The sequence below is a fragment of the Streptomyces sp. NPDC034099 genome (assembly GCF_055575415.1).
This window is the reverse complement of the sequence record NZ_JBVISR010000004.1, coordinates 1-112269: the sequence shown is the minus strand read 5'-3', so window position 1 is coordinate 112269 and position 112269 is coordinate 1. Positions and strand designations below refer to the sequence as shown.

The 112269-nt window shown below is 72.4% G+C and carries 108 protein-coding genes (1 of these 108 only partly in view); 65 read left to right on the top strand and 43 right to left on the bottom strand.

Annotated elements, in window-relative coordinates; translation table 11 throughout:
• Together ACZ56V_RS12855 and ACZ56V_RS12850 are read left to right on the top strand one after the other, a co-directional pair.
• Positions 1-1442: the 3' portion of a sensor histidine kinase gene (locus tag ACZ56V_RS12855; protein WP_467379019.1), read on the top strand. Its footprint begins 49 nt before the window's first position; the window shows 1442 of its 1491 coding nt (coding positions 50-1491); its start codon lies off the left edge, out of view; its stop codon occupies positions 1440-1442.
• A gap of 30 nt (positions 1443-1472) precedes the next feature.
• Positions 1473-2126: a response regulator gene (locus ACZ56V_RS12850; RefSeq protein WP_468941806.1), complete on the top strand. Its 654-nt coding sequence runs from the start codon at positions 1473-1475 to the stop codon at positions 2124-2126.
• 77 nt (positions 2127-2203) lie between these two features.
• On the opposite strand, the gene ACZ56V_RS12845 is transcribed toward ACZ56V_RS12850, so the two are convergent.
• The 3 genes from ACZ56V_RS12845 to ACZ56V_RS12835 form a co-directional block, all read right to left on the bottom strand.
• Positions 2204-3922, bottom strand: coding sequence for a bifunctional 3'-5' exonuclease/DNA polymerase (locus tag ACZ56V_RS12845; RefSeq protein ID WP_398911732.1), 1719 nt, complete (start codon positions 3920-3922; stop codon positions 2204-2206).
• 63 nt (positions 3923-3985) lie between these two features.
• Complete coding sequence (locus ACZ56V_RS12840; protein ID WP_398911733.1) at positions 3986-4759, bottom strand: Clp protease N-terminal domain-containing protein; 774 nt, start codon at positions 4757-4759, stop codon at positions 3986-3988.
• A 68-nt stretch (positions 4760-4827) separates the two neighbouring features.
• Positions 4828-5460 (bottom strand): LysE family translocator, encoded by a 633-nt coding sequence (locus tag ACZ56V_RS12835; protein WP_467379020.1) that lies wholly within the window; start codon positions 5458-5460, stop codon positions 4828-4830.
• Positions 5461-5545: 85 nt separating this feature from the next.
• Between ACZ56V_RS12835 and ACZ56V_RS12830 the strand changes: the two genes are divergently transcribed.
• A complete protein-coding gene (locus ACZ56V_RS12830; protein WP_468941801.1) occupies positions 5546-6700 on the top strand; it encodes a DUF2786 domain-containing protein in 1155 nt (384 codons plus the stop codon).
• A gap of 52 nt (positions 6701-6752) precedes the next feature.
• On the opposite strand, the gene ACZ56V_RS12825 is transcribed toward ACZ56V_RS12830, so the two are convergent.
• Genes ACZ56V_RS12825 through rpmB form a run of 4 tightly spaced genes read right to left on the bottom strand, consistent with a single transcriptional unit; the run spans position 6753 to position 8078 of the window.
• The gene (locus ACZ56V_RS12825; RefSeq protein WP_467379022.1) at positions 6753-7259 is read right to left on the bottom strand and encodes a hypothetical protein; all 507 of its coding nucleotides are present in this window, start codon (positions 7257-7259) and stop codon (positions 6753-6755) included.
• Positions 7260-7305: 46 nt separating this feature from the next.
• On the bottom strand, positions 7306-7479 hold the full coding sequence (locus ACZ56V_RS12820) for a hypothetical protein (protein WP_467379023.1): 174 nt from the start codon (positions 7477-7479) through the stop codon (positions 7306-7308).
• 57 nt (positions 7480-7536) lie between these two features.
• Entirely contained in the window at positions 7537-7842 is a 306-nt protein-coding gene (gene rpsN, locus ACZ56V_RS12815; protein WP_468941796.1) for a 30S ribosomal protein S14, read from the bottom strand.
• Complete coding sequence (gene rpmB, locus ACZ56V_RS12810; protein WP_398911740.1) at positions 7842-8078, bottom strand: 50S ribosomal protein L28; 237 nt, start codon at positions 8076-8078, stop codon at positions 7842-7844. Before rpmB ends, rpsN begins: the two co-directional genes overlap by 1 nt.
• 72 nt (positions 8079-8150) lie before the next feature.
• Here rpmB and rpmG point away from each other — a divergent pair, with 72 nt between their 5' ends.
• The 5 genes from rpmG to ACZ56V_RS12785 all read left to right on the top strand — a co-directional run bounded on the left by rpmG (position 8151) and on the right by ACZ56V_RS12785 (position 10568).
• Positions 8151-8315, top strand: coding sequence for a 50S ribosomal protein L33 (gene rpmG, locus ACZ56V_RS12805; RefSeq protein ID WP_059301677.1), 165 nt, complete (start codon positions 8151-8153; stop codon positions 8313-8315).
• A gap of 6 nt (positions 8316-8321) precedes the next feature.
• Complete coding sequence (locus tag ACZ56V_RS12800; protein ID WP_365611128.1) at positions 8322-8576, top strand: type B 50S ribosomal protein L31; 255 nt, start codon at positions 8322-8324, stop codon at positions 8574-8576.
• Positions 8573-9763 carry a CobW family GTP-binding protein gene (locus ACZ56V_RS12795; protein WP_468941791.1) on the top strand — a complete coding sequence of 397 codons (1191 nt, stop codon included), beginning with the start codon at positions 8573-8575 and terminating at the stop codon, positions 9761-9763. Before ACZ56V_RS12800 ends, ACZ56V_RS12795 begins: the two co-directional genes overlap by 4 nt.
• Positions 9764-9817: 54 nt before the next feature.
• Positions 9818-10003: a 30S ribosomal protein S18 gene (rpsR, locus tag ACZ56V_RS12790; RefSeq protein ID WP_468942658.1), complete on the top strand. Its 186-nt coding sequence runs from the start codon at positions 9818-9820 to the stop codon at positions 10001-10003.
• A 346-nt stretch (positions 10004-10349) separates the two neighbouring features.
• Positions 10350-10568 (top strand): DUF397 domain-containing protein, encoded by a 219-nt coding sequence (locus ACZ56V_RS12785; protein WP_174855328.1) that lies wholly within the window; start codon positions 10350-10352, stop codon positions 10566-10568.
• 30 nt (positions 10569-10598) lie between these two features.
• Here the strand turns inward: ACZ56V_RS12785 and ACZ56V_RS12780 are convergent, their stop codons facing one another.
• Positions 10599-11084, bottom strand: coding sequence for an ATP-binding protein (locus tag ACZ56V_RS12780; protein WP_468941788.1), 486 nt, complete (start codon positions 11082-11084; stop codon positions 10599-10601).
• 357 nt (positions 11085-11441) lie between these two features.
• Between ACZ56V_RS12780 and ACZ56V_RS12775 the strand changes: the two genes are divergently transcribed.
• The 5 genes from ACZ56V_RS12775 (at position 11442) to ACZ56V_RS12755 (ending at position 16310) form a co-directional block, all read left to right on the top strand.
• Positions 11442-12266: a helix-turn-helix domain-containing protein gene (locus ACZ56V_RS12775; protein WP_468942655.1), complete on the top strand. Its 825-nt coding sequence runs from the start codon at positions 11442-11444 to the stop codon at positions 12264-12266.
• Positions 12267-12341: 75 nt separating this feature from the next.
• A complete protein-coding gene (locus ACZ56V_RS12770) occupies positions 12342-13802 on the top strand; it encodes an aldehyde dehydrogenase family protein (protein ID WP_398911744.1) in 1461 nt (486 codons plus the stop codon).
• Positions 13803-13833: 31 nt separating this feature from the next.
• Positions 13834-14475: a PadR family transcriptional regulator gene (locus tag ACZ56V_RS12765; RefSeq protein ID WP_356363174.1), complete on the top strand. Its 642-nt coding sequence runs from the start codon at positions 13834-13836 to the stop codon at positions 14473-14475.
• Between the two features lie 93 nt (positions 14476-14568).
• A complete protein-coding gene (locus tag ACZ56V_RS12760; protein WP_398911765.1) occupies positions 14569-15510 on the top strand; it encodes an ATP-binding cassette domain-containing protein in 942 nt (313 codons plus the stop codon).
• A gap of 71 nt (positions 15511-15581) precedes the next feature.
• Entirely contained in the window at positions 15582-16310 is a 729-nt protein-coding gene (locus ACZ56V_RS12755) for an ABC transporter permease (protein ID WP_398911766.1), read from the top strand.
• A gap of 192 nt (positions 16311-16502) precedes the next feature.
• On the opposite strand, the gene ACZ56V_RS12750 is transcribed toward ACZ56V_RS12755, so the two are convergent.
• The gene (locus ACZ56V_RS12750) at positions 16503-17930 is read right to left on the bottom strand and encodes a glutamate decarboxylase (RefSeq protein WP_398918814.1); all 1428 of its coding nucleotides are present in this window, start codon (positions 17928-17930) and stop codon (positions 16503-16505) included.
• Between the two features lie 119 nt (positions 17931-18049).
• Here ACZ56V_RS12750 and ACZ56V_RS12745 point away from each other — a divergent pair, with 119 nt between their 5' ends.
• The 10 genes from ACZ56V_RS12745 (at position 18050) to ACZ56V_RS12700 (ending at position 27915) form a co-directional block, all read left to right on the top strand.
• Positions 18050-18811 carry a MerR family transcriptional regulator gene (locus ACZ56V_RS12745; RefSeq protein ID WP_468941783.1) on the top strand — a complete coding sequence of 254 codons (762 nt, stop codon included), beginning with the start codon at positions 18050-18052 and terminating at the stop codon, positions 18809-18811.
• A gap of 259 nt (positions 18812-19070) precedes the next feature.
• Positions 19071-20918: an ABC transporter ATP-binding protein gene (locus tag ACZ56V_RS12740; protein WP_467379028.1), complete on the top strand. Its 1848-nt coding sequence runs from the start codon at positions 19071-19073 to the stop codon at positions 20916-20918.
• On the top strand, positions 20915-22399 hold the full coding sequence (locus ACZ56V_RS12735) for a phytoene desaturase family protein (protein ID WP_468941780.1): 1485 nt from the start codon (positions 20915-20917) through the stop codon (positions 22397-22399). Before ACZ56V_RS12740 ends, ACZ56V_RS12735 begins: the two co-directional genes overlap by 4 nt.
• Positions 22400-22695: 296 nt before the next feature.
• Entirely contained in the window at positions 22696-23454 is a 759-nt protein-coding gene (locus ACZ56V_RS12730) for a class I SAM-dependent methyltransferase (protein WP_398918807.1), read from the top strand.
• An 87-nt stretch (positions 23455-23541) separates the two neighbouring features.
• Complete coding sequence (locus ACZ56V_RS12725) at positions 23542-23850, top strand: transposase (RefSeq protein WP_398918806.1); 309 nt, start codon at positions 23542-23544, stop codon at positions 23848-23850.
• A gap of 179 nt (positions 23851-24029) precedes the next feature.
• On the top strand, positions 24030-24941 hold the full coding sequence (locus tag ACZ56V_RS12720; protein ID WP_468941775.1) for an alpha/beta fold hydrolase: 912 nt from the start codon (positions 24030-24032) through the stop codon (positions 24939-24941).
• Positions 24938-25519: a hypothetical protein gene (locus ACZ56V_RS12715; RefSeq protein WP_398918802.1), complete on the top strand. Its 582-nt coding sequence runs from the start codon at positions 24938-24940 to the stop codon at positions 25517-25519. The genes ACZ56V_RS12720 and ACZ56V_RS12715 overlap by 4 nt, the downstream gene beginning before the upstream one ends.
• A 128-nt stretch (positions 25520-25647) precedes the next feature.
• Positions 25648-25830 (top strand): linaridin family RiPP, encoded by a 183-nt coding sequence (locus tag ACZ56V_RS12710; RefSeq protein ID WP_104632050.1) that lies wholly within the window; start codon positions 25648-25650, stop codon positions 25828-25830.
• A gap of 144 nt (positions 25831-25974) precedes the next feature.
• Complete coding sequence (locus ACZ56V_RS12705; protein ID WP_398918801.1) at positions 25975-26820, top strand: hypothetical protein; 846 nt, start codon at positions 25975-25977, stop codon at positions 26818-26820.
• A 183-nt stretch (positions 26821-27003) separates the two neighbouring features.
• Positions 27004-27915 carry a DedA family protein gene (locus ACZ56V_RS12700; protein WP_398918799.1) on the top strand — a complete coding sequence of 304 codons (912 nt, stop codon included), beginning with the start codon at positions 27004-27006 and terminating at the stop codon, positions 27913-27915.
• A gap of 94 nt (positions 27916-28009) precedes the next feature.
• On the opposite strand, the gene ACZ56V_RS12695 is transcribed toward ACZ56V_RS12700, so the two are convergent.
• Both ACZ56V_RS12695 and ACZ56V_RS12690 read right to left on the bottom strand, forming a co-directional pair.
• Complete coding sequence (locus ACZ56V_RS12695) at positions 28010-29716, bottom strand: threonine/serine exporter ThrE family protein (protein ID WP_398918797.1); 1707 nt, start codon at positions 29714-29716, stop codon at positions 28010-28012.
• A gap of 113 nt (positions 29717-29829) precedes the next feature.
• Positions 29830-30321 carry an inorganic diphosphatase gene (locus ACZ56V_RS12690; protein ID WP_007452023.1) on the bottom strand — a complete coding sequence of 164 codons (492 nt, stop codon included), beginning with the start codon at positions 30319-30321 and terminating at the stop codon, positions 29830-29832.
• 124 nt (positions 30322-30445) lie between these two features.
• Here ACZ56V_RS12690 and dacB point away from each other — a divergent pair, with 124 nt between their 5' ends.
• The 6 genes from dacB (at position 30446) to folE (ending at position 38124) form a co-directional block, all read left to right on the top strand.
• On the top strand, positions 30446-32005 hold the full coding sequence (gene dacB / locus ACZ56V_RS12685) for a D-alanyl-D-alanine carboxypeptidase/D-alanyl-D-alanine endopeptidase (RefSeq protein WP_468942651.1): 1560 nt from the start codon (positions 30446-30448) through the stop codon (positions 32003-32005).
• Between the two features lie 128 nt (positions 32006-32133).
• Positions 32134-33261, top strand: a complete 1128-nt coding sequence (locus ACZ56V_RS12680; protein WP_468941769.1) for a zinc-dependent metalloprotease — start codon at positions 32134-32136, stop codon at positions 33259-33261.
• A 191-nt stretch (positions 33262-33452) separates the two neighbouring features.
• The gene (gene tilS / locus ACZ56V_RS12675) at positions 33453-34511 is read left to right on the top strand and encodes a tRNA lysidine(34) synthetase TilS (protein ID WP_356363147.1); all 1059 of its coding nucleotides are present in this window, start codon (positions 33453-33455) and stop codon (positions 34509-34511) included.
• A gap of 74 nt (positions 34512-34585) precedes the next feature.
• Positions 34586-35146, top strand: a complete 561-nt coding sequence (hpt, locus tag ACZ56V_RS12670) for a hypoxanthine phosphoribosyltransferase (protein ID WP_007452004.1) — start codon at positions 34586-34588, stop codon at positions 35144-35146.
• 195 nt (positions 35147-35341) lie between these two features.
• Positions 35342-37381, top strand: coding sequence for an ATP-dependent zinc metalloprotease FtsH (gene ftsH / locus ACZ56V_RS12665; protein ID WP_356363509.1), 2040 nt, complete (start codon positions 35342-35344; stop codon positions 37379-37381).
• 137 nt (positions 37382-37518) lie between these two features.
• On the top strand, positions 37519-38124 hold the full coding sequence (gene folE / locus ACZ56V_RS12660; protein WP_076974934.1) for a GTP cyclohydrolase I FolE: 606 nt from the start codon (positions 37519-37521) through the stop codon (positions 38122-38124).
• A gap of 64 nt (positions 38125-38188) precedes the next feature.
• On the opposite strand, the gene ACZ56V_RS12655 is transcribed toward folE, so the two are convergent.
• From ACZ56V_RS12655 to ACZ56V_RS12630, 6 genes are all read right to left on the bottom strand, one after another.
• The gene (locus tag ACZ56V_RS12655; protein ID WP_356363145.1) at positions 38189-38671 is read right to left on the bottom strand and encodes a DUF3180 domain-containing protein; all 483 of its coding nucleotides are present in this window, start codon (positions 38669-38671) and stop codon (positions 38189-38191) included.
• Positions 38672-38741: 70 nt separating this feature from the next.
• The gene (gene folK / locus ACZ56V_RS12650) at positions 38742-39353 is read right to left on the bottom strand and encodes a 2-amino-4-hydroxy-6-hydroxymethyldihydropteridine diphosphokinase (protein ID WP_398918793.1); all 612 of its coding nucleotides are present in this window, start codon (positions 39351-39353) and stop codon (positions 38742-38744) included.
• Positions 39350-39709: a dihydroneopterin aldolase gene (folB, locus tag ACZ56V_RS12645; RefSeq protein ID WP_052836365.1), complete on the bottom strand. Its 360-nt coding sequence runs from the start codon at positions 39707-39709 to the stop codon at positions 39350-39352. Before folB ends, folK begins: the two co-directional genes overlap by 4 nt.
• A 219-nt stretch (positions 39710-39928) precedes the next feature.
• Positions 39929-40432 carry a nuclear transport factor 2 family protein gene (locus tag ACZ56V_RS12640; protein WP_115742755.1) on the bottom strand — a complete coding sequence of 168 codons (504 nt, stop codon included), beginning with the start codon at positions 40430-40432 and terminating at the stop codon, positions 39929-39931.
• Entirely contained in the window at positions 40429-41292 is an 864-nt protein-coding gene (gene folP, locus ACZ56V_RS12635; protein WP_398918791.1) for a dihydropteroate synthase, read from the bottom strand. The genes ACZ56V_RS12640 and folP overlap by 4 nt, the downstream gene beginning before the upstream one ends.
• Before the next feature lie 404 nt (positions 41293-41696).
• The gene (locus ACZ56V_RS12630) at positions 41697-43493 is read right to left on the bottom strand and encodes a phosphatidylglycerol lysyltransferase domain-containing protein (RefSeq protein ID WP_398918265.1); all 1797 of its coding nucleotides are present in this window, start codon (positions 43491-43493) and stop codon (positions 41697-41699) included.
• 192 nt (positions 43494-43685) lie between these two features.
• Between ACZ56V_RS12630 and ACZ56V_RS12625 the strand changes: the two genes are divergently transcribed.
• Together ACZ56V_RS12625 and ACZ56V_RS12620 are read left to right on the top strand one after the other, a co-directional pair.
• Positions 43686-44819, top strand: a complete 1134-nt coding sequence (locus ACZ56V_RS12625) for an alpha/beta hydrolase (protein ID WP_468941760.1) — start codon at positions 43686-43688, stop codon at positions 44817-44819.
• Between the two features lie 136 nt (positions 44820-44955).
• Positions 44956-46206 (top strand): hypothetical protein, encoded by a 1251-nt coding sequence (locus tag ACZ56V_RS12620; RefSeq protein ID WP_468941757.1) that lies wholly within the window; start codon positions 44956-44958, stop codon positions 46204-46206.
• A gap of 30 nt (positions 46207-46236) precedes the next feature.
• On the opposite strand, the gene ACZ56V_RS12615 is transcribed toward ACZ56V_RS12620, so the two are convergent.
• Together ACZ56V_RS12615 and ACZ56V_RS12610 are read right to left on the bottom strand one after the other, a co-directional pair.
• Positions 46237-47571 carry a PH domain-containing protein gene (locus ACZ56V_RS12615; protein WP_468942647.1) on the bottom strand — a complete coding sequence of 445 codons (1335 nt, stop codon included), beginning with the start codon at positions 47569-47571 and terminating at the stop codon, positions 46237-46239.
• A gap of 350 nt (positions 47572-47921) precedes the next feature.
• Positions 47922-48500, bottom strand: coding sequence for a PH domain-containing protein (locus tag ACZ56V_RS12610; RefSeq protein ID WP_398918269.1), 579 nt, complete (start codon positions 48498-48500; stop codon positions 47922-47924).
• A gap of 31 nt (positions 48501-48531) precedes the next feature.
• Here ACZ56V_RS12610 and ACZ56V_RS12605 point away from each other — a divergent pair, with 31 nt between their 5' ends.
• Complete coding sequence (locus ACZ56V_RS12605; protein ID WP_398918271.1) at positions 48532-49683, top strand: NADH-quinone oxidoreductase subunit D; 1152 nt, start codon at positions 48532-48534, stop codon at positions 49681-49683.
• Here the strand turns inward: ACZ56V_RS12605 and ACZ56V_RS12600 are convergent.
• Positions 49648-50736 (bottom strand): SAM-dependent methyltransferase, encoded by a 1089-nt coding sequence (locus ACZ56V_RS12600; protein ID WP_468941753.1) that lies wholly within the window; start codon positions 50734-50736, stop codon positions 49648-49650. The genes ACZ56V_RS12605 and ACZ56V_RS12600 overlap by 36 nt on opposite strands.
• A 118-nt stretch (positions 50737-50854) precedes the next feature.
• Here ACZ56V_RS12600 and ACZ56V_RS12595 point away from each other — a divergent pair, with 118 nt between their 5' ends.
• The 3 genes from ACZ56V_RS12595 to ACZ56V_RS12585 are packed head-to-tail and all read left to right on the top strand — an operon-like array spanning position 50855 to position 53459.
• Positions 50855-52060, top strand: a complete 1206-nt coding sequence (locus ACZ56V_RS12595) for a sensor histidine kinase (RefSeq protein WP_398918274.1) — start codon at positions 50855-50857, stop codon at positions 52058-52060.
• A gap of 56 nt (positions 52061-52116) precedes the next feature.
• Positions 52117-52791 carry a response regulator gene (locus tag ACZ56V_RS12590; RefSeq protein WP_398918276.1) on the top strand — a complete coding sequence of 225 codons (675 nt, stop codon included), beginning with the start codon at positions 52117-52119 and terminating at the stop codon, positions 52789-52791.
• Positions 52792-52835: 44 nt separating this feature from the next.
• Positions 52836-53459 carry an AAA family ATPase gene (locus ACZ56V_RS12585; protein WP_468941749.1) on the top strand — a complete coding sequence of 208 codons (624 nt, stop codon included), beginning with the start codon at positions 52836-52838 and terminating at the stop codon, positions 53457-53459.
• A gap of 30 nt (positions 53460-53489) precedes the next feature.
• Here ACZ56V_RS12585 and ACZ56V_RS12580 read toward each other — a convergent pair whose 3' ends face one another.
• Positions 53490-54596 (bottom strand): DUF5937 family protein, encoded by a 1107-nt coding sequence (locus ACZ56V_RS12580; protein WP_468941745.1) that lies wholly within the window; start codon positions 54594-54596, stop codon positions 53490-53492.
• 172 nt (positions 54597-54768) lie between these two features.
• Here ACZ56V_RS12580 and ACZ56V_RS12575 point away from each other — a divergent pair, with 172 nt between their 5' ends.
• Positions 54769-54984, top strand: coding sequence for a hypothetical protein (locus ACZ56V_RS12575; RefSeq protein WP_398918282.1), 216 nt, complete (start codon positions 54769-54771; stop codon positions 54982-54984).
• 18 nt (positions 54985-55002) lie between these two features.
• Here ACZ56V_RS12575 and ACZ56V_RS12570 read toward each other — a convergent pair whose 3' ends face one another.
• A complete protein-coding gene (locus tag ACZ56V_RS12570; RefSeq protein ID WP_468941742.1) occupies positions 55003-56187 on the bottom strand; it encodes a threonine aldolase family protein in 1185 nt (394 codons plus the stop codon).
• Positions 56188-56388: 201 nt separating this feature from the next.
• Here ACZ56V_RS12570 and ACZ56V_RS12565 point away from each other — a divergent pair, with 201 nt between their 5' ends.
• The 10 genes from ACZ56V_RS12565 (at position 56389) to ACZ56V_RS12520 (ending at position 64717) form a co-directional block, all read left to right on the top strand.
• Entirely contained in the window at positions 56389-57444 is a 1056-nt protein-coding gene (locus ACZ56V_RS12565) for a Rossmann-like and DUF2520 domain-containing protein (RefSeq protein WP_468941739.1), read from the top strand.
• On the top strand, positions 57441-58451 hold the full coding sequence (gene panC / locus ACZ56V_RS12560; protein ID WP_467384688.1) for a pantoate--beta-alanine ligase: 1011 nt from the start codon (positions 57441-57443) through the stop codon (positions 58449-58451). The genes ACZ56V_RS12565 and panC overlap by 4 nt, the downstream gene beginning before the upstream one ends.
• On the top strand, positions 58448-60181 hold the full coding sequence (locus ACZ56V_RS12555; RefSeq protein WP_468941736.1) for an L-aspartate oxidase: 1734 nt from the start codon (positions 58448-58450) through the stop codon (positions 60179-60181). The genes panC and ACZ56V_RS12555 overlap by 4 nt, the downstream gene beginning before the upstream one ends.
• Before the next feature lie 4 nt (positions 60182-60185).
• Positions 60186-61175 (top strand): carboxylating nicotinate-nucleotide diphosphorylase, encoded by a 990-nt coding sequence (nadC, locus tag ACZ56V_RS12550; protein WP_468941733.1) that lies wholly within the window; start codon positions 60186-60188, stop codon positions 61173-61175.
• Between the two features lie 5 nt (positions 61176-61180).
• A complete protein-coding gene (locus ACZ56V_RS12545; RefSeq protein ID WP_003975453.1) occupies positions 61181-61978 on the top strand; it encodes a type III pantothenate kinase in 798 nt (265 codons plus the stop codon).
• Positions 61979-62222: 244 nt separating this feature from the next.
• Positions 62223-62861: a hypothetical protein gene (locus ACZ56V_RS12540; protein WP_398918291.1), complete on the top strand. Its 639-nt coding sequence runs from the start codon at positions 62223-62225 to the stop codon at positions 62859-62861.
• A 23-nt stretch (positions 62862-62884) separates the two neighbouring features.
• The gene (locus ACZ56V_RS12535; protein ID WP_104632024.1) at positions 62885-63064 is read left to right on the top strand and encodes a hypothetical protein; all 180 of its coding nucleotides are present in this window, start codon (positions 62885-62887) and stop codon (positions 63062-63064) included.
• A 145-nt stretch (positions 63065-63209) separates the two neighbouring features.
• Positions 63210-63608 (top strand): BlaI/MecI/CopY family transcriptional regulator, encoded by a 399-nt coding sequence (locus ACZ56V_RS12530; RefSeq protein WP_356370563.1) that lies wholly within the window; start codon positions 63210-63212, stop codon positions 63606-63608.
• A 9-nt stretch (positions 63609-63617) separates the two neighbouring features.
• Positions 63618-64127, top strand: coding sequence for an amino-acid N-acetyltransferase (locus tag ACZ56V_RS12525; RefSeq protein WP_030404798.1), 510 nt, complete (start codon positions 63618-63620; stop codon positions 64125-64127).
• A gap of 254 nt (positions 64128-64381) precedes the next feature.
• Complete coding sequence (locus ACZ56V_RS12520) at positions 64382-64717, top strand: histone-like nucleoid-structuring protein Lsr2 (RefSeq protein ID WP_003975458.1); 336 nt, start codon at positions 64382-64384, stop codon at positions 64715-64717.
• Here ACZ56V_RS12520 and ACZ56V_RS12515 read toward each other — a convergent pair whose 3' ends face one another.
• Positions 64718-65428: an SCO3374 family protein gene (locus ACZ56V_RS12515; protein WP_468941728.1), complete on the bottom strand. Its 711-nt coding sequence runs from the start codon at positions 65426-65428 to the stop codon at positions 64718-64720. It abuts the gene before it with no gap.
• 441 nt (positions 65429-65869) lie between these two features.
• Between ACZ56V_RS12515 and ACZ56V_RS12510 the strand changes: the two genes are divergently transcribed.
• A complete protein-coding gene (locus ACZ56V_RS12510) occupies positions 65870-68398 on the top strand; it encodes an ATP-dependent Clp protease ATP-binding subunit (RefSeq protein WP_052843546.1) in 2529 nt (842 codons plus the stop codon).
• 71 nt (positions 68399-68469) lie between these two features.
• On the opposite strand, the gene ACZ56V_RS12505 is transcribed toward ACZ56V_RS12510, so the two are convergent.
• The 4 genes from ACZ56V_RS12505 to ACZ56V_RS12490 all read right to left on the bottom strand — a co-directional run bounded on the left by ACZ56V_RS12505 (position 68470) and on the right by ACZ56V_RS12490 (position 77543).
• Entirely contained in the window at positions 68470-71511 is a 3042-nt protein-coding gene (locus ACZ56V_RS12505; RefSeq protein ID WP_468941725.1) for an NACHT domain-containing protein, read from the bottom strand.
• Between the two features lie 57 nt (positions 71512-71568).
• Positions 71569-72228: an HAD family acid phosphatase gene (locus ACZ56V_RS12500; protein ID WP_467384695.1), complete on the bottom strand. Its 660-nt coding sequence runs from the start codon at positions 72226-72228 to the stop codon at positions 71569-71571.
• Positions 72229-72359: 131 nt separating this feature from the next.
• Complete coding sequence (locus ACZ56V_RS12495; RefSeq protein WP_468941722.1) at positions 72360-74945, bottom strand: NACHT domain-containing protein; 2586 nt, start codon at positions 74943-74945, stop codon at positions 72360-72362.
• A gap of 9 nt (positions 74946-74954) precedes the next feature.
• On the bottom strand, positions 74955-77543 hold the full coding sequence (locus ACZ56V_RS12490) for an NACHT domain-containing protein (protein ID WP_468941719.1): 2589 nt from the start codon (positions 77541-77543) through the stop codon (positions 74955-74957).
• A 398-nt stretch (positions 77544-77941) separates the two neighbouring features.
• Between ACZ56V_RS12490 and ACZ56V_RS12485 the strand changes: the two genes are divergently transcribed.
• A complete protein-coding gene (locus ACZ56V_RS12485; protein ID WP_468941716.1) occupies positions 77942-78619 on the top strand; it encodes a M23 family metallopeptidase in 678 nt (225 codons plus the stop codon).
• A gap of 65 nt (positions 78620-78684) precedes the next feature.
• Here ACZ56V_RS12485 and ACZ56V_RS12480 read toward each other — a convergent pair whose 3' ends face one another.
• Positions 78685-79284 (bottom strand): TetR/AcrR family transcriptional regulator, encoded by a 600-nt coding sequence (locus tag ACZ56V_RS12480; protein ID WP_356370523.1) that lies wholly within the window; start codon positions 79282-79284, stop codon positions 78685-78687.
• A gap of 147 nt (positions 79285-79431) precedes the next feature.
• On the opposite strand from ACZ56V_RS12480, the gene ACZ56V_RS12475 reads away from it, so the two are divergent.
• Positions 79432-81036, top strand: a complete 1605-nt coding sequence (locus tag ACZ56V_RS12475; RefSeq protein ID WP_398918301.1) for an MDR family MFS transporter — start codon at positions 79432-79434, stop codon at positions 81034-81036.
• Between the two features lie 93 nt (positions 81037-81129).
• On the opposite strand, the gene ACZ56V_RS12470 is transcribed toward ACZ56V_RS12475, so the two are convergent.
• From ACZ56V_RS12470 to ACZ56V_RS12455, 4 genes are all read right to left on the bottom strand, one after another.
• Positions 81130-81930: an SAM-dependent methyltransferase gene (locus ACZ56V_RS12470; RefSeq protein WP_467384729.1), complete on the bottom strand. Its 801-nt coding sequence runs from the start codon at positions 81928-81930 to the stop codon at positions 81130-81132.
• A 94-nt stretch (positions 81931-82024) separates the two neighbouring features.
• Positions 82025-82393 carry a hypothetical protein gene (locus ACZ56V_RS12465; protein ID WP_398918302.1) on the bottom strand — a complete coding sequence of 123 codons (369 nt, stop codon included), beginning with the start codon at positions 82391-82393 and terminating at the stop codon, positions 82025-82027.
• A 6-nt stretch (positions 82394-82399) separates the two neighbouring features.
• Positions 82400-82843 (bottom strand): GNAT family N-acetyltransferase, encoded by a 444-nt coding sequence (locus tag ACZ56V_RS12460; protein WP_398918304.1) that lies wholly within the window; start codon positions 82841-82843, stop codon positions 82400-82402.
• A 19-nt stretch (positions 82844-82862) separates the two neighbouring features.
• Positions 82863-83489 (bottom strand): LysE family translocator, encoded by a 627-nt coding sequence (locus ACZ56V_RS12455; protein WP_398918350.1) that lies wholly within the window; start codon positions 83487-83489, stop codon positions 82863-82865.
• 116 nt (positions 83490-83605) lie between these two features.
• Between ACZ56V_RS12455 and ACZ56V_RS12450 the strand changes: the two genes are divergently transcribed.
• Positions 83606-84058 carry an Lrp/AsnC family transcriptional regulator gene (locus ACZ56V_RS12450; RefSeq protein WP_104632011.1) on the top strand — a complete coding sequence of 151 codons (453 nt, stop codon included), beginning with the start codon at positions 83606-83608 and terminating at the stop codon, positions 84056-84058.
• A 109-nt stretch (positions 84059-84167) separates the two neighbouring features.
• Positions 84168-85001, top strand: a complete 834-nt coding sequence (locus ACZ56V_RS12445; protein ID WP_468942642.1) for an aminoglycoside phosphotransferase family protein — start codon at positions 84168-84170, stop codon at positions 84999-85001.
• Between the two features lie 14 nt (positions 85002-85015).
• Here the strand turns inward: ACZ56V_RS12445 and cseC are convergent, their stop codons facing one another.
• The 5 genes from cseC to ACZ56V_RS12420 form a co-directional block, all read right to left on the bottom strand.
• Positions 85016-86518: a two-component system sensor histidine kinase CseC gene (gene cseC / locus ACZ56V_RS12440; RefSeq protein ID WP_468941709.1), complete on the bottom strand. Its 1503-nt coding sequence runs from the start codon at positions 86516-86518 to the stop codon at positions 85016-85018.
• 16 nt (positions 86519-86534) lie between these two features.
• Complete coding sequence (cseB, locus tag ACZ56V_RS12435) at positions 86535-87239, bottom strand: two-component system response regulator CseB (protein ID WP_398918308.1); 705 nt, start codon at positions 87237-87239, stop codon at positions 86535-86537.
• 129 nt (positions 87240-87368) lie between these two features.
• Positions 87369-88046: a hypothetical protein gene (locus tag ACZ56V_RS12430; RefSeq protein WP_398918310.1), complete on the bottom strand. Its 678-nt coding sequence runs from the start codon at positions 88044-88046 to the stop codon at positions 87369-87371.
• A complete protein-coding gene (locus ACZ56V_RS12425; RefSeq protein ID WP_030404782.1) occupies positions 88034-88567 on the bottom strand; it encodes a SigE family RNA polymerase sigma factor in 534 nt (177 codons plus the stop codon). Before ACZ56V_RS12425 ends, ACZ56V_RS12430 begins: the two co-directional genes overlap by 13 nt.
• Before the next feature lie 274 nt (positions 88568-88841).
• Entirely contained in the window at positions 88842-89768 is a 927-nt protein-coding gene (locus ACZ56V_RS12420) for an HhH-GPD family protein (protein WP_356370502.1), read from the bottom strand.
• Positions 89769-89920: 152 nt separating this feature from the next.
• Between ACZ56V_RS12420 and ACZ56V_RS12415 the strand changes: the two genes are divergently transcribed.
• Complete coding sequence (locus tag ACZ56V_RS12415) at positions 89921-90751, top strand: hypothetical protein (protein ID WP_468941704.1); 831 nt, start codon at positions 89921-89923, stop codon at positions 90749-90751.
• A gap of 73 nt (positions 90752-90824) precedes the next feature.
• On the opposite strand, the gene disA is transcribed toward ACZ56V_RS12415, so the two are convergent.
• A complete protein-coding gene (disA, locus tag ACZ56V_RS12410) occupies positions 90825-91949 on the bottom strand; it encodes a DNA integrity scanning diadenylate cyclase DisA (protein ID WP_030184212.1) in 1125 nt (374 codons plus the stop codon).
• A gap of 81 nt (positions 91950-92030) precedes the next feature.
• Entirely contained in the window at positions 92031-93440 is a 1410-nt protein-coding gene (gene radA, locus ACZ56V_RS12405; RefSeq protein WP_468941700.1) for a DNA repair protein RadA, read from the bottom strand.
• 512 nt (positions 93441-93952) lie between these two features.
• On the opposite strand from radA, the gene ACZ56V_RS12400 reads away from it, so the two are divergent.
• Positions 93953-95728, top strand: coding sequence for a BACON domain-containing protein (locus ACZ56V_RS12400; protein WP_468941697.1), 1776 nt, complete (start codon positions 93953-93955; stop codon positions 95726-95728).
• A gap of 22 nt (positions 95729-95750) precedes the next feature.
• On the opposite strand, the gene ACZ56V_RS12395 is transcribed toward ACZ56V_RS12400, so the two are convergent.
• A complete protein-coding gene (locus tag ACZ56V_RS12395; protein ID WP_398918318.1) occupies positions 95751-96575 on the bottom strand; it encodes a DUF3109 family protein in 825 nt (274 codons plus the stop codon).
• 71 nt (positions 96576-96646) lie between these two features.
• Here ACZ56V_RS12395 and ACZ56V_RS12390 point away from each other — a divergent pair, with 71 nt between their 5' ends.
• The 4 genes from ACZ56V_RS12390 (at position 96647) to ilvD (ending at position 101176) form a co-directional block, all read left to right on the top strand.
• Entirely contained in the window at positions 96647-97579 is a 933-nt protein-coding gene (locus ACZ56V_RS12390) for a Ppx/GppA family phosphatase (protein ID WP_468941693.1), read from the top strand.
• A 153-nt stretch (positions 97580-97732) separates the two neighbouring features.
• Positions 97733-98590 (top strand): sugar phosphate isomerase/epimerase family protein, encoded by an 858-nt coding sequence (locus tag ACZ56V_RS12385; RefSeq protein WP_398918321.1) that lies wholly within the window; start codon positions 97733-97735, stop codon positions 98588-98590.
• A complete protein-coding gene (locus ACZ56V_RS12380; protein ID WP_468941689.1) occupies positions 98587-99201 on the top strand; it encodes a TetR/AcrR family transcriptional regulator in 615 nt (204 codons plus the stop codon). The genes ACZ56V_RS12385 and ACZ56V_RS12380 overlap by 4 nt, the downstream gene beginning before the upstream one ends.
• 121 nt (positions 99202-99322) lie before the next feature.
• Positions 99323-101176, top strand: coding sequence for a dihydroxy-acid dehydratase (gene ilvD / locus ACZ56V_RS12375; protein ID WP_468941686.1), 1854 nt, complete (start codon positions 99323-99325; stop codon positions 101174-101176).
• A gap of 51 nt (positions 101177-101227) precedes the next feature.
• Here ilvD and ACZ56V_RS12370 read toward each other — a convergent pair whose 3' ends face one another.
• Entirely contained in the window at positions 101228-103357 is a 2130-nt protein-coding gene (locus ACZ56V_RS12370; RefSeq protein ID WP_468941683.1) for a protein kinase domain-containing protein, read from the bottom strand.
• Positions 103358-103540: 183 nt separating this feature from the next.
• Here ACZ56V_RS12370 and ACZ56V_RS12365 point away from each other — a divergent pair, with 183 nt between their 5' ends.
• The 7 genes from ACZ56V_RS12365 (at position 103541) to proC (ending at position 108844) form a co-directional block, all read left to right on the top strand.
• On the top strand, positions 103541-103867 hold the full coding sequence (locus ACZ56V_RS12365; RefSeq protein ID WP_467384715.1) for an SH3 domain-containing protein: 327 nt from the start codon (positions 103541-103543) through the stop codon (positions 103865-103867).
• 167 nt (positions 103868-104034) lie between these two features.
• Complete coding sequence (locus ACZ56V_RS12360; protein ID WP_468941679.1) at positions 104035-104718, top strand: DUF4232 domain-containing protein; 684 nt, start codon at positions 104035-104037, stop codon at positions 104716-104718.
• Positions 104719-104799: 81 nt separating this feature from the next.
• The gene (locus tag ACZ56V_RS12355; RefSeq protein ID WP_398918333.1) at positions 104800-105303 is read left to right on the top strand and encodes an EamA/RhaT family transporter; all 504 of its coding nucleotides are present in this window, start codon (positions 104800-104802) and stop codon (positions 105301-105303) included.
• A 78-nt stretch (positions 105304-105381) separates the two neighbouring features.
• A complete protein-coding gene (locus ACZ56V_RS12350) occupies positions 105382-106200 on the top strand; it encodes a class I SAM-dependent methyltransferase (RefSeq protein WP_468941676.1) in 819 nt (272 codons plus the stop codon).
• A 52-nt stretch (positions 106201-106252) separates the two neighbouring features.
• Positions 106253-107083 carry an ABC transporter ATP-binding protein gene (locus ACZ56V_RS12345; RefSeq protein ID WP_398918337.1) on the top strand — a complete coding sequence of 277 codons (831 nt, stop codon included), beginning with the start codon at positions 106253-106255 and terminating at the stop codon, positions 107081-107083.
• Positions 107080-107880: an ABC transporter permease gene (locus ACZ56V_RS12340; RefSeq protein WP_356370462.1), complete on the top strand. Its 801-nt coding sequence runs from the start codon at positions 107080-107082 to the stop codon at positions 107878-107880. The genes ACZ56V_RS12345 and ACZ56V_RS12340 overlap by 4 nt, the downstream gene beginning before the upstream one ends.
• A gap of 151 nt (positions 107881-108031) precedes the next feature.
• Positions 108032-108844, top strand: a complete 813-nt coding sequence (gene proC / locus ACZ56V_RS12335) for a pyrroline-5-carboxylate reductase (protein ID WP_356859502.1) — start codon at positions 108032-108034, stop codon at positions 108842-108844.
• Between the two features lie 66 nt (positions 108845-108910).
• Here the strand turns inward: proC and ACZ56V_RS12330 are convergent, their stop codons facing one another.
• Entirely contained in the window at positions 108911-109492 is a 582-nt protein-coding gene (locus ACZ56V_RS12330) for a cysteine hydrolase family protein (protein WP_398918340.1), read from the bottom strand.
• A 74-nt stretch (positions 109493-109566) separates the two neighbouring features.
• Between ACZ56V_RS12330 and ACZ56V_RS12325 the strand changes: the two genes are divergently transcribed.
• The gene (locus tag ACZ56V_RS12325) at positions 109567-110580 is read left to right on the top strand and encodes a GlxA family transcriptional regulator (protein ID WP_468941670.1); all 1014 of its coding nucleotides are present in this window, start codon (positions 109567-109569) and stop codon (positions 110578-110580) included.
• Here the strand turns inward: ACZ56V_RS12325 and trpS are convergent.
• Positions 110535-111545 carry a tryptophan--tRNA ligase gene (gene trpS / locus ACZ56V_RS12320; protein WP_468941667.1) on the bottom strand — a complete coding sequence of 337 codons (1011 nt, stop codon included), beginning with the start codon at positions 111543-111545 and terminating at the stop codon, positions 110535-110537. The genes ACZ56V_RS12325 and trpS overlap by 46 nt on opposite strands.
• Positions 111546-112269: the final 724 nt, after the last annotated feature.

The following is a 112269-nucleotide window of genomic DNA, read 5'->3' as shown; positions in this document are numbered from 1 at the left end:
GGCCGTCCGTACGGGTGCGGCGGGCGTTGGCCCGTGTGCCGCACCGGGTGCGGCGGGAGGCGGTCGCCGGATGGGCCGCGGCGCGTGGTGCCGAACGACGTACGGTCGTCGTCGAGGGGCTGCTCTGTCTCCTCACGGCCTCCTTCGGGCTGGTGCCGCTGTTGCTGGTGGTCCCCGCGCGGCCGGGGCTTGCCGTGCTGGAGGCCGTGTGGGCGGTGCTGCTCGTCGCGGTGCGCCGTGGCCGGCCGGTCGCCGCGGTGCTGGGCGCCTCCGTGCTGGTCGTGGGGGTCAACGTGTGGACGGTGGCGGTGGCGCCGCTCGTCGTGATGTCCGCGACCCGGCGCATCGCACCGACGCGACGGGCGTGGCAGGTCGTCGGGGCGGCCTCGGCCGTGGTCGGGGTGCTGACCGTCGTCACCGCCCCGTTCCGGACCGAGCGCCTCGCGTTCCAAGTGGTGGGCAACGCGGTCTCCTTGGTGCTGCTCCTGGTGCTTCCCGCCCTGGCCGGGACGCTGCTCGGGCAACGGCGGCCGCTGGTCAGCCTGTTGCGGGAACGCAACGCCTATCTGGAGCGGGCCCGCGCCCTGACCGCCGAGGCGGCGCGGACGGAGGAACGCAACCGGATCGCGGGCGAGATGCACGACCTCCTGGGGCACCGGCTGAGCCTCATCTCCGTGCACGCGGGGGCGCTCGAGCTGGCGGCCGCACGGCAGGCGCCGGCCCTCGCCGGGCAGACCGAGCTGCTGCGCACGACCGCCGGTACGGCGATGGAGGAACTGCGCGAGATCCTGGGCGTCCTGCGCCACGCCGAGCTGGCCGGTCCGGGGGACGACCGGTCCGGGGACGGGCGGGGGACTCGGGAGGACATCGCCGCGCTGGTGGACGAGTCCCGGCGGACCGGCAGCGCCGTCGAGCTGGACTGGTCCGTCCCCGAGGGGGAGGAGCTGGGGCCGCGGACGCGGCAGGCCATTCACCGGGTGGTCCGCGAGGGACTGACCAACGTGCTGAAGCACGCCTCCGGCGCGCCCACCCGGGTGCAGGTCAGGAGCGTCGGCGGCGGGATCGAGGTGTCCGTCACCAACGCCCCGCCGCCCGTGGCCGGACCCTCCCGCGGGGGCACGCACAGCGGACTGGCCGGCTGCGAGGAGCGGGTCGGGCTGCTCGGCGGCACGTTCGAGGCGGGCGCCCTGGTGAACGGCGGCTTCCGCGTCGTCGCCCGGCTGCCCGCCGCTGGGCGATCGGCCGCCGGTCCCTCGTCCCCCGGCCGGCCGACTGCCCCTCACCCGCTCGTCCGCCCCGGGCCGGGAGGGGCCCGCGCCCCGCTGCCGGACGAGATCCTGACCTGGCCGCGGGTCCTCGGTTCGGGCTGCGCCGCGCTGGTCGTGGTGCTGCCCACCGTGGGTTTCCTCGTCGTCCTGCTGGTGCTGGCGGTCCTGGGATGAGCTGAGGGCGGGCAGTCCTAGGATGAGCCGATGATCCGAGTCCTGGTCGCCGACGACGAGGCGCTGATGCGCGCCGGAATCCGGCTCATCCTGGAGAACGCCGACGACATCGAGGTGGTCGCCGAGGCGGGCGACGGCAGGGAAGCCGCCGCGGCCTGTCGCGACCAGGACGTCGACGTCGCCCTGGTCGACGTCCAGATGCCGGTGCGCGACGGTATCGCCGCGGCCGAGGACATCTCCCGTCTCTCGCCCCGCACCTGTGTCGTGATGCTGACCGCCTTCGGGCAGGACGCGCACGTGACGCGGGCCCTGCGGGCCGGGGCGAGCGGCTTCCTCCTCAAGGACACCGGCCCCGCCGACCTGATCCGCGCCGTCCAGCTCGCCGCCAGGGGCGAGCCGGTGCTGGCCCCCCGGATCACCCGGCAGCTGCTGGAGCGGCATGTGCGGTCCGGCCGGGACACCGAGGCCGCGCTGCGCCGGATCGACGGACTGGCCCCGGCCGAACGCGATGTGCTGCGGCTGCTCGGCACCGGTCTGTCCAACGGGGAGATCGCCGACCGGCTGTATCTGAGCGCCGGTACGGTCAAGGCGCACATCAGCCGCATCCTCACCCGCACCGGCTGCGCCAACCGCGTCCAGGCCGCCGTCCTCGCCCACGACGCCGGGCTGCTCGAAGAGCCGTAGGTCACCGCGCGTCCGCCTGACCCTCGCTCACCTCGACTCCGTCTGACCCCCCTCACCTCGACTCCGCCTGCCCCCGCTCACTTCGCGTCCGCGTAGCACTCCACCACCGCCGTCGTGAATGGGAACCGCACCGGCGTCGGCCCGAACGTCAGCCGTCCCGCCAGCTCCGCCGCGTCCCGGATCGCCGCGACGACGGTGTCGGCCTCCTCCTCGGGACAGTGCACGATCACCTCGTCGTGCTGGAAGAAGACCAGCTCGGCCGCCATGTCCGCGCAGGTCCGGCGCAGCGCGGCGAGCAGCAGCAGGGCCCAGTCGGCGGCGCTGCCCTGGACGACGAAGTTACGGGCGAAGCGCCCCCGCGCGCGGGCGTTGGAGGACGCGTACCCCGGCACCCACTCCTGCGGACGCTCCCCCGAGCCGGAGGCGTCGGAGGAATCGGAGGTGCCGGAGGGGTCGTCCTGCGGCAGGCCCGCCTCCTCCGTGCCGTCGGCCGCGCCGGCCGCGGGTGGGCAGGTGCGGCCCAGCCAGGTGCGCACGAGCCGCCCCTCCTCGCCCGCGCGAGCCGCGTCGTCGACGTACGCCACCGCGCGGGGGAAGCGGCGTCTGAGTGCCGCCAGGTTCTTCAGGCCGTCGCCGGAGGTCTGGCCGTAGACCGCGCCGAGCACGGCGAGCTTGGCCTGGGCGCGGTCGCCGGAGAAGGCGCGGTCGGAGACGGACTGGTAGAGGTCGGTCTCGCGCCCCGCCACCTCCATCAGACCGGGGTCGCGGGAGATCGCCGCCAGCACGCGCGGCTCCATCTGGTCGGCGTCGGCGACGACCAGCCGCCAGCCCGGGTCGGCGACGACGGCCCGCCGGATCACCTTGGGGATCTGCAGCCCGCCCCCGCCGTTGGTGACCCAGCGCCCGGTGACGGTGCCGCCGGCCAGGAACTCGGGGCGGAACCGCCCGTCGCGCACCCAGTCCTGGAGCCAGGACCAGCCGTGGGCGACCCAGACGCGGTACAGCTTCTTGTACTCGATCAGCGGCTTCACGGCCGGGTGGTCCAGCGACTCCAGCTCCCAGCGGCGGGTGGAGGCGACCTTCACGCCCGCCTGCCCGAACGCCTTGACCACGTCCGCGGGCAGATCGGGCCGCACCCGGCGGCCGAACGCCGCCGACACCTCCTCGGCCAGCTCGGCCAGGCGGCGCGGCTCGCCCCCGCCCGCATACCTCTCGCCCAGCAGATCGTGCAGGACCTGGCGGTGCACGTCGGCCCGCCAGGGCAGCCCCGCGCGGTTCATCTCGGCGGCCACCAGCATCCCCGCCGACTCGGCGGCCGTCAGCAGCCGCAGCCGGTCGGGGTGCGCCGAGCGGTCGTGGCGGCGCTGCTGCTCGGCGTAGACGGCGAGCAGGTCGGACAGGGGGAGGCGGACGGCCTGGGGCTCGAACAGCGGGGACTGCGCGCCCGGCTCGGCGGAGCGCTGCGGCGGGTCGGGCGGTACGGGGCCGCCGTGCAGCCGGGCCAGGGCGGCCGCGGCCGAGCGCGGCTCCCCGTACCGCCCCTCGTGGCCGAGCAGGAGGGTCTCGGCGGCCTCCACGTCGTAGCACCGCTCCACTCGCACCCCCGCGGCGAGCAGGCGCGGCGCGATCTCGGCGGTGGACCGCCACACCCAGCGCGTGACGTCCGGCCTGGCCCGTACGGCCTCGGCGAGGTCGGGCTCCCGCCGCACCGGTCCGGCGGGCAGCCCGTCGGGGCCGAGGGCGGCGACCTCCACGCCACCGTCCTCGGCCACCGCGAGCGCCCACCTCTCGGCCATGTCGCGAGTGTCGCAGGCGGGACTGACAACGCCCTCGTGACGGACGCCCTCGCGACGACGGCCTCAGCCCGCTTCGGACGTGGGTCCGGTCTCCCCGGCCGCGCCGGTCTCCTCCTCGGTGGCCTGCGTGAACTGCGCCAGCGCGGCGACGACGAAGCGCTCGGTGGCCTCCTTGCCGAGGCCGAGCCCGCTGAGCACGCCCTCGCCGTGCTCGTGCTCCAGCAGGGCGAGCAGGATGTGCTCCGTGCCGATGTAGTTGTGCCCCAGACGCAGGGCCTCGCGGAAGGTGAGTTCGAGGACCTTCTTGGCCGCGGGGCCGTAGGGCACCAGCTCCGGGACCTCCGCGGCGGCCGGCGGGAGTGCGGCGGTCGCCGCCTCGCGGATCGCGTCCAGGGTCACGCCCTGCGCGGCGATCGCCTTGGCGGAGAGGCTCTCGCGCTCGGTGATCAGGCCGAGGACGAGGTGTTCGGGCAGGCCCTCGGCGTTGCCGGCGTCCTTGGCCGCGTTGTGGGCGGCCATCACGGCGTTGCGCGCGCGGGTCGTGTAGCGGCTGAAACCCTGGCTCGCGTCCAGGTCGGCCGACTCCTTGGGCACGAAGCGCTTCTGCGCCGCCTGCCGGGTGACGCCCATGCTCTTGCCGATGTCCGTCCAGGACGCGCCCGAACGCCGGGCCTGGTCCACGAAGTGGCCGATGAGGTGGTCGGCCACCTCTCCGAGGTGCTCCCCGGCGATGACGGCGTCCTGGAGCTGCTCCAGGGGCTCCGGGTGCACCTTCTTGATCGCGGTGATGAGTTCGTCGAGGCGTACGGATGACGTGATGCTCGGGTTCGTCGTCATGCGTCAACCGTAGGTTGCACCTCCATGACTGTCAACTAATGGTTGACAGTCGGTCGGAGAGCTCCCGGTCACTTCGGTGACGCCACCACCAGACGCACCGCCAGCCCCGTGAACACCGTCCCGGAGACGATGTTGAGCCAGCGGTTCACCCGGGCGCTGCGCCTGAGGAGACTCGCCAGCCGCCCCGAGAGCAGCCCGACGAAGCCGTCCCACAGGAAGCCCATCACCACCAGTGTTCCGCCGAGCACCAGCAACTGGCCGGGGACGTGCCCGAGCGAGGGGTCGACGAACTGCGGCAGGAACGCCACGTTGAAGAGGATCACCTTGGGGTTGAGCAGGTTGGTGATCGCGCCCTGCCAGAAGGCCCGCCGCATCCCCGCGCCCCCCGGCGCCGCGTCGCCCTCGCCCGGTACCGACCGGTCCCGGAAGGCCTTCACCGCCAGGTACAGCAGATAGGCCGCGCCCGCCCAGCGCAGCACGTGGTACAGCGTGGGCAGCGTCGTGAAGAGGGCCGACAGCCCGAGGGCCGCGGCGACGGCGTGCACGAGCATCGCGCAGGCCACCCCGAACGCGGCCATCACACCGGCCGTGGGACCGCCCCGCCCGCCCATCGCCACGATGAACATCATGTCGGGGCCCGGCGTGACGCACAGGGCGAAGGCGGCGACCAGGAACGCAGTGTAGAGAGTTGTGTCCACCATCGGGTCATGGTCGGCCCCGGCGGGTGCGGACCCGGCCGGATTCCGCGGAGTGAGACGGGTCCGGCGGCCGTGGCACCATCGCCGGGTGAGTACGCCCCGCACCGTCGACCGTGCCTTCGAGACCGCCCTGTACGACACCGCCGACGCCGCCCTCGACAGCGCCGCCTCGCTGCTCGCGGCCGATCCGGCGGCGGACGCGGAACTGGCCCGGCGCGGCGAGGAGTTCGTGGCCGCGGCCTGGCGGCGCGGCTGGCAGCCCGCCGACCTCGTACGGATCGTGCGACGCGAACTGGACGACGCGCACGTACGGCTGGTGGCCGCGCTGATCCGCGCCCAGGCGCCGCACGACCGTCCGCGCGGTCACCGCTGGGCCGCGCAGCTCGACGACCTGCCGGACGCGGACGACACGGCGCCGCCCCGCACCGACCGCTTCTCGCACGCCACAGCCGTACTGGAGCTGTACCGCCTGCTGGTGCGGCTGCCCGGCCTGGAGCCCCTGGAGGCGGGGGAGGCGCCGCAGCGGGACCGGGAGCACCGGCCGGAGTCCCGTGCCCTCGCCCGCATCCGCGCGCTGCTCGCCAAGGCGGAGGCGACCGGGTATCCCGAGGAGGCGGAGGCGCTGAGCGCGAAGGCGCAGGAGCTGATGGCCCGGCACAGCGTCGACGAGGCGCTGCTGGCCGCGCACGCGCCCTCGCCCGACACTCCGGGCGCCTGCCGGATCGGGGTGGAGCCGCCCTACGAGCAGGCCAAGGCGGTGCTGCTGGACGCGGTGGCCGACGCCAACCACTGCGGGGCGGTGTGGAACGAGCCCTTCGGCTTCTCCACCGTCGTCGGTTTCGAGGCCGACCTGGAGGCGGTGGAACTCCTCTACACCTCCCTGCTGGTGCAGGCCGAGGCCGCGATGACGAAGGCGGAGGCCGGGCAGCGGGCCGGCGGGCGCAGGCGCACCAAGACCTTCCGGCAGTCGTTCCTCGCCGCCTACGCCCACCGCGCGGGCACCAGGCTGCGGGCCGCGGCGGAAGCGGCCACGGGGGCGGCCACGGACGCGGCGGCGGACGCGGACCTGCTGCCGGTGCTCGCCTCCCGCGAGGTCGCGGTCACCGACCGCATGGAGCGCATGTTCCCGGAGACGACCACGACCCGGCTGCGCGGCGCCGCGGACGCGGCCGGCTGGACGGAGGGCACCCGGGCGGCCGACGCGGCCCGGGTCGGCCGCCACCGGCCACTGAGACGGGGCTGAGGCGAGACCGGCGCCGACCGTCCGGCCCTGCTTCCCGCTCCCCGCTCCTCGCTCAGGAACCGATGCCGTTGGTCGGCAGGCCCGGCGGCAGGGAACCGCCCTCCGACTTGGTGTACGTCTCCTCGCCGAGGCCGCCCTCCCAGGCCACCGTGAGCGAAGTGGCGTCGACCGCAGCGACCTTGCCGGTCGACCGGTCGTCGCTGCCGCCGGTGCACTTGAGGCGGATCGTCCGGGTGCCGGAGGTCTCCTCGGTCGTACCGCTGCACACGGTCCCGCCGGTGGCGAACAGGGCCGCCTTGTCGCCGGTGACCATCAGGGCGACGGCCTGGCCGTCGGTGGTCGCCAGCCAGCTGCCCTCCAGCTCGCCCGCGGCACCGGAGGACGGCGATCCGCCCGCGGTGCCGCCCGGGTCCGTGCTCGCGGACGCGCCGGGCGCCGCCGAGGACGTGTCGCCGCCGCCCGAGCCGCTCGCCGAGCCGTCGCCGGAGCCCCCGTCGTCGGTGCACGCGGTCAACGCCAGCGCGCCCGCCAGCCCGAGACCCAGCGCCACGGCCCGCACGGACCGGCGCGCCCGACGGCCCGGGCCTCCGCCGCGCGGGACGCCCTTACGCGGCACGATCGCCGTAGCCGCCGTAGCCGCCGTAGCCGCCGTAGCCGCCGTAGCCGCCGTAACCGCCGTATGCGTCCCGCCCGCCGCGTTCGCCGTACCCGCGGCCCGCGCGGTGCGTGCCGCGGTCTCCGTGTCCTCCGTGCTCGCCGTGTTCCCCGCAGTCACCCACGTCACCGGAAGCTCCAAGCTGTAGCCGGACGGCCCTTCGGCCCCGAACAGCCGCAAGCTACCAGGAGGACTTGCGCACCCCGGGAAGATGCCCGGCATGCGCCTGCTCGCGCAGATTCACCCGGGAGAGCCCGAAGACCCGGAAGTATCCGCGCGGGCGCCCGTCCACCTGATCGCGGTTGCGCACCCGCGTGGGGCTCGCGTCGCGCGGCTGCCGGCGCAGTTCCCGCTGGGCGGCGAGCCGCTCGGCCTCCGTCGACGAGGGCCGGCGGACGATCTCCTTCAGCTCGGCCCGCCGCGCGGCGTGGCGGGCGACGACCGCCCGTCGCTGCTCGTTCTTCGCGATCTTGCTCTTCTTCGCCATCAGACCCTCACTCCCCGGGCACGGACGCGCGCCACGGCCGCCTCGACGCCGATCGAGTCGACCGTCCTGATCCCCTTCGTGCTCAGCCGCAGCCGCACGTGCCGGTTCTCGCTCGGCAGCCAGTAGCGCCTGGTCTGGATGTTGGGGTCGAAGCGGCGCGAGGTGCGCCGGTGGGAGTGGGAGACGCGGTTGCCGAAACCGGGCTCGGCCCCGGTCAGCATGCAGTGGGCGGACACGGTGACGTACCTCTCCTCCGGACCGGACGGGCCCTAGCTGTTAATGGAATTCATTTTCAGTAAGATAGCAGCATGGCACGCAACGAACTCCGTCCGGTCATCAAGCTCCGGTCCACCGCCGGGACCGGCTACACCTACGTGACCCGCAAGAACCGCCGCAACGACCCGGACCGGCTGGTCCTGCGCAAGTACGACCCGACGGCCGGCCGCCACGTCGACTTCCGAGAGGAGCGCTGAGACGCCGTGCGCAAGGGAATCCACCCCGAGTACCGCCCCGTCGTCTTCCGCGACCGGGCCGCGAACTACGCCTTCCTCACCCGCTCGACCATGACGAGCGAGCGCACCGTCGAGTGGGAGGACGGCCACACCTACCCCGTCGTCGACGTCGAGGTCTCGCACGTCAGCCACCCCTTCTACACCGGCACCGCCCGCGTTCTGGACACCGCCGGACGCGTGGAGCGCTTCGAGCGCCGGTACGGGAAGCAGGACGGGGCATGAGCGGGCCGGGCCGCTTCCCCGAACCGCCGGTGGTGATCGTCGGCGGGCTGCACGCCGACGCGCGCAGGGCGGCCGTGGCCCGGCTGCTCGCGGACGTGCCCGGCAGCGTCGTCCTCCACCACGACCTGGCGACAGCCACCGCGGGCACGGTCGTACGGACCGTGCGGGACGCCACCGGCCTGCGCTCCGCCGGTGAGGCGCCGCTGGTCAACGACTGCGCGTGCTGCGCCCTGCGCGAGGACCTCGTGCCCGAGCTGGTCCGGCTCGCCGAGGCCGGGGGCACCCCGCTGGCGGTCGTCGAGCTGTGGGACTCCGTCGAGCCCAAGGCGATGGCGGAGGTGGTGACGGCCGGCGGCTTCACCGTCACCGGCGTGATCACCGCGGTCGACCCCGCCCTGGTGCTGCCGTACCTCGGCAACGGCGACGACCTCGCCGAGGGCGGCCTCGCCGCGGCGGCCACCGACCGGCGCACCGTCGCCGACACCTTCGCGCGACAGCTGGAGTACGCCTCCGTCCTCGCCCTCGCCGAGTCCCTCCCCGGCTCGCCGGAGGCCGACGAGGAGGACCACGAGCTGCTGGCGCAGCTGCACCCGACGGCCCGCCGGGTCCCGATCGGCCACGGGAACCCGGCGGGCGCATCACCCACCGCCTCCGAGCTGGCGCGGGCCGCCCTCGCCGGGTTCGACGTGGAGGCCGCGGCCGCGGCCCAGCACCCGGCCTGTGCCCTGCTGCCCGCGGAGGCCGACGCGCACGGCGTCGCCACCCTGGTCTGGCACCGCCGCCGCCCCTTCCACCCGGAGCGGCTGTACGCGGCACTGGAGGACCTGACCTGCGCCGCGGCCCGCAGCCGGGGGCGCTTCTGGCTCGCCGGGAAGGGGGACACGCTGCTGCACTGGGACGCCGCGGGCGGTGCCCTGTGCGTGGAGAGCGCGGGACCCTGGCTCGCCTCGCTCCCCGACGCCGCCTGGGAACTGGTGCCGCCCGTGCGCCGCGCCGCCGCCGCGCTCGACTGGCACCCCGAGCACGGCGACCGCTGCCAGCACCTGGTCTTCACCTCCCCCGGCCTCGACCGCGACGGCCTGGAACGGCTCCTGGAGTCCTGCCTGCTGACCGACGCCGAGTACGCCGCTGGGCAGGCCGCCTGGGACCGGCTGCCACCCGCCTTCGACACCCTCCTGGAGGTCTGACCGCATGCCCCGACCCCGTAAGGACGCCCGCCCGCCCGGCAACGGCCCAACCCGCTGGACCGGGCGGGAGTGACGTACGTCGACTACAAGGACACCGCACTGCTGCGCACGTTCCTCTCCGACCGCGGCAAGATCCGCAGCCGCCGGGTCACCCGCGTGACGGCCCAGCAGCAGCGGCAGCTGGCCAGGGCGATCAAGAACGCACGCGAGATGGCGCTGCTGCCGTACGCCGCGCGCTGACCCGCCCGCCGTACCTCGCGCACCGATGACGACACCGGGGCCCACCCGTGACGAACGCGTCGAGTGGGCCCCGGTGTTGTCGCAAGTTGTTGCATATTCTTCGAATTCGGGGGCACATGCGGGAACGACTTCCCGGGTCCCGGCGTCGTAGAGGGCAGGGCTCGGTAAAGCGGTCGTCAAAGCTGTAACCGCGGGAACACCGCGCGTGCACGTGCATTTGCTCATGCATCTGCACGTGAACAGGGTTATGATCCGGATCAGTTGACCACTGCATCAATGGCCACATCAGCCAGTGCACACCGGGGAGCGACCTGTGAACCACGACGTGTACGACGTGTACAACGGCATGGCCGCCACGCAGTTGCACGACGCGGCCTGGCAGAAGAGCCGGCGCAGCAACTCGCAGGGATCGTGCGTGGAGTTCGCGCGCCTGCCCGACGGCGCGGTGGCGGTGCGCAACTCCCGCTTCCCCGACGGTCCCGCGCTCGTCTACACGCGTGCCGAGATCGAGGCCATGCTGCTCGGCATCAAGGACGGCGAGTTCGACCACCTGATCGCGAGCTGATCCCGGCCCGCCCGGCCGACCGGGCGGCGCCTAGACGCGGAACAGTGCCCAGACCACCTTGCCGTTGAGGGTTCCGGCGAGCGGGTGCCAGCCCCAGCTGTCGCTGAAGGAGTCGACGAGGAACAGGCCGCGGCCCGACTCCGCCGAGAAGTCATCCGTCTCACGGGCCACCGGGCTGTCGTGGCTGGGGTCGCGCACCGCGCACACCAGCCGCTCGGTCCAGCGCATCAGGTGCAGCCGTACCGGACCGTGCCGCTCGTCGTGGCGCGGGGTGTCCGCGGGCAGCGCGTGGCGCAGGGCGTTGGTGACGAGTTCCGAGACCACCAGGCAGACGTCGTCGAAGCGGTCGCCGGTGTCCCAGCCCTCGAGCGTTCTGCGGGTGAACCGCCGGGCCTCGCGCACCGCTTCGAAACGGGGTGGCAGGGCGCAGGAGGCGGCGTTGGACACGGTTGCGGGATCGAGTGGCGGAAGGCCCTGCCGTAACGGCTCGAGCATGGTCGATCCATTCGTCCCCATGCGAGGCACTCCCGGGAGTTCGCGGTCGTAGCGATGCGGCGCGGTGGTGCGGGGACCATGGTTTCGGATGCGTACCTCAGATGCAAGGGCAGATGCACGTGCACGTGACCGAAATGGACCTGCCCGTACCGCTTGTTGGTCAAATTTTCCGTCATCTTCGCCTCCCCTTCATCTCTTCCGACGGCCGGTTCCGGTCCGCCGCGTGCATGATCCTGCACGTTTCCTTTGGCTCGATTCCGTTTCCGTAACCGGACGAGTACTGCTCGGAGTGTTTTAGTGGCAGACTGCGGCCCCTGAAGACGGTTGGGGAGGCTGGCGAACGTGAGCGCGGGAGAGCCCGGATCGGTGGTGCGGCGCATGCTGCTCGGATCACAACTCAGGCGACTGCGTGAGACGCGGGGGATCACGCGAGAGGCGGCGGGCTACTCGATCCGCGCCTCCGAGTCGAAGATCAGCCGGATGGAGCTGGGCCGGGTGAGCTTCAAGACGAGGGACGTCGAGGACCTGCTGACGCTGTACGGCATCACGGACGAGCAGGAGCGCGCCTCCCTGCTCTCCCTGGCCAAGGAGGCCAACGTCGCGGGGTGGTGGCACAGTTACTCCGACGTGCTGCCCAGCTGGTTCCCCACCTACGTGGGTCTTGAGGGCGCCGCCTCGCTGATCCGGGCCTACGAGGTGCAGTTCGTGCACGGCCTGCTGCAGACCGAGGAGTACGCCCGCGCGGTCGTCCGGCGCGGCATGAAGGGCGCCGGCGTGGCGGACGTCGAGCGGCGGGTGGCGCTGCGCCTGGAGCGGCAGAAGCACCTGTTCGCGGAGAGCGCCCCCGAGTTCCACATCGTGCTCGACGAGGCCGCCCTGCGCCGCCCGTACGGCGACCGCGAGGTGATGCGCGGGCAGCTCCAGCACCTCATCGATGTGTCCGAACGCCCCAATGTGCGGCTCCAGATCATGCCGTTCGGCTTCGGCGGCCACTCCGGCGAGAGTGGCGCGTTCACGCTCCTCAGCTTCCCCGAGTCCGACCTCTCGGACGTCGTCTACCTGGAGCAGCTCACCAGCGCGCTGTACCTGGACAAGCAGGAGGACGTCACCCAGTACGAGACGGCGCTGAAGGAACTCCAGCAGGACAGCCCGGGGCCGGACGAGAGCCGGGACCTTCTGCGGGGACTCCTTCAACTCTCCTGAAACGTCAGTACGATGACGCCCAATCAGGCGGCTCGCTCGCGGCGGCTGCGGCAGCTAAGGGGATTGAGGGAACACATGTCGTCGTACTTCACCGACCTCGCGCAGCAGTACATCGACGGCGAGTGGCGTCCGGGCACCGGCTCCTGGGACATCATCGATTTCAACCCGTACGACAACGAGAAGCTGGCCTCGATCACGATAGCCACCGTCGACGAGGTCGACGCCGCCTACCGGGCCGCCGAGCGCGCGCAGAAGCAGTGGGCCGCGACGAACCCGTACGCGCGCCGCGCGGTGTTCGAGAAGGCGCTGCGTCTGGTGGAGGAGCGCGAGGCGGAGATCAGCGAGGCGATCATCGCCGAGCTGGGCGGCACCCGTCTGAAGGCCGCCTTCGAGCTGCACCTCGCCAAGGAGTTCCTGCGCGAGGCGGTCCACCTGGCGCTGCGCCCCGAGGGTCGGATCATCCCCTCGCCGGTCGACGGCAAGGAGAACCGCGTCTACCGGGTGCCGGTCGGCGTCGTGGGCGTCATCAGCCCCTTCAACTTCCCCTTCCTCCTCTCCCTGAAGTCGGTCGCCCCGGCCCTCGCCCTGGGCAACGGCGTCGTCCTCAAGCCGCACCAGAACACGCCGATCGTCGGCGGCACCCTGGTCGCGAAGATCCTTCAGGACGCGGGACTGCCGGGCGGCCTGCTCAACGTCGTGGTCACCGACATAGCGGAGATCGGCGACGCGTTCCTGGAGCACCCGGTCCCGAAGGTCATCTCCTTCACCGGCTCCGACAAGGTTGGCCGCCACGTGGCCACGGTCTGCGCCGGGAACTTCAAGCGCTCGGTCCTGGAACTGGGCGGCAACAGTGCGCTGGTGGTCCTCGACGACGCCGACGTCGACTACGCGGTCGACGCCGCCGTCTTCAGCCGCTACGTCCACCAGGGTCAGGTCTGCATGGCCGCCAACCGTGTGCTGGTCGACCGCGCGGTGGCCGACGAGTTCACCGAGAAGTTCGTCGCCAAGGTGAAGACCCTCAAGACCGGCGACCCGCGCGACCCGTCGACCGTCATCGGCCCGGTGATCAACTCCTCGCAGGCCGACGCGGTCTCCGGCGTCGTCGAGCAGGCCCTCGCCGAGGGCGCGACCGCCCTGGTGCGCGGCTCGGTCACCGACAACCTGGTCGAGCCGTCGGTCCTGACCGGCCTGCCCGCCGACTCGGCGCTGCTGCGGCAGGAGGTCTTCGGCCCGGTCGCCTTCCTCGTCACCTTCGACGGCGAGGAGGAGGCCGTACGCCTCGTCAACGACACGCCGTACGGGCTGAGCGGCGCCGTGCACACCGGGGACATCGAGCGCGGCGTCGACTTCGCCAAGCGGATCGACACCGGCATGTTCCACGTGAACGACGGCACCGTGCACGACGAGCCGATCGTGCCGTTCGGCGGCGAGAAGCACTCCGGCATCGGCCGTCTCAACGGCGACACCATGCTGGACGCCTTCACCACGCAGAAGTGGATCTCGGTGCAGCACGGGCGGAGCGGGTTCCCGTTCTGACCCCGCCTCGCACGGGCCCTAATCTGGACCCATGTCAGCGATCCGTCTCCTCGTGCTCGGCGCCGTCCGCCAGCACGGGCGGGCCCACGGCTACCAGGTGCGCAACGACCTGGAGTACTGGGGCGCGCACGAGTGGTCCAACGCCAAGCCCGGTTCGATCTACCACGCGCTGAAGCAGATGGCGAAACAGGGACTGCTCGTCGCGCACGAGATCGCGCCGTCCACGGCGGGCGGGCCGCCGCGGGTGGAGTACGAGATCACGGAGCAGGGCACCGAGGAGTACCTCACCCTGCTCCGCGACTACCTCACCGCCTACGACCAGCGGCCGGACGTGCTCACCGCGGCGCTCGGCTTCATGGTCGACCTCCCGCGCGAGGAGGCCCTCGCGCTGCTGGAGGAGCGGGTGCGGAAGATCGAGGAGTGGCGTGCCGCCGTCACCGAGTACTACCTGCCCGCGGAGGGGCCCGGCCAGTACGGGCACATCGGCGAGATCATGAACTACTGGGTCCACTCGGCCGACTCGGGCGCCGAGTGGACCCGCGGCCTCATCGAACGTGTCCGGGGCGGCGCGTACACCTTCGCCGGCGAGGGCGAGCCGTTCGTCGGGGTGCTGGCGGAGGGCGAGGAGAACCCCTTCGCGGCGGGGCGGCCGCACTACAGGGACGCTCGCTAATCAAGTTTGACCAATCGAGGGGCGGGCACTATCTTCTGGGTCAGTAGTCAAATTTGGCTAGCTTGGCCTCTCGATGGGGAATGGGGAGTGACAGTGGCCGACGCGGCGATCACCGTCGAAGGTGCGCGCAAGGAGTACGGCAGCAAGAACGCGTTGGACGGGCTCGACCTGACCGTCACGCGCGGCACGGTGCACGGCGTACTGGGCCCGAACGGAGCGGGCAAGACGACCCTGGTCCGGATCCTGTCCACCCTGCTGCGGCCCGACGCCGGCCGCGTCGAGGTGGCGGGACACGACGTCGTCGCCGAGGCGTACGCGGTACGGCTGCGCATCGGTCTGCTCGGCCAGCACGCGGCGCTCGACGAGGAGCTGGGCGGCCGGCAGAACCTGGAGATGTTCGGCCGCCTCCACCACCTGGGCGCCCGGCGGGCCCGCGCGCGTGCCGACGAACTGCTCGCGCGCTTCGACCTCGCCGACACCGGGCGCAAGCCGGTCGGCGCCTACAGCGGCGGCATGCGGCGCCGCCTGGACCTGGCCGCGTCCCTCATCACCGAACCGGAGGTGCTCTTCCTGGACGAGCCGACCACCGGCCTCGACCCGCGCGGCCGCGCCGAGGTGTGGGACTCGGTCCGCTCCCTGGCCGGCGCGGGTACGACGGTCCTGCTCACCACCCAGTACCTGGAGGAGGCCGACCAGCTCGCCGACCGCATCTCGGTCGTCGACGCGGGACGGGTCGTCGCCGACGGCACGGCGGACGAACTCAAGGCGGCCACCGGCGGCGACCGCGTCGACGTCGTCCTGCGCCACGCCGGCCAACTGGGCGCCGCGGTGGCCCTGCTGCCCCTCACCGGCGTCCGCGTCGACCCCGACCGGCGGCTGCTCAGCGCCCCGGTCACCGACCGGATGGCGGCGCTCTCCGGCGTCGTACGGGCGCTGGAGGAGGCCGGTGTCGAGGCCGAGGACGTGGCGCTGCGCCGGCCGACCCTGGACGAGGTGTTCCTGCACCTCACCGACGGCACGAAGGAGGCCGCGTGAGCGCGAGCGCCACCACCCCGGGCACCACTCCCACTTCCCCCCTGACCCATGCCCTGTCCGACTCCTGGACCATGACCCGCCGCGAGCTGGCCCGCTGGCAGCGTCAGCCGGTGACGGTCGTGGTCGGCCTGGTCTTCCCGGTCATGCTGCTGCTGATGTTCGGCTACCTGGTCGGCGGCGGCCGGGGCGTGAGCGGCGAGTACGTCGACTACCTGGTCCCCGGGATGCTCGCGCTCACCATGGCCTTCGGCCTGGAGGGCACCATGATCGCCGTCACCCAGGACCTCAACAAGGGCGTCGTCGACCGCTTCCGCTCCCTGCCGATGGCCAACGGCGCGGTCCTGGTGGGCCGTTCCGCCGCCGACATGCTCCAGTCGGCACTCGGCCTAGCCGTACTGACCGGCGTCGGGTACGCGCTGGGCTGGCGGGCCCACGGCGGCCCCGGCGCCTTCCTGGGCGCGGTCGGCCTGCTCCTGCTCTTCCGTTTCGCCATGCTGTGGATCGGCATCTTCCTGGCCCTGGTGGCCGGGAAGCCCGAGCTGGTGCAGGCGGTGCAGATCCTGGTCTGGCCGGTCGGCTTCCTGTCCAACGCCTTCGCCGCGCCCGGCTCCATGCCCGGCTGGCTGGGCACGGTCGTCCAGTGGAACCCGCTGTCCCAGACCGCCACGGCCGTCCGCGACCTCTTCGGCAGCCCCGGCGGCGAGTCCGGCCACGTCTGGGCGGCCGTCGCCTGGCCGCTGGCGCTGCTCGCGGTGTTCTTCCCGCTGGCGGTGGCGAGGTTCGCCCGGCTGAGCCGTTAGAGCCCCCTAGGGGGTGTCGTTTGGATCTTGCCGGGGTCGCGGGGTCTGGCACGCACATCTGCGGCGTTGTCGTCGGTTGCCAACGCTCCGCGTTGTCGCCCTCCTCCGCCTTGCAGCTGCACGCACCAGACCCCGCTCGGCTCGGCCACAAGGCACCGTCGCCCGGAGCCGGCCTGATCCAAACGACACCCCCTAGTGGTGGAAGCCGGTCGCCGCGCCCTTGTCCCGGGTCAGCGGGTGCTGCTGCCGGCGCAGCTCCGGCAGCAGCCGCTCCAGGTCGTCCAGGAGCAGGTCCGCCATGTCCGCCGAGAAGCCGTTGCGGCACACCACCCGCAGCACCGAGAGGTCCTCGCGGTGCGGCGGGAAGGTGTACGCCGGCACCAGCCAGCCGCCCTCGCGCAGCCGCCGGGACACGTCGAAGACGTCGTACGCCGTCACGTCGTCGGCCGTGGTGAAGGCGAACACGGGCAACTGGTCGCCGCGCGTCAGCAGCCGGAAGTCGCCCAGCGCCTCGACCCGCCCGGCGATCGAGCCCGCGATGTCCCGCGCGGCCTGCTGCACGGCCCGGTAGCCCTCGCGGCCCAGCCGCAGGAACGTGTAGTACTGCGCGACCACCTGCGCGCCCGGCCGGGAGAAGTTCAGCGCGAAGGTCGGCATGTCGCCGCCCAGGTAGTTGACCCGGAACACCAGCTCCTCCGGGAGCGCCTCCGAGTCCCGCCACAGCGCCCAGCCCACCCCGGGGTAGACCAGCCCGTACTTGTGCCCCGAGGTGTTGATCGAGGCGACCCGCGGCAGCCGGAAGTCCCACACCAGATCCTCGTCGAGGAAGGGCGCGACCATGCCGCCGGAGGCCCCGTCGACGTGCACCGGGACGTCGAGTCCGGTCCGCTCCTGGAGGGCGTCCAGGGCGGCGCACAGGTCGGCGATCGGCTCGTAGGAACCGTCGAAGGTGGAGCCGAGGATGCCGACGACCCCGATGGTGTTCTCGTCGCACAGCTCGGCGGCGGCCTGCGGGTCCAGGTGGAAGCGGTCGCCCTCCATCGGGACCTGCCGGGCCTCCACCTCCCAGAAGTTGCAGAACTTGTCCCAGCAGACCTGCACGTTCACGCCCATCACCAGATTGGGCCGCACGTCCTTCGCCGGATACCGGTCGGCGTTGCGCAGCGCCCAGCGCCGCTTCAGCGCCATCCCGGCCAGCATGCACGCCTCGCTCGACCCGGTCGTCGAGCAGCCCACGGCCGCCTCCGGGTCGGGCGCGTGCCACAGGTCGGCGAGCATCGCCACGCAGCGCCGCTCCAGCTCGGCGGTGCGCGGATACTCGTCCTTGTCGATCATGTTCTTGTCCCGGCACTCGCTCATCAGCACCCCGGCCTGCGGCTCCATCCAGGTGGTGACGAAGGTGGCCAGGTTCAGCCGGGCGTTGCCGTCCAGCATCAGCTCGTCGTGGACCAGCCGGTACGCGCTCTCCGGCGGCAGCGGGGAGTCCGGCAGCCGGTGGGAGGGCGGGGCCTCGGTCATGCCGCCGAGCGGGTTCGCCGCCGCGTGGAAGGGGTTCACGGCGAGCCGGCGCCGGTCGCGGTCGTCGTCGTGGGGCGGGCGGGGACCCTTGTGCAGTGACATGCAACCGACGGTAGGCCGGGGTCCCGCACCCCGCACCCGGGGCCGTACCGGCGTGCACGGGCTTGCACCTCACGTCACGTGAGGAGGCAGCGTGAAGGGCGTCAGAGAAAGGAGCGGAAGTGAGCTACTCCGTGGGACAGGTGGCCGGCTTCGCCGGAGTGACGGTGCGCACGCTGCACCACTACGACGACATCGGCCTGCTCGTACCCAGCGAGCGCAGCCACGCGGGCCACCGGCGCTACAGCGACGCCGACCTCGACCGGCTGCAGCAGATCCTGTTCTACCGGGAGCTGGGCTTCCCGCTCGACGAGGTCGCCGCCCTGCTCGACGACCCGGCCGCGGACCCGCGCGCGCACCTGCGCCGCCAGCACGACCTGCTGACCGCCCGGATCGAGAAGCTGCGGAAGATGGCGGCGGCCGTGGAGCAGGCCATGGAGGCACGCAGCATGGGAATCAACCTCACGCCGGAGGAGAAGTTCGAGGTCTTCGGCGACTTCGACCCCGACCAGTACGAGGAGGAGGTCCAGGAGCGCTGGGGGGACACCGACGCCTACCGCCAGTCCAAGGAGAAGACCGCCTCGTACACCAAGGAGGACTGGCAGCGCATCCAGGACGAGGCCGACGAACTCACCCGTCGCTTCGTCGCCCTGATGGACGCGGGTGAGCCCGCCGACTCCGAGGGGGCCATGGACGCCGCCGAGGACCACCGGCAGGGCATCGTCCGCAACCACTACGACTGCGGGTACGAGATGCACACCTGCCTGGGCGAGATGTACGTGTCGGACGAACGTTTCACGCGGAACATCGACGCCGCCAAGCCGGGCCTCGGCGCCTACATGCGCGACGCGATCCTCGCCAACGCCGCCCGGCACCGGAGGTGACGCCCACCGGGACGGCGGCCGAGGGGGTGGGCGGCCGTCCCGGTGATCCGTCGGCGGCGGGAGGGGCCGTTACTTTTCCTTGCGCGGCCCCACGGCTTTCGGCAGGCGCGCGATCGAGGCCGAGCGGTCAATTTACCCTTAACTTGAGCCCTGGCCTGCGTGTTACGTTCGGTCGCCTTGACGACGGGCTCGTGCGGCAGGGCTGTCCACCCGACCCGGCACGTTCACCGTGACCGTCGGCACCGCGGGGGGAGCGCTTGTGCTGGGCCACAGGGGAGAGGCGAGCCCGGGAGCCGGGGGCGCGAAGGGCGCGGGGTCGGTCGCGAGCGTCAGCAGACACCACTCCCGGCTGCTGCTCACCGGTGTGCTGCTCGGCCTGCTGGGCGTGGCCGCCTCGCTCGCTCAGCCCTGGGCCATCGGCGAGCTGATCGAGGCGGCGGGACGAGGCACCCCCCTGGCCTCTCCCGCCGCCACGCTCGTCGGTCTCTTCTGCGCCGGCGCGCTCTTCTCGGCGCTGCAGGCGTACACCATCGGGCGGGCCGGGGAGGACATCGTCCTCGATGTCCGCCGCCTCCTCGTAGGACGGCTGCTGCGGGCCGACCTCACCGCATTCGCACGGCAGCCCCAGGGAGACATCCTCACCCGCACGGTCACCGACACCTCCCTGGTGCGGATCGCCCTCTCGCAGAGCCTCGCCCAGCTGATCGTCAGCGGCGCCACGGTCGTCGGCGGTGTCGTGCTGATGTTCCTCATCGACTTCTGGCTGATGGTCATCACCCTCGGCTGCCTGGGGACCGCCAGCATCGTCTCCGTCGTGCTCGCCCGCAGGCTGCGCAGGGTCGCCCTGGAGAACCGCGACGACACCGGCGCCTTCGCCGCCGACGTGCAGCGGGTGCTCTCCGCGCTGCCCACGGTGAAGGCGTCCCGGGCCGAGTCCCGGGAGGCCGCCCGCATCGGGGAACTGGCCGAGCGGACGCGCCGTTCGGGTGTGCGCGTCAGCGCCTACAACGCCCTGTTGATGCCGTCGATGAACGTCGGCACGCAGGGCGCCCTGGCCGTGGTCGTGGGCGTGGGGATGTCGTGGGTGGCCCGGGGCGAGATGGACATGGCGAGCCTGACCACCTTCATCATGTACCTGTTCCAACTGGTGTCGCCGCTGGTGATGTTCTTCATGGGTGTGGGCCAGTTCGTGCAGGGAAGGGCCGCCGTCCAGCGGGTGGACGAGCTCGCCCGGCTGCCCCAGGAGGACCCCGGTCCACCCGGCACCGTGCCCTCCGCCCTGCCCGCACGGCTCCCCCCGGACGAACCGGCGGTCGAGTTCCGCGACGTCCGCTTCGGCTACCGCCGCGGACGGGAGGCGGAGCGCACGCAGGTGCTCGACGGGGTCTCGTTCAGGGTCCCGGCACGGGGGCTGACGGCGGTGGTCGGGCCGTCGGGGGCGGGCAAGACCACCATGTTCCAGCTCATCGAACGGTTCCACGCGGCGGACGGCGGCCAGGTCCGGCTCGGCGGACGGGACATCGGGGCGCTCCCCCTCGACACGGTCCGCACCCTGGTGGGCTACGTGCAGCAGGACAGCGCGGCCCTGCGCGGAACCATCAGGGAGAACCTGACCTACGCCAGCCCGGACGCCGACGACGCCGCCGTCCGGGAAGCGGTGGAGCTGGCCGGTCTCACATCGGTGATCGCCCGGCTCCCGCGCGGCCTCGACACCGAGCTGGGCGACCAGGGCAGCGGACTGTCCGGGGGCCAGCGCCAGCGCCTGTGCATAGCCCGCACGCTGCTCCAGCGGCCCGCGGTCATGCTGCTCGACGAAGCCACGTCCAACCTCGACTCCGACTCGGAACGGGACTTCCGTGCCGTGTTGCGCCAGGTCTCCCGGCGGTGCGCCGTGATCGCCATCGCCCACCGGATCTCCACGGTGATCGACGCCGACGGCATCGTGGTGCTGGAAGAGGGCCGGGTCCGGGCCGTCGGAGTGCACCACGAACTGATGGAGCACGACGAGCTCTACCGCCGCCTGGCCGGTTCCCAGCTGAACGCCGGGCCCCGGCCGGCCGCCCACACGCCGCGGCTTCGGCCCGTCACGAGTGAGGAGTACCGGTGACCGCAACGGACGTCGCCATCGTGGGTACCGGACCCAACGGCCTCGCGGCCGGCGTGGTCCTCGCCCGAGCCGGACTGCGGGTGCACCTCCACGAGGCGGCCGACACCATCGGGGGAGGGCTGCGCACCGCCCCCCTCTTCGACTCCGGTGTCGTGCACGACATCTGTTCCGCCGTCCATCCCATGGCCGCCGCGTCGCCGTTCTTCCGCGCGTTCGACCTGGCGGCCCGCGGGGTCGAGCTGATGCAGCCGGAGATCGCTTACGCCCATCCGCTGGACGGCGGACGCGCCGGCCTCGCCCTCCGCTCGCTCGCCGAGACCTGCGAGCGCCTGGGAGCCGACGGAGCCGCCTGGCACCGGTTGATGAGTCCGCTGCTCGAGCGCAGCGAAGCGGTCGTCGACCTCGTCCTCTCCGGGCAGCGCTCGGTGCCCCGGGACCCCGCCGCCGCCCTGTTGCTGGCCGGCCGGGTCGCGGCGCACGGCAGCGGTCTGGGCGTCCGGGCCTTCCAGGGGCAGGAGGCCCCGGCCCTGCTGGCGGGCGTCGCCGCCCACGCGGTCGGCAGGCTGCCGAGCCTGGCGTCGGCGGCGGTGGCCATGCTGCTGGGCCACCTCGCCCACGGCACGGGGTGGCCGGTGCCGCGCGGTGGCAGCGGGCGGATCGCCCAGGCACTGGCCGAGGACATCACGGCACACGGCGGGGTCTTCCACACCGGGCACCACGTCACGGACCTGGCGGAACTGGGCGGTGCCCGTGCCGTGCTGCTCGACACCAGTCCCAAGGGGCTGCTGGCCCTCGCGGGCGACCGGCTGCCCCGCGCCTACCGGCGCGCCCTGGAACGGTTCCGGTACGGCCCGGGTGCCGCCAAGGTCGACTTCCTGGTGTCGGAACCGGTCCCCTGGGCCGACCCCGAGGTGGGCCGTGCCGCAACGGTGCACCTGGGCGGCAGCTACGCCGAGTTGGTGCGGCAGGAGACGGCGAACGCCCGCGGGGTGCGGACCGGGAAGCCGTTCGTCCTGGTGGTGGACCCGGTGGTGGCCGACCCCGGCCGGGCCCTGCCCGGCAAGCGTCCGCTGTGGGCGTACGCGCACGTGCCGAACGGAGACCCCACCGACCCCTACGAGCTGGTCCGGGCCGCCATCGAGCGCTACGCCCCGGGGTTCGGGGACACGATCGTCACCCACCGGTCCGTACCCGCCGCCGCCTACGAGGCGTACAACCCCAACTACGTCGGCGGAGACATCGGTTCGGGCGCCATGACGCTCCGTCAGAGCCTCGCGCGGCCCGTACCGCGCTTCGACCCCTACCGCACTCCGCTGCCCGGCCTCTTCCTGTGCTCCTCGGCCACTCCGCCCGGGCCCAGTGTGCACGGAATGTCTGGTTATCTGGCGGCCCTTTCCGCACTCAGGCATCGTTTCGGGATATGTGACGCACCTGACTTGGCGCCCGGTCCGATGCCACTCGCATTCGCTCGTCCCATGTAATGACGGGGCTCGCGCCACCTGACGCCCGGACAACTCCCGGCAGTGGCCCGAGTGGTGGTGGAATCGGCGACCGATCTCCATAGAAGTGGCCACTCCGCATTTGGTACGGTGAGGCAACGAGGTCTCCCCACAGACTTCCGTTGGGGCGTTACCGTACGGCGTTCGACCAGTCGTACGGCTGGTTGTGCATTCTTTGCGTCCGACCCGTCGGCGCATCACGTCCTGGCCGGTTCCAGACCCCCGGCTTCATGACGCTCTCACCGGTTCGGCAGTGGGGACAGCATGAGGGGGAATAAATGGAAGACGGAGTTGACGATATAGGGTACGGCCGGCAGTTCGAGGGCTGGTACGACCGCTTGATCCCGGATGACAGAGTCACCCGCGAGGCCGTGAAAGGTCTGCGTGACCGCCATCCCGACCCCGAGTCCGGCACCCTGGAATTCGGTGTGGGGACCGGACGGATCGCGATCCCGCTCTCCCGCGAAGTCGGCCCGGTGACCGGTGTGGACAGCTCTCCGGAGATGCTCGACGCGCTGCGCGTCAAGCTGAAGGAGGGCGCGGACGTCACCCCGGTGCACGGGGACATACGCGCCTACACCTCGCCGGCCCGGTACGGGCTGGTGTACTGCGTGTGCGCGACCCTCTCGTGCCTGACGACCCCCGAGGACCAGCGGCGGGCCGTGCGGCGCGCGGCCGACCTGCTGGTCAGCGGCGGCCGGCTGGTGATCGAGACCCACAACAAGCCGGCGATTCTCCAGCTGCACGAAGGCCGGGCCCGCACCACCTACTTCGTCCCCTACCCCGAGCCGGGAACGGGCGTGCAGACGCACTCCGTCCTGCTCGACGGCGGCCTGTGGCAGTGCTCGCACATCCTGTACCAGAGCGACGGGACCACCCGGGTGGGCAGCGAGCTCACCCGCCTGACCACGCCGGACGACGTCGACGGCTACGCCCGCGCGGCCGGACTGGAACCGGAAGCCCGGATGTCGCGCTGGGACGGCACGCCCTACAGCGAGGCCGCACCGCTCTTCATGTGCAGCTACGTCAAGCCCTGAACGCTGTGCACAAGGCCCGGTCGGCTTAGGAGGGGTTTCAACTTGGGACGTCCGCCAGTACTTCCGACAGACAAGAAACTCGGCCTGATGGTCAGGGTGATCAGCGGCGAACTGACGGCGGCGGAAGCCGCGCGGGAAGCAGGAGTGTCCGAGCAATCGGTCTCCAATTGGCGCAGGCAGTTTATTGAGGGCGGCCGCAACGGGCTGGCCGGTGAAAGCGGAAGGGGCACCGAGGAAGCATCCCGTATGGCTGAGCTGGCCAAAGAAAATGCCATGTTGAAGGCGACGATAGGCGAGCTCTACATGGAGCTGCGGAAGTACGGCCGAGCCCCGGCGTTACGGCCGCCGCAGCCTCGTGGCAGAACGGCCCGGGTGCCTGGTCAACTAACGCGTTAATTGATTCCGGAATCGGCTGTTAGCCTTCCGGGCAGACAGTCACTTCACATCACGGGGGAGGGAATGTGGCGTCTTTGGAGCGCCAGTTTGCCGCCGGCATGATCGGACTGGTCGGCACAAGCCTTCTGACCGGTGCGGCAACTCGGTTCACGGGTACCCGCGAACGTGCGCGGCGTTGCATGCTGCACGAGCGGCCGGACGGAAGCCTCGTCGAGGTCGAGGTCCACCTTCCTCCGCAGGCGCGGCGGGCCGTTCTGCTCGACAACGGCATGGGCGCGCCCCACGAGTACTGGGACTGGGTGTGCGGCGCGCTTCCCGCGGACATGGGGTACGTGCGGTTCAACCGTCCCGGATACGGGCTGAGCACACCGGACACCCGGTACGGCCTGGAGTCGCGCTTCGAGCTGTTGCAGGAGCTGCGCGACACCTACCTGGCCGGCCTTCCCGTCGTCCTGGCGGGACACTCCCTGGGCGGGTACTTCGTCGGCGCCTACGCGTCGATGCACCCGGACGCGGCGCAGGGCGTGACCCACGTGGTCATGATCGACGCCACCGAGGTGGTCAGCCTGCGCCACGCCCGCCGGACCGACGTCGACCGCTGGTCCCACCAGCGAATGGTGATGGAGCAGGTCTTCGCCGCCACCGGCCTGTCGGTCTTCCGTCCCGCCATGAACGCCCATCAGCAGTACAGCCCGGAGGTCAACCGGTCCTACCGGGCGTTCCTGGCCACCCCCCGCACCTGGGCCACGGCCCACCGCGAGTACCGGGACGCCCAGACCTACCCGGAACTGACCGACCTGGACTGCCCGTTGACCGTGGTCACGGCGGAGAACAACATCGGCGACAACACCCTGCACGCCGGTGTCCAGGCCAGGCTGGCCGTCATCTCCCAGCAGGCCCGGCACCACTTCGTCCTCGGTTCGGACCACGAGTCGCTCCTCGCCGTGCCGAAGCACGCACGGGAGGTGGCGGACCTCATCGCCGGTGAACCGCCCGCGGGCCCGCTCGGACCGGCGTGGCAGCCGTCCACCACGAAGCACCGGGCCGGCGAGGACGCCGCCGAACGGAAGGAGGAGATGGCGCGGTCATGAAAGTGAACCTCGAACGCGTGAAGACGGCCGCCGTCACGACGTCGCTCGCCGCGTGGCTGGTCGCGACCGCGGTGGCGCAGATCCCCGAGCAGCGCTTCGACGGACTCCTGCGTCGCGGGAAGCTGCGCATCCCGACCCCGAACTGGCGCTTCTTCGGGCCCAATCCCGGCGTCAAGGACGCCCACCTGCTCTACCGGGACATCACGGACGGCAAGCCCGGGGAGTGGGCGGAGGTCCCGATCGTCCAGGACCGGACGTGGTACGCGCTGGCGTGGAACGCGCGCAACCGGAGCCCGAAGGCCCTGTTCGACGCCACTCAGCACACGCTCGCGCAGGCGGTCGCCTTCGGCTCGAAGGTGCTCCCCGTGACGACGGCGTCCGGCTACCGGCTGCTGGCCCGATACATCCAGCTCCACCTGCCGCACGCCCCTGGTGCCACGCGCAGCCAGTTCATGCTGCTGCACTCGTACCCCACCAGCCCCGAGGACCGGCACATCGAACCGGTCTTCGTGTCGCTCGAATTCCCGCTGGAGGGAGACGTCACGCCCGCCGAGGCGCCGTCCCTCGCCCTCGCATAGCGACCCGGACAGCCCTCTCGACTGGAAGCCGCGAGCTCACTCGGCACCTCGCGTGCCGCGTGAGTCCGCGCCCTCCCGCCGAACGGCTGGAGACTCGCTACGAGTTTTCTCAGAGAAAGAGGAACACCATGTCTGTCGTGGCTGACTTCGCCAACACCGAGCTGACCGACGTGACCCCGGGCCGCATGGGCAACGACGCGACGCCGACCATGCTGACCCCGCTGGCCACCCTCGCGACGCCCGAGGGCGTCGCCGTGACCTCCGCCACCGCCTACGCGCTGAACGAGATCACGAACGACCTCGCGGGCTGAACCACCGGCCCGCGGGCGGTGCTGACCGGCATCGCCGACCGGGTCGGATGAAAGACGCGGCGGCACGGTACGCCCGATACGCATACCGTGCCGCCGCTTTCGTTTCCACCGTACTCGCATCACATCACCCGGGAGCACCCATCCATGTTCCTCAGCGCTCCACCCGAGGTCACGGCACGCCGAGTGGCTTCGCTGGGCACGCTGGTCTCCGCACTGGAAATGCTGAGCCAGTCACGCAAGTTCGAAGACGGCGAAATGCTGAGCGGCCAGGTGGGCAACACGCGCCCCAGGTTCGCCAAGCGGTTTCCCCGGCTGACGCGGGCCCTCGAGTCGAAGAAGGCGGCGGTGGCCCTGTACGGGATACAGGCCGGTGCTTCCGCGGCCACCCTGGTCTGGGGCCACAAACGCGGGGTCCGTACGGTGGGCAGCGCCGTGCTCGCCGTGACGGGCGCGGCCGGCCGGCTGCGCTCCCCCTTCGGCGGGGACGGAGCCGACCAGCTCCAGCAGGTGATCAACGTCGTTCTCGCCTCGACCGGCACCTTCAAGGACGGTGAGAAGGCGCGCGACGTGGCCATGCGCGCGCTGGCCCTGGAGACGACCATCTCCTACGTCGCCTCCGGTGTGGTCAAGCTGGTCTCCCCGGTGTGGCTCAGCGGTGAGGCGTTCAACGGAGTCATCCGCACGCACAACTACGGCGACCCGCGCGTCTACCGGCTCATCCACCGGTACCCGGTGGTGGGGAAGCTGGTGACCTGGGGCACGATCGCCGCGGAGGTGTCCTTCCCGCTGGTCTTCGTGCTGCCCAAGCCCGTGGCCAAGGCGTTCCTCGGCTCGATGACGCTCTTCCACCTCGGCATCGGACAGTTCATGGGCCTCAACCGCTTCGTGCTGGCCTTCGGCGCCACCCACCCGGCGCTCCTCTACGTCTTCGCCCAGCAGGAGAAGCGCGGGGAGCTGACCGGACCGGCCCCCAAGGCCGTCGAGGGGTGACAGCGGGAGCAGCGGGAGGCGGCGAGCCGCCGTATTGTTCCAGGTCCACGGTTCCCGGGTTTCCGGGGCCGGGGCGGCGCAGGCGCCGGGGTGTCCGGTGGAACCCAGGGCACAGCGGCTGCGTTGATACGTTTGGGCAGCCAGTTCCAGCCCGCCTCCCCCAGCAGCAGGAGCCACAATCCCGTGACCACCCTTGCGCTCGGTCCCGAGTGGATCAGTCCGGACTACCTGATCGAGACGTTCAGTCTGCCCGGCATCCTGCTCATCGTCTTCGCCGAGTCGGGACTCTTCGCGTTCCTGCCCGGCGACTCGCTGCTCTTCACCGCGGGCCTGTTCGTCGCCCAGGGCGAGTTCATCAGCCAGCCGCTGTGGCTGGTGTGCGCCCTGATCGTGGCCGCCGCCGTCCTCGGCGACCAGGTCGGCTACATGATCGGCAAGTTCTTCGGCCCGAGGCTGTTCAGCCGTCCCAACTCCAAGCTCTTCAAACAGGAGAACCTGGAGAAGGCGCACGAGTTCATGGACAAGTACGGCCCCAAGGCGATCGTCCTGGCCCGCTTCGTGCCCATCGTGCGCACCTTCGCGCCCATCGTGGCGGGCGCCGGCCGCATGCAGTACCGCACCTTCCTCACGTACAACGTGATCGGCGGCGTGGCCTGGGGCACCGGCGTCACCCTCGCGGGCTACTGGCTGGGCCAGATCGAGCTCATCCGGACCAACGTCGAGGCCATCCTCGTCCTGATCGTCCTGGTCTCGGTCGTCCCGATCGCCATCGAGTACCTGCGCGAACGCAAGAAGAAGCAGCGCGCCGCCGCGGCCGGTCCGACCCCTCCGGCGGCCCAGCAGCACCAGCCCCAGGCCCCGTACCCGGTGATGGACGACGCCACGACCCAGCTCCGCAGGGTGGACCCGTACGACCAGCCGCAGCAGCCCCAGCAGTACCAGCAACCGCAGCAGTACCAGCAGCCCCCGCAGCAGCCGTACGCCCAGCAGTACCCGCAGGGCTACGGCCAGCAGCCCTACCGGGGCCAGCAGCCCTACGGCGGCCAGCAGGGCGGTCAGCAGGGCGGCCAGGACCCTTACAACCAGGGGTACTGAGACGCCCTGAGAGGCGCGGGGAACTGCGCGACAAGCCACGACGAGCCGGCCCCCGCCAACGACCTGCACACCCCCAGCTCGTAGGCGGCCGGCGCTAGAACCCCCGCGTCCGCTTGGCCGCCCGGCGTCCCGCCGCACTCGCGGCGCCGGGCACCCGCAGGAACAGCCGCGAGATCTCCCCGCCCAGGTTCACCCCGATCGCGATGGCCATCGCCAGCGCCACCGCCTTGGACAGCGACAGCAGCCCCGCGTCCACCTCGCTCTGCGCGATCGCCAGCAGACCGAAGTACGTCGCCGAACCGGGCAGCAGCGGCCCGATCGCCGCGGTCGTGTACGGCAGCGCCGACGCGAACCGGTACCGGGACATCAGCTGCCCGAACAGGCCCACGAGCCCCGCCGCGGCGGCCGTGGAGGCCACCGGTGAGATGTCGCCCGCGTAGTGCATGGCGCCGTACACGCACCAGGCCACGCCACCGTTCAGGGTGACCGCCAGCACGGTGGACCGTTCCTGCTGGAGCAGGATCGCGAAGGCCAGCGACAGCAGCATCGAGGCGAAGATCTGCACGAACGGGTCGTCACCCGTGCCCAGCGCCGCGTCCGGGTTGAGCTTGGCGCCCAGCTGGACGCCGAAGTACAGCACCACCAGCACCCCGGCGACGATGCTGACGAAGAAGTACATGACCTCCAGCAGGCGTGCCGCCGCGGTGATGTAGAAGCCGGTCAGACCGTCCTGCACGCCCGCGACCAGCGCCCGCCCCGGCAGCAGCGCGAACAGCCCACCGGTGATGACCGCGGAGGCCTTCACGTCGACGTGGGTCAGCGTCAGCGCGATGCCGATCGCGGCCGGCGGCATCGCGGCCACCGCGAACTGGTAGAACTCGGGCAGCCCGCGCCCCGCGCACAGCCACGCCAGGCGGTCGCCGAGCATCGCGCCGAACATCGCCGCGAAGAACACGATCACGTCACCGCCGACCAGCAGCGAGGCCCCGCCCGCGAGCGCACCGCTCGCCGTGGTCAGCACCCAGGTGGGGTACGGGTGCCGGTTGCGGCGGATCTCCGCGAGGCGCCGGTACGCCTCCTCCAGCGAGATGTGCGTCTCGGGGTCGCTGAGGTCGTCCACCAACTGGAAGACGGCCGCGAGCCGGGTGTAGTCGGTACCCCGGCGGCGTACCGTGCGCGACGCCGTCACCGGGTCCTCGACCAGGGACGGCTGGTGGGAGATCGACAGCAGGGTGAAGGTGACGTTCGGCTCGCAGCGGTCCAGGCCGTAGGACCGGCAGACGGCGAACATGGCCGCCTCCACGTCCTCGGCGCCCTCACCGCCCGCCAGCAGCAGCTCCCCGATACGCAGCGTCAGGTCCAGCACGCGCGGCACGGCGGGGCCGGACTCGTCGTCGTGCTTCTGCGAGGGCTCGGGCGCGGGCCGCTCGGCCACCGGCATCCGCAGCATGGCGCGCATCCGGTCCTGCCAGGGCACGTCCGTCAGGTTCACCGCCGGGAAGCCGCTCGCCGGGGTGAAGGCGGTCGGGGCGGACCACGCGCTGTGGGTGCTCGGCATGGTGAACGCCGAGCCCTCGGCGTCGGCGGGCGCGGCGGCGGGCGCCTCCAGGCCGTCGGGGAGCGAGAACTCCGAGGTCGTCTCGGACTCGGTGGCGGTGTTCCGGGGGACGGCGAGTCCCTGCGGGATCTCGAACTCGGACGTCGTCGACGACTCGCCGTCGATCGACGCCGCGACACCGCCCGGCTGCCGGAAGGCACTGCGGGCCTCGTCCGACTGCGGCTTGTGGTCCTCCTCCGTCACCTGCGCAACGCTCCCTGGTACGAACTCACCCTCCTCATGACCTCAGTATGGTCACTCAAACGCGAACAGGCCGCACGCGTGTGCGTGCGGCCCGTTGCGAGAAGGGCGCCTGGTCAGTGGCCGCCCTGGTCCTTGAAGCGCTTGTACGACCGCTCGATCTCGGCCTCGGCGTCGGTGCGGCCGACCCAGTCGGCGCCCTCGACGGACTTGCCGGGCTCCAGGTCCTTGTAGACCTCGAAGAAGTGCTGGATCTCCAGGCGGTCGAACTCCGAGACGTGGTGGATGTCACGCAGGTGCTCCACGCGCGGGTCGGTCGACGGCACGCACAGCAGCTTGTCGTCGCCGCCGGCCTCGTCCGTCATCCGGAACATGCCGATCGCGCGGCAGCGGATGAGGCAGCCCGGGAAGGTCGGCTCGTCCAGGATGACCAGCGCGTCCAGCGGGTCGCCGTCCTCGCCGAGAGTGTTCTCGACGAAGCCGTAGTCGGTCGGGTAGGCGGTCGAGGTGAACAGGCGGCGGTCCAGGCGGATACGACCGGTCTCGTGGTCCACCTCGTACTTGTTCCGCGAACCCTTCGGGATCTCGATCGTGACGTCGAACTCCACCGGACGCTCCTCCATGATCAGCACATAGTTCTGGTGGTTAAGTGTCCCTCACGCAGGTGTGTGATCGCGAAAGGGGCTGGTGACAGTGCCAGAGCTGAGGCCTTGGCGGACCGCGAGACCGCACGTGGTGCGGGCCGCGGATGCCGTACGTCCCCGTCTGGCCCGCTTCGTCCGGGCCGCCGAACCGCGGGTCGCACGGTTCGCACGGGCCACGGCGCCGCGGCTCGCCCGGATCACGAGGCCGAAGACCTGGCAGTACACCGCCGGTGCCGCCACCGCCGGGCTGGCACTGGCCGCCGGTGTGGTGACCGCCGCCGGCCCCTGGGACTCCACGGGTCAGCGTACGGCTGAGCGGGACCGGGCCGTCGCCCTGGGGCACACGGGTGGCACAGATCACGACCGCGGACCCGGCGCCTCCGGTACGGCGTCCGGTTCGCCCCGTCCCGCGCCCAGCGCCGGGGCCGTGCTGACCGGCCTCGGCGGCGCCGCCACCCCGGGCGGCGTCAAGGCGGCCCCCGGCGACCAGGCGGCCCTCGCGGACCTCCTCGACCCCCTGCTGAAGGACGACGCCACGCTCGGCGAGCACCGCGCGGCGGCCGTCGTCGACCTCACCACCGGCAAGCGCCTGTACGGCCACGGCGTCGACGTCCCCCTCACCCCCGCCTCCACCACCAAGATCGCCACCGCCGTCGCCGCCCTCACCGCCATGGGCCCCGACCACCGCCTCACCACCCGCACCGCACTGGAGGGCGACACCGGCGAACTCGTCCTGGTCGGCGGCGGCGACCCCACCCTCACCGCGCGCGAGGACTCCCGCGGCCTCGCCGACCTGCGCACTCTCGCCGAGAAGACCGCCGCCGCGCTGAAGAAGCGGGACCTGCGCAAGGTGACGCTGTCGTACGACACGACGCTCTACGCCGGTACGCAGACGCACCCGATCGGGGTCAACGAGAACCTCGCCCGCGTCACCGCCCTGATGACCGACGAGGGCCGCACCGACGACTCCACCAGTGGCCCCGCACCGCGCGTGCCCGACCCGGCCGCCGACGCCGCCCGCACCTTCTCCGGCCTCCTGAAGCACTACGGCGTCACCGCGTCGGTCCCCGGGCCCTCCAAGGCCACGGCCCGCGCCGACACCCTCGCCACCGTCTCCTCGCCCCCGCTGTCGGCCCTGGTCGAGCGGATGCTGACCAACAGCGACAACGACCTCGCCGAGGCACTGGCCCGCCACACCGCCGTGGCGACCGGCAAGCGCGCCGACTTCGACGGGGCGGGGGCCGCCGTCACCGCCCGCCTCGAGCAGCTCGGCCTGCCGGTGCGCGGCGCGCGGTTCCACGACGGAAGCGGCCTGGACCGCACCGACCTGGTCAGCGCCGACCTGCTCACCGCCCTGCTGGCCGAGGCGGCCGACCCGGCCCGCCCCCAGCTGCGCCCGGTCCTCACCGGCCTGCCCGTCGCGCACTTCACCGGCACACTGGCCGGCCGTTACACGGACGGAGCAGCGGGCCTCGTCCGCGCCAAGACCGGCACCCTCACGGGCGTGAACACCCTCGCCGGCACGGTGACCACCCCCGACGGCCGCGTCCTGGGCTTCGCCTTCCTGGCCAACGGCACGACGGACGCCTGGGCGGCCCAGTCGACCCTGGACCGAGCGGCGACGGCGTTGGCGTCCGAGACTTCGTAGCTGCGGGCAGTCGTGCCGCTCGGGTGGGCGCAGCGGCACCCCGCCAACGCCGGGCCGCGTGACCCGCCCCCCACCCGCCCCCGCCGCACGACTGCCCCGCAGCGGCAGCGCTCCCGTACCGTTGACGCATGACGAGCATCGGCGCAAATTCCGGCATGGTCGACTGGAACCTCGCGGTGGCGACCGCGACCCGGCTCGTACGGCCGGGCCCCGAGGTGAGCCGCGACGAGGCCAGGGCCGTCGTCGCCGAGCTCCGCCGCCATGCCAAGTCCTCGGAGGAGCACGTCCGCGGCTTCACCCGGATGGGCACCGAGGAGACCCACGACACCCCCGTCCTGGTGGTCGACCGGCCCGGCTGGGTCCGGGCCAACGTCGCCGGGTTCCGGGAAATTCTCAAACCCCTGCTGGAGAAGATGCAGGAGCGGCGCGGCGGCGGCGCGGGCAACGCGGTCCTCGGCGCCGTCGGCGGCAAGGTCACCGGCGTGGAGCTGGGCATGCTGCTGTCGTTCCTGTCCTCCCGCGTGCTCGGCCAGTACGAGACGTTCGCCCCCGCCACCCGCGAACTGCCGGCCGGCGCGAACGGCGGCGGGCGGCTGCTCCTGGTCGCGCCGAACATCGTGCACGTGGAGCGCGAACTCGACGTGGAGCCGCACGACTTCCGCCTGTGGGTGACCCTGCACGAGGAGACGCACCGCACCCAGTTCACCGCCGTGCCCTGGCTGCGCGACCACCTCGAGGGCGAAATCCAGTCGTTCCTGGCCGAGACCGACGTGGACCCCATGACCGTGCTCGAACGCGTCCGCGAGGCCGCCCAGTCCCTCGCCGGGGGCCGTCCCGACGCGGAGGAGGACGACGGCGGCCGGTCGCTCGTCGAACTGGTGCAGACCCCGGCCCAGCGGGAGGTCCTCGGCCGCCTCACCGCCGTGATGTCCCTCCTGGAGGGGCACGCCGACTTCGTGATGGACGGCGTCGGACCGGCGGTGGTGCCGAGCGTCGGCGAGATCCGGGAGAAGTTCCAGCAGCGTCGCGCCAAGGGCGCCTCCCGCCTCGACATGGCGCTGCGCAAGCTGCTCGGCCTGGACGCCAAGCTCCGCCAGTACCGGGACGGCGAACGGTTCGTACGGGCCGTCGTCGAGGAGTGCGGCATGGACGGCTTCAACCGGATCTGGACCTCGCCCAACACCCTCCCCACCAAGTCGGAGATCGCCAAACCGGCGGACTGGATCGCGCGGGTGCACCGCAAGCCGGAGGCGTGAGCCGCGCGGGCGGGGCGTGAAACGATTCCGGCCGCGGCAGGCGAACGACCCTTCAATCACCCGTCCGAGGGACCGTGAGCCTTCGACAGGCGTGCGATGCTCAGGGAACGGCCCGTTTCTGTCACCATCTACACACTCTGCGTGACCGAACCTCGGGCTCACCCCCGACAACTTCATGAAGGGCACCGGACATGGGTCCCCATCCTGCGGTCGCGGCGATACGCCTGGCGGTCCGCCGCGTCCTCCACGACATCCTCACCGAACTGAACACTCCGGCCGGCGTCCACGCCACGACGGCCGTCGAGCGTACGCCCGAGCGCCCGCCCGGACCTCCGGCGGCACCGCTCGTGCTCGTGGCCTGCTCCGGCGGCGCCGACTCCATGGCGCTCGCCTCCGCCCTCGCCTTCGAGGCCCCCCGGCTCGGCGTCCGCGCCGGCGGTGTCACCGTGGACCACGGACTGCAGAGCGGCTCCGACCTGCGCGCCGAAGAGGTCGTCCTGCGCCTGCGCGAACTGGGCCTCGACCCCGTGGAGGCCACCGCCGTGACCGTCGGCCGCGCGGGCGGCCCGGAAGCCGCCGCCCGCGACGCCCGCTACGCCGCGCTGGACGCCGCCGCCGCACGCCACGGCGCCGCCGCCGTCCTGCTCGGCCACACCCGCGACGACCAGGCCGAGACCGTCCTGCTGGGCCTCGCCCGCGGCTCCGGCATCCGCTCCCTGTCGGGCATGGCCGCGGTCTCGGGGGCCGACGGCCGTTACCGGCGCCCCTTCCTCCAGGTCGACCGCCAGACCGCCCGCAAGGCCTGCATGGTCCAGTCCCTCCCCGTCTGGGACGACCCCCACAACGCCGACCCCGCCTACACCCGCTCCCGGCTGCGCCACGAGGGCCTGCCCGCCCTGGAGAAGGCCCTCGGCAAAGGCGTCGTCGAGGCCCTCGCCCGTACGGCCCAGCTCTCCCGGGACGACGCCGACGCCCTCGACACCTGGGCCCGCCAGGCCGAGGCCGGTGTCCGCGACGCCACCGGCGGACTGGAATGCGCCAAGCTGTACGCCCTGCCGCCCGCCGTACGCCGCCGGATCCTGCGCCGCGCCGCCCTGGAGGCCGGTGCCCCCGGCGGTGCCCTGTTCGCCCGCCACATCGAGGAAGTCGACCGGCTGATCACCGGCTGGCGCGGTCAGGGGGCCATCAACCTCCCCGGCAAAGTCGTCGCCCGGCGGCAGGGTGGCAGACTGGTGATTCGGCAAGGCTGAATCCGGACCCTCCCACCGATCCGCGCACGGATCGCCGGGGTGCTCCGGAGTGGCCGGTGGGACGACCGAAAGTGATGCGGGTGGACGCGAACGACATGGGTGCCGACCTCGAGAAGGTACTCATCACCAAGGAAGAGATCGACGCGAAGCTGGCCGAGCTGGCCGCGAAGATCGACGCGGAGTACGCGGGCAAGGACCTGCTCATCGTCGGCGTCCTCAAGGGCGCCGTGATGGTCATGGCCGATCTGGCGCGCACGCTGTCCACCCCCGTCACGATGGACTGGATGGCGGTGTCCTCGTACGGCGCGGGCACCCAGTCCTCCGGCGTGGTGCGGATCCTCAAGGACCTCGACACCGACATCAAGGGCCGTCACGTCCTGATCGTCGAGGACATCATCGACTCCGGACTGACCCTGTCCTGGCTGATCTCCAACCTCGGCTCGCGCGAGCCCGCCTCCCTCAAGGTGTGCACGCTGCTGCGCAAGCCCGACGCCGCGAAGGTCGCCATCGACGTGGAGTGGGTCGGCTTCGACATCCCCAACGAGTTCGTCGTCGGCTACGGCCTCGACTACGCCGAGAAGTACCGCAACCTCCCGTTCGTCGGTACCCTCGCGCCCCACGTCTACGGCGGCTGACGCGGCCCTGTAACGGACTTCACGGCGTTTCGGCGGGCCACCGGGAACCCCTCGGGCCCTCGCGCCGTTGGAGCATGCAGACGGGACGTCGGCCCGCCCGTGCGGCTGAGGGCCGCCACGCTGGGGTACCGTCAGAAGAACTGTCTTATCAAACTCACTATGGCAGGAGGGACGGGGCGGCACCGCTCCGTGTGGATGGACGTGAAGCGATACTTCCGTGGGCCGGTCATGTGGATCGTGCTGGCCGTCCTTGCCGTGGTCGTGTTGATGCAGGTCGTCGGCTCGTCCGGCGGCTACAAGACGGTGGACACAGGCCAGGTCGTCCAGGCGATCAACGACAACAGGGTCGAGTCGGCCAAGCTGACCACCGGTGACGAGCAGACCATCAAGGTCCAGCTCAAGGACGGCCAGAAGGTCGAGGGCAGCTCGAAGATCCAGGCGAGCTACATCGGCGACCAGGGCGTGACCCTCGCCAACACACTTCAGAACAAGTACCAGGACAAGCAGATCACCGACGGCTACACCGTGTCGCCGTCGAAGCAGAACCCGTTCATCGGGCTGCTGATCACCCTGCTTCCCTTCGTCCTCATCATCGTCATCGCCCTGTTCCTGATGAATCAGATGCAGGGCGGCGGCTCCCGGGTCATGAACTTCGGCAAGTCCAAGGCCAAGCTCATCACCAAGGACACCCCCAAGACGACGTTCTCCGACGTCGCCGGGTCGGACGAGGCCGTCGAGGAACTCCACGAGATCAAGGAATTCCTCCAGGAGCCGGCGAAGTTCCAGGCCGTGGGTGCCAAGATCCCCAAGGGCGTGCTGCTGTACGGTCCGCCCGGCACCGGCAAGACCCTGCTCGCGCGCGCCGTCGCGGGCGAGGCGGGCGTGCCGTTCTACTCGATCTCCGGTTCCGACTTCGTCGAGATGTTCGTCGGTGTCGGTGCCTCCCGAGTGCGCGACCTGTTCGAGCAGGCCAAGGCGAACGCCCCGGCCATCGTCTTCGTCGACGAGATCGACGCGGTCGGCCGCCACCGCGGCGCCGGCCTCGGCGGCGGTCACGACGAGCGCGAGCAGACCCTGAACCAGCTGCTCGTCGAGATGGACGGCTTCGACGTCAAGGGCGGCGTGATCCTCATCGCCGCGACCAACCGGCCCGACATCCTCGACCCGGCGTTGCTGCGTCCCGGCCGCTTCGACCGGCAGATCGCCGTCGACCGCCCGGACATGCAGGGCCGTCTGGAGATCCTCAAGGTCCACCAGAAGGGCAAGCCGGTCGCCCCCGACGTCGACCTGTCGGCCGTCGCCCGCCGTACGCCCGGCATGACCGGTGCCGATCTGGCCAACGTGCTGAACGAGGCCGCCCTGCTGACGGCCCGCGGCGACCAGAAGCTGATCGACAACCACATGCTGGACGAGGCGATCGACCGCGTGGTCGCGGGCCCGCAGAAGCGGACCCGGATCATGTCGGACAAGGAGAAGAAGATCACCGCGTACCACGAGGGCGGTCACGCCCTGGTCGCGGCGGCCTCTCCGAACTCCGACCCGGTCCACAAGATCACGATCCTGTCCAGAGGCCGGGCCCTCGGCTACACGATGGTGCTCCCGGACGAGGACAAGTACTCGACCACGCGCAACGAGATGCTCGACCAGCTCGCCTACATGCTGGGCGGCCGCGCGGCCGAGGAGCTCGTCTTCCACGACCCGACGACCGGCGCGGCCAACGACATCGAGAAGGCCACCGGCCTGGCCCGCGCGATGGTCACGCAGTACGGAATGACCGATCGCCTCGGCGCGATCAAGTTCGGCAGTGACAACTCCGAGCCGTTCCTGGGGCGTGAGATGGGTCACCAGCGCGACTACTCGGAAGAGGTCGCCGCGCTGGTCGACGAAGAGGTCAAGAAGCTCATCGAGACGGCGCACAACGAGGCCTGGGAGATCCTGGTCGAGAACCGCGACGTCCTCGACAACCTCGTCCTCGCGCTGCTGGAGAAGGAGACGCTGGGCAAGGAGGAGATCGCCGAGGTCTTCTCCCAGATCGTCAAGCGTCCGGCCCGGCCCGCCTGGACCGGGTCCTCCCGCCGCACGCCCTCGACGCGCCCGCCGGTGCTCTCCCCGAAGGAGCTCGCACTGACGAACGGGGCGAACGGCGCGACGGCGGCGATCTCCACCGCCAAGAGCACCACGGCGGAGCCCGCCCCGGCACCGGAGCGAGCACCGGAGGACCGCCCGGAGAGCTGACCCCGGTCCGCCCCGGGGCGCCCGCCAGGGCGGCCCCACCAGGCCCGGAATGTATGCCGCACCCCCCAGGTTCTAGCCTTGGGGGGTGCGGCATCTTCGTATGCCGACCGCAGGACGGATCAGGAACGAGGCAGCAGATGACCGACCCCGTGACGTTGGACGGCGAGGGCGAGATCGGCGAGTTCGACGAGAAGCGGGCCGAGAACGCCGTACGCGAACTGCTGATCGCGGTCGGCGAGGACCCGGACCGCGAGGGACTGAAGGAGACTCCGGGGCGCGTGGCGCGGGCGTACAAGGAGATATTCGCCGGGCTGTGGCAGCAGCCGGAGGACGTGCTGACGACGACGTTCGACCTCGGGCACGACGAGATGGTCCTCGTGAAGGACATCGAGGTGTTCTCGACATGTGAGCATCATCTGGTGCCGTTCCGCGGTGTGGCGCACGTCGGCTACATCCCGTCCACCAGCGGGAAGATCACCGGCCTGTCCAAGCTGGCCCGTCTCGTGGACGTCTACGCGCGCCGCCCGCAGGTGCAGGAACGTCTCACCACGCAGATCGCGGACTCGCTGATGGAGATCCTCGAGCCGCGCGGGGTGATCGTCGTGGTCGAGTGCGAGCACATGTGCATGTCCATGCGGGGCATCCGCAAGCCCGGCGCGAAGACCCTCACCTCGGCCGTGCGGGGTCAGCTGCGGGATGTTGCCACGCGCAACGAGGCGATGAGCCTGATCATGGCTCGCTGAGTGCGCTGAGTGCGCTGAGTGCGCTGAGTGCGCTGTGGGGTGGCTGGGGTTGAGTGCGGTGTGTTCACACCGCTGATGTCGCGCCCGGGTGGTCGTCGTCCTCCGGGAGTCTGCAGACTCGTTCCATGAAGAGGGCGGCCGCTATCACGGCGATGCCTGCCACGACCGAGGCGCCCGCGTAGATGGCCTGGTCGCGGCGGGCGGGGATGTCGAGGTACGACAGCAGGAAGACGCCCGTGCCGCCGTAGATACCGGCGACGAGAGCGGCCACCAGGGCGCTGGCCTGGCCGAAGACCACGGCGCGGGCCGCCATCATCGGGTCGACGCCCTTGGCGCCGGGGACGCGCTCCCGCTGGGCCTTGAGGCGGGCCCGGATCGAGAGCGCCGCGGCCAGCAGGAACACCGCGATCAGGGCGAGGACGACGGGGGCGGCCAGGGGGACGCTCGGGAGGGTCCCCACCGAGTTCCACAGGCGGGCGCCGGCCCAGGACAGCACTCCGGCGGCGACGAACTCGCCGGCCAGCACCCTGATGCGCAACTCTTTCACGGTGTTCCGGTGTCCCTTCGGTTTCCCGGCGCGGTCGTCCTGACCTCGTCGTCCTCGTCGACCTTAACGACTACTCGGGCAGCCGGAGTTCCAGGTCGGCGCGGGGCGCGATGCCCTCGCGGGAGACGGCCGCCAGAAGGTCGGCGACCCTGCCCCGCCCGGGCAGGGCGGCCTCGGGGTCCACGTCGAGCCAGGGGGCCAGCACGAAGGCCCGTTCGTGCGCGCGCGGGTGGGGGAGGGTGAGCCGCGGGTCGTCGGAAACGACCTCGGCGTAGGCGACGATGTCGACGTCCAGGGTGCGCGGGCCCCAGCGTTCGTCGCGGACCCGGTGGAAGGCCTCCTCGACCGCGTGCGCCCGCTCCAGGAGCGAGGACGGGGGCAGCGTCGTCTTCACGACCACGACCGCGTTGAAGTACGAGGGCTGGCTGTCCGGGGCGACGCCCCACGGCTCCGTCTCGTAGACCGCGGAGACCCCTTTGACGCGCACGCCCGGGGTGTCCTCCAGCGCGTCGATGGCGCCCTGGAGGGTCTCCAGCCGGTTGCCGAGGTTGGCGCCGAGGGCGATCACCGCGCGCTTGGGGTTGGACAGGGTGGTGTCCGCGGCGTCGACCTGCTCGATGACGGAGGCGGGCACGGGCTGTACGGTCGGGTCGCTCGGACCCTTGGCGAAGGGGGCGCTCATACACGGCTCCGGATGATGGTGACGGTCACGTCGTCGAAGGGGACGGTGATCGGCGCGTCCGGCTTGTGGACGCAGACCTCGACCTCCTGGACCCCTTCGTGCTTCAGACAGACCTGGGCGATGCGTTCGGCGAGGGTCTCGACGAGGTTGACCGGCTCGCCCTCGACGACGGCCACGACCTCCTCGGCCACGATGCCGTAGTGCACGGTCTTCGCCAGGTCGTCGTCGGCCGCGGCCGGGCGGGTGTCCAGGCCAAGGACGATGTCCACGAGGAAGGTCTGGCCGTCCTCGCGTTCCTTGGGGAACACACCGTGGTGCCCACGGGCCTTCAGGCCGCGCAGCGCGACACGATCCACGCGAATCACTCCTGCAGTCGTCGGTTCGGCCGGTCGCACCACGTGCGGGTGGTACGGCGGCCCCAGTCGAATCTACCCGCGTGCACCGACAGCGCCGGGCCACGGGGTGTGGGGCGCCGGCTGGTTCTCGGCGGGCGTTCTCCCCGGCGGCCCCGGTGGATCACGGGTTGGTAGCCGCCCCTACCCTCCGGGCCGTGATTCCAACCACTTCTCGGTCGGTCACGGCGGTGTGTCCTCGCCGTCCTCGTCCTCGGTTTCCGCGAGTACGGGGGAGGCGTGGTGCGACCAGAGTTTCCAGCCGGCCGGAGTGCGCCGGAACGTGTTGGTGGCGACCACGAGCTGGCCGACGAGCGGGCCGAGCTCCTCGCCGCCGTCGGGGGCGGGGCCGCCGCTGAGGATGTTCTCGGTGCAGGTGACCAGGGCGGTGTCGCCGGTGACGGAGACGTGCACGTCGGTGAGGAAGAACTGGATGTAGTCCGTGTTCGCCATGATCAGGGCGTAGGAGCGCAGTACCTCGCCGCGGCCGGTGAGCACCGGCCAGCCCGGGTGCACGCACGAGACCACACCGGCGTCGGCGGGGTCGTGGTAGGACTCGTCGATGCCCAGGTCGGAGGGGGTGAGCCAGAATTCGGAGACCTTTTCGAAGTCACCCTCCTCGAGTGCCTCGTAGAAGGCGGTGTTGGCGGCCTCGACCTGCTCGACGTCGAGGTGCGGCGCGTTCACCGGGCGCCTTCGACGGCGCGGGCGACGCGGACGGCGTCGGCGGTGGCGCGGACCTCGTGGACGCGCACCGCCCACGCGCCGGCGTGCGCGGCGAGCGCGGAGACCGCGGCGGTGGCGGCGTCGCGCTCGCGCGCGGGGGGCGGGGCGGACTCCGGGCCGGCGAGGACCCGGCCGAGGAAGCGCTTGCGGGAGGCGGCGACGAGGAGGGGGTGGCCGAGGGCGAGGAGACGGTCCAGGTGGGCGAGGAGGACGAGGTCGTGCTCGGCGTCCTTGGAGAAGCCGAGACCGGGGTCGATGACGACGCGGTCGGGGGCGATGCCGCCGTCGAGGACGGCCTCCACGCGTGCGTGCAGCTCGTCGACGACCTCGGTGACGACGTCGGTGTAGGTGCCCCTGACGTTGCCGCCCTCCAGGAGGCCGCGCCAGTGCATGACGACGAAGGGGGCGTTCGCGTCGGCGACGACCGGGATCATGCGGGGGTCGGCGAGGCCGCCGCTGACGTCGTTGACCAGGGCGGCGCCGGCGGTGAGGGCCTGCTCGGCGACGGAGGCGCGCATGGTGTCGACGGAGACCGTGACACCCTCGGAGGCGAGGCCGCGCACGACCGGGACGACGCGCCTGAGCTCCTCGTCCTCGTCGACACGGGTCGCGCCGGGGCGGGTGGACTCGCCGCCGACGTCCACCAGGTCGGCGCCCTCGGCGACCAGGTCGAGGCCGTGTTTGATCGCGGCCGTGGTGTCGAAGAAGCGGCCGCCGTCGGAGAAGGAGTCGGGGGTCACGTTGACGACCCCCATGACCGCGCAGCGGTCCCATGCGGTCAGTCCCGCGAGGTGGCGTCGGCGGCCGGTCTGCTTGCTCATGTGTTCAGCGTAGGTGGTGGGCCGGGGCGGGGTGCCTGCGGCGCCTGTGCGGGATGGGTGGGGGTGCGCGTAGCGCCTTGGGTTCGGTGGGTGGGTCGGGGCCGCGCCGGGGGGTGTCCGTCCTCGGAACGGCGCGGAATCGGTCGGACACGGAAGTGAACTCCGTTGACGCGCCAACCGCTGCGGGCGGACACCCCCCGACACGGCCCCTTCGCGCCGTACGCGGCTGCGGCTCGCCATCCCTCCGGGGCCCCGCCCCGCCGTACGCGGCTCTCCCGCCGTAGCTGCGGGCAGTCTGCCTCCCCCAGTGCCTGAACGGCCTGGGAGGTACCCCCAGGCCGTTCAGGCACTGGGGGAGGCACCCTGCTACGCCGGGCCGCGTCCGACGCCCGCGCCCACGAACGTCACGCCGTCCGCGCCGGTGCCTGGTGGGCGCAGGGGCGGCGTGACGGGGTCCGGCGTCGCAGGAAACGCGGCAGCGACAGGGTGACGAAGCCCTCCGCCTGCATCGCGGCGAAGCCGATGCGGGGGAGGTCGGCGGAGCGGCGGTAGACGACGAAGCGCGGCTCCCACCGGGGCCGGAACTTCGCGTTGAACTTGTACAGGGACTCGATCTGGAACCAGCGGGAGAGGAAGACCAACAGGCCCCGCCATGCCCTGAGGACCGGGCCCGCGCCGATCTTCTCGCCCCGGGCGAGCGCCGCGCGGAACATGGCGAAGTTCAGCGACACCCGCGCGATGCCCAGCTTCGGGGCGGCCTGGAGCGCGGCCACGATCAGGAGTTCGTTCATGCCGGGGTCGGCCGCGCGGTCGCGGCGCATGAGGTCGAGGGACACTCCCTCCTTGCCCCACGGCACGAAGTGCAGGACCGCCTTGAGGTCGCCGTACTCGCCGGGTTCGGCGTCCTGCTTGTGGGCCGTCGCTATCAGGCAGTCCCCGTCGGAGGGGTCGCCGACGCGGCCCAGGGCCATGGAGAAGCCGCGCTCGGTGTCCGTGCCGCGCCATGCGTCGGCGGCGCGGCGTACGCGGTCCAGTTCGGCGTCGGACAGGTCAGCCACGCGCCGTACCCGGGTCTCGTAACCGGCGCGCTCGATGCGCTTGACCATCTGGCGCACGTTGCGCATCGCGCGGCCGGCGAGGGAGAAATCCGCTACGTCCACCACCGCCTCGTCGCCCAGTTCGAGGGCGTCCAGGCCCGTCTCGCGGGTCCAGACCTCGCCGCCGGTCTCGGAGCAGCCCATGACGGCCGGGGTCCAGGAGTGGGCGCGGGCCTCGTCCATGAAGCGTTCGATGGCGCCCGGCCAGGCCTCGACGTCGCCGATCGGGTCGCCGCTGGCCAGCATCACGCCGGAGACGACGCGGTAGGTGACGGCGGCCTTGCCGCTGGGGGAGAAGACGACGGCCTTGTCGCGGCGCAGCGCGAAGTGGCCGAGGGAGTCGCGGCCGCCGTGCCGGGCGAGCAGGGCGCGCAGCTGGGTCTCGTCGTCCTCGGTGAGGCGGGCCGCGGGGTGTTCGGGGCGGAAGGCCAGGTAGATGGTGGTGATGGCGGTCAGGAGGCCGAGGGCGCCGAGCGAGAAGGCGACCGTCCAGGAGGTGTTGCCCTGGTAGTCGACCGGGCCTTCGACGCCGAACAGGCCGTACAGGACGTGGGTGAGGCGGTCGGCCAGGCTCGGGTCGCCGATCATGCGGTGCGGGTGCGCGTTGACGACGAGCAGGCCGAGCAGGACGGAACCCGCGCTCATGAGGACGAAGTTGGCCAGGGCCCGCCAGCGGCTGCGTGGGTCGGGGAGGGCGGCGAACTCGTCGCGGTGACGCAGGAGGGGGGCCAGCAGGGCCAGGGAGATCAGTACCCCGAGGAGGGAGTGGCGGTACGTGAACTGCGCGACCGCGCCGATCGGCAGCAGGGCCACGGCCGCCCGCCAGGCCCGGCGCTTGCGGCGCTTGAGGCCGTGCGCGAGCAGGAGGAGCAGGACGCCGGCGCTGAGGGAGAGGGCCGCGGCGAAGGGGCCGAAGGAGCCGGGGAGGACTTCGGCGAGGGCGTGCATCCGGCTGTGCCGGAAGCGGGGGAAGGAGCCGGCCGCGATGTCCAGCAGGCCGACGAGCGCGCAGGCGCGGCCGACGAGGAGGGGGACGCGTTCCGGGCGGGGGCCGCGCAGTGCGCGGGGTACGCGGGTGGGCCTCGTCGGAACCCCGACCGACATTTCCTCATCTGTCCTGACAGACATCGCACCTGTTTGTTCTGCGAGAGAGCGTGGATCCGGGCCCGTTTCGGGCATCCGGCGACATTGCGCCCTCTAGGACGGTGTCTCGGAGGGAGAGGTTCACTCCCCTGATCACAAAGCCCGGACGAACGGACGAACGGGCGCACGGAAAGCGCGGGCAGGTAGCAAGGCATGGGTCTCACGAGCAACAAGGTGCTGGCGCTGGCGGTGGTGGCCGGCGTGCTGCTGTTCGCCGGGACGGTGTGGCTGTGGCCACGGCTGGCCCGGCGGAGCGTGCGGGCCGTTCTGGGGAGGGTCGGTCTGCTGTTCGCCACCCAGGTGGCGGTCTTCGGGGCGGTGGGGCTGGTCGCCAATCAGTCCTTCGGGTTCTACGGCAGCTGGGCCGACCTGTTCGGGCGGGAGGACGGGCAGGGCGTGGTCGTGGACCACTCCGCCGGTGCGGGTGACGGGCCGTTGCGGGTCGTCGGCGAGCGCCGGGTGACGCCCGCGGGCGGGGCGCGGCCGGAGGTCTCGGGACGAGTCGAGGAGATACGGGTCGTCGGGCGTACGTCGCGGATCGCGTCGCCCGCGTACGTCTATCTGCCGCCGGAGTACTTCCAGGCGCGGCACCGTGCCCGTACGTTTCCCGCGGCCGTCGTCCTGACCGGTTATCCGGGGACCGCCGAGGCGTTGGTGGACAAACTCCATTACCCGCGTACGGCGCTGGAACTGGCGGAGGCCGGCCGGATGCGGCCGATGATCCTGGTGATGCTGCGGCCCACGGTGGCGCCGCCGCGCGACACGGAGTGTGTGGACGTACCGGGCGGGCCGCAGACGGAGACGTTCTTCGCGAAGGACCTTCCCGAGGCGGTGAGCGCCCACTACCGGGTGACCAGGGGGCCGCGCGGCTGGGGCGTCGTCGGCAACTCGACCGGCGGCTACTGCGCCCTGAAACTCGCCGCGCACCATCCGGAGGTGTACGCCGCCGGGGCCGGGCTGTCCCCGTACTACGAAGCGCCGAGCGACCCCACCACGGGCGACCTCTTCCAGGGGGACGAGGAGCGCGAGAAGCGGGCCGACCTGTGGTGGTACCTCAAGAACGCCCCCTCTCCCGACACTTCACTGCTCGTCACCAGCAGCCGCACCGGCGAGACGAACTACAAGGACACGCTGAAGTTCATCGAACTGGTGAAGGGCAAGAGCCCGACGCGGATCTCGTCGATCATCCTGGAAAGCGGCGGGCACAACTTCAATACCTGGCGGCGGGAGATTCCCGCGACGCTGCGGTGGCTGGATGAGCGCCTGGGCGGCGGGCGGGAGTCATAAATGATCTTGGAATCCCGGAGTAATTCGCCCGTCGCCGGGGATGTGGATTCCCGGTTCCCTGTGAACACGTCGGAGACAGCCGTGTTTTTACGGGGCGGGGCGCCAAGATTCGCCTACGCGCGGTAAGTTTCTGGCCATGCCACGTGGACGTCACCGCCATTCCCCGCCTCTGCACAGGCTGCTTCCCCCGTCGGCGATCGCAGGCGTTTCGGTCGTCTGCGCCCTCGGCCCCTGGTTGTTCAGCGAGACCATGATCCTTCGCGTGCTGGCCGCGGCCGCCGCGGTGACGGCCGTGGTCGGCGCGGTCGTCATGCGGCACTGGGACGCGCAGGCGGGCCGGCAGGTCGCCGACCTCACCCGCGCGCGGGCGAGCGACGAGTGGCGCTTCGAGGAACGGGTCGCCGAACTGGAGTCTGACCTGGAGGAGTCGCGCGAGCTGCGGCAGAAGCTGGAGCACCGGCTGCGGGCCAAGCGCACCGAGCTGGCGGGGCTGCGCAACGAGCACGCCTCGCTGCTGCGGCGCTACGCCACGGCGGAGACCGAGCGCGCCAGTGCGCTGGAGGGCCGCCGCCTGCTGGAGATTGAGGCCGCTCCGCAGACCCCCGCGCTGCCGGCGGCCCGCCCCGCCCCGGCGCAGGAGACGCCGGTGCAGGAGACGCCGGAGAAGGTGGCGCCGGCGCAGGACGTGTCCGAGGTGGAGGTGCCGGACGAGGAGGGCGGCGGCGAAGACGTCTCCGCGCCCGCGGTCTTCTCGCCCGAGGGCTCCCGGCTGTTCCTGCGCGCGAACGCGGCACTGGCCCGCCTCGACGGTGACGCGCCCGACCCGGACGGTGGCGACCGGGCCGAAGCGTCCGACGACTCCGACGGAGACGGCGGCGGTGACGGCGGTGGCGAGGGCGCGGCGGCCGAGGCGGGGCAGGAGGACGAGGCACAGGGGCAGACCGGGGCGGCCGACGGCCACGAGCGCACCGGCGCCGACTCCCCGACGCCCGCCACCGACGAGGGGCCCGCGCAGCCCACCCAGTCCACGCAGGCCACCCGGCGGGCCGACGGGCACTTCACGGTGCCGACCGCGGTGGCCGTCGTACCGCCGGCTCCGGCGCGGCGTCCGGCGGTCGAGGGCGGTTTCGACTTCTTCGGCACCAAGCCTCCCGAGGGTGCGGTGGACGCGGCTGCCGCGTCCGACGCCGCTCTGGAGACCGTCCAGAACGAGGACCTCGCCGACGTGGTCGGCCAGGAGGCGCTCGCCCTGCACAAGGCCGAGGCCGAGGTCGCCTTCAAGCAGCCCGGTGAGGAGTCCCGGGGCGTGGGCCAGGTGATCGACCTGACGGCCCACGACGAGACCGAGCAGATCGACGTGCAGGGGCTGCGCAGAGCGGTCTCCTGACCGCCCCGGGCGGCCCGGGCCGGGCGGGTCTCAGGCCATCCAGCGGTCCGGCAGGGCGTCCCGGCGGCCGGTCCTGGACCGTTCCGCCTGGCTCCGCAGCAGTTCCGCGGCCTCGTCCGCGTCGCGCAGGCGGGCCGTCACGGTCTTGTTCGCCCCCGTGTCCACGTGGACGTCGGCCAGTCGCAGGGCGCGCCGCCACGGCCCCTGCGTCAGGCGGACGCTCTGCACCTTGGCGTGCGGCACCAGCGCCAGGCTGCGGCGCAGCAGGCCGTACCGGGCGGCGAAGACCGCGTCGGTGACGGCGAGCCCGTGGCCGCGCCACCACAGCGGTCTGCACCGCGCCGCCCGCCGCGGCGGGCGCGACAGCTCCGCTCCCGTCGGGACGACGACCCCGGGCAGCACGCGCGCGACGACCGACTCGGCGATCTCGCGCGGGGCGACCGGCAGCAGCACCGAGTTCGACGACCCGGCCACGTCCAGCTCCACCCGTACCCAGCGGCGGCGCCGCCACAGCAGCGGCTCCACGAGGCGCACGGTCTGCACCCGGCCCGGCGGCACCGTCTCGTGGGCGCGGTCCAGCAGCCCGTGGTCGATGCGGAGCCCGTCCGGGGACTCGGCCACCGTCCAGTCGTACTCCCCGACGAACCGGCCCGCGCTGCTCGCGCCCGCGGCGCCCACCAGGGGCAGGGCGGTCGCCAGCACCGTCCACAGGTTGTGGGTGGCCAGCCACAGCAGTGTCGGTACGACGACGGCGGCGAGCAGCGTGCCCCAGGTCGCGCCGGTCAGCAGGAGGGAGATGGCGAGGACGCCCGGCGGCACCCGGAGCAGCTGCCGCGCGGGGGCCTCGCCGACCTCGTGCGCGGTCTCGGGCGCGAAGCCCGCCGCGCGCGCGAGCAGCTCGGCCCGCAGCGCACGCGCGTCGTCGGCGCCCAGGAAGGCCAGTTCGTCTTTCTTGCCGGTGCCTATGACGTCGAGTTTGAGTTTGGCGACCCCCGCGACCCGGGCCAGCAGGGGCTGGGTGACGTCGATCGCCTGGATGCGTTCGAGGCGGATGTGCGCGGTGCGCCGGAACAGCAGTCCGGTGCGGATCCGCAGCTCGGTGTCGGTCACCGAGTAATGGGTGAACCACCAGGTGAGGAAGCCGTACAGGGCGGCGGCCGGGATCAGTACGGCGAGGCCGATCAGCAGGTGGGTCGTGGTCAGCCGGGTCAGCTGGCGCTGCGCCTGGTCGGGATCGTGCACGGCCCATCCGACGAGCACGGCGACCGGCGCCCACGCCCGCCGCAGGGGCGTGACGGGGTGCAGGCGCCGCTCGACGACCCCGTCGACGAGCGGGAGCGCGTCGCCGCCGGTGCCGGCTTCCACCGGGCCGGGTCCGGTGGCGGGGGCGCCGTCCTGGCGTCCGCCCGCGCCGTCTCCCCTGGCCGCCGTCCCGCCGGCGGTGTCGCCGTCGGAGCCCTTGGTGGGCTCGGGGGCGGGGTCTGTCGTACGGGCGGCCGGGCCCGGTGTGTGGTCCGGGGGCCGGGGCAGGTCGTGCCGGGGCCGGCTGGGCGTGCCGTCCTCGCTTCCGGCGGCGCCCGCCGGGTCCACGGGGCCCGCGGAGCCCGTCGGGCCGGGCTTCCTGGCGCCGTCCGCCGGCCCGCCCACGCCCTCCGCGCCGCTCGCGCGTTCCGTCGTGCCGTCCTCGGCCGTGTCCTCCCCGGCCCCGGGCCCGGTCACAGTCCCGCCGATCGGGCCTCGCCCAGCTCGGTGAGGCGGTCGCGGAGGCGTTCCGCCTCGGCCGGGTCGAGGCCGGGGATGGTCGCGTCGGTCGCGGCGGCGGCCGTGTGCAGCTGCACGCTGGCCAGGCCGAAGTGCCGCTCGACCGGCCCGGAGGTCACCTCGACCAGCTGCATGCGTCCGTACGGTACGACGGTCTCCTCCCGCCACAGCACGCCCCGGTCGATCAGCAGGTCGTCGGCGCGCTCGGCGTACCGCCACGAGCGCCAGTTGCGCCCCAGCATCACCCACCCCCAGGCCAGCAGGGCCAGCGGCAGCAGCGCCAGGGCGGCCCAGTAGGGGGCCAGGAACAGCGCGGGCAGCACACCCGCGGCAAGCGTCAGCAGGCCGAGCCACACCACCAGCAGCAGTCGCCGCATGTGCAGCAGCCCCGGCGGCAGGCCGGTCCACACCGGCTCCTCGCGCGCCGGAACCGCCGCCGTACCCGCCTGTTCCGCCGGACCCGCCTGCTCCGCCGCGCCCGCCGCCCGCGTCGCCCCCGCCGTGCCCGTGTCGTCCGGGCTCCCCGTCTCCATGGGGCCAGCGTACGTAGGGGAGACTGTGTTCATGACTCCTACGACGGAGACCACGGTCGGAATCGGCGGTGCCGCGGAGAGCACCGACATGGTGCTCAACATCGGGCCCCAGCACCCGTCCACCCACGGCGTGCTGCGGCTCAAGCTGGTTCTGGACGGCGAGCGCATCACGAGCGCGGAGCCGGTGATCGGCTACATGCACCGCGGCGCGGAGAAGCTGTTCGAGGCCCGTGACTACCGTCAGATCATCATGCTGGCCAACCGCCACGACTGGCTGTCGGCCTTCTCCAACGAGCTGGGCGTCGTCCTCGCCGTCGAGCGGATGCTCGGCATGGAGGTCCCCACGCGCGCGGTGTGGACGCGGACGCTGCTCGCCGAGCTGAACCGGGTGCTGAACCACCTGATGTTCCTCGGGTCGTACCCGCTGGAGCTGGGCGGCATCACCCCGGTCTTCTACGCCTTCCGGGAGCGGGAGGTCCTCCAGAACGTGATGGAGGAGGTCTCCGGCGGGCGCATGCACTACATGTTCAACCGCGTCGGCGGTCTCAAGGAGGACCTCCCGGCGGGCTGGACCACGCGCGCGCGTGCCGCCGTCGCCGCCGTGCGCTCGCGCATGGACGTCTTCGACGACCTGGTGCTCGGCAACGAGATCTTCCGGGGGCGTACGCGCGGAGTGGGCGTCCTGAGCGCCGGGGCCGTGCACGCCTACGGCGTCAGCGGGCCGATCGCGCGCGCCTCCGGCGTCGACTTCGACCTGCGCCGCGACGAGCCGTACCTGGCCTACGGCGAACTCCAGGACACCCTCAAGGTCGTCACCCGTACCGAGGGCGACTGCCTGGCCCGCTTCGAGTGCCTCCTGGAGCAGACGCACAACGCCCTCGACCTCGCCGACGTCTGCCTGGACCGCCTCGCCGGGCTGGCGCCGGGGCCGGTGAACCAGCGGCTCCCGAAGGTGCTGAAGGCGCCCGAGGGCCACACGTACGCCTGGACCGAGAACCCGCTCGGCATCAACGGCTACTACCTGGTCAGCAAGGGCGAGAAGACCCCGTACCGGCTGAAGCTGCGCTCGGCGTCGTACAACAACATCCAGGCGCTGGCGGACCTGCTGCCCGGGACGCTGGTCGCGGACATGGTGGCGATCCTGGGGTCACTGTTCTTCGTGGTCGGCGACATCGACAAGTAGCGCGGCGGCGTCGAGGGCGCCCACCGGCTGGAGCAGCCACCAGAAGTCGCCCAGGCCGCCCGCAGCGGTCAGCTCGGCGGCCTGGGAGGCGCTCGCGAGGGCGCGCACGTACGCCGCCGGGTCGGTGGAGGCCAGCGCGAGCGGGGGGCGTGCGCCGGTGACGCCGAGGGCGTGCAGGGCTTCGCGCTGGGGGCGCATGAGCGCATCCGGGGGCGCGTGCCCCGGAGTGCACCTCGCGGTGTGGGCGGCCGCGCACGCGTCCAGTGCCACGTGTGCGGTGATGTCGCACGACCCGTCGGGCACCGGCTCCGTCTCCCGCCCCTGCCGGAAGCCCGTGAGCGTCCCGAACGGGGGGCGGGCGGCCACGGTGTGCGCGTAGTCGGCGGCCACCGCGAGCCCGGCGTCCAGCGCCGCCACGGCCGACGCCCAGGCCGCGTCGCGGGGAAGCCCGATCTCCGCCCGCAGCCCCTCCTCGCCGGTCAGCGGCCACCACCGGGCCAGCCACTCTGCCTCCGCCCCGGCCACCGGCTCCCCGAGCCGCTGCGCCCCGTCGCCCCGTACGAGCACCCGGCGCGCCACGCCCGCGGCGTCCACCTCCGCCACCTCCACCGGCACGTTGTCCAGCCACTCGTTGGCGAACAGCAGCCCGGTGAGGCCGTGCGGCGGCTCGCGGAGCCAACGGATCCGCTGGTCGAGGCCCTCGGGGCGGGCGGCGACCTCGACGGCGTACGCGCGCGTGCGGGCGGCCACCTCGGCGGGCAGGGCCGCCAGCACCCCGGTGACCAGCTCGCCCCGTCCGGCCGCCAGGTCCACGAAGTCCAGCACCGCGGGCCGGCCCAGCGCCTCGTCGACCCGGCACAGCAGCCGCGCCACGGCCCCCGCGAACAGCGGCGACGCGTGCACGGACGTCCGGAAGTGCCCGGCCGGGCCCTCGGGCCCCGCACGGTAGAAGCCCTCCGGTCCGTAGAGGGCCTCGTGCGCGGCCTCCCGCCAGCCGCGCCATTCCTCATGCGTCCCTGGAGACCCGCTGAACCCTGCCGTCCCTGATGTCACAGACCCAGGCTAGGGGCACAGAAGAGCGGAGCCTCCACCTTGGGGAGTATGCGCGGACGATGCGGATCGGCCCTCCGGTTGACCCCTGCACCTATTCCACTTCCCTACGCTGGGTTACGTGCAGCGCCTCTACGACTTCCTCCGCAGACACCCGACCGGTGTCGACTCCTTCTGGGCCCTCGTCGTGCTCGGAATCTCCCTGGTGTCCTCGGCGACCCCGGGGACGCGGGCGGACGGGACGGACAACGTGGCGCTGATCGTCCCCTTCGTGGTGCTGCTCAGTCTCGTGATCGCGCTGCGCCAGCGGGCGCCGGAGAGGATGCTGCTGCTCGCCGTCGCACTCGGCGTGGGGCAGCTGGTCTTCGACGTCTCGACGATGCCCGCCGACTTCGCCTTCCTGGTGATCATCTACACCGTGGCCGCGACCGGCGCCCGCTGGGCCTCCCGGACCGCGCTGGCCACCGGCCTGTGCGCGGCGCCCCTGGCCCAGCTGCGCTGGTCCGACAGCGAGCTGGGCATGGGCACCACCATCGCCGTGACCGTCTTCCAGGCGGTCCCCTTCGCCCTCGCCTGGGTGCTCGGCGACTCCATCCGCACCCGGCGCGCGTACTTCGCGCAGCTGGAGGAGCGCGCGACCCGGCTGGAGAAGGAGCGCGAGGCACAGGCCAAGGTCGCGGTCGCCGCCGAGCGCGCCCGGATCGCACGCGAGCTGCACGACGTCGTCGCGCACAACGTCTCCGTCATGGTGGTGCAGGCCGACGGCGCCGCCTACGTCCTGGACGCGGCGCCCGACCAGGCGAAGAAGGCCCTGGAGACGATCTCCTCCACCGGCCGGCAGGCGCTCGCGGAGATGCGCCGCCTGCTCGGCGTGCTGCGCACCGGCGAGCACAAGGAGGCCGGGGAGTACGTTCCGCAGCCCGACGTCGAGCAGATCGAGGACCTCGTCGAGCAGTGCCGCACCTCGGGGCTGCCGGTCGACTTCAAGGTCGAGGGCACCCCCCGGCAGCTGCCCAGCGGAGTGGAGCTGACCGCATACCGCATCGTGCAGGAGGCGCTGACCAACACGCGCAAGCACGGCGGCGAGAACGCGGGCGCGAGCGTGCGCCTGGTCTACTTCGACGACGGGCTCGGACTGCTCGTCGAGGACGACGGCAAGGGCGCCCCGCACGAGTTGTACGAGGAGGGCGGCTTCGACGGCCAGGGCCACGGGCTGATCGGCATGCGGGAGCGGATCGGGATGGTCGGCGGAACCCTGGACGCGGGCCCGCGCCCGGGCGGAGGATTCCGCGTCAGTGCGTTGCTGCCGTTGAAACCCTCGCCCTGACCACCGCGCCCCCACGCACGTACGACGTTGACACCTGTAAGGAAGATGAGGCCCCGATGGCGATCCGCGTGATGCTCGTCGACGACCAGGTGCTGCTGCGCACCGGGTTCCGGATGGTGCTGGCGGCCCAGCCGGACATGGAGGTCGTCGCGGAGGCGGGCGACGGCGTCGAGGCGCTCCAGGTGCTGCGCTCGACCGCCGTGGACGTCGTCCTGATGGACGTCCGCATGCCCAAGCTCGACGGCGTGGAGACCACCAGCCGGATCTGCGTGGACCCGGACGCGCCGAAGGTGCTGATCCTGACCACCTTCGACCTCGACGAGTACGCGTTCTCGGCGCTGAAGGCGGGCGCTTCCGGCTTCATGCTCAAGGACGTGCCGCCCGGCGAGCTGCTCGCCGCGATCCGCTCCGTGCACAGCGGCGACGCGGTGGTCGCGCCCTCCACCACCCGGCGGCTCCTGGACCGGTTCGCGCCGATGCTGCCGGCCACCGGACAGGAGCCCCGGCAGAAGGAGCTCCAGCGGCTCACCGAGCGGGAGCGCGAGGTGATGGTGCTGGTGGCCCAGGGCATGTCCAACGGCGAGATCGCGGCGCGGCTCGTGCTGTCGGAGGCGACCGTCAAGACGCACGTGGGCCGCATCCTGACGAAGCTGGGCCTGCGCGACCGCGTGCAGGTGGTGGTCCTCGCCTACGAGACCGGGCTGGTGCGGGCCGGCGGCAGACAGGGCTGACGGGCCGGCCTGTGCGGAGGGCTGCGCGTCGGTAGGGTCTGCGCATGCTTCTGTGGATCAACGGCCCTTTCGGGGGCGGGAAAACGCAGACCGCGCACGAGATACGGCGCCGACTGCCCGGCAGCGTCGTCTGCGACCCCGAGCACGCCGGTTTCGGTCTGCGCCGCATGCTGCCGCCCGAACTGCGGCAGGACTTCCAGGACCTGGTCTCCTGGCGGCAGGGGGTCGTGGAGGTGCTGGACCTGGCCCTCACCGGACACGACGGCGTCGTCATCGTGCCCATGACGGTCACCGACTCCGGGTACTTCGCCGAGACCGTCGGCCGGCTGCGCGAACTGGGCCACGACGTCCACCACTTCACCCTCCTCGCCGAACGCGAGACCGTCCTGGGGCGGCTGCGTGAGCGCCGCCTCGGACAGTCCCTGCGGTACGTGACGGGGAGGCCGCGCCGGGAGAACTGGGCCGTGCGACAGCTCGACCACTGCCTGGAGCGGCTGGCCGAGCCGGAGTTCGCCGAGCACCTGTGGACGGACCACACGACCGTCCCGAAGACCGCCGACCGCATCGCCGTCCTCGCGGGCCTCACCCTGAAGCCCAACCACGAGGGCACGCTGCGCACCCGGATGCGGCAGGCGGGGGTCGGCATCCGGCACATCCGGCTCGACTGACGGCACCGTCCGGGTCGGCCGACGCACCCCCTAGCGCAAAATCCCCTCCAGGAAGTCGCTGCCCAGACGGGCCACCACCGTGACGTCCAGCTGGTGCAGGACGTACCGGCCGCGGCGCCGGGTGGTGATCAGTCCGGCCTTCTTCAGCACGCCCAGGTGCCGGGATATCTCCGGGGCCGTCATGCCGTGCGCCTGAGCCAGCTCGCTCGTGGTGTACGCGCTGCGGGCCAGGTGCCGGCAGATCCGCATCCGCACCGGGTGGGACAGCGCGGTCATCCGCAGGGTGAGCTGCTCGACCGAGGGCGGCGAGGCCAGCTCGGGGGAGCCCACCGGGTAGTGCAGCACCGGCTGCCAGTCGTGCCGGTGCAGGACCATCAGGTGCGGCCAGCCCAGGCTGGTCGGGACCAGCAGCAGGCCGCCGTCCGCCGTCGCCGAACGCCCGTCGCCCAGCTTGTCGACGATGATCCGCGCGGCGCCCTCGTCCAGCGTCACCGCCGGGGACACGGCGGCCAGCGCCTCGGCGAGGCCCTTGTGGCGCAGCAGATCCGTCTTGTGACGGGCGTCCGCCGCGAGCTGGTGGCGCAGCCGGGACCAGGCCTCCGCGAAGAACGCGTCGTCGCAGTCCCGCGCGAACTGCCGCAGCCAGTCCCGGATCCGCGGCGGATCGGCCAGCAGCCGCTCGCTGAAACGCAGCTGCTGCGGTCCCCGCGCGGCGGCCAGGTCCAGCGCGCGCCGGCGCACCTCCAGGTCGTCCAGCGCCGAGACCCCACCGGTGCTGTACGGCAGCGCGCAGGTGAACTCCAGGGCCGCGTCGACGAACTGCTCGTCGGACAGCTTGTCGAGCAGGTCCAGGTCCTCGGCGAGGGTGGCGCCGGGCAGGGTGCTGCGGCCCGGCACCCCGGCGAACGGCATGAACAGGTCCGAGAAGGTCGTCCGCCACAGGAAGTCGGCCTCGCACATCCGGTCGGCCAGATGCGAGTCGAGCCGGGCCGTCACACCGGTCGCCCAGCCCTGCAACCCGGGGTGGTGCCCCGGCTCGGACAGCGCGTGCAGCGCCATGCCCAGCTCGGCCAGCGGGGAGGGCACGACGGCGACCCTCTCCGGCCGCAGCCCCGTGATGTCGATGCGCACGCTCATGCCCCCATGGTGCACGCCGCCACCGACAACGCGGCCGCCGATTGACCGCCGCCGTCAATCGGCGCGACCGCGCGCGCGGACCGGAGCAGTCTGGGGTCATCGGGGCAGCCGCGGTGCCCCTCCCTCCCTCACGTTCCCGACGTTCGCGTCTCGACGCCGAAGGCGATCCGCCATGAGCATCACGCAGCAGTACCTGCTCGACACCTACCGTGCCCGGCAGCTCGGCGAGCCCGCGCCGCCCGCGCCCGGCACCCACGACCGGCGGGTCGTGCGCGAGTGGCGCGACCGCCGCCGGTTCCGGGCCGTGCTCGCCGGCCGCCCCGCGCGGGGCCGGGTACGGCGGGCCCTGCGCCGGTGGTGGTCCCTGTGGCCGCGCGCCCTGGGCTGACCGGCCGGGCGTCCCGCGTCAGGCCGTCAGCCGGGCGGCGAAGTCGTCGACGGCGGCCCGCACGTCGTCGGCCGTCCACTCCAGGCCCGACTCGCCCACCGAGACCTCGGTGAGGGCGATCCCGGGACCGGCCGCGTTCCAGGGCTGGGAGAACAGCATCGTCCCGGTCTCCTCGGCCTGCCGCAGCGCGGTCTCACCGGCCACCTCGGGGTCGCAGGGCAGCCAGACCTGGAACTCGTGCGTGTGCGGCACCTCCGGGTGCACCCGCGCCCACGGCAGCCCGGTCGCCGCCAGTGCCTCGCGCAGCGCGGCCGCCACCACGCGCGCGTGGGCCACGTACGCGGGCAGCCGGGGAAGCTCGCGCTCCAGGCCGGCCAGGGCGGACAGCACCGTGGGGAACTGCTGGAAGACCTGGCCGCCGTACCGGTGCCGCCAGGCCTTCGCCTCCTCGACCAGCGTCCGGGGACCGGCCAGGGCAGCGCCGCCGTAGCCCTTGAGGGACTTGTAGAACGAGACGTACACGCTGTCCGCCAGGCCCGCGATCTCGGTCAGGGGGCGGCCGAAGTGGACGGTGCACTCCCACAGGCGTGCCCCGTCGAAGTGCACCACCGCGTCGCGCTCCCGGGCGGCCTCGACGACCTCGGTGAGCTCCTCCCAGGTGGGCAGCAGATACCCGGCCTCCCTGAGCGGCAGTTCCAGCATCAGCGCCCCGAACGGCTCCTCGAAGTCGCGCACCTCGTCGGCGGTCGGCTGCCGCGGCGCGTCGGTCAGCCGTACCGGACGCAGGCCGCCGACCCGGCTGAAGGCGTCGCGCTCGTGCACCTCGGGATGGCCGAGCCCGTGCAGGGCGACGACCGGGTTGCCGGTGCGGCCCGCCCAGCAGCGCAGGGCCACCTGCTGGGCCATGGTCCCGGTCGGGAAGAAGGCGGCGGCCTCGGTGCCGAGCAGGGCGGCGGTCCTCTCCTCCAGGGCCGCCACGATGCCGTTGCCGTAGAGGTCGGACGGCTCGTCGAGGTCGTACAGCTCTTCCGCCCCGTCCAGCAGGGCGAGGCGCTCGCGCAGGGTCGTGATGAAGCCCGGGCGGGCGAGTACGCGCCGCGCACCGCGCAGGGCGGCCACGCGCCGCTCCCGGCCGCGCTCGTTCCGCCGTGCCTCCGGCTCCGCCGGTTCCGCCTGTTCGTCTTGCTCTGCCGTGTCGCTCATGCCGGGATCATGTCGCGCGGACCGCCCGCCGGACACCCCGGTTTCTCCACAGGTTCCGACACGCGGCCGCGATGTGCGCCCCGGCACCGCACGGAAACCCACAGCCTGTGGACAACCGGACGTCGCCCGGACCGATCGCGTTAACATGACGAGAAATCGTCCGGTACCCCGAGCGGACTGGAACGGGAAGGCCGCCGTCGCGTGAACACAACCCCACAGCCAGACCCCAAGGACCGCCCCGCGCGGCTCACCGTAGGCGTCGTCGGCGCCGGACGGGTGGGCCCGGCCCTGGCCGCGTCCCTCCAGCTCGCCGGGCACCGCCCGGTGGCCGTCTCCGGGGTCTCCGACGCCTCCAGGAGGCGTGCCGCCGCCCTCCTGCCCGACGTGCCGCTCACGACGCCCGCGGAGGTCCTCCAGCGCGCCGAACTGGTCCTGCTGACCGTCCCCGACGACGCCCTGCCCGGCCTGGTGACCGGGCTCGCCGAGACCGGGGCGGTCCGTCCGGGCCAGCTGCTGGTGCACACGTCCGGGCGGTACGGCGCGAGGGTCCTGGATCCCGCGCTGCGCGCCGGCGCCCTGCCGCTGGCCCTGCACCCGGCGATGACCTTCACCGGCACCCCGGTGGACGTCCAGCGCCTGGCCGGCTGCTCCTTCGGCGTCACCGCGCCCGAGGAGCTGCGGCTGGCCGCCGAGGCCCTGGTCATCGAGATGGGCGGCGAGCCGGAGTGGATCGCCGAGGACCGGCGCCCGCTCTACCACGCGGCGCTGGCCCTGGGCTCCAACCACCTGATCACCCTGGTCGCCCAGTCCATGGAGCTGCTGCGCACGGCCGGCGTGGCGGCCCCCGACCGGATGCTCGGCCCGCTGCTCGGCGCCTCCCTCGACAACGCCCTGCGCTCCGGCGACGCGGCCCTCACCGGCCCCGTCGCGCGCGGGGACGCGGGCACGGTCGCCGCGCACATCGTGGAGCTGCGCGCGCACGCCCCCCAGGCCGTCGCCGGCTACCTGGCGATGGCCCGCGCGACCGCCGACCGCGCCCTGGACCACGGGCTGCTGAAGGCCGAACTCGCCGAGGACCTGCTCGGGGTACTCGCCGACGGAGCCACGGGAGCCACCAGCGGCACCGGAGCCACCGGCGGGCATGCCCCGGACGGAAACCCCGGCACCGAAGGCCCCGACGGAAACCCCGGCACCGAAGGCCCCGACGGAACCCCCGGCCCCGAGGGCCCCGAAGGCACCGACGGAGGCGCCCGATGACCACCACCCCGCCCGACCTGCTCCGCACCGCCGACGAGCTGCACGCGCGCGTACGGCGCGGCCGCCGGGCCGTCGTGATGACCATGGGCGCCCTGCACGAGGGCCACGCCACCCTGATCCGCACGGCGCGCGACCTCGCGGGCCCCGACGGCGAGGTCGTCGTCACGGTCTTCGTGAACCCCCTCCAGTTCGGCGCCGGCGAGGACCTCGACCGCTACCCGCGCACCCTGGACGCGGACGTCGAGATCGCCGGGCGGGCGGGCGCCGACGCCGTCTTCGCCCCCGCGGTCGACGAGGTCTACCCGGGCGGCGAGCCCCAGGTGCGCATCACCGCGGGACCCATGGGAGAACGCCTGGAGGGCGCCTCCCGCCCCGGCCACTTCGACGGCATGCTCACCGTCGTCGCCAAGCTGCTCCACCTCACCCGCCCCGACCTCGCCCTCTACGGCCAGAAGGACGCCCAGCAGCTCGCGCTGATCCGCCGCATGGTCCGCGACCTGAACTTCGGCGTGGAGATCGTCGGCGTCCCCACCGTGCGCGAGGAGGACGGCCTGGCCCTGTCCAGCCGCAACCGCTACCTCTCGACGGCGGAACGCCGTACCGCCCTCGCCCTCTCGCAGGCGCTCTTCGCCGGCCAGGACCGGCACGCCGCCCAGGAGGCGCTCCGCGCGCGGGCCCGCGAAGTGCCCGCCACCCGGGCACGTGCAGAGGCGCTGGGCGCCCTGGGCGAGTCCCGCGCGGCGGCCGACGCGCACGCCGTCGCCACGTCCGCGCCCGGCAGCGCCACGGCCGTCCGGGACGCCGCCCGCCTGGTGCTGGACGACGCCGCCCGCGCCACCCCGCCCCTGGAGCTGGACTACCTCGCCCTGGTCGACCCCGCCGACTTCACCGAGATCGGCGACGACCACACCGGCGAGGCCGTTCTCGCCGTCGCCGCCCGGGTCGGCGCGACCCGCCTGATCGACAACGTCCACCTCACCTTCGGACCCCTCGGAGCCGCCTCGTGACCAGCACAGGCATACGACTGCACGCCCCCGCGCCCGGCTGGGCCATCGCCGCCGACGTGGTGGTCGTCGGCTCCGGCGTCGCGGGCCTCACCGCGGCCCTGCGCTGCGAGGCCGCCGGTCTGCGGACCGTGGTCGTCACCAAGGCCCGCCTGGACGACGGCTCCACCCGCTGGGCGCAGGGCGGCGTCGCCGCGGCCCTCGGCGAGGGTGACACCCCCGAGCAGCACCTGGACGACACCCTGGTCGCCGGCGCCGGTCTGTGCGACGCGGAAGCGGTCCGCATCCTGGTCACCGAGGGCCCCGACGCCGTACGCCGGCTCATCGAGACCGGCGCGCACTTCGACGAGTCCACCGAGGGCGGCCTGGCGCTCACCCGCGAGGGCGGCCACCACCGCCGCCGCATCGCCCACGCGGGAGGCGACGCCACCGGCGCCGAGATCTCCCGCGCCCTGGTGGAGGCGGTACGCGCGCGCGGGCTGCGCACGATCGAGAACGCCCTCGTCCTCGACCTCCTCATGGACGCCGACGGCCGCACCGCCGGCGTCACCCTGCACGTCATGGGCGAGGGTCAGCACGACGGCGTCGGGGCGGTCCACGCTCCCGCTGTCGTCCTCGCCACCGGCGGCATGGGCCAGGTCTTCTCGGCGACCACGAACCCCGCCGTCTCCACGGGCGACGGCGTGGCCCTCGCCCTCCGCGCGGGTGCCGAGGTCAGCGACCTCGAGTTCGTGCAGTTCCACCCCACGGTCCTCTTCCTGGGCCCGGACGCCGAGGGCCAGCAGCCCCTGGTCTCCGAGGCGGTGCGCGGCGAGGGCGCCCACCTGGTGGACGCGGACGGCGTGCGCTTCATGCTGGGACAGCACGAACTCGCCGAACTCGCCCCCCGCGACGTCGTCGCCAAGGGCATCACGCGCCGCATGCAGGAGCAGGGCACCGAGCACGTGTACCTGGACGCGCGCCACTTCGGCGCCGACATGTGGGAGCGCCGCTTCCCGACGATCCTCGCCGCCTGCCGCGCCCACGGCATCGACCCGGTCACGGAGCCGATCCCCGTCGCGCCGGCCGCCCACCACGCCTCGGGCGGCGTCCGCACCGACGACCACGGCCGTACGACGGTCCCCGGCCTGTACGCGTGCGGCGAGGCCGCCTGCACCGGGGTGCACGGCGCCAACCGCCTGGCCTCCAACTCCCTCCTGGAAGGCCTCGTCTACGCAGAACGCATCGCCGCCGACGTAGCGGCCGGCCACTCCGAGGGCACCCTCCACGCGCGCGTACCCGCCCCCCTCCCGCACCCGTACCACCCGGAACACCCCCTCCTCCCGCCCGAGGCCCGCCTCGCCATCCAGCGGATCATGACGGAGGGCGCCGGCATCCTGCGCTCGGACGACTCCCTCACGCGCGCGGCCGACCTGCTGCACGGCCTGCACACCGAGGCCCGCGAGGCCCTGCAGGAGAACGGCAAGACGTCCGAGCCGGGCGTCGACACCTGGGAGGCCACCAACCTCCTGTGCGTGGCCCGGGTCCTGGTGGCCGCGGCGGCACGGCGCGAGGAGACCCGCGGCTGCCACTGGCGCGAGGACCACGCGGACCGCGACGACACGACGTGGCGCCGCCACATCGTCGTACGGCTGAACCCGGACCGCACCCTCGCCGTGCACACCACGGACACGCCAGAATTCCCCCCGACCGTCCACGGCGCCCAGCCGACGCACCGTCCCCAGGAGCAGTGACCCAGTGAACCCCTCCGACCCCAACGAACTCCCCCTCGCCTCCACCGGGGGCTGCGGCGACGGCTGTGCCTGCGGCGCGGACACCGAAGAAGACACCTACATGGAGTGCGGGCTCGACCCGGCCCTCGCGGCGCTCCTGCTGGACTCCGGACTCGACCCGGTCGAGGTCGAGGACATCGCGAACGTCGCCATCCAGGAGGACCTGGCGGGCGGCGTGGACGTGACGACCGTCGCGACCATTCCCGAGGACGCCGTGGCGACCGCCGACTTCACCGCACGCGAGGCGGGCGTCGTGGCCGGTCTCCGGGTCGCCGAGGCGGTGCTGTCGATCGTCTGCACGGACGAGTTCGAGGTGGAGCGCCACGTCGAGGACGGCGACCGCGTGGAGGAGGGCCAGAAGCTCCTGTCCGTCACCACCCGCACCCGCGACATCCTGACCGCCGAACGCAGCGCGCTGAACCTCCTGTGCCGCATGTCGGGCATCGCGTCGGCCACGCGCGCGTGGGCGGACGCCCTGGACGGCACGAAGACCAGGGTCCGCGACACCCGCAAGACCACTCCCGGGCTGCGCGGCCTGGAGAAGTTCGCGGTCCGCTGCGGCGGCGGCGTCAACCACCGCATGTCCCTCTCGGACGCGGCCCTCGTCAAGGACAACCACGTGGTCGCCGCGGGCGGCGTCGCCGAGGCCTTCAACGCCGTGCGCGAGAGCTTCCCCGACGTGCCCATCGAGGTCGAGGTCGACACCCTGCACCAGCTCCGCGAGGTCCTGGACGCGGGCGCCAACCTGATCCTCCTGGACAACTTCACCCCGGACGAGTGCGAGGAGGCGGTCGCCCTGGTCGCCGGCCGCGCCGCGCTGGAGGCCTCGGGCCGCCTGACCCTCACCAACGCCAAGGCGTACGCGGCCACGGGCGTCGACTACCTGGCCGTGGGCGCCCTCACCCACAGCTCCCCGATCCTGGACATCGGCCTGGACCTGCGAGCGGCGGAGTAGACGCCATGCTGCTGACGATCGACGTAGGCAACACGCACACCGTCCTCGGCCTCTTCGACGGCGAGGACATCGTCGAGCACTGGCGCATCTCCACGGACTCGCGCCGCACGGCCGACGAGCTGGCGGTCCTCCTCCAGGGCCTGATGGGCATGCACCCGCTGCTCGGCGACGAACTGGGCGACGGCATCGACGGCATCGCCATCTGCGCGACGGTCCCCTCTGTCCTGCACGAACTGCGCGAGGTCACCCGCCGCTACTACGGCGACGTCCCCGCGGTCCTGGTCGAACCGGGCGTCAAGACCGGCGTCCCGATCCTCACCGACCACCCCAAGGAGGTCGGCGCCGACCGCATCATCAACGCGGTCGCCGCGGTCGAGCTGTACGGCGGCCCGGCGATCGTCGTGGACTTCGGCACGGCGACGACGTTCGACGCGGTCAGCGCGCGCGGAGAGTACATCGGCGGCGTCATCGCCCCCGGCATCGAGATCTCGGTCGAGGCGCTCGGCGTCAAGGGCGCCCAGCTCCGCAAGATCGAGGTGGCCCGGCCGCGGAGCGTGATCGGCAAGAACACGGTCGAGGCGATGCAGTCCGGCATCGTGTACGGCTTCGCCGGCCAGGTGGACGGCGTCGTCAACCGCATGGCCCGCGAGCTGGCCGACGACCCGGACGACGTGACGGTCATCGCGACGGGCGGACTGGCGCCGATGGTGCTGGGCGAGTCCTCGGTCATCGACGAGCACGAGCCGTGGCTGACGCTGATGGGGCTGCGGCTGGTGTACGAGCGGAACGTGTCCCGCATGTAGGCGCGCCCCGGCGTGGGTGTGGGCGCGCGGGGTGGTGACGCGGCCCGGCGCCGCCGGGGCACCTCCCAGGCCGTTCAGGCCCTGGGGGAGGCGCGACTGCCCGCAGCCACACCGAACCCGAGGCGCTGCGCGCACCCCCACCCGTCCCGCGCAGGCGCCGCAGGCACCCGCATCCGGGTGGGCGCGCACGCCACACCCACGCCCCCTATGCGGGGTTTGTCTGATTAGCGCGTATCGTCGCCGCATGCCCACGCCCTACGGACCCCGCGGCGGCATGGCGTTCGGTGCTCAGGAGCTGCGCGTGCTCCGGCGAGCCCTCGCCCTCGCCCTGAACCCCAGCCCGGTCTCGGCCCAGGAGGCCCAGGACTGCCTCCAACTCGCAGAGTCGCTCGACGAGGCGATGCGGGAGGGGGCCAGACTGCGCGCCTTCCTGGTGGCCGACCTGGCCCGGTACCGCGCCGCCCTCCCCGGCACCGCCACCGGCTACCTCGCGCTCCTGGACGAGGCGCTGGGCGCCGGTCACCGCCCCGGCGCGGACGATCTCGCCGCCCTGGGCGCGCTGCGCGGCAACCCGGCCGCGGCCGCCCTCCTGGCCCGCTGCCGCCCCGAGACGCCCACCGCGGCCACGACGACATCCACGACGTCCACGACGTCCACAGTCACGCTCCCCGCCGCGCGCACCCGCCTCCACGCCCTCCCCGGCGGCCGGCAGCCGGACAAGGACCCCGCGCAGAAGCCCGCCCCGAAGCCGGCCTCCCCCCAGCCCGCCCCGGCCACCCCCAAGCGCCCCGTCCCCACCCCCGGCGAGGTCTTCCCCCGCCGCAAGCCCGCCCCGCCGGCGCCCCCCGCCCCGGGCTCCCGGCACCACCTCGCGGCGGGCTGACGACGCCTGGCTACCCTGGTCCCATGGACTACGTCTCCGCGCTCCTGCCCCCGGCCGTGATGGCCGTCTTCTTCATCGGCGTGATCCGGGTGATCGTGAAGACCCAGGGCGGCGCCAACAAGGCCAAGGAGGACGCGGTCGTCGACGCCGCCCTCGCGCGGGCGGAGGGCACCCGGCAGGCGTCCCCGCAGCCCAAGGCCTGACCGGCCCACACCCCGACGGCCCGACCCCCGTACGGCTCCCACTCCAGGAGCCGTACGCCCCTTTCGTGCCCGTTTTCCGGCGGAAGCGCACGTCGGCACGCGATCGTCCCGATCTCCCACTATCGTTCGAAGCGTGCCTCGCCCATTGGGAGAACTCGAAGACGCGGTCATGACGAGGGTGTGGAAGTGGAACCGCCCCGTGACCGTTCGAGAAGTCCTGGAAGACCTCCAACAGGAACGGTCCATCGCCTACACCACCGTGATGACCGTTTTGGACAATCTCCATCAGAAGGGCTGGGTGCGCCGCGAGTCCGAAGGCCGGGCCTATCGATATGAGGCGGTCTCCACTCGCGCCGCCTACGCCGCCGCCCTCATGAACGACGCCTGGTCCCAGAGCGACAACCCGGCCGCGGCCCTCGTCGCCTTCTTCGGCATGATGAGCGAGGAACAGCGCCGGGCACTCGCAGACGCCATCCGCATCGTGCAGGGACCGGAAACCCCCGCGCCGGGACCCGGCGCGGTACCGGACGGCGGCGAGCGATAGCGTCGCCCCATGCCAAATGCCATCAGCGTCCGGCGGGCCCGCACCAGCGATGTCCCCGACGTACGCCGGCTCCTCGACGCGTACGTCCGTGACCGCATCCTGCTCGACAAAGCGATGGTGACGCTTTACGAGAGCATCCAGGAGTTCTGGGTCGCGGAACGGGACGACAACGCCGAGGTGGTCGGCTGCGGCGCGCTGCACGTGATGTGGGAAGACCTCGCGGAAGTGCGCACTCTCGCCGTGAAGCCCGGTCTGAAGGGCGCGGGCGTCGGCCACAAGCTGCTGGAGAAGTTGCTGGACACGGCGCGCTGGCTCGGTGTTCGCCGCGTTTTCTGTCTGACCTTCGAAGTGGACTTCTTCGGCAAGCACGGCTTCGTGGAGATCGGGGAGACACCGGTCGACACCGATGTGTACGCGGAGCTGCTGCGTTCCTATGACGAGGGTGTTGCGGAGTTCCTGGGGCTCGAACGAGTGAAACCGAACACCTTGGGCAACAGCCGGATGCTTCTGCATCTGTGATCGCCGGGCAGCGCCGGGCGTCCACGGTCCTTCGAGGTTTATTCCACCGACATGCCCTTCACGGGTTCCCTATGTCCGAAACGCGCATGTTTCCGGCCCTGAGTGGGGCTACCGGTCTCCGCCGGGGGTTTGTGTTTTTCCGGCAAAAGCGGTTTGCTTTCCGGCGTACTGCAGTACTGCATATAACAAGGGACGGCGATACGGCGGACGCCGGCGGACTCCCGGCCCTCAAGTTATCGATGAAAGGAAATCCGGTGGCACAGAAGGTTCAGGTCCTTCTTGTCGATGACCTCGACGGCGGCGAGGCAGACGAGACCGTGACGTTCGCACTGGACGGCAAGACCTACGAGATCGACCTCACCACCGCCAACGCGGACAAGCTCCGCGGTCTCCTCGACCCGTACCTGAAGGGTGGCCGCCGTACCGGTGGCCGTGCCTCGGGCGGTCGCGGCAAGGCGCGCGCCGCTTCCGGCGGCAGCCAGGACACCGCGGCGATCCGCGCCTGGGCGAAGGAGAACGGCTGGGACGTCAACGACCGCGGTCGTGTCCCCGCGAAGGTCCGCGAGGCGTACGAGCAGGCCAACGGCTGATCACCCGACCCGCGCCACGGGCCGCGTCCGCGGCGGGCCGCTCGCGGTGAGCCGGACGCGGTGGCACTGCGTGGCCAGCGTGTGGACCAGCCGGGCGAGATCGAGAACGGTCCCGGCACGTCCGGGGACCGACAGCGCCGGCAGCGAGGACTCCACCTCGCGTCCCGGCTCCGGGGGCCGCAGCCATACGGCGGCCCCGTGCAGGCCGTCGCGCTCCGGGGGACGCGGCGGCAGCCCGGCCGGGCCGGACTCCGGGACCGGGGGCGCGTCCATGACGCCGCCCGCCCCGACCGCCGTCAGGTCGAGCGCCAGCGAACCCCACTCCAGCCACTCCAGCAGCCCGGGCAGCTCCTCCGCGGCACCCGCCGCCACGAGCAGCAGCATCCGCCCGCCTTGGACGGCCACCGGGAAACCCGGCACCGGCGCACCCGCACCGGCCTGTCCGGACCGGTCGGCGCACGCCATCCGGTCCATCCGGTCCAGCCGCTCCAGCGTCGCGTACCCCGCGTCGGCCGGCACGTCGAGAACGTCGAAGCGGACGCCCGTGCGCAGCCGCACCGGCTCCCCGGGCGCCGTCGGCCACCCGAGCGCGCTCTCGTACCACCACCGCACCCGCTCCCGTGCCGAGACACCGCTCCCGGTGGGCCGGCGGGGCGACGGCACAACGGGGGACGCGGGAGCGACGGAGACCGGGTGCGAGGCGCCAACCATGCCAAGTGCAACCGTCCGAAGAGCCATCGGGTTACGCTGGGTGTCAATTCGAATGCGCAGAGTACTGGGCGAGGGTGGCAAGAGGGGGCGTGCGGGGGTGCGGGGAGGCGCAAGGTTGTTCGCCCGTAGCGGAGGGAACCGGTGTGCGCGGCATGGAGTGTCCGTCCCAGCGGGTAAGACATCCCTAGTGGGAGGGGGCGACATGCAGATCGGGCCGTCTCGCGTTCGCCATCGGCGTACTGGCGAGTGGGGTAAGTGCCTGGCCTGCGGGAACATCGTCTCGCACCATCGGGTTGTGGCAGATGTCGGCGTCAGGGGTCAGGAGGCCATCGACGGTGTCGGCAGTTGGAATGAGCGGTCCCCGCTTGCGGGACTAAGCTGCGGAAGGACAGGGAGGGGAAGTTCCCCCCACTGCCTGACCGCTCTGAGGAGCGATTAACGATGTTCGAGAGGTTCACCGACCGCGCGCGGCGGGTTGTCGTCCTGGCTCAGGAAGAAGCCCGGATGCTCAACCACAACTACATCGGCACCGAGCACATCCTCCTGGGCCTGATCCACGAGGGTGAGGGTGTCGCCGCCAAGGCCCTTGAGAGCCTCGGGATTTCGCTCGAGGCGGTCCGCCAGCAGGTGGAGGAGATCATCGGCCAGGGCCAGCAGGCCCCGTCCGGCCACATCCCCTTCACCCCCCGTGCCAAGAAGGTTCTGGAGCTGTCGCTCCGCGAGGCCCTCCAGCTGGGTCACAACTACATCGGCACGGAGCACATCCTGCTCGGCCTGATCCGTGAGGGCGAGGGCGTCGCCGCCCAGGTCCTGGTCAAGCTGGGCGCAGATCTGAACCGGGTGCGGCAGCAGGTCATCCAGCTGCTCTCCGGTTACCAGGGCAAGGAGACCGCCACCGCCGGCGGTCCTGCGGAGGGCACCCCCTCCACGTCCCTGGTCCTCGACCAGTTCGGCCGGAACCTCACCCAGGCCGCTCGTGAGTCCAAGCTCGACCCGGTCATCGGGCGCGAGAAGGAGATCGAGCGGGTCATGCAGGTGCTGTCCCGCCGTACGAAGAACAACCCGGTGCTGATCGGTGAGCCCGGCGTCGGCAAGACCGCCGTCGTCGAGGGCCTCGCGCAGGCCATCGTCAAGGGCGAGGTGCCCGAGACCCTCAAGGACAAGCACCTCTACACCCTGGACCTCGGCGCCCTGGTCGCCGGCTCCCGCTACCGCGGTGACTTCGAGGAGCGCCTGAAGAAGGTGCTCAAGGAGATCCGCACCCGCGGCGACATCATCCTGTTCATCGACGAGCTGCACACGCTGGTCGGTGCGGGTGCCGCCGAGGGCGCCATCGACGCCGCGAGCATCCTCAAGCCGATGCTGGCCCGCGGTGAGCTGCAGACCATCGGTGCGACCACGCTGGACGAGTACCGCAAGCACCTGGAGAAGGACGCGGCCCTCGAGCGCCGCTTCCAGCCGATCCAGGTCGCGGAGCCGTCGCTGCCGCACACGATCGAGATCCTCAAGGGTCTGCGCGACCGCTATGAGGCCCACCACCGCGTCTCCATCACGGACGAGGCCCTGGTCCAGGCGGCGACGCTCGCCGACCGCTACATCTCGGACCGCTTCCTGCCGGACAAGGCGATCGACCTGATCGACGAGGCCGGTTCCCGGATGCGCATCCGCCGGATGACCGCGCCGCCGGACCTGCGCGAGTTCGACGAGAAGATCGCCGGTGTCCGCCGCGACAAGGAGTCCGCGATCGACTCGCAGGACTTCGAGAAGGCCGCTTCCCTGCGCGACAAGGAGAAGCAGCTGCTGGCCGCCAAGGCCAAGCGGGAGAAGGAGTGGAAGGCCGGCGACATGGACGTCGTCGCCGAGGTCGACGGCGAGCTGATCGCCGAGGTCCTCGCCACGGCGACGGGCATCCCGGTCTTCAAGCTCACGGAGGAGGAGTCGTCCCGCCTGCTGCGCATGGAGGACGAGCTCCACAAGCGGGTCATCGGCCAGGTCGACGCCGTCAAGGCGCTGTCCAAGGCGATCCGTCGTACCCGGGCCGGTCTGAAGGACCCGAAGCGTCCCGGTGGCTCGTTCATCTTCGCCGGCCCGTCCGGTGTCGGTAAGACCGAGCTGTCCAAGGCGCTGGCGGAGTTCCTCTTCGGTGACGAGGACGCGCTGATCTCCCTCGACATGTCGGAGTTCAGCGAGAAGCACACGGTCTCGCGCCTCTTCGGTTCGCCCCCCGGCTACGTGGGCTACGAGGAGGGCGGCCAGCTGACCGAGAAGGTCCGCCGCAAGCCGTTCTCGGTCGTCCTCTTCGACGAGGTCGAGAAGGCCCACCCGGACATCTTCAACTCGCTGCTGCAGATCCTGGAGGACGGTCGCCTGACCGACTCCCAGGGCCGGGTCGTGGACTTCAAGAACACGGTCATCATCATGACGACCAACCTCGGCACCCGGGACATCTCCAAGGGCTTCAACCTCGGCTTCGCCGCCGCGGGTGACACGAAGTCCAACTACGAGCGCATGAAGAACAAGGTCCAGGACGAGCTGAAGCAGCACTTCCGGCCCGAGTTCCTCAACCGTGTCGACGACGTGGTCGTCTTCCCGCAGCTCAGCCAGGAGGACATCCTGCGGATCGTCGACCTGATGATCCAGAAGGTGGACGAGCGCCTCAAGGACCGGGACATGGGCATCGAGCTGTCCCAGTCCGCGAAGGAGCTGCTGTCCAAGAAGGGTTACGACCCGGTGCTGGGCGCGCGTCCGCTGCGTCGCACGATCCAGCGCGAGGTCGAGGACACGCTGTCGGAGAAGATCCTCTTCGGCGAGCTGCGTCCCGGTCACATCGTGGTCGTGGACACCGAGGGCGAGGGCGACGCCAAGACCTTCACCTTCCGGGGTGAGGAGAAGTCGGCCCTCCCCGACGTCCCGCCGATCGAGCAGGCGGCCGGTGGCGGCGCGGGTCCGAACCTGAGCAAGGAGGCGTAGCCCTCCGGGGGTGAGCCTGGAAAGGGGCTGCCCGGGACTTCGGTCCCGGGCAGCCCCTTTGCCGTGCGGCGTCAGCGTTCGTCCACTGTCACTTCGGCGTTGGGGAAGAGGGCGGCGAAGGGGGCGGTGTCGAAGAGGGCACCGGGGGCGGGCTGGATCAGTACGGAGCGCAGCCCGGGGAGGCGGGCCGGGAGGACGGAGACGTCTTCGTGCCCCTGCAGGGCTGTGAGACACAGGTGTGTGATGCGGGGCATGACCGGTAGGGGGCCCAGACGGTCCGCGAAGAGCATGGCGTTCAAGTACAGGCCCGTCAACAGGGGCAGCGCGCCTGCTTCGGCCCAGTCCGCCGAGGTGAGCGGCGTGGTGAGCGCCAGGCTGAGGTCCTTGAGTGTGCTCCAGTGGGAGAGCCCGCGAAGTCCTGTGGTTTCTGTGGTGTCAGGCCCCAGCGCCAGGAAGTTCAGGGGTGCCGAAACCGGGAGGGAGTCAGTGAGCCGGGTACCGGGAAGCGGCTGCGCCAGGGTCAGTCTCTGGAGCGACCCCAGCTCCCGGAGACCGACCGGGTCCGCGACACCGAAGATCACGAGATTCGTCAGCGAAAGTGCCGTAAGCGCCTCGAAGCCCCGGGCCGATGCGCAATGCGCCAGATCCAGGCGTCGGAGCGAGGGAAACGCTGACAGCTGTCGGACGTCGAGCAGCTCGGGATTGTCCGCGAGGTGCAGCGACTCGACGGCCTCCGGATCCGGTACGGAGGCGATGATGTCGGCCGGACTGTGAGCCCCCCGGAACTCCAGGCGGTTCCATGGCCGCATTCCGGTGATCGACGCCCGTTGCGCAGCCGTCGTGCAGGTGAGAACCAGGTCGGCACGACCAAGATGGTCCAGTACTGCCGTCGCGTACTCCCGCGCGTCGAACCGGTCCCACGTCCCCACGAGCTGGCGCCGCACCTGGAGAGCCGCGTGCCCCCGGAACCGGCGCAGCACCGCGAGCGCCCCGCCCGGTTCCTGCTCCGCCAGCAGCGAGGCCGTCACCGCCACTCCGTGCGCCTGCGCGTCCGTCAGTCCCTCCGGGCCCGGCAGCAGCTCCAGGACCAACGGCCCCGCCTCGGCCAACGCCTTCGCGTCCTCCTTCGATCCCGGCGGGATCAGCGCCCCCGCGCGTGCCTCCACCTCCGCCCGCACCGCCGGGTCCAGGGCGGTCGCGTGTTCCAGGCAGGCCAGGGCGAGAAGGGTCAGCCGAGGGGTGTCCTCCGCCAGCAGGCGGCGCAGCAGCACCGCCCGCTCGCCGGGACGGGCGTGGGCCACCGCCATGCGGATGACGTCCTCCCACTGGGTGTCGCCCGCGCGGCCCGCGAGGACGTCGAGGTGGCCCTCCTCGACCGCGTACCGGGCACCCAGGTAGTCCTGGAAGGTGCGGTGGACGAAGTCCAGGGTGCCCTCGCCGGGCCGCCGCAGCAGCCCGCTGCGCAGGACCAGCGCGCGCAGGACCGTCGCCGCGTCGCCCTGCCCCGCCGCCGAGGCCACCGACGGCAGCGCGCGCTCCACGATGCCCTCGGCCGTCTCAACCGCCATCTCCGTGCGCCCGCTCAGCACCAGCGCGTACGCCAGCCGCTGGAGCAGCTCCAGTTGGGCCTCCTCGCTCAGCTCCACCGCCTCCATGCCCCGCTCCCGGTCCCGGCGGGCCAGCAGCATCGTGAGGGCGGCGTCGTACAACTCCTTGCGGCCGGTGGGGAGGTAGCCGCGGCGCTCCCGGTGCAGGGCGCAGATCAGGCCGCACATCAGGGGGTTGGTGGCGAGCCGGGTCAGGTCGCGCTTGGTGCGCAGGGAGTCCAGCAGCCCCGTCTCGAACTCGGGTGCCTCCGCTGCCGCGTGCCAGCGCCGCACGAAGGTCGCGACCTCAGGCTCCCGCATCGGAGTGAGGGACAGTTCCCGGAAGCCCTCGGCGGTCAGCCAGTCGGCGCGTACGGCGGTGGGGCGGGAGGTGAGCAGCCAGCGGTTGCCGGGGAAGGCGCGGACCAGGGCGAGGAGCCAGTCGCGGGTACGGTGCCGCTCGGCGGCCGGGATCTCGTCCAGGCCGTCGACGAGGACCAGGCCCCGGCCGGCGCCCAGCACCCGTTCCGCCCAGCCCTCCGGAGGAGTGAGCGGGCAGCCCACGGCGGTGAGGAAGGCCGCGGGGGAGGGCAGCGCGCCGGCCCGGATCAGGGTGCGCAGCGGCAGTACGTACGGGATCCGGTCCCCGTCCCGTGCCGCGGTCACCGCGAGCCACTGCACCAGCGTGGTCTTGCCGGAGCCCGCGTCACCGCGCAGCAGTACCCGGTCGCGGGTGCGCAGGGCGTCCTCGGCGGCGAGGCGGACGGTGCGCTCGGGGTCGGCGTACTCACCCGGGAGCACCGCGTTCCGTTCCTCATCCGCGGTCGCCTCCAGGCTCAGATACGCGACCTCCAGCGGCCACCGGTCCGGCGAGTCGCGCAGATCGATGCCGTAGATGGTGATGCGGTTGTGCTGCTCGGCGACGTATGGCAGGTAGCGGCGTTCGAACGCCGTGTCGCGGGCGTCCGGGCGGGGGACGCGGGCGATCAGCTCGTCGACCTTCGCGATCAGCTCGGCCTGGCCCCGGGCCTGGGCGACCAGCGTCCGCGCCACGAAGGTGGAGCGCCGGGTGAAGAACTCCAGGATGTGCAGGCAGGCCCACTCGGTCGCCGAGTCGAGGAAGTAGCGGGCGTCGGTGGAGAGTCCGTTGCCGGAACCGGGCGCCTGCCGACGCAGCCCGGCGGCCAGCTCACCGTGCCCGAGGCGCACCGCCTGCACGTCGTCCATGTCCAGGTCGCCCAGGGCGAGGAGCCGCGCCGCCAGGGCGTCGGCGACGGCGCCGGTCTCGTCGGGCGGGAAGGGCGGCTCACCCGGGGAGTCCAGGGCCGCCGCCACCAGCTTCCCGGCGAGCCCCCGCACCTCCCTCTCGCCCAGCGTGCGCTGCTCGCCCCGGAAGGACACCAGGCGGGTCAGCCGGACCGGTCGGTCGACCAGTCCGGCGCCGGGGCCGTCCGTCACGAACAGCTTCTTCACCAGCGGGGCGACCAGGCTGGACGCCAACTTCCCGCCGAGTACCGCCGGTTCCATGCGCCACCCCCGTGATCGATCGACCACGGGAGCCTATCCGGCGTCAGCACACCCGTGTCAGGACAGCTGACCGTCGTAGTCCGGGAGCTTGAAGGTCTTCTCGGCGTGGCCGCCCGAAAGGTCGGTGGCGCTGTTGCCGATGTTCGCGATGATCGTGTAGCCCTGGGACTCGATCTTCGCGCGCTGCTCGGTCTTGTACTGGGCGACGTCCTTGAACAGGTCCAGGAAGCCGCGGACGTACAGCCCGGAGGACTCGTACCCGGCGTGGGCGAGGTTCCACTCGGTGGGCACCTCGATGATGCCGGGGCGGGCGGTCACGAAGAACAGGGCGACGCCGTGCTCCTGGGCGTACTCGGCGACCTCCAGGACCGGCCGGTTGGCGGGCTGCGGGTAGCTGAAGCCGAAGTCGGTCTCCAGGGAGGTGTTGTCGATGTCGAGGACGACGGCCTGCTTCTCGCCGGGGGCGGAGTCGGCGATCCGCTCCTTCAGGTACGGCAGTGCCGCGTCCATCACGGCACGGCAGTCCCGCTGCCAGGTGCCGTAGTCGACGTCGGCGGCAGCGGCCGCCGTCACCGACGCGGGCGGGGTGGACTCGGCCGGTGCGGCGACGGACGGCGTGACCGTCGCGGTGAGCGCCGCCACCGTGACGGCGGCCGTGCCCGCGGCACACCACCAGGTGCGCCGGGTCTGTCTGGTCTGTCCGGTCTGGTCGGTCATGGGGGGTGGGGTCCTCTCATGCCTGCGCGGATGCCTGACGGCACAAAGTTGTCGCGTGCATGCTGGCCCCAGCAAGTGGCCGGTCGGCAACGATTGGGTTACTGAGCAGTAGTCATCTCTCCGGCCTGCGGCTACGCCGTGATCTCCACCCCGTCCGGCACGTTCCGCACCCGCGGCAGGCGGGGATTGACCCGCAACACCCGCAGCCGGGGGAGGCCGGAGAGCCACGAGACGTCCGTGTCCGGCAGCTCCGCGTTCAGCCACAGGTGGGTCAGCTGGTCGGGGAGCAGTCCCGCCAGCAGCTCCTCGGCCCGCATCACCCCGGCCACCTGGATGCGCGGACGCCCGCCGAGTTCGCGCAGGGCCGTCAGCTCGGCGGTGTCGGAGACCGGGAAGTAGAGGTCGTCCGGGTCCAGATGGGCGATGATCTCCTGGGCGTACCGCTCGGTGTCGAAGTGCCGCCAGCCCCGGGCCAGTTCGGTGCGCACCGGCAGGGCGGCACGGGAGCGCAGCCGGACCAGGTAGTCGATGGCGGCGTCGTCCTGGACGCGGGTCGCGGTGTAGGCGAGCAGCAGGGCCTGCCGGTCGTCGGGGACCTGGCCCGGGTCGGGCAGCAGCTCCAGGACGATCGGGCCGACCCAGCCGAGTCCCCGGGCGGCCAGTTCCGTGGTCGGGCGCACCAGGTTCTTCGTGCGGTCGTGGACGAGGCGCTGGACGGCCGGGTCGAGTTCGGTGACGTGGTCCAGGCAGGCCGCGGCCATCAGCCGGCGGTGGTTGATCTGCGGGCGGCGCAGCCCGGGCGCGGGCGCCAGCAGCCGCTCCAGGAACTGGGCGCACTCCTCGGGGCGGGCGTGCGCGGCGGCCATGCGGATGACCTCCTCCCACTCGGACTGGTGGGCGTGGTCCACCAGCGTGGGGAAGCGGCCGCGGGCCACGATCTCCTTGGCGGCCAGGTAGTCCTGGAAGGTGCGGTGGACGAAGTCGACCGACTCGCCCGACCGTTCGCGCATCAGACCCGTGCGGTGCAGCAGATGCCGGAAGATCTTCGCGCCGTCCCCCTGCGCGCGGGCGGCGGGCATCGCGGGCAGCGCGGCGTCCAGGATGCCGACGGCCCGTTCGCGGGGCAGCTCGGAGGCGTCCTCCTCCAGCATGGCGTGCGCCAGCTTCTGCAACAGCCGTTCCCTGGTGCTCTGCTGGAGCCGCACGTCGTCGGCGTACAGCACGTCCCGTTCGGGGTCGCGGCGCTGGAGCAGCATCTCCAGGGCCGCGTCGTACAGCTCCTTGCGGCCGCTGGGCAGGGAACCGGCGCGGTCCCGGTTGAGGGCGCATATCAGCCCGCACATCAGGGGGTTGGTGGCGAGCTGGCGCAGTTCGCGGTAGATCCGGACGGAGTGCAGCAGCCGCTGCTCGTACTCGTCCAGCGTGCTGCGCTCCCGTTCCCGTTCCCGCGGCCCCGCGGAGCGGCTCTGCTCGTCGAGGCGGGCCGCCGAGTGCCAGTCCCGGATGAACCGTGTGACCTGGTCCCGTGACATGGGCGCCAGGGACAGCTCGACGAAGTCCTCCTCGGCCAGTCCGCCCCCCGACAGCCAGCCCTCCGCCACCGCGGAGGGCCGGGAGGTGACCAGGCAGCCGTTGCCGGAGAAGACGCGCAGCAGCCGGCGGAGCCGGTCGCGCAGCTCGCCGCGGGTCTTCTCGGGCGCCTCGTCGATGCCGTCGACCAGCAGCAGCGCCCGGCCCGCGAGCAGGGTGCGCACCACCCATCCCTCCGGTGCCCGGTCTGCGAGCGGGTGCCGGACCGCGTGCAGGAAGTCGTCCGGGGCCGGGAAGCCCTCGCGGGCGAAACTGCGTACCGGGAGCACGAAGGGGACCCGGGAGCCCTCGCGGGCGGCGGCCACGGCCAGCCACTGCACCAGGGTCGTCTTGCCCGAGCCGGCGCCGCCGCGCAGCAGGACCCGTTCGTGGTCCACCAGGGCGCGGTCCGCGAGCAGCACGGTGCGCTGCTCGTCCTCGGCGCCGCTCACGCCGCCGCTGCGTTCCTCCGCCTCCAGGCTCAGGTAGGTCTCCTCCAGCGGCCAACGGTCGGGCGCGTTGGGGAAGTCCACGCCGACGATGGTCAGCCAGCCGTGCTGCCGGGCGACCCACTGGGCGTACTCGGCCTCGAACGCCACGTCGTCCTCGGGCCGTTCGGCCTGCCGTGCCCCGGCCTCGGCGTCGCCCTGGTCGACCAGCTGGGCGATCCGGCTCGCCCGCCCCGGCAGGTGCCGCTGGAGGTACGGGGAGCGCCGCACCAGGTGGTGCAGGACGTGCAGGCACACCGAGACCAGCAGCGCGTCGTGGAACCAGGCCGCGTCCGGCGACAGTTCCCGGTCCGCGCCCTGCACGGCGCCCCGCAACCGCCGCGCGTAGTCCTGCGGCCCCAGCCGTACGGCGTCGGCGTCGGTGACGTCGACCTCGGCGACGGCGAGCAGGGTGCGGGCCAGGACGTCGACGACCGGGGCCAGTTCGGCGGTGGGCGCGGTATGCCGCTCGGCGGCGAGGTGCACCAGGTCGGCGGCGGTGCGGTGGACGTCGTCCGGTGTGGCCGTGGCCGTGGCGCCGCGCCAGGTGACGAGACCGGGGACCGGTTCGGAGAACACCGGTGGCCGGGCGGGGTCGCGGAAGAGCCGGTGGACGAGGGGGGCGGCGAGACGGGAGGGGGTGCGGACGACGGCATCCATGGATGTGGGTTACCCCTGGTGGTCGACGGACGAGGAGTGTGCCAGGTACTGGAGCCGCACGCCGGGCGGCACTTGCCGGGCCCATGTCTCGTCCGGATCCGAGAACACCGAGACGGTTTCGAGGCGGGGGAAGGCTGACAACCAGGTCAGCCCCTCGACCGGATGTGGGGCCTCCAGCAGGAGATGGGTGAGCCGCTCGCGCACGATCAGTTCTACGAGGTCCTCCACCCGGTAGGCGCCACGGACCAGGACGTTCTCCCAACCACCCAATGCGCGGAGTGTGCGGAGATCATCCACCGTGTGGACGTCCACGGTGTGTTGCCGGGGCAGGTGCGCGAGGATGTCCCGCGCGTACTGCTCGCGGTCGAATCGGTTCCAGGACGCTGCGAGGAACAACTGCACGTCGTTGCTCGGGTGGTCCCGGAACCGGGTCAGGAACTGCAGCGCCGCCTCGCTGCCAACGCTGACCGCCGTCTGCACCACCAGTGCCGCGGTGCTGTTGCCGATGCCGTCCTCCGGCCCCGGCAGCAGCCCCAGCACCAGATCGCCACCGGCCCGCGCCACCTCGCGCGCCCCCTCGAAGGTGGCCGGCGGAACCTGCGTGGCCAGCCCGTCCTCCACCCGCCGGCGCACCGTCGGCTCCACCTCGGCCGCGTACCGCAGCCCGGCCGCCGCCAGCAGCGTCCCGCGCGAGGTGCCCAGCTCCGTGAGCCGGCGCAGCATGTGCTCCGCCTCCTTGGGCCGGGCATGGGCGAGGGCGAGCAGGATCACGTCGTCCCACTCGTCCAGGTGGGCGTGGTTGACCAGCAGGTCGAAGTCCATCTCCTGCACGGCCAGCCGGGCGCCGAGATAGTCCTGGAAGGTGCGGTGCAGGAAGTCCACCCGGCCCTCGGCGGGCTCGCGCAGCAGCCCGGAGCGCAGCAGCAGCGCGCGGTAGACCTCCTCCCCGCCGGCGTCGGCCAGGTTCAGCGCGGGCAGCGCCCGGTCCACGATGCCGAGCGCCTCGTCCCGGTCCATCTCCTGCCGGCTGTTGCGGATCAGCCACCAGGCCAGTTTCTGCAGCAGCTGCACCTGCGTGGCGAAGGCGAGGCACACCCCGTCGGAGCCGTGCAGCTCCCGTTCCCGGTCCCGGCGTTCCAGGAGCATGGTCAGGGCGGCCTCGTAGAGCGACCTGCGGTCCTGGGGCAGGAAACCGCGCCGGTCGCGGTGGAGGGCGCACAGCATGCCGCACATGAGCGGGTTGGTGGCCAGCCCGTTCAGCTCCGAGGTGCCCCGCACGGCGGCCAGCAGGGACTCCCCGACGGACGGGTCCACCTCGGCCGCCCGATGCCAGCGCCGTACGAAGGTGGCGACGCCGTCGCGGCCCATCGGGGCGAGCACCAGTTCGTGGAAGCCCTCGGCGGTCAGCCAGTCCTCCGGTACGGCCGAGGGCCGCGAGGTGACCAGCCACAGGTTCCCGGGGAAGGCCCGCACCAGCTCGCGCAGCCAGCGCCGGGCGGCACCGCGGCGGTCTCCGGCGATCTCGTCGATGCCGTCGACCAGCAGCACCCCGCGCCCGGCCCGCAGGACGCGCTCCACCCACCCCGGCGGCTGCTCCCCGGCGACGGGGCAGCCGACCGCGCGCAGGAAGTCGCCGGGGAAGGGCAGCTCGGCGCCCGGCCGCACGATCCGGCGCATCGGCAGCACGAACGGCACCCGCCCGATGAGGTGGGTCAGGCCGTGGTCGTAGACCCGGCTCGCCGCCGTGACGGCCAGCCACTGCACGAGGGTCGTCTTGCCGGACCCGGCGACGCCGCGCAGGAACACCTGGTCGTGCCCGGCGAGCACCTGTTCGGCGGCCACGACCCGGTACTCCGGGTCCCGGCGCCCGTCCCGCCCCGCCCGCGGCCGGGTCGCCTCCAGGCTCAGGTACGCCGTGTCCAGCGGCCACTCGCGCGTCCCGGCGTCCAGGCCGTAGATGGTGAGCGTGCCGTACCGGGCGGCGACGTGGTCCGCGTAACGCTCCTCGAACCCGGCGTCCTCGGCCGACTGGGACGGCAGCCGCTCCAGCAGGACGTCGGCGGCCCGCACCAGCCGGGACAGCTGCTGCGTCTGGACGGTCTGCTGCCGGGCGACGTAGGTCGAGCGCTGGGTGAGGAAGTTCAGGATGTGCAGCGAGGCGGTGTGCAGCAGCCGCTCGTACAGCAGCGTGCCGCCCTCGCCGAGCCCGTAGGGGGCCAGCGGCACGCCCGCGCCCAGCTCGCGGGCGAAGCGCTCGGGGCCGAGCCCGACGGCCTCGAAGTCCTCGACGGTGATCTCGCCGAGCCGGGTGAGCGTGCGGGCCAGGGCGTCCTTGACGGCCGTCGCCTCGGCGGCGTCGACGGGCTCCTCGCCGGGTCCCGCCGCGGCCAGCGCCCGGCGGACCAGCTCCCCGGCGATCCTGTCGACGTCCTTGGGCGTGACGTTCCGCTTCTCGCCCCGGAAGGTCACCAGCGCCGATATCCGCACCGGACGGTCCACCAGTCCCGCTCCCGGCCCGTCCCGCACGAAGAGCCGGCGCACCAGTGGCGCGACCGCGCCGGACGCGACACGGGCCCCGAGTGCTGTGACGTCGACCATGCTCCGAGCCTAGGTGAACCCCCTTGCGCGGGGGGCGGGTTAGCCGGAACGGGAGTAGCCCCGGTCACATTCACCGGCCCTTCGGTCGGGGCGGCCGGTGATGTGCCGCACAGGCCGATCGGTGTGTACTACGGGGAATAGTGGCGTTCACAAGAACTACGAAAACGGACATAACGGAGTGGTCGACCGGGGGCTATTCGGGGCTCTGAGCTGGTTTTGTCCAAAATGGCCGCTCTGGTGTGGGTCATGAAGTTTCACTCTGAAGTACTAAATAGGGTCGTAGGTCACACCTTTGTGCGGTTCGGGGTCGCCGGGTTACCAAGGTTGAGCCCGCCCGGTGAGCGCCTGGTGCGTCCCGCCGGTGGGCATTCCTCTGCACCCGTCCCCATGAGGTTCGAATGTTCCCGCGTGTCACGTCCCGTTCTTCCCGTACGACCATCCGCACCCGCGCCGCGGTGCTGGCCGCCGGCCTCGGAGCCTCGGTCGCACTGGGAGCCGGGGTCGCGGCCGCCACCGGCACCACGGCGGCCCCCAGCACCAACGCCGCCGCGAGCGCCGTAGAGGCCCAGGCCGCGGCGCAGGCCAAGGCGGCGAAGGCCGAGAAGGCCGCCGAGAAGACCGCCACCGCCAAGAAGACGGCCACCAAGAAGAAGGCCGCCTCCTGGGTTGACCCGGTCAAGAAGTACGAGCTGAGCGCCAGCTTCGCCCAGAACGGCGGCATGTGGGCGCACAAGCACAGCGGCCAGGACTTCGCCGTGCCGATCGGCACCAACGTCGTCGCCGCCCACGGCGGCACCGTGGTCAAGGCCGGCGGCAACGGCGCCGGTGACGGCCCCGCCTACGGCAACGCGATCGTCATCAAGCACGGCAACGGCACGTACTCCCAGTACGCGCACCTGTCCAAGATCAACGTGAAGATCGGCCAGATCGTGAAGACCGGCCAGTCGATCGCCAAGTCCGGCAACACCGGCAACTCCAGCGGTCCGCACCTGCACTTCGAGATCCGCACCACCCCGAACTACGGCTCGGCCGTGGACCCGGTCGCCTTCCTGCGCGGCAAGGGCGTGACCGTCTGACGGACGGGGCCAGGGGTGCCGTCCGGATCAGGCCGATCCCAGGCGACGGTGCCTGAAGGCACCCCCTATGCGCCCGCGGCTCCCCGGTGGGCCTGGGTGACCAGATCGATGGCGACCTCGAGAACGGCGGCACGCTGTTCCTCGGGGTCGCCTTCGAGGTCCCGGAGCACGAACATCCCGGCGTGCAGCGTGAACAGCGCGGTGACGCAGCGGACCTGGTCGGTCAGGTCCGCATCCGGGTCCATGAGGATGTCGCGCAGGCCGAACATCCGGTTCTTGAACAGCTCGCCGATGCGCAGGTCCCGCACCGTCGCCTGGTTCTCCTGCATGAAGCGGAACAGCGGTGTCGCGCCGGCCAGCGCCTCGCTGTAGCGGCGGATGATCTCCTGCTTCGTCTCCAGGGTGTGCGGCTGCTCCCGACCCCAGTCGATCAGGTCCTCCAGCGGCCGGGAGAGGTCCTCGAAGATGCTGACGAGGATCTCTTCCTTGGTCTTGAAGTGGTAGTAGAGCGCGGCCTTGGTCACGTCCAGGCGCTCGGCGATCTCGCGCAGGGAGGTCTTCTCGTACCCCTGCTCCGCGAAGAGCTCGAGCGCCACGTCCTGGATGCGCTGGCGGGTGTCCCCGCGGCGTCGCTGCTGCTTGGTGCCGTTCATTGTGCCGCCCATCCTCCTACGCACCTCCTGCCCCGCGCACTTTCCGAAAAACTTACTTGACGCCCGGCTAGTTACGCGTCTACCTTCCCCAGTGTAGACAGCTTGCCGGGCGGCAAGTAAGTGGCAAGTGGCACAGCGGTAGCTGGGGGAGTAGGAGAAATGGCCGAGAAAACGGAGGCGGTGGCCGCCGAGGCCGGCGCCGGCAAGCAGCCGAGGAGCGTGCGGGTCGTCCTGCTCGCCCTCATGATCGCGATGATGCTCGCGATGCTCGACAACATGATCATCGGCACCGCGATGCCGACGATCGTGGGTGAACTGGGCGGCCTGGAGCACCTCTCCTGGGTCGTCACCGCCTACACCCTCGCCACCGCGGCCTCCACCCCGCTGTGGGGCAAGCTCGGCGACATGTACGGGCGCAAGGGCGTCTTCATGACGTCGATCGTGATCTTCCTGGTCGGCTCGGCGCTCAGCGGCATGGCCCAGGACATGGGCCAGCTCATCGGCTTCCGCGCCATCCAGGGCCTGGGCGCCGGCGGTCTGATGGTCGGCGTGATGGCGATCATCGGCGACCTGATACCGCCCAGGGAGCGCGGCAAGTACCAGGGCATGATGGCCGGCGTCATGGCGCTGGCGATGATCGGCGGACCGCTGGTCGGCGGCACCATCACCGACCACTGGGGCTGGCGCTGGTCCTTCTACATCAACCTGCCGCTCGGCCTGGTCGCGCTGGTCGCCATCAGCGCCGTACTGCACCTGCCGAAGAAGCGCAGCGAGGCCCGGATCGACTACCTCGGCGCGGCACTGCTCAGCATCGGCATCACCGCCATCGTGCTCGTCACCACCTGGGGCGGCACCGAGTACGCCTGGACCTCCGCGCGGATCATGGAGCTGATCGGCATCGGCGTCGCCGCGCTGGTCGGGTTCGTGTTCTGGCAGACCAAGGCCGCGGAGCCGGTCGTGCCGCTGCACATCTTCCGCAGCCGCAACTTCACGCTGATGTCCTTCATCGGCTTCATCGTCGGCTTCGTGATGTTCGGCGCCACCCTCTTCCTGCCGCTGTACCAGCAGTCGGTTCAGGGTGCGTCCGCCACCAACTCCGGACTGCTGCTCCTGCCCATGCTGGGCGCGATGCTCGTCACCTCGATGGTCGCCGGGCGGGTCACCACCAACACCGGCCGCTACAAGATCTTCCCGGTGGCGGGCGGCGCGCTGATGACGGTCGGCCTGTTCCTGCTGTCGACCATGGACACCGACACCACCCGCTTCACCTCCGGCCTGTACATGGCGGTCGTCGGTCTCGGCATGGGCTGCCTGATGCAGATCACCATGCTGGTGGCGCAGAACAGCGTGGAGATGAAGGACATGGGCGTCGCGTCCTCCTCCACCACCCTCTTCCGCACCCTCGGCTCCTCCTTCGGCGTCGCGATCATGGGCGCGCTGTTCAACCACCGCGTCCAGGACGTCATGGCCGAGCGGGCCCCCTCGGGCGGCTCCCGGGCGACGGAGCAGTCGGCGACGCTGACCGCGGACGCACTGGAGGCGCTCCCGGCGGCGGTCCGCGACGCCTACCAGCACGCGGTGTCCGCCGGTACCCACGGCGCGTTCCTGCTCGGCGCGGCGGTGGCCGTGCTCGCGCTGGTCGCGGCGGTCTTCGTGAAGGAGGTCCCACTGAAGGGCGCGGGCCCGAAGGCGGCCGACGCCCCGGCCGACGGCGACGGCGGCGGCCCGGCCACGGCGAAGGCACCGGTCGCCGAGGCGGTCTGACCTCACGGCGGCCCGCCGCCTGCCCCCTCACGAGGCCCCCGGGTGGATTCGTCCGCCCGGGGGCCTCGTCGTGGCCGTGGCCGTGGTCCGGTGTCAGCGCCTGCGCGCGGTGACCAGGGCGAAGGAGAGGTACGCGCCGCGGTCGGCGGTCAGCATGTCGATCACGGCCCGGTCGCCGTCGGCGCGAGCGCCGTTGTCCGGGCCGTCGTCCCCTCCTAGGCCGGCGCCCCGGTACGCGGCGCCCGCCCGGGCCCACAGCAGCCAGTCCCGCCAGGCGTCCGGTTGCAGGCGCGCGGAGGTGACGTCCACCAGCCCGGTGATCTCCCACTGGAAGCGCCACCACTCGGCGGTGTGCCAGGCCATCGCCTCCCAGCCGACCACGTCCCTGATGTGCGGCGGGATCGCCCCCAGCTCACGCACCTCCCGCGTCAGGGCGGGAGTCGCCACGCCCAGCTGCCCACCGGGCCGCAGGAACCGGACGAGATACGGCAGGTAGGTGTCCGCCGTCCCGAAGTACTCGAACGCGTCGACGCTCACGATCGCGTCGAAGCTCGCCTCCTCGAACGGCAGCGCGTGCGCCTCCGCCCGTACGGCCTCCACCCGGTCCCCGACCCCCGCCCCGGCGAACACGGCCGCCGCCTCCTCGGCCGCGATCCACCAGTCGGCCGCGACGACCTCGGCGCCGTACTCACGGGCCAGGAACACCGAGGTCGCGCCCTTCCCGGAGCCGAGGTCGAGAATCCGCATCCCCGGGCGCAGCTCCAGACCCCCGGCGAGATCCTCCAGCAGCCACAGCGGATGGGGTCCCATGTCGAGACCGAGCAGCCAGCCGGGGTCGTAGCGGGAGGAGCGCGGATAACGGTCGGGGCGTACGAGTTCACTCAGGGAAGTCACGATCACGGACCCAAGCGGAACGCCCCGCCGGGCACAACCGCGTTTTCCAGGTCAGCGACGGCCGTACGCGAATCCCACGGTCCTGCGCACTCCGCTACTGCTCACCCCGCGCCGCCTGCCGGGCGAGGAACTCCTGGAACGCCGCCCGCTGCTTCGGGTCCATGAAGCCCTGGCGGACATCGCGGGCCCTCTCCTCCAGCCAGTGCGCCTCTGCGGGGTCGCCTCGGGGTGGGCCAGCTCGGGCTCCGCCGCCCGGTCTCCCGCCGCGTAGGCGGTGGGCGCCCAGTGCTCCCAGAGGACCGGCGTCGCCGCGGGCATCAGCACCCCGTGCAGCAGGGGCCGGCCCTCCCTCCCACACGAACGTGACCGTGACCGGCTCGCCGACCGCCTCGGCCAACCCCAGCACCCGCTCCACCTCGTCGTCGACCGGACAACCGGCCTCTGCCTCGATGCGTATGCCCACGGCGCCTCAGCGTAGGGGCGCCCGCATCATGAACACGTCCACCGGGTCCTCGCTCTCCACGGTGAAACCGTGCCGTTCGTAGAGCCGCCGCGCCGGACTGCCCCGCAGTACGTTCAGCCGGACCACGGTGCCCTCGCGGTCGCACCGCTCCAGCAGTGCGCGCAGTACGGCCGTTCCGATGCCGCCGCCCTGCGACCGCGGGGCCAGATAGAAGTGCTCCAGCCAGTGGGCGTCCTCGGCCGGCCGCAGCGCCACGCACCCGGCGAACGCGCCACCCCTCTCGATCACCCGGGTGTGCGCGGGGACGAACCCGTCCCGCAGTCGCTGCCGCACCCGCTGCGCGTCGTACCGCCCGAGCCGCTCCAGGTCCGCCCGCAGCACCAGGGCACGCAGCTCGGCCACCGCCTCGACGTCCGCCGCCGAAGCCGGCCGCGTCCCCCAGTCCGCCATGATCGTCAGACTAGTGCGCTCACCCCCGGGCGAGCAGCCGCTCCACCAGCAGCAGGGTGCCGACCAGGATCATCGCCGCGCCCGAGAAGCGTGACACCGCCGTGGCGACGGCCGGGCGGGCGCCCAGGACCCGGCGTGCCGTGGTGCCGACGCCCGTGTAGACCACGGCGCAGTTGGCCGTGTGCACCAGGCCGAGGGCGACGATCTGCGCGGCGAAGGGCCAGTCGGCGTCCCGGGCGGCGAACTGCGGCAGGAGGGCGAGGAACAACAGCAGCGCCTTGGGATTGAGGCCGCTGATGCCGACCCCACGGGCCGCACGGCCCACCCACGAGCCGGAGCCGTCCCCCGCGTCGCCGTCCTCGGCACGGGGCGCCGCGGGGCGGGCCAGCGTCGTGGCGCCGAGCCAGATCAGATACGCCGCCCCGGCGGCCGTCAGCGCGGTCAGCACCGTGGGCGAACCGGCGACCGCGGTCGCCAGGCCCGCGGCGACCACGGCGGTCAGCAGGACGTACCCGCTCAGCATGCCGCCGACGGCGGGCAGCACCGACCGGTGACGCAGCCCCGCCGTGATCGCGTAGGCCCAGTCCGCCCCCGGGACCAGCACCAGCAGGAAGGACACCGACCAGAACGCTCCGATGCCGGCGATCTCCACGTCTCCACCTCACCCTTCTTCCGGCTCTCCATGGCAGATTAGGAGAGATCGTCCGAAAGGTGCTTTCAAGATTTCCCCGTCTTCCCCTCATCCATGGAAGAATTTCCCCCATGGACGACGTGGACCGGAAGATCCTTGCCGAGCTGCAGAAGGACGGCCGGCAGACCCTGACCGAACTCGCCGAGCGGGTCCGGCTCAGCGTCTCCCCCTGCCACCGGCGGCTGCGCGCCCTGGAACGCTCCGGGGCGATCACCGGCTACCACGCGGCACTGAACGCCCCCGCGCTCGGCCTCGGCTTCGAGGCGCTGGTCTTCGTCACCATGCGCTACGAGGACCGCCAGACTGTCGCCGCCTTCGAAACGGCCGTCGCCGAGATCCCGCACGTCCTCCAGGCCCAGCGGCTGTTCGGCGACCCCGACTACCTCCTGCGCGTCGTCACCCGCGACCTGGAGGCGTACCGGCGGCTCTACGACGAGCGCCTCGCCTCCCTCCCCGGCGTCCAGCGCCTCAGCTCCACCCTCGTCATGGCCAACCTGGTCGAGGCCCGCCCCCTGCCCCTGTGACATCCGGCGTCCGGCCGCTGTCAGCGCCCGTGCCGCCGACCCCGAAAACCACTCGACCGGGACGGCCCGCGCCAGGAGCATGAGCACCGAACCCACGGAAGGAGACGGTGTGGAGCCGACGGAACTGCGCCGCGCGGTCGAGACCGCCCGGACGACGGCTTCGGAGCTGGGCCTCCAGGTCGACGACGTGCGCGTCGTCCACAACTCGGACCGCGTCGCACTGCGCCTGCTCCCGTGCGACGTCCTGGCCCGGGTCACGCCTTCGGGGCACCTGGCCGAGGCCGTGTTCGAGGTGGAGGTCGCCCGCCGGCTCGCCGACGCCGACGCTCCGGTGGCCGGGCTGGACCCGAGGGTCGACCCGGAGGTCCGGGTGCGGGACGCCTTCGCCGTCTCGCTGTGGACCTACTACGAACCGGTGGGGGCGGAGATCGCGCCGGCCGACTACGCGGACGCGTTCCTGCGGCACCATGCCGCCCTGCGCCGGATCGACGTGGACGCACCGCACTTCACCGATCGGGTGGCCGTCGCGCTGGCAGGCGTGGACGACCGGGAGCGGTCACCCGAGCTGTCCGACTCCGACCGGGCGTTCCTCCACGACACACTCGGTCGCCTGAGTGCCGAGACAGGCGCCGACAGAACACGCGACCAGCTGCTGCACGGCGAGCCGCACCCGGGAAACCTCCTGAACACGCGCAGGGGCCCGCTCTTCATCGACCTCGCCACGTGCTGCCGCGGGCCGGTCGAGTTCGACCTCGCCCACGGCCCCGAAGAAGTGGCCGAGCACTACGCGGGTGCCGATCCCGCACTGGTCCACCGGTGCCGCGCGCTGAACTGGGCGTTGTTCTCCGCCTGGCGCTGGCGCCGGGACGACCAGATGCCCGACCGGGACCACTGGCGGGCACAGGGGCTCGACCGGGTCCGTGCCGCACTCGACCGGATCTGACCGCCGAGCCGGGGTCACCGCTCCCGGGGCGCCCCCTGGGCGGCTTCCCGGGACGTTTTTCCGGAAGGCGACGTGCCGCCGCTCGACCGGTCCGGCAGCATCGGGTAGCTCCCCGTGTTGGTCGGAGCGTGCTCCGGCAGCCACAGGACGGCGACCGCACCCTCGGCCGGTACGTGCGCGGGGGCGCCGGCCGGGCGTACGTTGCGGAAGGTGAGCCGCGCGCCCAGGACCCGGGCCTGGCCCGCCGCGATGGTCAGTCCCAGGCCGTGCCCGCGCCCGGCCCGGTCCGTGCTGCCGGTGCGGAACCGGCTCGGTCCCTCGGCCAGCAGGTCCTCGGGGAAACCCGGCCCGTGGTCGCGGACCCGGATCACCCGGCCCTCCACGCTGACCTGGACGGGCGAGCGGCCGTGCCGGGCGGCGTTGGCGAGCAGGTTGAACAGCACGCGCTCCAGGCGGCGCGGGTCGGTGGTGACCGCCGACTCGTGGATCACCCGCACCTCGACGGCCGGATCCTTGGCCGCCACCCGCCGGGTCACGAAGTCGCCCAGCATGATGTCCTGCAACTCGGCCCGCTCCGATGCCCCGTCGAGCCGCGCCACCTCCAGGACGTCCTCGACCAGGGTGCGCATCGCCTTCGCCCGGTCGAGGACCAGCTCGGTCGGGCGGCCCGGCGGCAGCAGCTCGGCGGCCGTGAGCAGACCGGTCACCGGGGTGCGCAGCTCGTGCGCGATGTCCGCGGTGACCCGGCGCTCGGCCTCGATGCGCTGCTGCAAGGCGTCCGCCATCGCGTCCACGGCGCGCGCCACGTCGTCCGTCTCGTCCCGCACGACGCCGCCGATGGCCTCCCGCACCCGGACGTCGGCCTCGCCGTTGGCCACCTGGTTCGCGGCGGCGGCGGCCTTGCGCAGCCGGCGCGAGAGCTGGCCGCCGATGAGCACGCCCAGCGCGCTGCCGCCGAGGACGACCGCGATGGAACCGATGACCAGGGCCTGGTCCAGGTCGCTGAGGATGTCCGCGCTGCGGTCGGTGAAACCGGAGTGCAGCGACATCACGTGCCCGTCCTTGAGCGGTACGGCCGCCCAGATGTCCGTCACACCGTTCGCCCGCTCGGAGACGTACGTGGCCCGCCGCCCCGCCTCGACCTTGCGGCGCAGCTCCGGCGGCAGGTCGGGGTCGTCGATCTGGGCGTTGGGGAAGTTCTGCCGCCCGGACAGCTCGTAGTTGCGCTGGGCGATCAGGACCCGGTCGTCGGCGAGATCACGGGCGTTGTCCAGCATCGACACCCGGGCGGCGTTGTGCACCACCAGGCTCAGCGCGACCGCCACCAGTGCGCCGACCAGCGCGATGGCCGCGCTCAGCTTCCAGCGCAGCCCGGTGCGGATGCCCCGGGCTCGCAGACCGCGCGCGCCGAGGATGCGCGTACGCACGCCCGGCCCCGCGTGCTCGCCGGGCCCCGTGTGGTCGTACGGGTGCCCCGGCGGCGAGACGGTCCGGCGTTGTCGGAAGAACCCCCGCATATCCCTGTGTCCCCGCTCAGGCTTTCAACTTGTAGCCGAAGCCGCGGACCGTCTCGATCCGGTCCTGGCCGATCTTGGTGCGCAGCCGCTGCACGTGCACGTCGACGACCCGGGTGTCCCCGCCCCAGCCGTAGTCCCACACGCGTTCCAGCAGCTTGTCGCGGGAGAGCACGGTGCCCGGCGCGGAGGAGAACTCCAGCAGCAGCCGCATCTCGGTCGGGGTGAGCCCCACCGGCCGCCCGGCCCGGAGCACCTCCATGCCGTCCGTGTCCACCTCGAGGTCGCCGAAGGTGAGCACGCCCCCGGTGTCCCCGGCACCGTGGGCCTCCGCCCGGTCGCCGCCCCCGGCGTGCCCGAAGCGCCGCAGCACCGCCCGGATCCTGGCGACCAGCACGGCCCCGTCGAACGGCTTGGTGACGTAGTCGTCGGCGCCGGCCTCCAGACCGAGCACCACGTCGATGGAGTCCGCCCGCGCCGACAGCATGATCACCGGCACCGTGGACTCGTCCCGGATCCGGCGGCACAGGCTCACGCCGTCGAGGCCGGGGAGCATGACGTCGAGCAGGGCGATGTCGGGACGGTCGGCCCGGAAGGACTCCAGGCCCGAGAGCCCGTCGGGCATCGCGGTGACCGCGAAGCCGTCCCGCTCCAGGGCGAGCTGGGTGGCCTCGCGGATGACGTCGTCGTCCTCGACGAACAGGACGTGGGTCTGGTCTGCCATCCCGGTGCTCTCAGTCCTCATGGTGTGGTCGGTCGAACGGGTCGGTCGCCGGATCGCCCGCGGCGTCCCCACCCGGTCATCGGTGCGAGCGGCCCGATCGGTTCACGTCGGCCGGTGCGACGGAGCGGTTCAGCTGTCCGGCTCCGGAGCCGGGGTGGGCGCGTTCCCCGCGGCCTTGCTGTAGTCGTTGTGGGTGCGGTACTCCTCGGTGAACCGGTCCGACGCCCAGCGGTACGTGGTCACGTTCTCGCCGGACGGACTCGACACCGGGTCGCCCTTGTCGTACACCTGCTTCGTCACCACCAGGTCGCCGCGGTCGATCTCCGCGTAGACCGGAGGCTCCTCCGCCCGGAACACATTCTGGTACGCGCCGTCCTCCTCGCGGTACACGTAACTGCCCACACCCACCGCGTCACCGCACGTCAGCACGTTGACGACGACGTCGTCGGCCGAGCCGTCCGTCAGCTTCCCGTACGACACGTCGACCGGATACTCGTCGGCGACGCACGGCTTCAGCTCGCGCTTGACCTCCGGGGACACCTTGGGGTCGGCCTTGACGAGCCGCACCGCGTCGACCCGGTCGGGGGCCTTCGAGGGGGACGCCTTCGCCGCCGGCGCGGGGGACGACGACGCCGCGCCGCCCACCGTGTCCGCGTGGGCCGGCCCCTCGTCCCGGGCACCGGTGCCGCCGGTCCCGCAGCCGGACAGGGACACGCCGAGGGCGACGAACACGGCCACCGCCGTACTCGCCGCCTGCGTGGTTCTCCCGGTCTCCCCGGGTGTCCGACCGCCGGTCAGGCCGCGCAACGCTCCTGCTCCTCACGCTCCAGCGCCCGTGCGTCCAGATCGCGGGCGACCAGCTCCTCGCGGAGCCGGGCGAGCGCCCGGTGCAGCGTGCTCTTGACCGTTCCCGCCGACATGCCGAGGGCGGCGGCGGTCTCCTCCGTTGACATCTGCTCCCAGTGTCGCAGCACCACGACGCTGCGCTGCTTCGGGGCGAGCACCTTCAGGACGTCCATCAGCAGGGCGCGGTCCGCGTGCTGCTCGGTGGCGTCGTCCATGGGGGACTCGGGGAGCTGCTCGGTCGGCACCTCCTCCAGCTTCCGCGCCCGCCACCACTCGGTCCGGGTGTTGATCATCACCCGGCGCAGGTAGGCGTCCGCGAGCCGCTTGTCCTCGATGGTCTCCCAGCGCCCGTACGTCCGCGCCAGCGCGGTCTGCAGCAGGTCCTGGGCGTCGACGGGGTCGGGGACCAGGCGCCTGGCGCTGCGCAGCAGCGCGTCCTGCCGGGTGCGGACGTACTCCTCGAACTCGAGCACCTCGCCCATGTCAACCGCCTTCCGATCCCCGTACTCCGACGGTGGTCACCGCCGGCCCACTGCCTGTGGTCCGTTGTCGTGCCGCGCCCTCTGGGCACGCAAACGAAGTTAGGGAAGCGTTGTCACGGCGCTGTGCGAAGCAGCCTGCGGCAAACCCTCGGCTGTCCGTCGGTTGTGTAACGGAAGGAGGAACCGGGTAAATCGACGCACCACTTGATGGGGACATCGGATGATGTGCCCGATATGGGTGCCGTCACAAAGATGCCGCGGCGGCTGCCGTGTGTCAGCTCATCGGCAGCCGGTACAACCCGTCCGCCAGCGGCTCCACCAGACCGTCGGCCACCAGGCCGTCCAGGGCGCGGGCGCGCTGGACCGGTTCCTGCCACACCTGGTCGAGGGTCGCCTGCGACACCGGCCCGGCCGCGTCCCGCAGCACCGCGAGCAGCCGCCCGCGCACCTGCCGGTCGGTGCCCGCGTACGTCTGGCCGCGTCGCGGCGGCCCGTCGTGGGCGGGCTTGCCGGCCAGCCGCCAGGCGCACTGGGCCGCGATCGGGCAGCGGTGGCAGGACTCGTTCTTCGCCGTGCAGACCAGCGCGCCCAGCTCCATCGATGCGGCGGCCCAGCGGGCGGCGCTCGCCTCCTCGGCGGGCAGCAGCGCCCGGGCCAGCTTCCGCTCGGCGGCCGTGGTGGCGTTCGGCGGGTACTGCACGCCGGTGACCGCGCGCGCGAAGACCCGGCGGACGTTGGTGTCCAGTACGGCGTGCCGCTGGCCGTAGGCGAAGGAGGCGACCGCCGCGGCCGTGTACTCGCCGATGCCGGGCAGCGCCAGCAGTTGGGCGTGGTCGGCGGGTACGTCGCCGCCGTGCCGTTCCGTTATGGCCGCGGCGGCGCCGTGCAGACGCAGGGCGCGGCGCGGGTAGCCGAGCCGGCCCCAGGCGCGCACGGCCTCGCCGGGTGCCTCGGCGGCGAGGTCGGCGGGGCGCGGCCAGCGGGCCATCCACTGCTCGTAGACGGGCCGGACGCGGCTGACCGGGGTCTGCTGGAGCATGAACTCGCTGACCATCACGCCCCAGGCACCGGCCTCGGGGCGCCGCCACGGCAGATCGCGGGCGTGCTCGTCGAACCAGTCGATGACGGGGGCGTGCAGCGGCACACCGGACGCGGCGGGGTCGGAGGGTCCGCCTGGCGAGGGCTTCGTGGGCGCAGTCATGACCCTCCGATCCTGCCACGGGAGGACCTCCGCACGGGAACACCGCCACCGGGTGGGTCCGGACGGTCTCCGGAATGATGATCCGTAAAAGTTGCGGGCCGGAACGGCGGGTGGGACAGGGGAACGCGCCGATCTCTCGTACAGTTTGCGCCGTGGGATCACTGCGCAATCCGGTCGGGCCGCTTCCCTCCTCCATCTACTGGCGACGGAGGGCCGTACTGCTGTCTCTTTTCGCCCTGTTGGCGCTGTTGATCACGTGGATCGTGGTCTCCGGCGGCGGGGGTGGCGGCAAGGGCCGGGACGACGGGGCCGACGGCAAGAACCCGGCACCGTCGATCACTCCGGGCCCCTCGGGTTCCGGCCCGGCGATCAGCCAGGCACCGGGCGGCCGCGACGAGTCGGGGGACTCCAACGGCTCCGGTTCCGGGGCGGGTTCCGGCGGCGACGGCTCGGGCGACGGTTCCGGGTCCGGTTCCGGCGGCGCATCAGGCGGTGACGGCGACGGGTCGGGCAGCGCCGGAGGCGGCGGCGCGGTGACCGGCGTCGGCGCGGGAGACACGCTGCCGGCCGGGTCGGCCCTGCGCGACTGCACGCCGGGCGCCGTGAAGTTGAGCCTGCGCAGCGTCCGCAACAGCTACTCGCCCGGGCAGACCCCCGCCTTCGAACTGACCGCGCGGAACACCTCGGGCGGCGACTGCAAGGTCGATCTCGGCCCGAAGCACGCGGTGTTCACGATCACCCCCGCCGACGGTGACGACGCCTACTGGGCCTCCGACGACTGCGTCGAGGGCAAGGGCAGCCTGCGCTACCGGGTCGCCGCGGGCAGCGGTATCACCTACACCGTCAAGTGGGACCGCAAGCCCAGCGCCCCCGAGTGCGGTACGCCGCCGGCGGGTTCCGCCAAGGCGGGCACCTACCTGGTCGAGGCCAAGGCACCCGGCTTCGAGAAGGTCCAGACGTCCTTCGTCCTGAAGAACGACTGACGTCCTGAAGAACGACTGACAGGACGCGCGGCCGCCCCCTCCCGGGGTCCACCGCGCGTGTCAGACGCACCGCTCAGACGTAACGCTCCAGGATCGACGACTCCGCCAGCCGCGACAGCCCCTCCCGGACGCTGCGCGCCCGCGCCTCGCCGACGCCGTCCACCGTCTGGAGGTCGTCGACACTGGCGGCGAGCAGCTTCTGCAGGCCACCGAAGTGCTCCACCAGCCGGTCGATGATCGCGCCCGGCAGCCGCGGCACCTTCGCCAGCAGCCGGAAGCCGCGCGGCGACACCGCGGAGTCCAGCGTCTCGGGCGATCCGGTGTACCCCAACGCCCGTGCCACCGTGGACAGTTCCAACAGCTCGGCGTGGCTGAGCTTGTCCAGCTCGGCGAGCGCCTCGTCGACCGTGCGGGAGCGCTTCGCGGTGGGCTCGGGCACGTAGTCCCGCACGACCAGCTCGCGCTCCGGCTCCACACCGGCGATCAACTCGTCCAACTGCAGCGCCAGCAGCCGCCCGTCCGTCCCCAGCTCCACCACGTACTCGGCGATCTCGGTGGCGATCCGGCGCACCATCTCCAGCCGCTGCGCGACCGCCGAGACGTCCCGCACCGTCACCAGGTCCTCGATCTCCAACGCCGACAGCGTGCCCGCGACCTCGTCGAGGCGCAGCTTGTACCGCTCCAGGGTCGCCAGCGCCTGATTGGCCCGCGACAGAATCGCGGCCGAGTCCTCCAGCACCCTCCGCTGCCCGTCCACGTACAACGCGATCAGCCGCATGGACTGCGAAACTGACACGACGGGGAACCCGACCTGCTTGCTGACCCGGTCCGCCGTACGGTGCCGCGTACCGGTCTCCTCCGTGGGAATGGTCGGGTCCGGAAGCAGCTGCACCCCCGCCCGCAGGATCTTCGACAGGTCCGACGACAGCACGATGCCGCCGTCGAGCTTGCACAGCTCTCGCAGCCGGGTCGCGGTGAACTCGACGTCCAGCACGAAACCGCCCGTGCACATCTGCTCGACGGTCTTGTCGGAACCCAGCACGATCAGACCGCCGGTGTTGCCGCGCAGGACCCGCTCCAGGCCGTCGCGCAGGGGCGTGCCGGGCGCCACGGCGCTCAGAGAGGCGCGCATCAGGCCATCGGCACCGGCACTCCCACCGGACTTTCCGGGAGCTGCTGCCCGGTCGTTGGCTGCCACTGCACTCCTCCGGTCGCAGGTTCTTCTGGCGCTCCCGTGTCGCACACTCGGTCGTACGGACGGGCGAGACCAGGGCAAAGTCTACCGGCGGTCCTCCTCCTCCCGTGGGGCCTCTCGCCGACGCGAGCGCGGAAGCACCCGCAGGGCGTCCCCCATGTCCGCGACTTCCAGGACCTTCATGCCGTCAGGGACCCTGCCGGGATCGGCCGGTACCAGGGCGTGCGTGAAGCCCAGCCGGTGCGCCTCGGAGAGCCTGCGCTGCACCCCCGTGACCCGTCTCACCTCTCCGGCGAGACCGACTTCGCCGATCGCGACGAGGTTCTTGGGCAGCGGAGTGTCACTGGCCGCACTGGCCAACGCCAGCGCGATGGCGAGGTCGGCGGCCGGCTCGGAGAGCTTCACACCGCCCACCGTCGCACTGTAGATATCCCTTTTGCCCAGCGCGCTGATGCGCCCCCGCTGCTCCAGCACGGCCAGCATCATCGACACCCGCGAGGTCTCGAGCCCCGAGGTCGTACGCCGCGGCGACGGAATCTGCGAGTCCACGGTCAGCGCCTGCACCTCGGCGACCAGCGGGCGGCGCCCCTCCAGGGTGACGGTCAGACACGTACCGGGCACGGGCTCGGCCCGCCGCGTGAGGAACAGCCCGCTGGGATCGGCGAGCCCCGTGATCCCTTCGTCGTGCAGCTCGAAGCAGCCGACCTCGTCCGTCGTCCCGTACCGGTTCTTGACCCCCCGCACCAGCCTCAGCCGCGCGTGCCGGTCGCCCTCGAAATGCAGCACGACGTCCACGAGGTGCTCCAGCAGCCGCGGCCCCGCGATGGCCCCGTCCTTGGTGACGTGGCCCACGAGCAGCGTGGACATGCCGCGCTCCTTGGAGGCGCGGATCAGCGCACCCGCCACCTCCCGCACCTGCGCCATGCCGCCCGGGGCGCCGTCGATCTCGGGCGAGGCCACGGTCTGTACGGAGTCCAGGATCAGCAGCGACGGCTTGACGGCGTCCAGGTGCCCGAGCACCGCCGCGAGGTCCGTCTCGGCGGCGAGGTACAGATGGTCGTCGATGGCGTGGATCCGGTCGGCCCGCAGCCGCACCTGGCTGGCCGACTCCTCACCGGTGACATAAAGCGTCCGGTGCTCGTCGCTCGCCGACTTGGCCGCGACGTCCAGCAGCAGCGTGGACTTTCCGACGCCCGGCTCACCCGCGACCAGCACCACGGCCCCGGGCACCAGCCCGCCCCCGAGCACCCGGTCCAGCTCGGGCACACCGGTGGTGCGGGCGGTCGCCTGCCGCCCGTCGACCTGCCCGATCGGCACCGCGGACGTGGTCACGCGCCCCGGGGTGGTCGTACGCACGGCGGGCGCGCCGTACTCCTCGACGGTGCCCCACGCCTGGCATTCGGGGCAGCGGCCGAGCCACTTGGCCGTCTGCCAGCCGCACTCGGTGCAGCGGTAGGACGGCCGTTCCTTGGCGGACTTCGTACGGGCAGCCATGCACGAACCGTAACCGCCCCCACTGACAACACACTGAGCGGTCCGTTCCTTCGGCACCCGGCGTGGGTGTGGGCGCGGGGTGGGTCGCGCGGCCCGGCGCTGCCGGGGTGCCGCTGCGCCCACCCGTGCCGCCCCAGCGGCACGACTGCCCGCGGCTACGCGCACGCGGCGGGAGAGCCGCGTACGGCGAGAAGGGGTCGTGTCGGGGGGTGTCCGCCCGCAGCGGTTGGCGCGTCAACGCCCCGCACCCCCGTAGCCGACCGATTCCGCGCCGTTCCGAGGACGGACACCCCCCGGCGCGGCCCCGACCCACAGACAACGCACCGCGCTACGCGCACCCCCACCGAAGCCGCACAGGGGCCGCAGGCACCCCGAAAGGGCGACCCACGCCCCGCCCCAGCCCCGGAAGAGCAGCTTCCTGTCCCCTTATGAGGGATCGTTTCACCCGTACGGGTTAAAAGTGCCCAACGCGCCAGTTCGCGCCACCCATAGCCCCCTACGGTCGCCGAGTGATGAGGAGCAGTCCGGAAACCACGACCCGCACGACCGGCGCACACCGGGCGCACCGGGAAGCGCGTGACCGCGCCGCGGCGAGGGCGCTGGTGCAGCAGCCGCAGCAGCCTGCCCAGCGTCCGCCCGCGCGATACGCCGCGTACGACGCGTATCTGGACGGCCTGTTCACGTACTGCCTGTCCGTGCTCTGCGACCACGACGCCGCGACCGCCGCCCTGGGCGACGTCCTCGCGCTCGCCGAGCGCCGCGGCCACCGCGCCCCCGGATCCGCGGGCGACCGCAGGGCCTGGCTCTACGCGCTGGCCCGCTGGTCCTGCCTGCGCAAGCTGGCCGAGGCCAAGCAGAAACGTCCGAGCAGCCACGCGGCGGGCCGCCCCACCACGCCCGCCACCCCCACCACACCCCCAACCCCCGCCCACGACGAGGCCCACCAGCGGCACCGCAGCGAACTCGCCCTCCTCGCCTGGCCGGAGGCCGCCGGCACCACCCCCGAGCAGCGCGAGGCCCTCGAACTGGCCGTACGCCACCACCTCGCGCCGCACGAGGTCGCCGCCGTCCTCGGCACGGACCTCACCGCCACCCGCGAACTGCTCGCCTCGGCCGCCTGCGAGGTGGAACGCACCCGCGCCGCCCTGGCCGTAGTGGAGACCGGCACCTGCCCCGGAGTCGCCCGCCTCACCGGCGACAACCGCTACGTCCTGAGCAGCGCCCTGCGCCGCGAGCTGGTCCGGCACGTCGACGACTGCCCGCGCTGCCGCCGGACCGCCGAGCGCGCGGTCCCCGGCCGCTGGCCCGGCACCAGCGTCACCCCCGCCGAGCTGCCCGTCCTGGAGGCCCCCCGCACCGCGCTGCTCGCCGCCCCGGCCCACACCCCGCGCGCGCGGAGCGCCGCCCCCCGCTTCGACCGGCGCGGCTTCCCGATGGACCCCAAGGACCGCGCGGCCCGGCGGGACCGTCTGCGCGCGCGGGCCGTCACCACCACCGTCGTCGCCACTGTCGTGGCGGCCCCCGTGCTCGCTCTGTGGGCGGCCTACCGCGGCACCCCCGTCGTCGAGGGCGAGGAAGGCCGCTCGGCCAGCGCCAGCGAGGCGCAGAACCCGGACGGCCTGGAGGGCGGGTCGGCGGGCGGCGGCTACGGGTACGAGAACGCCGGCAACGCGAGCACCACCCCGGGCACCGGCTTCGGCAAGAACGGCGAGGCCGACGTCTCCGTGGAGGTCGTCGGCGTCTCCGGCGCCGCCGGGAAGGGCGCCGGCCACCTCAGGGTGACGGCCGGCCACGCCGGCGACACCACGCTGGTCACCCTGACCGCGACCGGCGACGCCCCGGTGCGCTGGTCCGCGTCCGTCGGCGCCGCCTGGCTCTACCTGAGCCAGTCCTCGGGCACCCTGCGCCCCGGCGAGGCCGTGACGGTCCGGGTGTACGTCGACCACCTGCGCGAGCCGTCCGGCCACTGGAGCGCACGGGTGGCCGTGTCGCCCGCCGGCGCCGTCGTGACCATCGAGGGCTACGGCCCCGCCCCCACCCCGTCCCGTCCGGGCCCGCGCCCCAGCACGCCGCACGGGACCACGTCCCCGTCCCACCCGGGCCACAACCCGGACCCGTCCACCTCGCAGCCCCCCGATCCGGACCCGACGCCCACCGGCGACCCGTCGCCGACGCCGCCCGATCCGGACCCGACGACGAACGAACCGTCCCCGACCGGCGGCACGGGCGGCTCGTCACCACCGCCGGGCACCAGTGACAGCGGCACCCCGAGCCCGTCCGGCTCCTAGAGGGCGCCGGGGCCGCCCGGTCTCAGCGGGCGGGGTCCGCCGGATGCGGCGCCAGCAACGGCAGCTGCGACGCCAGCCGCTCCTCGCACAGCTCGACCAGCCGGTCGTACCCCGCCTTGCCCATCAGCTCGATCAGCTCCGGCCGGTAGGACACGTACACCGGGTCACCCGCGCCGTGCGCCGAGGTCGCCGAGGTGCACCACCAGTGCAGGTCGTGCCCGCCCGGCCCCCACCCCCGCCGGTCGTACTCACCGATCGACACCTGGAGCACGCGCGTGTCGTCGGGCCGGTCGATCCATTCGAACGTCCGCCGGACCGGCAGCTGCCAGCACACGTCCGGCTTCGTCTCCAGCGGCTCCCGCCCCTCCTTCAGCGCCAGGATGTGCAGCGAGCAGCCCGCACCCCCGGAGAAGCCCGGCCGGTTCTGGAAGATGCACGAGCCCTGGAAGGGCCGGGTCTGCCGGGAGCCCTCGTCGTCCTCGGAGGTCCAGCCGTTCCGCGTGCCCTCGGCGTGGTGCTGCCAGATGTCCGGCGTGAGCCGCGCCACGTGCCCGGCGACCCGCTTCTCGTCGTCCTCGTCGGAGAAGTGCGCGCCCAGCGAGCAGCACCCGTCGTCCGCGCGGCCCGCCTGGATGCCCTGGCAGCCGCTGCCGAAGATGCAGTTCCAGCGGGAGGTCAGCCATGTCAGATCGCACCGGAAGACCTGCTCGTCGTCCGCCGGATCGGGAAACTCCACCCACGCGCGCGCGAAGTCGAGCCCCTTCTCGTCGCCCGCTCCTTCGACCGGTACGGGCTTTTTATCCTTCTTGGCCGACTTTTCGTCCTTCGCCTTTTTCGTCTTTGGCACGGCTCCAGGGTAAGTCGCCCGGGCGCGAGGAGGGCACCACCGCGAGCGCCGCCGGCAGTAGCGTTCCCTACATGAGACTCGGTGTCCTCGACGTGGGTTCGAACACGGTGCATCTGCTGGTGGTGGACGCGCATCCCGGCGCCCGCCCGCTGCCCGCCCACTCGCACAAGGTGGAACTGCGCCTCGCCCAGCTCCTCGACGAGGACGGGGCGATCGGCCCCGACGGCGTCGACCGGCTGGCCGCGGTCGTCCGGGAGGCGCTCCAGGCCGCCGAGGACAAGGGCGTCGAGGACCTCCTGCCGTTCGCCACCTCGGCCGTGCGGGAGGCGACCAACGCCGACGACGTCCTCGCGCGCGTGCGCGCCGAGACCGGCGTCGAGCTGACCGTCCTCACCGGCGCCGAGGAGGCCCGGCTCACCTTCCTCGCCGCCCGCCGCTGGTTCGGCTGGTCCGCGGGCAGGCTGCTGGTCCTCGACATCGGCGGCGGCTCCCTGGAGATCGCGTACGGCATCGACGAGGAGCCCGACGCCGCCGTGTCGCTGCCGCTCGGCGCGGGCCGGCTGACCGCGGCCCGGCTGCCCGGCGACCCGCCCCACCCGGACGACGTCAGGGCGCTGCGCCGCCACGTCCGTACGGAGATCGCCCGGACCGTCGGCGACTTCAGCCGCCTGGGCGCCCCCGACCACGTGGTCGCCACCTCGAAGACCTTCCGGCAGCTGGCCCGCATCACCGGCGCCGCCCGCTCCGCCGAGGGCCTCTACGTCCAGCGCGAGCTGAAGCGCGCCTCGCTGGAGGCCTGGGTGCCCCGCCTGGCCGCCATGACCAGCGCCGAGCGCGCCGAACTCCCCGGCGTCTCCGAGGGCCGGGCGCACCAGCTCCTGGCCGGCGCCCTGGTGGCCGAGGCCGCGATGGACCTCTTCCGCGTGGAGAACCTGGAAATCTGCCCGTGGGCCCTCAGAGAGGGCGTGATCCTGCGACGCCTGGACCGCATGGGGCAGGGATAGCGCCCCGACAGGGGCGCGGGGCTGTATCGATGTGCGGCTCCGCCGCGTGGGCGCGAGCGACCACGAACCGTCGCGCAGCCGCCCTATGGCAATCACCACAACGGCGAATGGGCACCCCGCACCCCCCAACGCTCACCCCGTACCCTGATCCCCGTGGCAAAACCCAGGGACGTGATCCGCACCCCGGACACGAAGGTCGCCCTGTCGACGGCTTCCGTCTACCCGGAGTCGACGGCGACGGCCTTCGAGATCGCCGCGCGCCTCGGCTACGACGGCGTGGAGGTGATGGTCTGGACGGACCCGGTCAGCCAGGACATCGAGGCGCTGCGCAGGCTCAGCGACTACCACCGCGTGCCGATACTCGCCGTGCACGCACCGTGCCTGCTCATCACCCAGCGCGTCTGGTCCACCGACCCCTGGGTCAAGCTCCAGCGCGCCCGCGCCGCCGCCGAGAAGCTCGGCGCGAGCACCGTGGTGGTCCATCCCCCGTTCCGCTGGCAGCGCCAGTACGCGCGGGACTTCGTCGACGGCATCTGGCGGATGGCCGACGAGACGGACGTCCGCTTCGCCGTGGAGAACATGTACCCCTGGCGCTACCGCGACCGCGAGATGCAGGCGTACGCCCCCGACTGGGACGTGACGAAGGACGACTACCGGCACTTCACGATCGACCTCAGCCACGCCGCCACCTCCCGTACCGACGCCCTCGACATGGTCGACCGCATGAGCGACCGCCTCGGCCACGTCCACCTGGCCGACGGCAAGGGCTCCGCCAAGGACGAGCACCTCGTCCCCGGCCGCGGCAACCAGCCCTGCGCCGAAGTGCTGGAGCACCTCGCGCACACCGGCTTCGACGGCCACGTCGTCATCGAGGTCAACACCAGGCGCGCGATGTCCAGCGCCGAACGTGAGGCCGATCTCGCCGAGGCGCTCGCCTTCACCCGCCTGCACCTGGCGCAGACCGCGTCCCCGGTGCCGGGCGGCCCGGCGGCGTGGACGGACCGCCGGTGAGCGGAGACGCCGACGGGACCACCCGGCGCCGCGGCCGCCCGCCCGGTACGGAGTCCGGGGACACCCGCGACCGCATCCTCGTCACCGCCCGCGAGGAGTTCTCCGAGCGCGGCTACGAGAAGACCTCCGTGCGCGGCATCGCCAAGGCGGCGGGCGTGGACCCGGCGCTGGTGCACCACTACTTCGGCACCAAGGAGCAGGTCTTCGAGGCGGCCATCGAGGTCGCCTTCGCACCGGCCCTGCGGGCCCCCGACGCGATCGGCGACGCCCCCCTCGACGAGGTCGGCGAGCGGCTCACCCGCTTCATCCTCGGCCTGTGGGAGAACCCGGCCAGCCGGACGCCCCTGCTGGCCATCGTCCGCTCCGCCGTGAACAACGAGACCGCCGCCGCCGTCTTCCGCCGGCTCATCGCCGCCCAGGTGCTGAGCCGGGTCGCCGCCCAGGTGGGCCTGCCGGACGCGGACCTGCGCGTCGAACTGGCCGCGGCACAGCTGGTGGGCTGCGCCATGCTCCGGTATGTGATCAAGGTCGAGCCGCTGGCCTCCGCGGACCCGGAGCAGATCGTCGCCCGCCTGGCCCCGGTCGTACAGGGCCACCTCACCGGCCCCTGACAACACCCGCCCACGGCGTACGACGAGACGGGCGTCCCGCATTCCGGACACCCCGTCCCGACCCCTGGATGACCGGCGTACGCTCGACGGCAGTCATAACTCTCCGAAGGAGCGAGCGACGATGCCCGAACTGAGGTCCCGCACTGTCACCCACGGCCGCAACATGGCGGGCGCCCGCGCCCTTATGCGTGCCTCCGGTGTACCCGGCGCGGACATCGGGCGTAAGCCGATCATCGCCGTCGCCAACAGCTTCACGGAGTTCGTGCCGGGCCACACCCACCTGGCGCCGGTCGGCCGGATCGTCAGCGAGGCGGTCGTCGCGGCCGGCGGCATCCCGCGCGAGTTCAACACGATCGCCGTGGACGACGGCATCGCCATGGGCCACGGCGGCATGCTCTACAGCCTCCCCTCCCGCGACCTGATCGCGGACAGCGTGGAGTACATGGTCGAGGCGCACTGCGCCGACGCCCTGATCTGCATCTCCAACTGCGACAAGATCACCCCGGGCATGCTCAACGCGGCGCTCCGCCTGAACATCCCGACGGTCTTCGTCTCCGGCGGCCCGATGGAGTCCGGCCGCGCCACCCTGGTCGACGGCACGGTCCGCACCCTCGACCTGGTCGACGCGATGTCGGAGGCGGTCAACGAGAAGATCTCCGACGCGGACATCCTCCGCATCGAGGAGAACGCCTGCCCCACCTGCGGCTCCTGTTCCGGCATGTTCACCGCCAACTCGATGAACTGCCTGACCGAGGCGATCGGCCTCTCCCTGCCCGGCAACGGCTCGGTCCTGGCCACCCACACCGCCCGCAAGGCGCTCTACGAGAACGCGGCCCGCACGGTCCTGGACCTGACCCGCCGCTACTACGAGCAGGACGACGACTCGGTCCTGCCCCGCAACATCGCCACCCCCGCGGCCTTCGAGAACGCCATGGCGCTCGACATCGCGATGGGCGGTTCCACCAACACGATCCTGCACCTGCTGGCCGCCGCCCAGGAGGCGGAGGTCCCCTACGGCCTCACCGAGATGGACGCCCTCTCGCGCCGCGTCCCGTGCCTCGCCAAGGTCGCGCCGAACGTCGCCAAGGGCCGCACGTACTACATGGAGGACGTGCACCGCGCGGGCGGCATCCCGGCGCTCCTCGGCGAACTGCACCGCGGCGGCCTGCTCAACGAGGACGTCCACTCCGTCCACAGCCCGTCCCTGGCCGACTGGCTGAAGACCTGGGACGTGCGCGGCGGCTCCCCCTCCCAGGAGGCCGTCGAGCTGTGGCACGCGGCCCCCGGCTGCGTCCGCTCCGCCGAGGCCTTCTCCCAGTCCGAGCGCTGGGACACCCTGGACGAGGACGCCGAGGGCGGCTGCATCCGCTCCGTCGAGCACGCCTACTCCCAGGACGGCGGCCTCGCGGTCCTGCGCGGCAACCTCGCCGTGGACGGCTGCGTGGTCAAGACGGCCGGCGTCGACGAGTCCATCTGGACCTTCGAGGGCCCGGCGGTCGTCTGCGAGTCGCAGGAGGAGGCCGTCCAGAAGATCCTCACCCAGCAGGTCAAGGAGGGCGACGTCGTCGTCATCCGCTACGAGGGCCCCAAGGGCGGCCCCGGCATGCAGGAGATGCTCTACCCGACCTCGTACCTCAAGGGCCGCGGCCTCGGAAAGGCCTGCGCCCTGGTCACCGACGGCCGCTTCTCCGGCGGCACGTCCGGCCTGTCCATCGGCCACGCCTCCCCGGAGGCGGCGGCCGGCGGCACCATCGCCCTGGTCGAGGACGGCGACCGCATCCGCATCGACATCCCGAACCGCTCCATCGAGCTGCTCGTGGACGACGCCGAGCTGACCCGCCGCGAGCAGGCCCTGAACGGCGTGTACGCCCCGAAGAACCGCGACCGCAAGGTCTCCGCGGCCCTCAAGGCGTACGCCGCGATGGCCACCAGCGCGGACAAGGGCGCGGTGCGCGACGTCAGCAAGCTGGGCTGACCCCGCCCCGGGGGACAACCCCGAGGGCCCCGGCAGGGGACCCGGTACGGCCTACCAGGCCCCCGGGTCCCGCCCCGACACCCCGAACACCGTGCCGTCCGGCGCCCCGGCGTACACGTACCCGCCCACGAGCAGCGGCGCCGGCAGCGAGGCGGGCACCTTGTCGGAGTCGGGGCCGAGCCGGGGCCGGGTCTGCCCGAGGAGCTTGCCCCGGCGCGCGTCGACACCGAGGAGCCGCCCGTCGGGCGCGGTGACGTACACGTGCCGCCCGTCGGAGACCGGCGAAGAGCCCCGGCTCACGCCCGTCTCCAGCCGCCACGCCTGCTTCCCCGCCGCCATGTCGGCGGCCACCAGCGAGCCGCCCGCGCCCATGAGGTACACGGTGTCCCCGCGCACCCCGGCCTGCGCCGCCTCGACCGGGATCGGCAGCGTCACCCGCCGGGTCGCCCCGGTGGCCGGCGTGTAGCGGACCACGGTCCTGACGTCGCCGTAGGCCGCCCCCTCGGCGACGAGGAACACGGAACCGTCCGCGGCCCCCACGGGCTTCAGCTCCCCCGCCAGCTCCGCGTCCCAGCGCACGTCCCCGCTCGCCGGGTCCACGGCGGTGACGCGGGTCCCCTTCCCGTCCGCGCTCTGGCTCGTCGCGTACGCCGTCGGCCGCCGCTCCCCGGCGAACGACGTGAAGTACGGCACCGCCTGCCCGGGGATCCGGCGCGACCACTTCGTCCTTCCCGAGGCGCTGTCCACGCCGGTGACCATCCCGTCGGCGCGGGTGAGCAGCAGCATGTCGCCGACGGTACGCAGCCCGTCGTACGGGGGCATGTCCTCCTGCCACTTCGGCTCGCCCGTCGCGGGGTCGAGCGCCTCCAGCGGGCCCAGCAGGCCCACCTCGGGCTGCACGAGCCCGCCCGACACGACCGGCGGTTCGTCCCGCACGGTCTCCTCGACGGGGTGGCGCCACAGCGTGCTTCCGTCGGCCGGGTCGACCGCGAAGACCAGACCGGGCCGCGCGCACAGCAGCCGCCGGGCCGCGTACGAGCACTGCGGCATCCCGCCGCCCTTCGTCGCGGGCCCCGCCTCCCACGCCCCGAACCCGCCCGGCGCACTCTGCGCGGTGGGCGTGCGCGCGGGCTCGGCACCGCCGAACGCCTGCACCGCCACGAGGCTCCCGGCCACGGCGAGCCCCAACGCCCCGGCGACGAGCGCCGACCGCTTCCCCAGCCGCCGTACGACCCGCCCGGACCGTTCGGACGGCTCGGCGGGAGTCCGCGGGGCGGGTTCCTCACCGGCCTCCTGCGGGGTCTCGGCCCGCTCCGCCCGCGGTGCCGGTATGAACACCTGCGTGTCGAAGGCCGCCGCGACCGACCGCAGTTCCCGCATCAACTCGTCCGGCGTCGGCCGGTCCTCGGGCTCCTTGGCCAGACACCGCACCACCAGCGGCGCGAGCGAGTCCGGTACGCCGGTCAGATCGGGTTCGTCGTGCACGACCTGGTAGGCGACGACGTACGGGCTGTCGGAGTCGAAGGGCCCCCGCCCGGTCGCCGCGTGCACCATCAGCGAGCCGAGGGTGAAGACGTCGGCCGCGGGCCCCACCTCCCGGGGCCGCCGGAACTGCTCGGGGGCCATGTACGGCGGCGTACCGATCAGCTTCCCGGTCTCGGTGCGCAGTTCGCTGTCCTTCGGCCGGGAGATGCCGAAGTCGATGACCTTCGGACCGTCCTCGGCGAGCAGGACGTTGCTCGGTTTCAGATCCCGGTGCACGACGCCGACCCGATGGATGTCGCGCAGCGCCTCGGCGAGTCCGGCCATCAGCCGGCGCAGCTGGGGCTCGTCCATCGGCCCGTTCCGCTTCACGTGCTCCGAGAGCGTGGGACCGGGGATGAACAGCGTGGCCATCCAGGGCCGCCCGGCCTCCGGGTCGGCGTCCACGACCGGCGCCGTGAAGGCCCCGCTCACCCGCCGGGCCGCGGCCACCTCCTGCCGGAAACGCCCCCTGAACTCGGGGTCCCTGGCATACGTCGCATGCACGACCTTGACCGCGACGCGCATCCCGGAGGTGCTGCGGGCCAGGTGCACGACGCCCATGCCGCCCGAGCCGAGGCGGGACTCCAGCCGGTAGTGGCCGGCGTACTCCGGAAGTTCCGCTTCCGCGTCCGCTCCGGCATCCCGCTGCGGCGCCATGGAACCACCCCCGTGCTGTTCGTTCGCGCGAGCGATGCTCGGAGCCTAGTCGATGGGGCCTGTGGGACAGAGGCGGCCTGCCGACTCGCGTGTGCGAGTGGCGAACTGGTGTTTCATGGCTTGTTCCCGGGGTATCAACGGTGCCCCACGAAAGTCGTGGGGCTCAACGGGGGGAGTTCGTCCATGTCTGTCGACCAGGTCCAGAACATCGGCGGCGAAGAGGAAGAAGCGGGGCAGGCCGGGGGAGTCGTCGCGGCGGCGGCCCTGAGTTCCTACCCGGTCGCGCCGGGCTACCGCCTGAACGTCCGCAGCGGCCCGGGCACCGGCTACTCGGTGGTGCGGGTCCTGGCCGAGGGCTCCAGGGTCACGATCAACTGCCAGCGCACGGGGGAGCGGGTCTCCGGCCCCTACGGCACCTCGAACATCTGGGACAACATCGGCAGCGGCCAGTACGTCTCCGACGCCTACGTCCGCACCGGCAGCGACGGCTACGTGGCCCCTCGCTGCTGAGCCGGCCGCCGCTGATGACCTTGTAACAGCGCTGTCCCAGCAACGTATTAGGAGGTTGCCGACGGGAACGGTCTGCCGGGCCGAGCGGCTCCTGATGATCGGAAGCGCCGCTCGCACCGATGGGTACGGGCGGCCCGGCACGCCAACCGACTCTGAGGTAGACAACGATGCGCGTTCGCAAGCTGACCCTCGCCGCCATGGCCCTCGCCGCCGGTCTCTCGCTCACGGCCTGCCAGGGCGACGACGGCACGGACCAGAGCGCCGCCCCGCCGGCCGCCTCCACCGCGTCCTCCTCGAACGGCGGGTCGGGATCGGCCGGCTCGGACCAGGAGGGCGGGACGGACTCCGCGGGGAAGACCCCCAACGGAACCGGTGGCACCAGCGGATCCGGTGGCACCGGCGGGTCCGGCGGGTCCGCCGAGGACGGCAAGGCCGCCAAGTGCCGCACCGACGAGCTGGAGATCACGGCGATGGACGCCACCGTCGGCGGCGACACCGAGGGCACCGTCGCGGTGGACCTGAAGAACGGCGGCGGCCGGGACTGCACGCTCGCGGGCTACGCGGGCGTCGACCTGAAGACCAACACGGGAACCCTCTCCGCGGAGCGCACGGGCGCGGAGGCCTCGCCGGTGGTCCTCAAGGACGGCGAGAACGTGACCTTCGGCATCACCTACCCGATCAACAACACGGGCGGCTCCGGCGTCCGCATCACGGGGCTCGTGGTGACCCCGCCGAACGAGACCAAGTCGGTCACCCTCGACTGGCCGGGCGGCGCCTCCCTGCCCGCCTCGGACGAACCGGGCTCCCCGGTGAAGGTCGGTCCGATGGGCAGCGCCGGCCAGGGCGGCTGACCGCACCGCTCGCCCCACGCGCCTCGTCCGGTGTGCCGGGCCCGCCCGGGGCCCGCGCCGCACCGGCGCCATAATCGACCCGTGAGCGCAGAGAACGGCAAGAACGGCAGCCCGGACATCCCCGCGGGCCCCCGCCCCGAACCCCTCCGGTTCTACGGCACGACCTGGGTGGACCACGGCCACGGTTACACCGCCCGCCGGGTGGGTCTCGCCGTGGGCTCCCTCGCCGTCGCGGCCGCCGCCTGCTTCGTGCTCCGCGTCGCGTACCAGGGCCTCCAGATCGCCGACATCGGCAGCTTCGTCTCGCTGCTGATGATCGTGATGTTCGCGATCTGCAGCGCCCTGGCCTTCCGCCACACCTGGTCCGGCTTCACCAGCCGCCCCGACCCCGACCGCCAGGCCTCCATGCGCGGCCTGCTCGCCATCGGCTTCGTCGGCTCCCTCCTCGCCTACTTCTTCCGCACCTTCACCGAGGCGCCGGGCGAGAAACTGCACCGCGAGGAGTACGAGAAGGCGCGCGAGGAGTACGAGAAGCGCACCACCCGCCGCTCGGGCAACCCGTCGCGGAAGCGCCGCGGGAAGTAACCCGGGCGGGAGCCCGCCGCCCACGGCGCTCCCGGAAACCCCCCTCCCCGTCCGGGCCCGCCCGGCCACCATGGCCGTATGACGACACCGCTGACCCCGGACGACCCGGCCGCCGCGACCGCCTCCGCGCGGGCCCACCACAGCGCCCGCGCCCACTCCTTCAACGCCGCCGCCGTCCAGTACGCCGCCAACCGGCCCTCCTACCCGCCCGCCCTCTTCGACGCGCTGGAGGAGCTGACCGGCCGCCCCCTCAAGGGCGCCCGCGTCGTGGACGTCGGCGCCGGCACAGGCCTCGCCACCGCCCGCCTGCACGAGCGCGGCGCCGACGTGATCGCCGTGGAACCGGGCGCCGGCATGGCCACCGAGTTCCGCCGCACCCTCCCCGGCGTGCCCGTGGTCCGCGGCAACGGCAACGCCCTGCCCCTCGCCGGCCGCAGCGCCGACCTGCTCACCTACGCCCAGGCCTGGCACTGGACCGACCCCGCCCTGTCCGTCCCGGAGGCGCTGCGCGTGCTGCGTCCGGGCGGCGCGCTGGCGCTGTGGTGGAACACCGACGCCCACGACGTGCCGTGGATCGCGGAGTCGGCGCGACGCGTCGACCGGCACTTCGCGCACCTGAACCTCTCCGCCCAGAAGCGGGACTTCGACGCCCGCGTCGCCGACCCCACCGGCACGCTCGGCTTCGTCCACCGCGAGGTCCGCTGGAGCCGACGCGTCCCCCTCGACACCCACCTGGCCAACCTCGGCAGCCACTCGGTCTTCCTGACCGACACCGAGGAACGCGCCGCGGCCTTCTTCGCCGAGGAGCGCCGCCACCTGCTGGCCGTCTTCCCGACCGGACGCGTCGAGGAGACGTACGACGTCCACCTCCTCGTCGCCCGGACTCCCGAAGCGTGAGAACGCTCGGCGGCCCTTGACGCCACGGGCGCCCGGGAGGAGTATTCATCACATGATGAATTACTCGACGGGACACTCCTCCCGGCCACCCGAAGGACACGGCGACGACCCCGCCCCGCCCGCCGTCCACGCCGAAGACCTCACCGTCGTCCGCGGTACCCGCACCGTCCTGCGGGGCCTCGGCTTCACCGTGCCGCGCGGCCGCATCACCGGCCTCCTCGGCCCCTCCGGCTGCGGCAAGTCGACCCTGATGCGGTCGATCGTCGGCACCCAGTCCAAGGTCACCGGCACCCTGGACGTCCTCGGCCGCCCGGCCGGCCACCCCGCCCTGCGCACCCGCGTCGGCTACGTCACCCAGGCCCCGTCCGTCTTCGACGACCTGACCGTCCGCCAGAACCTGGACTACTTCGCCGAGATCCTCGACCCCGGCCGGGCGGCCGCCGACCGCCGCCGCGAGGACGTCACCCGGGTCATCGCCGACGTCGACCTCACCACCCGTGCCGACGCCCTGGCCGGCAACCTCTCCGGCGGCCAGCGCAGCCGCGTCTCCCTCGCCGTGGCCCTCCTCGGCGCCCCCGAACTCCTGGTCCTCGACGAACCCACGGTCGGCCTCGACCCCGTACTCCGCCGGGACCTGTGGGCCCTCTTCCACTCCATCGCCGCCGACCGCGGCGCCACCCTCCTCGTCTCCTCCCACGTCATGGACGAGGCCGAGCGCTGCCACCGGCTGCTCCTGATGCGCGAGGGCGAGGTCCTCGCCGACGACACCCCCGACGCCCTGCGCACCCGAACCGGCTCCGAGACGGTCGAGGAGGCCTTCCTCCACCTGGTCGACGAGGCGAAGGCCAAGGCGGCGGCCCGCACGAAGGAGACCACCCGATGACCACGCCCACGGCCCCCGCGGCGGCTGCGCCCACCCTCACCCCGGCGCCCACCCGCCCCCTGAGCCTCTTCCGCACCACGGCCACCGCGACCCGGGTCCTGCGCCAGCTGAGCCACGACCCCCGCACCATCGCGCTCCTGATGCTCATCCCCTGCGTGATGCTCTTCCTGCTGCGCTACGTCTTCGACGGCAGCCCGCGCACCTTCGACAACATCGGCGCCTCGCTCCTCGGCATCTTCCCGCTGATCACGATGTTCCTGGTCACGTCCATCGCGACGCTGCGCGAGCGCACCTCCGGCACCCTCGAACGCCTCCTCGCCATGCCGCTCGGCAAGGGCGACCTCATCGCCGGCTACGCCCTCGCCTTCGGCGTCCTCGCCATCGTCCAGTCGGCCCTCGCCACCGGTCTCGCGGTCTGGTTCCTGGGCCTGGACGTGACAGGCAGCCCCTGGCTCCTCCTCCTGGTCGCCCTGCTCGACGCCCTCCTGGGCACCGCGCTCGGCCTCTTCGTCTCGGCCTTCGCGGCCTCGGAATTCCAGGCGGTCCAGTTCATGCCGGCGGTGATCTTCCCCCAGCTCCTCCTCTGCGGCCTCTTCACCCCGCGCGACAACATGCACCCGGCCCTGGAGGCCGTCTCCGACGTCCTGCCCATGTCCTACGCGGTGGACGGCATGAACGAGGTCCTGCGCCACACCGACATGACCGCCACCTTCGTACGCGACGCCCTGATCGTCGCCGGCTGCGCCCTGCTGGTCCTGGCTCTGGGAGCGGCCACCCTGAAGCGCCGTACGGCATGACCGACCAGCCCGTCCGGCGCCTGAGGACCCCGCACACCCCACCCGCGCCCCTCCCACCCGCGTCCCGCGGACTGGACGCGCCACCCCCACCCCCACCCGCGGTGCGAGGATGACCCCGGACGACGCGCACACCCCGAAGGGCACCGAACCCATGACCCAGAAAGTCGCAGTCCTCGGCACCGGCAAGATCGGCGAAGCCCTCCTCAGCGGCATGATCGGCGCCGGCTGGGCCCCCGCCGACCTCCTGGTCACCGCCCGCCGCCGGGAGCGGGCCGACGAACTCCGCGCCCGCCACGGAGTCACCCCGGTCACCAACGCCGAGGCCGCCAAGACCGCCGACACCCTGATCCTCACGGTCAAGCCCCAGGACATGGGCACCCTCCTCGACGAACTCGCCCCGCACGTCCCGGCCGACCGCCTGGTCATCAGCGGCGCGGCGGGCATCCCCACCTCCTTCTTCGAGGAGCGCCTCGCCCCCGGCACCCCGGTCGTCCGCGTCATGACGAACACCCCGGCCCTCGTCGACGAGGCCATGTCCGTGATCTCGGCGGGCACCCACGCGACCGCGGCCCACCTGACCCACACCGAGGAGATCTTCGGTGCCGTCGGCAAGACCCTCCGCGTCCCCGAGTCCCAGCAGGATGCCTGCACCGCCCTCTCCGGCTCGGGACCGGCGTACTTCTTCTACCTGGTCGAGGCCATGACCGACGCCGGCATCCTCCTCGGCCTGCCCCGCGACAAGGCCCACGACCTGATCGTCCAGTCCGCGATCGGCGCCGCGAAGATGCTCCGCGACAGCGGCGAGCACCCGGTCAAGCTCCGGGAGAACGTCACGTCCCCCGCCGGCACCACCATCAACGCCATCCGCGAGCTGGAGAACCACGGCGTCCGCGCCGCCCTCATCGCCGCCCTGGAGGCCGCCCGCGACCGCAGCCGCGAACTGGCCTCCGGCACCAAGGACTGACGCACCGCCGAACCGGACCCGACGACCTGGACGAGCCCCGCCCCCACGGGGCTCACCGCACGCCGGTCAGCATCCGGCCAGCACCTCCTCCGTCGTCACCACCCGGGCGAACCCGCCCCCGTGCAGCGACACCGCCGACGCGCGTGCCAGCTCGTCCGCGCTCTGCCGCCAGCCGAAGGGCCCCTCCAGGCCGAAGGTGTACGTCGCGTCCAACGGGACCACCACGTCGTACCCGAGGTTCCCGCCCATCCGTGCGGTCGTCTCGACGCACATGTTCGTCTGGATCCCGGCGAGCACGAGCTGCGAGATCCCCGCCGCCCGCAGCCAGTCGCCCAGGTCCGGCGCGCCGAGGAACGCCGAGTTCACGCTCTTCGTGACCAGCAGCTCGGCGCCGCCCCCCTTCCCGCGCCGCTGTTCCACGTACTCCTTGAACCCGTTGCCCTCGTACCCCGTCCGCAACGGCGACCCGGCCTTCACCGAGTCGTGCCGCACGAAGACGACCGGCCGTCCGCTCGACTGCCAGGCGTCGATGAGCGCGGCGATGTTGTCGTCCGCCCCCGGGTTGTTGCGCGTACCCCAGAAGCCGAGCTCCTCGAAGCCCTTCTGCACGTCCACGACCACCAGTGCCGCGTTCTCAGCGATATCCATGCCCCCGATCGTGCCGCCCGGAGAGCAGCGGCCCCAGCGGTCTGAAAGTCAGCGATCGATGGTTTACTGCCACCATGCTGACGACGGGCACAGCCGCGGCGACGACACCGGCCCCCTACCGCGTGGCCCTCCTCGCCTTCCCCGGCATCCGGGCCTTCGACGTCGCCGTCATCACCGAGGTCTGGGGCACCGACCGCACCGACCGCGGCGCCCCCGCCTTCGACCTGCGCCGCGTCGCCGCCGACGGCACCACCGCCGTCCCGATGCGCGGCGGCCTCGCCCTGCACCCCGACCGCCCCCTCGACTGGCTGGCGGAGGCCGACCTCGTCGTCGTCCCCGGCCTCGACGACCACCTCACCCCGGCACCCGCCCCGGTCCTCGCCGCGCTCCGCCGCGCCCACGCCCGCGGCACCACCGTCGCCGCCCTGTGCGGAGGGACCTTCACCCTCGCCCAGGCCGGCCTGCTCGACGGCCGCCGCGCCATCACCCACTGGCGGCTGCTCGACCTCCTGCGCACCCACCACCCCCGGGTCACCGTCGTCCCCGACGCCCTCTTCATCGAGGACGACAACATCTGGACCGCCGCCGGCACGGCAGCGGGCATCGACCTCTGCCTCCACCTGGTCCGCCTGGCCCACGGCGCCGAGGCCGCCGCCACCATCGCCCGCTCGATGGTCACCGCACCCTTCCGCACCGGCACCCAGGCCCAGTTCATCGAGCACCCCATCCACCCCGCGGACCGGGACGCCGACACCCTCGCCGACGTCCGCGAACACGCCCTGCGCCACCTCGACGAGCCCCTCACCGTCGCCGACCTGGCCGCCCGCGCAGGCATGTCCCCGCGCTCCTTCGCCCGGCACTTCGCGGCGGCCACCGGCACCACGCCCCTGCGCTGGCTCCTGGACCAGCGGATCGCCGCGGCCCAGAAGCTCCTCGAACGCACCGACCTGCCCATGCCGGAGGTCGCCCGCCGGGCGGGCTTCGGCAGCGAGGTCACGATGCGCCAGCACTTCGCCTCGCGCCTCGCCACCAGCCCCCGCGCCTACCGGGCCGCGTTCACCGGGGGCAGCAGCCCGATCGCCCGGTAAGCGGCGTCCACGGTCGGCCGCGCCATAGCCCGCGCCTTCTCGGCCCCCTCCCGGAGCACACCCTCTACGTACCCGGGGTCGGCGCAGAGCTCCTGGTGCCGCTCCCGCACGGGCCGCAGCACCTCGACGACCGCCTCCGCGGTGTCCTTCTTCAGCGCGCCGTACGAGTCGTACCCACCCGCCAGCTCCGCGGGGTCACCACCCGTGCAGGCGGCGAGGATCTCCAGCAGATTGGCGAGCCCCGGCCGCTCCTCCCGGTCGTACACGACGTCACGTCCGCTGTCGGTCACGGCCCGCACGACCTTCTTCCGCACCACGTCCGGCTCGTCCAGCAGATAGACGATCCCCGGCCCGACGTCGTCGCTCTTGCCCATCTTCGAAGCGGGCTCCTGCAGATTCATGACCCGCGTCGCCACCGCCGGACTGGTCACCCGCGGCACCACGAACGTGTGCCCGTACCGCTGGTTGAACCGCACCGCGAGATCCCGCGCCAGCTCCACATGCTGGGTCTGGTCGTCCCCGACCGGCACCTCGTCCGTCCCGTACGCCAGGATGTCGGCCGCCATCAGCACCGGGTACGTCAGCAGCGACAGCCGCACGCTCCCCCCACGCTCCCGCTCCCGCGCGGCCTTCTCCTTGTACTGGATCATCCGCCGCATCTCGCCGTCGGTCGCCACACACTCCAGTACGTACGACAGCCGCGCGTGCTCGTCCACGTGACTCTGCACGAACACGGTGCACATCTCGGGATCGAGCCCCGCCGCCAGCAACAGCGACGCCGACTGCCGGCTGAGTCTGCGCACCCGCGCCGGGTCGTGGTCCACGGTCAGCGCGTGCAGGTCGACGACGCAGAACAACGCGTCCGACCGGTGCTGGTCCACCGCGGCCCACCGCCGCATGGCTCCCAGATAGTTCCCCAGCGTCAGGTGCCCGGTCGGCTTGACCCCACTGAAGACCCGTGTCATCTCTCCACCTCCTGGTCTGGGCCGCCGCCACCCGCCGGCCGCCCCTCCTGGAGGGAGATACGAGAACGGCCGCCGAAGCGGCGGCCGTCGAGTGCATACGTGTGTACGGCCGCCGTCAGGCGGCCCGCCAGAGCTGGGTACACGTACGCGTCATCACGGGCCCACCTTACGCCCGCGCAGCCCGCCCCGCCCGGGATTTGACACGACCGCCCCGCACTCCTAATGTTCTCCGAGTTGTCCGACGTGAGCGCCGGCCCCGGTCGGTCCCCGGACAGCGATTCCGCACGTACCCACCACTCTTCGATGAACCGTCGCATTGTCGGCGTCGTCGTCCTGTCGGTGCGCGTATTAACGGAATGAGGAATCCACGTTCGAATGAACGCGGCCCCCCGATTAGCTCGGGAGCCGGGAGTCCGCTAGAGTCTCACCTCGTTGAAACGGCCCAAGGGTCGCGGAGACAGCCCCTTCTGACGGGGAATCAGGGCCGAAAGGGTCTGATAGAGTCGGAACCGCCGGAAAGGGAAACGCGAAAGCGGGAACCTGGAAAGCACCGAGGAAATCGGGTCGGAAAGATCTGATAGAGTCGGAAACGCAAGACCGAAGGGAAGCGCCCGGAGGAAAGCCCGCGAGGGTGAGTACAAAGGAAGCGTCCGTTCCTTGAGAACTCAACAGCGTGCCAAAAGTCAACGCCAGATATGTTGATACCCCGACCTGATCGGTACTT

Excerpts from the sequence above, each read along its gene's own strand:
- ACZ56V_RS12725 (WP_398918806.1), top strand. The coding sequence starts at position 23,542 with ATGGTCAGGGTGATCAGCGGCGAACTGACGGCGGCGGAAGCCGCGCGG.
- ACZ56V_RS12570 (WP_468941742.1), bottom strand. The coding sequence starts at position 56,187 with ATGAGCGACACGGCAGAGCAAGACGAACAGGCGGAACCGGCGGAGCCG.
- ACZ56V_RS12500 (WP_467384695.1), bottom strand. The coding sequence starts at position 72,228 with ATGACCGACCAGACCGGACAGACCAGACAGACCCGGCGCACCTGGTGG.
- ACZ56V_RS12705 (WP_398918801.1), top strand. The coding sequence starts at position 25,975 with ATGTTCCTCAGCGCTCCACCCGAGGTCACGGCACGCCGAGTGGCTTCG.
- ACZ56V_RS12370 (WP_468941683.1), bottom strand. The coding sequence starts at position 103,357 with ATGGCGCCGCAGCGGGATGCCGGAGCGGACGCGGAAGCGGAACTTCCG.
- ACZ56V_RS12610 (WP_398918269.1), bottom strand. The coding sequence starts at position 48,500 with ATGGAGACGGGGAGCCCGGACGACACGGGCACGGCGGGGGCGACGCGG.
- ACZ56V_RS12710 (WP_104632050.1), top strand. The coding sequence starts at position 25,648 with ATGTCTGTCGTGGCTGACTTCGCCAACACCGAGCTGACCGACGTGACC.
- ACZ56V_RS12345 (WP_398918337.1), top strand. The coding sequence starts at position 106,253 with ATGATGAATTACTCGACGGGACACTCCTCCCGGCCACCCGAAGGACAC.
- ACZ56V_RS12720 (WP_468941775.1), top strand. The coding sequence starts at position 24,030 with ATGCTGCACGAGCGGCCGGACGGAAGCCTCGTCGAGGTCGAGGTCCAC.
- ACZ56V_RS12580 (WP_468941745.1), bottom strand. The coding sequence starts at position 54,596 with ATGAGCGTGCGCATCGACATCACGGGGCTGCGGCCGGAGAGGGTCGCC.
- ACZ56V_RS12480 (WP_356370523.1), bottom strand. The coding sequence starts at position 79,284 with ATGGGCGGCACAATGAACGGCACCAAGCAGCAGCGACGCCGCGGGGAC.
- ACZ56V_RS12850 (WP_468941806.1), top strand. The coding sequence starts at position 1,473 with ATGATCCGAGTCCTGGTCGCCGACGACGAGGCGCTGATGCGCGCCGGA.
- ACZ56V_RS12795 (WP_468941791.1), top strand. The coding sequence starts at position 8,573 with ATGAGCGGGCCGGGCCGCTTCCCCGAACCGCCGGTGGTGATCGTCGGC.
- folE (WP_076974934.1), top strand. The coding sequence starts at position 37,519 with ATGACCGACCCCGTGACGTTGGACGGCGAGGGCGAGATCGGCGAGTTC.
- ACZ56V_RS12535 (WP_104632024.1), top strand. The coding sequence starts at position 62,885 with ATGGACTACGTCTCCGCGCTCCTGCCCCCGGCCGTGATGGCCGTCTTC.
- ACZ56V_RS12585 (WP_468941749.1), top strand. The coding sequence starts at position 52,836 with ATGCTTCTGTGGATCAACGGCCCTTTCGGGGGCGGGAAAACGCAGACC.
- ACZ56V_RS12715 (WP_398918802.1), top strand. The coding sequence starts at position 24,938 with ATGAAAGTGAACCTCGAACGCGTGAAGACGGCCGCCGTCACGACGTCG.
- ACZ56V_RS12360 (WP_468941679.1), top strand. The coding sequence starts at position 104,035 with ATGCGCGTTCGCAAGCTGACCCTCGCCGCCATGGCCCTCGCCGCCGGT.
- ACZ56V_RS12330 (WP_398918340.1), bottom strand. The coding sequence starts at position 109,492 with ATGGATATCGCTGAGAACGCGGCACTGGTGGTCGTGGACGTGCAGAAG.
- ACZ56V_RS12350 (WP_468941676.1), top strand. The coding sequence starts at position 105,382 with ATGACGACACCGCTGACCCCGGACGACCCGGCCGCCGCGACCGCCTCC.
- radA (WP_468941700.1), bottom strand. The coding sequence starts at position 93,440 with ATGGCTGCCCGTACGAAGTCCGCCAAGGAACGGCCGTCCTACCGCTGC.
- ACZ56V_RS12775 (WP_468942655.1), top strand. The coding sequence starts at position 11,442 with ATGCTGCTCGGATCACAACTCAGGCGACTGCGTGAGACGCGGGGGATC.
- ACZ56V_RS12450 (WP_104632011.1), top strand. The coding sequence starts at position 83,606 with ATGGACGACGTGGACCGGAAGATCCTTGCCGAGCTGCAGAAGGACGGC.
- hpt (WP_007452004.1), top strand. The coding sequence starts at position 34,586 with ATGCGGGTGGACGCGAACGACATGGGTGCCGACCTCGAGAAGGTACTC.
- panC (WP_467384688.1), top strand. The coding sequence starts at position 57,441 with ATGACCACCACCCCGCCCGACCTGCTCCGCACCGCCGACGAGCTGCAC.
- ACZ56V_RS12755 (WP_398911766.1), top strand. The coding sequence starts at position 15,582 with ATGACCCGCCGCGAGCTGGCCCGCTGGCAGCGTCAGCCGGTGACGGTC.
- ACZ56V_RS12495 (WP_468941722.1), bottom strand. The coding sequence starts at position 74,945 with ATGGATGCCGTCGTCCGCACCCCCTCCCGTCTCGCCGCCCCCCTCGTC.
- ACZ56V_RS12325 (WP_468941670.1), top strand. The coding sequence starts at position 109,567 with ATGCTGACGACGGGCACAGCCGCGGCGACGACACCGGCCCCCTACCGC.
- ACZ56V_RS12425 (WP_030404782.1), bottom strand. The coding sequence starts at position 88,567 with ATGGGCGAGGTGCTCGAGTTCGAGGAGTACGTCCGCACCCGGCAGGAC.
- ACZ56V_RS12365 (WP_467384715.1), top strand. The coding sequence starts at position 103,541 with ATGTCTGTCGACCAGGTCCAGAACATCGGCGGCGAAGAGGAAGAAGCG.
- ACZ56V_RS12525 (WP_030404798.1), top strand. The coding sequence starts at position 63,618 with ATGCCAAATGCCATCAGCGTCCGGCGGGCCCGCACCAGCGATGTCCCC.
- ACZ56V_RS12605 (WP_398918271.1), top strand. The coding sequence starts at position 48,532 with ATGACTCCTACGACGGAGACCACGGTCGGAATCGGCGGTGCCGCGGAG.
- ACZ56V_RS12750 (WP_398918814.1), bottom strand. The coding sequence starts at position 17,930 with ATGTCACTGCACAAGGGTCCCCGCCCGCCCCACGACGACGACCGCGAC.
- ACZ56V_RS12835 (WP_467379020.1), bottom strand. The coding sequence starts at position 5,460 with ATGGTGGACACAACTCTCTACACTGCGTTCCTGGTCGCCGCCTTCGCC.
- ACZ56V_RS12505 (WP_468941725.1), bottom strand. The coding sequence starts at position 71,511 with ATGGAACCGGCGGTACTCGGCGGGAAGTTGGCGTCCAGCCTGGTCGCC.
- ACZ56V_RS12515 (WP_468941728.1), bottom strand. The coding sequence starts at position 65,428 with ATGGTTGGCGCCTCGCACCCGGTCTCCGTCGCTCCCGCGTCCCCCGTT.
- ACZ56V_RS12730 (WP_398918807.1), top strand. The coding sequence starts at position 22,696 with ATGGAAGACGGAGTTGACGATATAGGGTACGGCCGGCAGTTCGAGGGC.
- ACZ56V_RS12765 (WP_356363174.1), top strand. The coding sequence starts at position 13,834 with ATGTCAGCGATCCGTCTCCTCGTGCTCGGCGCCGTCCGCCAGCACGGG.
- proC (WP_356859502.1), top strand. The coding sequence starts at position 108,032 with ATGACCCAGAAAGTCGCAGTCCTCGGCACCGGCAAGATCGGCGAAGCC.
- cseC (WP_468941709.1), bottom strand. The coding sequence starts at position 86,518 with ATGCGGGGGTTCTTCCGACAACGCCGGACCGTCTCGCCGCCGGGGCAC.
- ACZ56V_RS12340 (WP_356370462.1), top strand. The coding sequence starts at position 107,080 with ATGACCACGCCCACGGCCCCCGCGGCGGCTGCGCCCACCCTCACCCCG.
- ftsH (WP_356363509.1), top strand. The coding sequence starts at position 35,342 with ATGGACGTGAAGCGATACTTCCGTGGGCCGGTCATGTGGATCGTGCTG.
- tilS (WP_356363147.1), top strand. The coding sequence starts at position 33,453 with ATGGGTCCCCATCCTGCGGTCGCGGCGATACGCCTGGCGGTCCGCCGC.
- ACZ56V_RS12485 (WP_468941716.1), top strand. The coding sequence starts at position 77,942 with ATGTTCCCGCGTGTCACGTCCCGTTCTTCCCGTACGACCATCCGCACC.
- ACZ56V_RS12785 (WP_174855328.1), top strand. The coding sequence starts at position 10,350 with ATGGCCGCCACGCAGTTGCACGACGCGGCCTGGCAGAAGAGCCGGCGC.
- ACZ56V_RS12420 (WP_356370502.1), bottom strand. The coding sequence starts at position 89,768 with ATGACTGCGCCCACGAAGCCCTCGCCAGGCGGACCCTCCGACCCCGCC.
- cseB (WP_398918308.1), bottom strand. The coding sequence starts at position 87,239 with ATGGCAGACCAGACCCACGTCCTGTTCGTCGAGGACGACGACGTCATC.
- ACZ56V_RS12620 (WP_468941757.1), top strand. The coding sequence starts at position 44,956 with ATGCCACGTGGACGTCACCGCCATTCCCCGCCTCTGCACAGGCTGCTT.
- ACZ56V_RS12390 (WP_468941693.1), top strand. The coding sequence starts at position 96,647 with ATGAGACTCGGTGTCCTCGACGTGGGTTCGAACACGGTGCATCTGCTG.
- folP (WP_398918791.1), bottom strand. The coding sequence starts at position 41,292 with ATGAGCAAGCAGACCGGCCGCCGACGCCACCTCGCGGGACTGACCGCA.
- ACZ56V_RS12845 (WP_398911732.1), bottom strand. The coding sequence starts at position 3,922 with ATGGCCGAGAGGTGGGCGCTCGCGGTGGCCGAGGACGGTGGCGTGGAG.
- trpS (WP_468941667.1), bottom strand. The coding sequence starts at position 111,545 with ATGACACGGGTCTTCAGTGGGGTCAAGCCGACCGGGCACCTGACGCTG.
- ilvD (WP_468941686.1), top strand. The coding sequence starts at position 99,323 with ATGCCCGAACTGAGGTCCCGCACTGTCACCCACGGCCGCAACATGGCG.
- ACZ56V_RS12490 (WP_468941719.1), bottom strand. The coding sequence starts at position 77,543 with ATGGTCGACGTCACAGCACTCGGGGCCCGTGTCGCGTCCGGCGCGGTC.
- ACZ56V_RS12590 (WP_398918276.1), top strand. The coding sequence starts at position 52,117 with ATGGCGATCCGCGTGATGCTCGTCGACGACCAGGTGCTGCTGCGCACC.
- ACZ56V_RS12575 (WP_398918282.1), top strand. The coding sequence starts at position 54,769 with ATGAGCATCACGCAGCAGTACCTGCTCGACACCTACCGTGCCCGGCAG.
- ACZ56V_RS12680 (WP_468941769.1), top strand. The coding sequence starts at position 32,134 with ATGACGAGCATCGGCGCAAATTCCGGCATGGTCGACTGGAACCTCGCG.
- ACZ56V_RS12840 (WP_398911733.1), bottom strand. The coding sequence starts at position 4,759 with ATGACGACGAACCCGAGCATCACGTCATCCGTACGCCTCGACGAACTC.
- ACZ56V_RS12625 (WP_468941760.1), top strand. The coding sequence starts at position 43,686 with ATGGGTCTCACGAGCAACAAGGTGCTGGCGCTGGCGGTGGTGGCCGGC.
- rpsN (WP_468941796.1), bottom strand. The coding sequence starts at position 7,842 with ATGGCGAAGAAGAGCAAGATCGCGAAGAACGAGCAGCGACGGGCGGTC.
- ACZ56V_RS12460 (WP_398918304.1), bottom strand. The coding sequence starts at position 82,843 with ATGGCGGACTGGGGGACGCGGCCGGCTTCGGCGGCGGACGTCGAGGCG.
- ACZ56V_RS12510 (WP_052843546.1), top strand. The coding sequence starts at position 65,870 with ATGTTCGAGAGGTTCACCGACCGCGCGCGGCGGGTTGTCGTCCTGGCT.
- rpmG (WP_059301677.1), top strand. The coding sequence starts at position 8,151 with ATGGCACGCAACGAACTCCGTCCGGTCATCAAGCTCCGGTCCACCGCC.
- ACZ56V_RS12780 (WP_468941788.1), bottom strand. The coding sequence starts at position 11,084 with ATGGGGACGAATGGATCGACCATGCTCGAGCCGTTACGGCAGGGCCTT.
- ACZ56V_RS12545 (WP_003975453.1), top strand. The coding sequence starts at position 61,181 with ATGCTGCTGACGATCGACGTAGGCAACACGCACACCGTCCTCGGCCTC.
- ACZ56V_RS12400 (WP_468941697.1), top strand. The coding sequence starts at position 93,953 with ATGAGGAGCAGTCCGGAAACCACGACCCGCACGACCGGCGCACACCGG.
- ACZ56V_RS12770 (WP_398911744.1), top strand. The coding sequence starts at position 12,342 with ATGTCGTCGTACTTCACCGACCTCGCGCAGCAGTACATCGACGGCGAG.
- ACZ56V_RS12630 (WP_398918265.1), bottom strand. The coding sequence starts at position 43,493 with ATGTCGGTCGGGGTTCCGACGAGGCCCACCCGCGTACCCCGCGCACTG.
- ACZ56V_RS12475 (WP_398918301.1), top strand. The coding sequence starts at position 79,432 with ATGGCCGAGAAAACGGAGGCGGTGGCCGCCGAGGCCGGCGCCGGCAAG.
- ACZ56V_RS12540 (WP_398918291.1), top strand. The coding sequence starts at position 62,223 with ATGCCCACGCCCTACGGACCCCGCGGCGGCATGGCGTTCGGTGCTCAG.
- folK (WP_398918793.1), bottom strand. The coding sequence starts at position 39,353 with ATGAGCGCCCCCTTCGCCAAGGGTCCGAGCGACCCGACCGTACAGCCC.